116 protein-coding genes and 2 pseudogenes (1 of these 118 cut by a window edge) are annotated in these 110,242 nt (G+C 67.8%); 46 read left to right on the forward strand and 72 right to left on the reverse strand.

Annotated elements, in window-relative coordinates:
- Positions 1-69 precede the first annotated feature (69 nt).
- A complete protein-coding gene (locus tag ACFCQI_RS00005; RefSeq protein ID WP_395119209.1) occupies positions 70-396 on the reverse strand; it encodes a HesB/IscA family protein in 327 nt (108 codons plus the stop codon).
- 148 nt (positions 397-544) lie between these two features.
- Here ACFCQI_RS00005 and asnS point away from each other — a divergent pair, with 148 nt between their 5' ends.
- From asnS to ACFCQI_RS00040, 7 genes are all read left to right on the forward strand, one after another.
- Positions 545-1,945 carry an asparagine--tRNA ligase gene (gene asnS / locus ACFCQI_RS00010; RefSeq protein ID WP_395119211.1) on the forward strand — a complete coding sequence of 467 codons (1,401 nt, stop codon included), beginning with the start codon at positions 545-547 and terminating at the stop codon, positions 1,943-1,945.
- 5 nt (positions 1,946-1,950) lie between these two features.
- On the forward strand, positions 1,951-2,751 hold the full coding sequence (locus ACFCQI_RS00015) for a hypothetical protein (protein ID WP_395119213.1): 801 nt from the start codon (positions 1,951-1,953) through the stop codon (positions 2,749-2,751).
- Entirely contained in the window at positions 2,748-3,059 is a 312-nt protein-coding gene (locus ACFCQI_RS00020; RefSeq protein ID WP_395119215.1) for a hypothetical protein, read from the forward strand. The genes ACFCQI_RS00015 and ACFCQI_RS00020 overlap by 4 nt, the downstream gene beginning before the upstream one ends.
- Before the next feature lie 22 nt (positions 3,060-3,081).
- Positions 3,082-3,870, forward strand: a complete 789-nt coding sequence (locus ACFCQI_RS00025; RefSeq protein WP_395119217.1) for an SDR family oxidoreductase — start codon at positions 3,082-3,084, stop codon at positions 3,868-3,870.
- 113 nt (positions 3,871-3,983) lie between these two features.
- Positions 3,984-5,462, forward strand: coding sequence for an aldehyde dehydrogenase (locus ACFCQI_RS00030; RefSeq protein WP_395119219.1), 1,479 nt, complete (start codon positions 3,984-3,986; stop codon positions 5,460-5,462).
- Positions 5,463-5,499: 37 nt separating this feature from the next.
- Complete coding sequence (can, locus tag ACFCQI_RS00035; RefSeq protein WP_395119221.1) at positions 5,500-6,165, forward strand: carbonate dehydratase; 666 nt, start codon at positions 5,500-5,502, stop codon at positions 6,163-6,165.
- Positions 6,162-6,602 carry a RidA family protein gene (locus ACFCQI_RS00040; RefSeq protein ID WP_395119223.1) on the forward strand — a complete coding sequence of 147 codons (441 nt, stop codon included), beginning with the start codon at positions 6,162-6,164 and terminating at the stop codon, positions 6,600-6,602. Before can ends, ACFCQI_RS00040 begins: the two co-directional genes overlap by 4 nt.
- Before the next feature lie 44 nt (positions 6,603-6,646).
- On the opposite strand, the gene ACFCQI_RS00045 is transcribed toward ACFCQI_RS00040, so the two are convergent.
- The 4 genes from ACFCQI_RS00045 to ACFCQI_RS00060 all read right to left on the reverse strand — a co-directional run bounded on the left by ACFCQI_RS00045 (position 6,647) and on the right by ACFCQI_RS00060 (position 10,613).
- Complete coding sequence (locus ACFCQI_RS00045; protein ID WP_395119225.1) at positions 6,647-6,889, reverse strand: hypothetical protein; 243 nt, start codon at positions 6,887-6,889, stop codon at positions 6,647-6,649.
- 187 nt (positions 6,890-7,076) lie between these two features.
- Complete coding sequence (gene hutG, locus ACFCQI_RS00050; RefSeq protein ID WP_395119227.1) at positions 7,077-7,856, reverse strand: N-formylglutamate deformylase; 780 nt, start codon at positions 7,854-7,856, stop codon at positions 7,077-7,079.
- A 96-nt stretch (positions 7,857-7,952) separates the two neighbouring features.
- Positions 7,953-9,302 (reverse strand): glutathione-disulfide reductase, encoded by a 1,350-nt coding sequence (gene gorA / locus ACFCQI_RS00055; RefSeq protein WP_395119229.1) that lies wholly within the window; start codon positions 9,300-9,302, stop codon positions 7,953-7,955.
- Positions 9,303-9,353: 51 nt separating this feature from the next.
- Positions 9,354-10,613 (reverse strand): NAD(P)/FAD-dependent oxidoreductase, encoded by a 1,260-nt coding sequence (locus ACFCQI_RS00060; protein WP_395119231.1) that lies wholly within the window; start codon positions 10,611-10,613, stop codon positions 9,354-9,356.
- 172 nt (positions 10,614-10,785) lie between these two features.
- Between ACFCQI_RS00060 and ACFCQI_RS00065 the strand changes: the two genes are divergently transcribed.
- The gene (locus ACFCQI_RS00065; protein ID WP_395121408.1) at positions 10,786-11,310 is read left to right on the forward strand and encodes a C40 family peptidase; all 525 of its coding nucleotides are present in this window, start codon (positions 10,786-10,788) and stop codon (positions 11,308-11,310) included.
- 249 nt (positions 11,311-11,559) lie between these two features.
- Here the strand turns inward: ACFCQI_RS00065 and ACFCQI_RS00070 are convergent, their stop codons facing one another.
- Together ACFCQI_RS00070 and ACFCQI_RS00075 are read right to left on the reverse strand one after the other, a co-directional pair.
- The gene (locus ACFCQI_RS00070; RefSeq protein ID WP_395121409.1) at positions 11,560-12,045 is read right to left on the reverse strand and encodes a peptidylprolyl isomerase; all 486 of its coding nucleotides are present in this window, start codon (positions 12,043-12,045) and stop codon (positions 11,560-11,562) included.
- A 37-nt stretch (positions 12,046-12,082) separates the two neighbouring features.
- Positions 12,083-13,315 carry an MFS transporter gene (locus ACFCQI_RS00075; protein ID WP_395119233.1) on the reverse strand — a complete coding sequence of 411 codons (1,233 nt, stop codon included), beginning with the start codon at positions 13,313-13,315 and terminating at the stop codon, positions 12,083-12,085.
- A 129-nt stretch (positions 13,316-13,444) separates the two neighbouring features.
- Here ACFCQI_RS00075 and ACFCQI_RS00080 point away from each other — a divergent pair, with 129 nt between their 5' ends.
- Positions 13,445-14,101 (forward strand): class I SAM-dependent methyltransferase, encoded by a 657-nt coding sequence (locus ACFCQI_RS00080; RefSeq protein WP_395119235.1) that lies wholly within the window; start codon positions 13,445-13,447, stop codon positions 14,099-14,101.
- 145 nt (positions 14,102-14,246) lie between these two features.
- Entirely contained in the window at positions 14,247-15,575 is a 1,329-nt protein-coding gene (locus ACFCQI_RS00085; protein ID WP_395119237.1) for a DEAD/DEAH box helicase, read from the forward strand.
- Between the two features lie 102 nt (positions 15,576-15,677).
- Here ACFCQI_RS00085 and fghA read toward each other — a convergent pair whose 3' ends face one another.
- Positions 15,678-16,523 (reverse strand): S-formylglutathione hydrolase, encoded by an 846-nt coding sequence (fghA, locus tag ACFCQI_RS00090; RefSeq protein ID WP_395119239.1) that lies wholly within the window; start codon positions 16,521-16,523, stop codon positions 15,678-15,680.
- A 158-nt stretch (positions 16,524-16,681) separates the two neighbouring features.
- Between fghA and ACFCQI_RS00095 the strand changes: the two genes are divergently transcribed.
- Complete coding sequence (locus tag ACFCQI_RS00095; protein ID WP_395119241.1) at positions 16,682-18,547, forward strand: DEAD/DEAH box helicase; 1,866 nt, start codon at positions 16,682-16,684, stop codon at positions 18,545-18,547.
- 26 nt (positions 18,548-18,573) lie between these two features.
- Here ACFCQI_RS00095 and ACFCQI_RS00100 read toward each other — a convergent pair whose 3' ends face one another.
- Both ACFCQI_RS00100 and ACFCQI_RS00105 read right to left on the reverse strand, forming a co-directional pair.
- Positions 18,574-18,960, reverse strand: coding sequence for a YkgJ family cysteine cluster protein (locus tag ACFCQI_RS00100; RefSeq protein WP_395119243.1), 387 nt, complete (start codon positions 18,958-18,960; stop codon positions 18,574-18,576).
- Between the two features lie 110 nt (positions 18,961-19,070).
- Positions 19,071-19,928: a neutral zinc metallopeptidase gene (locus ACFCQI_RS00105; RefSeq protein ID WP_395119245.1), complete on the reverse strand. Its 858-nt coding sequence runs from the start codon at positions 19,926-19,928 to the stop codon at positions 19,071-19,073.
- 108 nt (positions 19,929-20,036) lie between these two features.
- Here ACFCQI_RS00105 and ACFCQI_RS00110 point away from each other — a divergent pair, with 108 nt between their 5' ends.
- Positions 20,037-20,429: an MAPEG family protein gene (locus ACFCQI_RS00110; protein WP_395119247.1), complete on the forward strand. Its 393-nt coding sequence runs from the start codon at positions 20,037-20,039 to the stop codon at positions 20,427-20,429.
- 11 nt (positions 20,430-20,440) lie between these two features.
- Here the strand turns inward: ACFCQI_RS00110 and ACFCQI_RS00115 are convergent, their stop codons facing one another.
- Positions 20,441-21,217 carry a class I SAM-dependent methyltransferase gene (locus ACFCQI_RS00115; RefSeq protein ID WP_395119249.1) on the reverse strand — a complete coding sequence of 259 codons (777 nt, stop codon included), beginning with the start codon at positions 21,215-21,217 and terminating at the stop codon, positions 20,441-20,443.
- A gap of 121 nt (positions 21,218-21,338) precedes the next feature.
- Here ACFCQI_RS00115 and ACFCQI_RS00120 point away from each other — a divergent pair, with 121 nt between their 5' ends.
- Complete coding sequence (locus ACFCQI_RS00120) at positions 21,339-22,184, forward strand: CPBP family intramembrane glutamic endopeptidase (protein WP_395119250.1); 846 nt, start codon at positions 21,339-21,341, stop codon at positions 22,182-22,184.
- Between the two features lie 7 nt (positions 22,185-22,191).
- On the opposite strand, the gene ACFCQI_RS00125 is transcribed toward ACFCQI_RS00120, so the two are convergent.
- The 8 genes from ACFCQI_RS00125 to ACFCQI_RS00160 all read right to left on the reverse strand — a co-directional run bounded on the left by ACFCQI_RS00125 (position 22,192) and on the right by ACFCQI_RS00160 (position 26,956).
- Positions 22,192-22,758 carry a Maf family protein gene (locus tag ACFCQI_RS00125; protein ID WP_395119251.1) on the reverse strand — a complete coding sequence of 189 codons (567 nt, stop codon included), beginning with the start codon at positions 22,756-22,758 and terminating at the stop codon, positions 22,192-22,194.
- 39 nt (positions 22,759-22,797) lie between these two features.
- The gene (locus ACFCQI_RS00130) at positions 22,798-23,247 is read right to left on the reverse strand and encodes a GNAT family N-acetyltransferase (protein ID WP_395119252.1); all 450 of its coding nucleotides are present in this window, start codon (positions 23,245-23,247) and stop codon (positions 22,798-22,800) included.
- 233 nt (positions 23,248-23,480) lie between these two features.
- Entirely contained in the window at positions 23,481-23,951 is a 471-nt protein-coding gene (gene rlmH, locus ACFCQI_RS00135) for a 23S rRNA (pseudouridine(1915)-N(3))-methyltransferase RlmH (RefSeq protein WP_395119253.1), read from the reverse strand.
- 109 nt (positions 23,952-24,060) lie between these two features.
- Positions 24,061-24,447, reverse strand: coding sequence for a ribosome silencing factor (gene rsfS / locus ACFCQI_RS00140; protein ID WP_395119254.1), 387 nt, complete (start codon positions 24,445-24,447; stop codon positions 24,061-24,063).
- Positions 24,448-24,549: 102 nt separating this feature from the next.
- Entirely contained in the window at positions 24,550-25,617 is a 1,068-nt protein-coding gene (locus ACFCQI_RS00145) for an NAD(P)H-dependent flavin oxidoreductase (protein ID WP_395119255.1), read from the reverse strand.
- A gap of 63 nt (positions 25,618-25,680) precedes the next feature.
- Complete coding sequence (locus ACFCQI_RS00150; RefSeq protein ID WP_395119256.1) at positions 25,681-25,869, reverse strand: pentapeptide MXKDX repeat protein; 189 nt, start codon at positions 25,867-25,869, stop codon at positions 25,681-25,683.
- Positions 25,870-25,964: 95 nt separating this feature from the next.
- A complete protein-coding gene (locus ACFCQI_RS00155) occupies positions 25,965-26,660 on the reverse strand; it encodes a DUF1345 domain-containing protein (protein ID WP_395119257.1) in 696 nt (231 codons plus the stop codon).
- Positions 26,661-26,680: 20 nt separating this feature from the next.
- Positions 26,681-26,956 carry a GNAT family N-acetyltransferase gene (locus tag ACFCQI_RS00160; protein WP_395119258.1) on the reverse strand — a complete coding sequence of 92 codons (276 nt, stop codon included), beginning with the start codon at positions 26,954-26,956 and terminating at the stop codon, positions 26,681-26,683.
- Between the two features lie 141 nt (positions 26,957-27,097).
- Here ACFCQI_RS00160 and ACFCQI_RS00165 point away from each other — a divergent pair, with 141 nt between their 5' ends.
- On the forward strand, positions 27,098-27,523 hold the full coding sequence (locus ACFCQI_RS00165) for an OsmC family protein (RefSeq protein ID WP_395119259.1): 426 nt from the start codon (positions 27,098-27,100) through the stop codon (positions 27,521-27,523).
- Between the two features lies 1 nt (position 27,524).
- On the opposite strand, the gene ACFCQI_RS00170 is transcribed toward ACFCQI_RS00165, so the two are convergent.
- The gene (locus ACFCQI_RS00170) at positions 27,525-28,607 is read right to left on the reverse strand and encodes a 3-deoxy-7-phosphoheptulonate synthase (RefSeq protein ID WP_395119260.1); all 1,083 of its coding nucleotides are present in this window, start codon (positions 28,605-28,607) and stop codon (positions 27,525-27,527) included.
- Between the two features lie 231 nt (positions 28,608-28,838).
- Here ACFCQI_RS00170 and ACFCQI_RS00175 point away from each other — a divergent pair, with 231 nt between their 5' ends.
- Together ACFCQI_RS00175 and ACFCQI_RS00180 are read left to right on the forward strand one after the other, a co-directional pair.
- Entirely contained in the window at positions 28,839-29,774 is a 936-nt protein-coding gene (locus ACFCQI_RS00175) for an oxygenase MpaB family protein (protein WP_395119261.1), read from the forward strand.
- Positions 29,775-29,826: 52 nt separating this feature from the next.
- Positions 29,827-31,698 carry a 3'-5' exonuclease gene (locus ACFCQI_RS00180; RefSeq protein WP_395119262.1) on the forward strand — a complete coding sequence of 624 codons (1,872 nt, stop codon included), beginning with the start codon at positions 29,827-29,829 and terminating at the stop codon, positions 31,696-31,698.
- A 157-nt stretch (positions 31,699-31,855) separates the two neighbouring features.
- Here ACFCQI_RS00180 and ACFCQI_RS00185 read toward each other — a convergent pair whose 3' ends face one another.
- Genes ACFCQI_RS00185 through ACFCQI_RS00195 form a run of 3 tightly spaced genes read right to left on the reverse strand, consistent with a single transcriptional unit; the run spans position 31,856 to position 34,499 of the window.
- Positions 31,856-32,428 carry a relaxation protein gene (locus tag ACFCQI_RS00185; protein WP_395119263.1) on the reverse strand — a complete coding sequence of 191 codons (573 nt, stop codon included), beginning with the start codon at positions 32,426-32,428 and terminating at the stop codon, positions 31,856-31,858.
- Positions 32,429-32,459: 31 nt separating this feature from the next.
- Positions 32,460-33,881 carry a T6SS phospholipase effector Tle1-like catalytic domain-containing protein gene (locus ACFCQI_RS00190; RefSeq protein ID WP_395119264.1) on the reverse strand — a complete coding sequence of 474 codons (1,422 nt, stop codon included), beginning with the start codon at positions 33,879-33,881 and terminating at the stop codon, positions 32,460-32,462.
- Positions 33,882-33,896: 15 nt separating this feature from the next.
- Positions 33,897-34,499 (reverse strand): hypothetical protein, encoded by a 603-nt coding sequence (locus tag ACFCQI_RS00195; RefSeq protein WP_395119265.1) that lies wholly within the window; start codon positions 34,497-34,499, stop codon positions 33,897-33,899.
- Positions 34,500-34,707: 208 nt separating this feature from the next.
- Here ACFCQI_RS00195 and ACFCQI_RS00200 point away from each other — a divergent pair, with 208 nt between their 5' ends.
- Genes ACFCQI_RS00200 through ACFCQI_RS00210 form a run of 3 tightly spaced genes read left to right on the forward strand, consistent with a single transcriptional unit; the run spans position 34,708 to position 36,883 of the window.
- Positions 34,708-35,352: a CDP-alcohol phosphatidyltransferase family protein gene (locus tag ACFCQI_RS00200; protein ID WP_395119266.1), complete on the forward strand. Its 645-nt coding sequence runs from the start codon at positions 34,708-34,710 to the stop codon at positions 35,350-35,352.
- Positions 35,349-35,948, forward strand: a complete 600-nt coding sequence (locus tag ACFCQI_RS00205) for a lysophospholipid acyltransferase family protein (protein WP_395119267.1) — start codon at positions 35,349-35,351, stop codon at positions 35,946-35,948. Before ACFCQI_RS00200 ends, ACFCQI_RS00205 begins: the two co-directional genes overlap by 4 nt.
- Entirely contained in the window at positions 35,945-36,883 is a 939-nt protein-coding gene (locus ACFCQI_RS00210) for a phosphatidate cytidylyltransferase (protein ID WP_395119268.1), read from the forward strand. The genes ACFCQI_RS00205 and ACFCQI_RS00210 overlap by 4 nt, the downstream gene beginning before the upstream one ends.
- A gap of 12 nt (positions 36,884-36,895) precedes the next feature.
- Here ACFCQI_RS00210 and nadD read toward each other — a convergent pair whose 3' ends face one another.
- The 8 genes from nadD to ACFCQI_RS00250 all read right to left on the reverse strand — a co-directional run bounded on the left by nadD (position 36,896) and on the right by ACFCQI_RS00250 (position 45,545).
- Complete coding sequence (nadD, locus tag ACFCQI_RS00215) at positions 36,896-37,528, reverse strand: nicotinate-nucleotide adenylyltransferase (protein WP_395119269.1); 633 nt, start codon at positions 37,526-37,528, stop codon at positions 36,896-36,898.
- Positions 37,525-38,535: a DNA polymerase III subunit delta gene (holA, locus tag ACFCQI_RS00220; RefSeq protein ID WP_395119270.1), complete on the reverse strand. Its 1,011-nt coding sequence runs from the start codon at positions 38,533-38,535 to the stop codon at positions 37,525-37,527. The genes nadD and holA overlap by 4 nt, the downstream gene beginning before the upstream one ends.
- Complete coding sequence (gene lptE, locus ACFCQI_RS00225) at positions 38,535-39,068, reverse strand: LPS assembly lipoprotein LptE (protein WP_395119271.1); 534 nt, start codon at positions 39,066-39,068, stop codon at positions 38,535-38,537. The genes holA and lptE overlap by 1 nt, the downstream gene beginning before the upstream one ends.
- Before the next feature lie 5 nt (positions 39,069-39,073).
- On the reverse strand, positions 39,074-41,830 hold the full coding sequence (gene leuS, locus ACFCQI_RS00230; protein WP_395119272.1) for a leucine--tRNA ligase: 2,757 nt from the start codon (positions 41,828-41,830) through the stop codon (positions 39,074-39,076).
- 131 nt (positions 41,831-41,961) lie between these two features.
- Entirely contained in the window at positions 41,962-42,570 is a 609-nt protein-coding gene (locus ACFCQI_RS00235) for a membrane integrity-associated transporter subunit PqiC (RefSeq protein ID WP_395119273.1), read from the reverse strand.
- Entirely contained in the window at positions 42,567-44,255 is a 1,689-nt protein-coding gene (locus ACFCQI_RS00240; protein WP_395119274.1) for an intermembrane transport protein PqiB, read from the reverse strand. Before ACFCQI_RS00240 ends, ACFCQI_RS00235 begins: the two co-directional genes overlap by 4 nt.
- On the reverse strand, positions 44,248-44,901 hold the full coding sequence (locus ACFCQI_RS00245; RefSeq protein ID WP_395119275.1) for a paraquat-inducible protein A: 654 nt from the start codon (positions 44,899-44,901) through the stop codon (positions 44,248-44,250). The genes ACFCQI_RS00240 and ACFCQI_RS00245 overlap by 8 nt, the downstream gene beginning before the upstream one ends.
- Positions 44,898-45,545 carry a paraquat-inducible protein A gene (locus ACFCQI_RS00250; RefSeq protein WP_395119276.1) on the reverse strand — a complete coding sequence of 216 codons (648 nt, stop codon included), beginning with the start codon at positions 45,543-45,545 and terminating at the stop codon, positions 44,898-44,900. Before ACFCQI_RS00250 ends, ACFCQI_RS00245 begins: the two co-directional genes overlap by 4 nt.
- A gap of 119 nt (positions 45,546-45,664) precedes the next feature.
- Here ACFCQI_RS00250 and trxA point away from each other — a divergent pair, with 119 nt between their 5' ends.
- The 4 genes from trxA to ACFCQI_RS00270 all read left to right on the forward strand — a co-directional run bounded on the left by trxA (position 45,665) and on the right by ACFCQI_RS00270 (position 52,246).
- Positions 45,665-46,534: a thioredoxin gene (trxA, locus tag ACFCQI_RS00255; RefSeq protein WP_395119277.1), complete on the forward strand. Its 870-nt coding sequence runs from the start codon at positions 45,665-45,667 to the stop codon at positions 46,532-46,534.
- A 185-nt stretch (positions 46,535-46,719) separates the two neighbouring features.
- Entirely contained in the window at positions 46,720-47,172 is a 453-nt protein-coding gene (locus ACFCQI_RS00260; protein ID WP_395119278.1) for a DUF4442 domain-containing protein, read from the forward strand.
- Positions 47,173-47,461: 289 nt separating this feature from the next.
- Positions 47,462-49,339 carry a prolyl oligopeptidase family serine peptidase gene (locus ACFCQI_RS00265; protein WP_395119279.1) on the forward strand — a complete coding sequence of 626 codons (1,878 nt, stop codon included), beginning with the start codon at positions 47,462-47,464 and terminating at the stop codon, positions 49,337-49,339.
- Between the two features lie 147 nt (positions 49,340-49,486).
- Positions 49,487-52,246, forward strand: coding sequence for a M14 family zinc carboxypeptidase (locus ACFCQI_RS00270; protein WP_395119280.1), 2,760 nt, complete (start codon positions 49,487-49,489; stop codon positions 52,244-52,246).
- Positions 52,247-52,495: 249 nt separating this feature from the next.
- On the opposite strand, the gene ACFCQI_RS00275 is transcribed toward ACFCQI_RS00270, so the two are convergent.
- From ACFCQI_RS00275 to ACFCQI_RS00315, 9 genes are all read right to left on the reverse strand, one after another.
- Complete coding sequence (locus tag ACFCQI_RS00275; RefSeq protein ID WP_395119281.1) at positions 52,496-54,172, reverse strand: M28 family peptidase; 1,677 nt, start codon at positions 54,170-54,172, stop codon at positions 52,496-52,498.
- Positions 54,173-54,275: 103 nt separating this feature from the next.
- Entirely contained in the window at positions 54,276-56,045 is a 1,770-nt protein-coding gene (locus tag ACFCQI_RS00280; protein WP_395119282.1) for a GGDEF domain-containing protein, read from the reverse strand.
- 6 nt (positions 56,046-56,051) lie between these two features.
- A complete protein-coding gene (locus ACFCQI_RS00285; protein WP_395119283.1) occupies positions 56,052-56,354 on the reverse strand; it encodes a hypothetical protein in 303 nt (100 codons plus the stop codon).
- A gap of 3 nt (positions 56,355-56,357) precedes the next feature.
- Positions 56,358-56,912 (reverse strand): GNAT family N-acetyltransferase, encoded by a 555-nt coding sequence (locus ACFCQI_RS00290; RefSeq protein ID WP_395119284.1) that lies wholly within the window; start codon positions 56,910-56,912, stop codon positions 56,358-56,360.
- Positions 56,913-56,966: 54 nt separating this feature from the next.
- Complete coding sequence (locus ACFCQI_RS00295; protein WP_395119285.1) at positions 56,967-58,697, reverse strand: diguanylate cyclase; 1,731 nt, start codon at positions 58,695-58,697, stop codon at positions 56,967-56,969.
- A gap of 103 nt (positions 58,698-58,800) precedes the next feature.
- On the reverse strand, positions 58,801-59,091 hold the full coding sequence (locus ACFCQI_RS00300; RefSeq protein ID WP_395119286.1) for a hypothetical protein: 291 nt from the start codon (positions 59,089-59,091) through the stop codon (positions 58,801-58,803).
- A gap of 142 nt (positions 59,092-59,233) precedes the next feature.
- Positions 59,234-60,055, reverse strand: coding sequence for an SAM-dependent methyltransferase (locus ACFCQI_RS00305; RefSeq protein ID WP_395119287.1), 822 nt, complete (start codon positions 60,053-60,055; stop codon positions 59,234-59,236).
- A gap of 167 nt (positions 60,056-60,222) precedes the next feature.
- Positions 60,223-60,999: a slipin family protein gene (locus tag ACFCQI_RS00310; protein ID WP_395119288.1), complete on the reverse strand. Its 777-nt coding sequence runs from the start codon at positions 60,997-60,999 to the stop codon at positions 60,223-60,225.
- A 21-nt stretch (positions 61,000-61,020) separates the two neighbouring features.
- Positions 61,021-62,424 (reverse strand): nodulation protein NfeD, encoded by a 1,404-nt coding sequence (locus ACFCQI_RS00315; protein WP_395119289.1) that lies wholly within the window; start codon positions 62,422-62,424, stop codon positions 61,021-61,023.
- Positions 62,425-62,551: 127 nt separating this feature from the next.
- Between ACFCQI_RS00315 and ACFCQI_RS00320 the strand changes: the two genes are divergently transcribed.
- Positions 62,552-63,007, forward strand: coding sequence for a cupin domain-containing protein (locus tag ACFCQI_RS00320; RefSeq protein WP_395119290.1), 456 nt, complete (start codon positions 62,552-62,554; stop codon positions 63,005-63,007).
- Positions 63,008-63,106: 99 nt separating this feature from the next.
- Here the strand turns inward: ACFCQI_RS00320 and ACFCQI_RS00325 are convergent, their stop codons facing one another.
- The 3 genes from ACFCQI_RS00325 to ACFCQI_RS00335 form a co-directional block, all read right to left on the reverse strand.
- The gene (locus ACFCQI_RS00325; protein WP_395119291.1) at positions 63,107-63,973 is read right to left on the reverse strand and encodes a DUF3014 domain-containing protein; all 867 of its coding nucleotides are present in this window, start codon (positions 63,971-63,973) and stop codon (positions 63,107-63,109) included.
- Between the two features lie 70 nt (positions 63,974-64,043).
- Positions 64,044-64,805: an ABC transporter permease gene (locus ACFCQI_RS00330; protein WP_395119292.1), complete on the reverse strand. Its 762-nt coding sequence runs from the start codon at positions 64,803-64,805 to the stop codon at positions 64,044-64,046.
- Positions 64,802-65,728 carry an ABC transporter ATP-binding protein gene (locus ACFCQI_RS00335; protein WP_395119293.1) on the reverse strand — a complete coding sequence of 309 codons (927 nt, stop codon included), beginning with the start codon at positions 65,726-65,728 and terminating at the stop codon, positions 64,802-64,804. Before ACFCQI_RS00335 ends, ACFCQI_RS00330 begins: the two co-directional genes overlap by 4 nt.
- Before the next feature lie 474 nt (positions 65,729-66,202).
- Here ACFCQI_RS00335 and ACFCQI_RS00340 point away from each other — a divergent pair.
- A pseudogene (locus tag ACFCQI_RS00340) lies at positions 66,203-66,733 on the forward strand (lipocalin family protein); the annotation flags it as partial.
- A 73-nt stretch (positions 66,734-66,806) separates the two neighbouring features.
- Here ACFCQI_RS00340 and ACFCQI_RS00345 read toward each other — a convergent pair.
- Entirely contained in the window at positions 66,807-67,331 is a 525-nt protein-coding gene (locus ACFCQI_RS00345; RefSeq protein WP_395119294.1) for a TrmH family RNA methyltransferase, read from the reverse strand.
- Between the two features lie 12 nt (positions 67,332-67,343).
- Positions 67,344-67,814, reverse strand: coding sequence for a PepSY domain-containing protein (locus ACFCQI_RS00350; protein ID WP_395119295.1), 471 nt, complete (start codon positions 67,812-67,814; stop codon positions 67,344-67,346).
- A 157-nt stretch (positions 67,815-67,971) separates the two neighbouring features.
- Here ACFCQI_RS00350 and ACFCQI_RS00355 point away from each other — a divergent pair, with 157 nt between their 5' ends.
- The 6 genes from ACFCQI_RS00355 (at position 67,972) to ACFCQI_RS00380 (ending at position 74,459) form a co-directional block, all read left to right on the forward strand.
- Entirely contained in the window at positions 67,972-69,183 is a 1,212-nt protein-coding gene (locus tag ACFCQI_RS00355) for an HD-GYP domain-containing protein (RefSeq protein ID WP_395119296.1), read from the forward strand.
- A gap of 52 nt (positions 69,184-69,235) precedes the next feature.
- On the forward strand, positions 69,236-70,477 hold the full coding sequence (locus ACFCQI_RS00360) for a putative bifunctional diguanylate cyclase/phosphodiesterase (protein ID WP_395119297.1): 1,242 nt from the start codon (positions 69,236-69,238) through the stop codon (positions 70,475-70,477).
- 48 nt (positions 70,478-70,525) lie between these two features.
- The gene (locus tag ACFCQI_RS00365; RefSeq protein ID WP_395119298.1) at positions 70,526-71,293 is read left to right on the forward strand and encodes an ATP-binding cassette domain-containing protein; all 768 of its coding nucleotides are present in this window, start codon (positions 70,526-70,528) and stop codon (positions 71,291-71,293) included.
- A gap of 5 nt (positions 71,294-71,298) precedes the next feature.
- Positions 71,299-72,780 (forward strand): glycine betaine ABC transporter substrate-binding protein, encoded by a 1,482-nt coding sequence (locus tag ACFCQI_RS00370; RefSeq protein ID WP_395119299.1) that lies wholly within the window; start codon positions 71,299-71,301, stop codon positions 72,778-72,780.
- Between the two features lie 56 nt (positions 72,781-72,836).
- On the forward strand, positions 72,837-73,415 hold the full coding sequence (locus tag ACFCQI_RS00375; protein ID WP_395119300.1) for a hypothetical protein: 579 nt from the start codon (positions 72,837-72,839) through the stop codon (positions 73,413-73,415).
- A 156-nt stretch (positions 73,416-73,571) separates the two neighbouring features.
- A complete protein-coding gene (locus ACFCQI_RS00380) occupies positions 73,572-74,459 on the forward strand; it encodes a DMT family transporter (RefSeq protein ID WP_395119301.1) in 888 nt (295 codons plus the stop codon).
- A 19-nt stretch (positions 74,460-74,478) separates the two neighbouring features.
- On the opposite strand, the gene ACFCQI_RS00385 is transcribed toward ACFCQI_RS00380, so the two are convergent.
- The 3 genes from ACFCQI_RS00385 to ACFCQI_RS00395 all read right to left on the reverse strand — a co-directional run bounded on the left by ACFCQI_RS00385 (position 74,479) and on the right by ACFCQI_RS00395 (position 76,348).
- On the reverse strand, positions 74,479-75,129 hold the full coding sequence (locus ACFCQI_RS00385; RefSeq protein ID WP_395119302.1) for a 2'-5' RNA ligase family protein: 651 nt from the start codon (positions 75,127-75,129) through the stop codon (positions 74,479-74,481).
- A 152-nt stretch (positions 75,130-75,281) separates the two neighbouring features.
- On the reverse strand, positions 75,282-75,545 hold the full coding sequence (locus tag ACFCQI_RS00390) for a DksA/TraR family C4-type zinc finger protein (RefSeq protein WP_395119303.1): 264 nt from the start codon (positions 75,543-75,545) through the stop codon (positions 75,282-75,284).
- A 38-nt stretch (positions 75,546-75,583) separates the two neighbouring features.
- A complete protein-coding gene (locus ACFCQI_RS00395; RefSeq protein WP_395119305.1) occupies positions 75,584-76,348 on the reverse strand; it encodes a hypothetical protein in 765 nt (254 codons plus the stop codon).
- Positions 76,349-76,481: 133 nt separating this feature from the next.
- Here ACFCQI_RS00395 and ACFCQI_RS00400 point away from each other — a divergent pair, with 133 nt between their 5' ends.
- The 6 genes from ACFCQI_RS00400 to ACFCQI_RS00425 all read left to right on the forward strand — a co-directional run bounded on the left by ACFCQI_RS00400 (position 76,482) and on the right by ACFCQI_RS00425 (position 82,085).
- The gene (locus ACFCQI_RS00400; protein WP_395119307.1) at positions 76,482-78,251 is read left to right on the forward strand and encodes an acyl-CoA dehydrogenase family protein; all 1,770 of its coding nucleotides are present in this window, start codon (positions 76,482-76,484) and stop codon (positions 78,249-78,251) included.
- Between the two features lie 23 nt (positions 78,252-78,274).
- Positions 78,275-78,688, forward strand: coding sequence for an OsmC family protein (locus ACFCQI_RS00405; protein WP_395119309.1), 414 nt, complete (start codon positions 78,275-78,277; stop codon positions 78,686-78,688).
- A gap of 203 nt (positions 78,689-78,891) precedes the next feature.
- Positions 78,892-79,440, forward strand: coding sequence for a cytochrome oxidase (locus ACFCQI_RS00410; protein ID WP_395119311.1), 549 nt, complete (start codon positions 78,892-78,894; stop codon positions 79,438-79,440).
- A complete protein-coding gene (locus ACFCQI_RS00415) occupies positions 79,437-80,924 on the forward strand; it encodes a cbb3-type cytochrome c oxidase subunit I (RefSeq protein WP_395119313.1) in 1,488 nt (495 codons plus the stop codon). The genes ACFCQI_RS00410 and ACFCQI_RS00415 overlap by 4 nt, the downstream gene beginning before the upstream one ends.
- Positions 80,896-81,513 (forward strand): SCO family protein, encoded by a 618-nt coding sequence (locus ACFCQI_RS00420; protein ID WP_395119315.1) that lies wholly within the window; start codon positions 80,896-80,898, stop codon positions 81,511-81,513. Before ACFCQI_RS00415 ends, ACFCQI_RS00420 begins: the two co-directional genes overlap by 29 nt.
- Entirely contained in the window at positions 81,510-82,085 is a 576-nt protein-coding gene (locus tag ACFCQI_RS00425; protein WP_395119317.1) for a hypothetical protein, read from the forward strand. The genes ACFCQI_RS00420 and ACFCQI_RS00425 overlap by 4 nt, the downstream gene beginning before the upstream one ends.
- Before the next feature lie 18 nt (positions 82,086-82,103).
- Here the strand turns inward: ACFCQI_RS00425 and ACFCQI_RS00430 are convergent, their stop codons facing one another.
- The 3 genes from ACFCQI_RS00430 to ACFCQI_RS00440 form a co-directional block, all read right to left on the reverse strand.
- Positions 82,104-82,280 (reverse strand): hypothetical protein, encoded by a 177-nt coding sequence (locus ACFCQI_RS00430; RefSeq protein ID WP_395119319.1) that lies wholly within the window; start codon positions 82,278-82,280, stop codon positions 82,104-82,106.
- Between the two features lie 5 nt (positions 82,281-82,285).
- Positions 82,286-82,525: a hypothetical protein gene (locus tag ACFCQI_RS00435; protein WP_395119321.1), complete on the reverse strand. Its 240-nt coding sequence runs from the start codon at positions 82,523-82,525 to the stop codon at positions 82,286-82,288.
- Between the two features lie 376 nt (positions 82,526-82,901).
- Positions 82,902-84,596 (reverse strand): AsmA family protein, encoded by a 1,695-nt coding sequence (locus ACFCQI_RS00440; protein WP_395119322.1) that lies wholly within the window; start codon positions 84,594-84,596, stop codon positions 82,902-82,904.
- Between the two features lie 119 nt (positions 84,597-84,715).
- On the opposite strand from ACFCQI_RS00440, the gene ACFCQI_RS00445 reads away from it, so the two are divergent.
- Entirely contained in the window at positions 84,716-85,375 is a 660-nt protein-coding gene (locus tag ACFCQI_RS00445; RefSeq protein ID WP_395119324.1) for a glutathione S-transferase family protein, read from the forward strand.
- Positions 85,376-85,423: 48 nt separating this feature from the next.
- On the opposite strand, the gene cycA is transcribed toward ACFCQI_RS00445, so the two are convergent.
- The 4 genes from cycA to ACFCQI_RS00465 form a co-directional block, all read right to left on the reverse strand.
- A complete protein-coding gene (gene cycA, locus ACFCQI_RS00450; protein WP_395119326.1) occupies positions 85,424-86,803 on the reverse strand; it encodes a D-serine/D-alanine/glycine transporter in 1,380 nt (459 codons plus the stop codon).
- A gap of 93 nt (positions 86,804-86,896) precedes the next feature.
- Positions 86,897-87,472, reverse strand: coding sequence for a 2'-5' RNA ligase family protein (locus tag ACFCQI_RS00455; protein WP_395119328.1), 576 nt, complete (start codon positions 87,470-87,472; stop codon positions 86,897-86,899).
- Between the two features lie 67 nt (positions 87,473-87,539).
- A complete protein-coding gene (locus ACFCQI_RS00460) occupies positions 87,540-88,235 on the reverse strand; it encodes a histidine phosphatase family protein (RefSeq protein WP_395119330.1) in 696 nt (231 codons plus the stop codon).
- Between the two features lie 98 nt (positions 88,236-88,333).
- Positions 88,334-89,677 carry an amidohydrolase family protein gene (locus tag ACFCQI_RS00465; RefSeq protein ID WP_395119332.1) on the reverse strand — a complete coding sequence of 448 codons (1,344 nt, stop codon included), beginning with the start codon at positions 89,675-89,677 and terminating at the stop codon, positions 88,334-88,336.
- 314 nt (positions 89,678-89,991) lie between these two features.
- Here ACFCQI_RS00465 and ACFCQI_RS00470 point away from each other — a divergent pair, with 314 nt between their 5' ends.
- Positions 89,992-90,435: a MarR family winged helix-turn-helix transcriptional regulator gene (locus ACFCQI_RS00470; protein ID WP_395119334.1), complete on the forward strand. Its 444-nt coding sequence runs from the start codon at positions 89,992-89,994 to the stop codon at positions 90,433-90,435.
- Positions 90,436-90,819: 384 nt separating this feature from the next.
- Here ACFCQI_RS00470 and ACFCQI_RS00475 read toward each other — a convergent pair whose 3' ends face one another.
- The 3 genes from ACFCQI_RS00475 to htpG all read right to left on the reverse strand — a co-directional run bounded on the left by ACFCQI_RS00475 (position 90,820) and on the right by htpG (position 93,496).
- Positions 90,820-91,140 carry a helix-turn-helix domain-containing protein gene (locus ACFCQI_RS00475; protein WP_395119336.1) on the reverse strand — a complete coding sequence of 107 codons (321 nt, stop codon included), beginning with the start codon at positions 91,138-91,140 and terminating at the stop codon, positions 90,820-90,822.
- Positions 91,133-91,507 (reverse strand): type II toxin-antitoxin system RelE/ParE family toxin, encoded by a 375-nt coding sequence (locus tag ACFCQI_RS00480; RefSeq protein ID WP_395119338.1) that lies wholly within the window; start codon positions 91,505-91,507, stop codon positions 91,133-91,135. Before ACFCQI_RS00480 ends, ACFCQI_RS00475 begins: the two co-directional genes overlap by 8 nt.
- A gap of 117 nt (positions 91,508-91,624) precedes the next feature.
- Positions 91,625-93,496, reverse strand: a complete 1,872-nt coding sequence (htpG, locus tag ACFCQI_RS00485; protein WP_395119340.1) for a molecular chaperone HtpG — start codon at positions 93,494-93,496, stop codon at positions 91,625-91,627.
- A 181-nt stretch (positions 93,497-93,677) separates the two neighbouring features.
- Between htpG and gluQRS the strand changes: the two genes are divergently transcribed.
- Both gluQRS and ACFCQI_RS00495 read left to right on the forward strand, forming a co-directional pair.
- Positions 93,678-94,544, forward strand: a complete 867-nt coding sequence (gluQRS, locus tag ACFCQI_RS00490) for a tRNA glutamyl-Q(34) synthetase GluQRS (protein WP_395119342.1) — start codon at positions 93,678-93,680, stop codon at positions 94,542-94,544.
- A 106-nt stretch (positions 94,545-94,650) separates the two neighbouring features.
- Positions 94,651-95,391 (forward strand): beta-ketoacyl-ACP reductase, encoded by a 741-nt coding sequence (locus tag ACFCQI_RS00495; RefSeq protein ID WP_395119344.1) that lies wholly within the window; start codon positions 94,651-94,653, stop codon positions 95,389-95,391.
- 77 nt (positions 95,392-95,468) lie between these two features.
- Here ACFCQI_RS00495 and ACFCQI_RS00500 read toward each other — a convergent pair whose 3' ends face one another.
- Positions 95,469-96,263, reverse strand: a complete 795-nt coding sequence (locus tag ACFCQI_RS00500) for a ThiF family adenylyltransferase (RefSeq protein ID WP_395119346.1) — start codon at positions 96,261-96,263, stop codon at positions 95,469-95,471.
- A 143-nt stretch (positions 96,264-96,406) separates the two neighbouring features.
- Here ACFCQI_RS00500 and ACFCQI_RS00505 point away from each other — a divergent pair, with 143 nt between their 5' ends.
- Positions 96,407-96,796, forward strand: coding sequence for a cytochrome c (locus ACFCQI_RS00505; protein ID WP_395119348.1), 390 nt, complete (start codon positions 96,407-96,409; stop codon positions 96,794-96,796).
- A 13-nt stretch (positions 96,797-96,809) separates the two neighbouring features.
- Here ACFCQI_RS00505 and ACFCQI_RS00510 read toward each other — a convergent pair whose 3' ends face one another.
- The 4 genes from ACFCQI_RS00510 to ACFCQI_RS00525 all read right to left on the reverse strand — a co-directional run bounded on the left by ACFCQI_RS00510 (position 96,810) and on the right by ACFCQI_RS00525 (position 99,481).
- Positions 96,810-97,112 carry an Mpo1-like protein gene (locus ACFCQI_RS00510; RefSeq protein WP_395119350.1) on the reverse strand — a complete coding sequence of 101 codons (303 nt, stop codon included), beginning with the start codon at positions 97,110-97,112 and terminating at the stop codon, positions 96,810-96,812.
- Between the two features lie 44 nt (positions 97,113-97,156).
- Positions 97,157-98,218 (reverse strand): NADH:flavin oxidoreductase/NADH oxidase, encoded by a 1,062-nt coding sequence (locus ACFCQI_RS00515; RefSeq protein ID WP_395119352.1) that lies wholly within the window; start codon positions 98,216-98,218, stop codon positions 97,157-97,159.
- A 51-nt stretch (positions 98,219-98,269) separates the two neighbouring features.
- Positions 98,270-99,187 (reverse strand): alpha/beta fold hydrolase, encoded by a 918-nt coding sequence (locus ACFCQI_RS00520; protein ID WP_395119354.1) that lies wholly within the window; start codon positions 99,185-99,187, stop codon positions 98,270-98,272.
- 84 nt (positions 99,188-99,271) lie between these two features.
- A complete protein-coding gene (locus tag ACFCQI_RS00525; RefSeq protein WP_395119356.1) occupies positions 99,272-99,481 on the reverse strand; it encodes a cold-shock protein in 210 nt (69 codons plus the stop codon).
- A 395-nt stretch (positions 99,482-99,876) separates the two neighbouring features.
- Here ACFCQI_RS00525 and ACFCQI_RS00530 point away from each other — a divergent pair, with 395 nt between their 5' ends.
- Positions 99,877-100,326: a hypothetical protein gene (locus ACFCQI_RS00530; protein ID WP_395119358.1), complete on the forward strand. Its 450-nt coding sequence runs from the start codon at positions 99,877-99,879 to the stop codon at positions 100,324-100,326.
- A gap of 9 nt (positions 100,327-100,335) precedes the next feature.
- On the opposite strand, the gene ACFCQI_RS00535 is transcribed toward ACFCQI_RS00530, so the two are convergent.
- Positions 100,336-101,598, reverse strand: coding sequence for a winged helix-turn-helix domain-containing protein (locus ACFCQI_RS00535; RefSeq protein ID WP_395119360.1), 1,263 nt, complete (start codon positions 101,596-101,598; stop codon positions 100,336-100,338).
- A gap of 151 nt (positions 101,599-101,749) precedes the next feature.
- On the opposite strand from ACFCQI_RS00535, the gene ACFCQI_RS00540 reads away from it, so the two are divergent.
- The gene (locus tag ACFCQI_RS00540) at positions 101,750-102,100 is read left to right on the forward strand and encodes a hypothetical protein (RefSeq protein WP_395119362.1); all 351 of its coding nucleotides are present in this window, start codon (positions 101,750-101,752) and stop codon (positions 102,098-102,100) included.
- A gap of 106 nt (positions 102,101-102,206) precedes the next feature.
- On the forward strand, positions 102,207-103,292 hold the full coding sequence (locus ACFCQI_RS00545) for a phospholipase A (RefSeq protein WP_395119364.1): 1,086 nt from the start codon (positions 102,207-102,209) through the stop codon (positions 103,290-103,292).
- A gap of 95 nt (positions 103,293-103,387) precedes the next feature.
- Here ACFCQI_RS00545 and ACFCQI_RS00550 read toward each other — a convergent pair whose 3' ends face one another.
- From ACFCQI_RS00550 to pncB, 3 genes are all read right to left on the reverse strand, one after another.
- The gene (locus ACFCQI_RS00550) at positions 103,388-103,870 is read right to left on the reverse strand and encodes a peptidylprolyl isomerase (protein ID WP_395121410.1); all 483 of its coding nucleotides are present in this window, start codon (positions 103,868-103,870) and stop codon (positions 103,388-103,390) included.
- 162 nt (positions 103,871-104,032) lie between these two features.
- Positions 104,033-104,518, reverse strand: coding sequence for a glutathione peroxidase (locus ACFCQI_RS00555; protein WP_395119366.1), 486 nt, complete (start codon positions 104,516-104,518; stop codon positions 104,033-104,035).
- Between the two features lie 229 nt (positions 104,519-104,747).
- Complete coding sequence (gene pncB, locus ACFCQI_RS00560; protein WP_395119368.1) at positions 104,748-105,932, reverse strand: nicotinate phosphoribosyltransferase; 1,185 nt, start codon at positions 105,930-105,932, stop codon at positions 104,748-104,750.
- 323 nt (positions 105,933-106,255) lie between these two features.
- Between pncB and ACFCQI_RS00565 the strand changes: the two genes are divergently transcribed.
- Positions 106,256-107,119 carry a c-type cytochrome gene (locus ACFCQI_RS00565; protein ID WP_395119370.1) on the forward strand — a complete coding sequence of 288 codons (864 nt, stop codon included), beginning with the start codon at positions 106,256-106,258 and terminating at the stop codon, positions 107,117-107,119.
- Between the two features lie 4 nt (positions 107,120-107,123).
- Here the strand turns inward: ACFCQI_RS00565 and ACFCQI_RS00570 are convergent, their stop codons facing one another.
- From ACFCQI_RS00570 to ACFCQI_RS00590, 5 genes and pseudogenes are all read right to left on the reverse strand, one after another.
- A complete protein-coding gene (locus ACFCQI_RS00570; RefSeq protein ID WP_395119372.1) occupies positions 107,124-108,173 on the reverse strand; it encodes an aminopeptidase in 1,050 nt (349 codons plus the stop codon).
- Positions 108,174-108,273: 100 nt separating this feature from the next.
- Positions 108,274-108,678 carry a hypothetical protein gene (locus ACFCQI_RS00575; RefSeq protein ID WP_395119374.1) on the reverse strand — a complete coding sequence of 135 codons (405 nt, stop codon included), beginning with the start codon at positions 108,676-108,678 and terminating at the stop codon, positions 108,274-108,276.
- Between the two features lie 101 nt (positions 108,679-108,779).
- Positions 108,780-108,992 carry a hypothetical protein gene (locus tag ACFCQI_RS00580; RefSeq protein WP_395119376.1) on the reverse strand — a complete coding sequence of 71 codons (213 nt, stop codon included), beginning with the start codon at positions 108,990-108,992 and terminating at the stop codon, positions 108,780-108,782.
- Between the two features lie 342 nt (positions 108,993-109,334).
- A pseudogene (locus tag ACFCQI_RS00585) lies at positions 109,335-109,637 on the reverse strand (histone H1-like repetitive region-containing protein); the annotation flags it as partial.
- A gap of 39 nt (positions 109,638-109,676) precedes the next feature.
- On the reverse strand, positions 109,677-110,242 hold the 3' portion of the coding sequence (locus ACFCQI_RS00590) for a rhomboid family intramembrane serine protease (RefSeq protein WP_395119378.1). 37 nt of this gene lie beyond the right edge of the window; only the last 566 of its 603 coding nucleotides appear in the window; its start codon lies off the right edge, out of view; it ends in the stop codon at positions 109,677-109,679.

The raw sequence follows: 110,242 nt of genomic DNA on the forward strand, positions 1-110,242 counted from the left end.
GCGGAATTGTACGATGACGCACAACGGCCACGCAAGTCATTGAAAAGCCTGCGCGCCGGGCGGAGGCGCTCAGCTGACGGTGAAGCTCTCGCCGCAGCCGCACTCGCCGGTGGAGTTCGGGTTGTGGAACACGAAGCTGGCGTTGAGCCCGTGGCGCTGGAAGTCGATGACGGTTCCGTCGACCAGGGCCAGGCTCTTGTCGCTGACGATCAGCGGCACGCCGTCCACCTCCAGCAGCCGGTCACCCTCGCCCATCGACTCGGCCAGGTCGACCACGTAGGCAAACCCCGAACAGCCGGTGCGCTTGACCCCGAAGCGCACGCCTGCCGCCGCGGGCGTCGAGGCGAGGAAGTGGCGCATGCGTTCGTTGGCAGCGGGGGTGATGCTGATGCTCATGGCAGGCGGATTCGATCTCGTGAAATGGGCGGCAGGTGTCGCGACCCGGGCAAGCCCTACATTATCATGCGGGTTTGGCTCCGCGCGCCGCGCGGGCGCCCACCATCCAGCGCACCGACCGGTGCGCAAGCAGCAGGAGTTCCAATCCATGGCCGTGGTCAGTGTGAAGCAGGCGTTGTCGGGCAGCATCGATGCCGGCAGCCAGGTGACCGTGCGCGGCTGGGTGCGCACTCGCCGCGATTCCAAGGCCGGCCTGTCCTTCGTCAACGTCACCGACGGCTCCTGCTTCGACCCGATCCAGGCGGTAGTGCCGGCCACCCTGGCCAATTACGAGAGCGAGGTGAAGCACCTCACCGCCGGCGCGGGCGTGATCGTCACGGGCACCCTGGTGCCCTCGCAGGGCAAGGGTCAGCGTTTCGAGATCCAGGCCGGCGAGGTGATCGTCACCGGCCTGGTCGACGACCCGGAGACCTACCCGATCCAGCCCAAGCAGCACTCGATGGAGTTCCTGCGCGAGGTCGCCCACCTGCGCCCGCGCACCAATCTGTTCGGCGCGGTGACGCGCGTGCGGCACACGATGATGACGGCGATCCATCGCCACCTCACCGAGCAGGGCTTCTTCTGGATCAACACGCCGATCATCACCACGTCGGATGCGGAAGGCGCCGGCGACATGTTCCGGCTGTCCACGCTGGACCTGGCCAACCTGCCGCGCCTGCCCGACGGCAAGATCGACTTCCGCAAGGACTTTTTCGGCCGCGAGGCGTTCCTCACCGTGTCCGGCCAGCTCAACGTCGAGGCCTATTGCCTGGCGATGAGCAAGGTGTACACCTTCGGTCCCACTTTCCGCGCCGAGAATTCCAACACGGCGCGCCACCTGGCCGAGTTCTGGATGTGCGAGCCGGAGATCGCCTTCGCCGACCTGGCCGCCAATGCCGACTGCGCCGAGGGCTTCCTCAAGGCGATCTTCAAGGCCGTACTGGACGAACGCCCCGACGACATGGCGTTCTTCGCCGAACGCGTGCAACCGGATGCGATCAGCCGGATGGAGGCATTCATCGCCAAGCCGTTCGAGCGCATCGACTACACCGACGCGATCGAGATCCTGAAGAAGTCCGGCGAGAAGTTCGAATACCCGGTGGCCTGGGGCATCGACCTGCAGACCGAGCACGAACGCTACCTCGCCGAGAAACATGTCGGCCGCCCCGTGGTCGTGATGAACTACCCCGAGGCGATCAAGGCGTTCTACATGCGCTTGAACGATGACGAGAAGACCGTGGCCGCGATGGACGTACTCGCGCCCGGCATCGGCGAGATCATCGGCGGCAGCCAGCGCGAGGAACGGCTGGATCATCTGGACCGCCGCATGATCCAGTTCGGCCTCGATCCGGCCAGCTATGGCTGGTACCGTGACCTGCGTCGCTACGGCACGGTGCCGCACGCCGGGTTCGGCCTCGGCTTCGAGCGCCTGCTGGTCTACATCTGCGGCCTGTCCAACATCCGCGACGCCATCCCCTACCCGCGTGCCGCCGGCACCGCCGAGTTCTGACGCCCATGTCGTACCGCTTCGCCGCCCTTGCCGCCGTGTTCACCGCCGCCCTCGCGCTGACCGGCTGCCATGCCGCCAAGGCGTTGCTGCCGCCCAACCTGCGGCCGCCCGCGGAGGACCCGGGCGATCCGCTGAAGATCGCCCAACTGCATCTGCAGCAGGCCACGCCCTGCTGCAGCAGCTTCGCCGATTTCTCCTACCGCAGCCTGCTGCCGTGGCAGCCGCAGAAGTTCACCCTGGGCAGCGGCAGCATGGTCGCCAACCTCAACGGCACCAAAAGCTATTTCCTCGCCTTCCGCCTGCCCACCGGCATGAAGCTGCCGTACCGGGTGGCGCTGAAATCGGAATTGAACGGACGCTGGCTGCATGCCAGCTACCTGTTCGCGCCCACCATCGTGCTGCTCGACGACGGCTTCCAGCCGATCCGCTTCGACGACATCCGCCTGTGCGAACACATGGGCTGGAGCGACGAAACCAGCGGTGCCTTCGGCAGTTTCAAGATCGACAGCGACAAGGCCCACTACCTGCTGGTCTACAGTTCGGCCGACCAGCAGTCGGGCAAGACCTACTGGGAGCAGTCGCCGGCCTCGCTCTCCAACGCCACCACCGCGGCCACCCTGAAGATGAACTCCAGCGGCAGCTTCAGCATCCCGCACGGGCCGGACGGGTCGCTGTGGATCGGCATGATGAACTCCGTCTACCAGAAAGCCATCGACAACGCGGTGTGCGGCGAAGCACCCCACGGCGACGGCCTGCTGAACGAGTTGCCGCTGCCCTGGAGCGGGAAACGCGGCAGTTCGTCGTGATCGTGCTGTACCTGGCGTTGCTGGTCGCCGGGGTGGGCCTGTTTGTGCTGTCGTTCGTGGCGCAATACCGATTGGCCACGCTGTTGCGACGGCGTTATCCGCAACACTGGCAAATCATCGCGGCAGCCGACCACGCGCGACCCTCCGCCTGGCGCCGCTGGGCGCGAATGCAGCAGGTGCTGCGCTCGCCGGCACTGCCGGCGCTGGGCGACCGCTCGATCGACCGCTGGCGCCACCTGTGGCGACTGGGTCCCTGGCTAGGCTGGCTGTGCTGGCTGGGCGCGCTGGCCACGCGTCTCTCCTCCTGACCCCTCACCGAGGAAGAACTCCATGCAACTGGATCTGAGTGGACGTCATGCGCTGGTCTGCGGCGCTTCCCAGGGCATCGGCCGTGCCTGCGCGATCGAGCTGGCCCTGCTCGGCGCCAACGTCACCGTGCTTGCGCGTCGCGCCGAAGTGCTGGCCGAGGTGGTAGGCAGCCTGCCGCGCACCGACGGCGCGCAGCACCACGACCTGCTGGTCGCCGATGCGGGCGACACCGGCAGCCTGCGCGAGCGGGTCGAAGCCCTGGTCGCGGCGGCGCCGGTGCACATCCTGGTCAACAACAGCGGCGGACCGCCGCCGGGCAGCATCCTCGACGCCACGCCGCCGCAATTCCTCGATGCCTTCGGCCAGCACCTGCTGGCCAATCACACGCTGGCGCAGGTCGTGATCCCCGGCATGCGCGACGCCGGCTGGGGCCGCATCGTCAACATCATCTCCACCTCGGTGAAGGAGCCGCTCTCCGGCATCGGCGTCTCCAACACCACCCGCGGCGCGGTGGCGAGCTGGGCCAAGACCCTGGCTGGCGAACTGGCGCCGCTGGGCATCACCGTCAACAACGTGCTGCCGGGCTCCACCCACACGCCGCGGATCGAGCAGATCGTGCGGGTACGGGCGCAGAAGTCGGGGCGCAGCGAAGTGGAAGTCGCGCGCGAGATGGCCGCGGAGATTCCGATGGGCCGCTTCGCCGATCCCGCGGAAACCGCCGCCGCCGTCGCCTTCCTCGCCTCCCCGGCGGCCAGCTACATCACCGGCACGAGCCTGCCGGTCGACGGTGGGCGCATGCGCTCGCTTTGAGCGACCAGACCCGCCAGCAGCCCGACTGAAGCCCGGCCCATCCAGCGCGTCGCGCACCCTGCGTACGGTCGCGTTCGGTGCAATTGTCGCGTGCTGGACTTAAGATGACGCGGATGTCCACTCCGCGCCTAGCCAACCTGATCGACGGCCGCCTGCGGGCGCCCATTAGCGACAGCTGGCTCGACGTGCACGAACCCGCCACGGCGGGCGTGCTGACCCAATGCCCGGATTCCGATGCCGCCGATGTCGGGGCCGCCGTGGCCGCCGCCAGTCGCGCAGCAACCGCCTGGGCGGCCACGCCGATCGAGCAACGGGCGCACTTGCTGCACCGCCTGGCCGACCTGATCGAGGCGCGGCTGGAGGAGTTCGCTGCGCTGGAATCGCGCGACAGCGGCAAGCCGCTCGCCCTCGCGCGCCGCCTCGACATCCCGCGCGCGGTGAGCAACCTGCGCTACTTCGCCGCCGCGATCACCGGCTGGGGCAGCGAGTCGCATGCGATGGAAACGGGCACGCCGGGCGCCGGCGCCATCAACTACACCTTGCACCAGCCGCTCGGCGTGGTCGGTTGCATAAGTCCGTGGAACCTGCCGCTGTACCTGTTCACCTGGAAGATCGCGCCGGCACTGGCGGCCGGCAACACGGTGGTGGCAAAGCCCTCGGAGATCACGCCGTGCACTGCAGCCCTGCTGGGCGAGCTGAGCATCGAGGCCGGCTTTCCGCCGGGCGTGCTGAACATCGTGCACGGGCTGGGGCCACGGGTCGGCGAGGCCATCGTGGCGCATCCGGCGGTCAAGGCGGTGTCGTTCACCGGCTCCACGCGCACTGGCGCGGCCATCGCTGCCGTCGCGGCGCCGGCGTTCAAGAAAGTCTCGCTGGAGATGGGCGGAAAGAATCCGGCGATCGTGTTCGCCGATGCGGATCTTTCCGACGCCAACCTCGACACCATCGTGCGCTCGGGCTTCGCCAACCAGGGCGAGATCTGCCTGTGCGGCTCGCGCTTGCTGGTGCAGCGCTCCATCTACGACGCGTTCCGCGAACGCTACCTTGCGCGCGTGCAGGCGCTGCGCGTGGGCGATCCGGACGACGCACGCAGCGACCTCGGCGCCATGGTGTCGCGGGCGCACTACGACAAGGTGCTCGGCTGCATCGCACAGGCCCGCGCCGAGGGCGGGCGCGTGCTGTGTGGCGGCGCGGCGGTTGCCGTGCCGGGCCGCTGCGCCGGCGGCTGGTTCATCGCGCCGACCGTGATCGAAGGGCTGCCCTCTTCGGCGCAGACCAACCAGCAGGAAATCTTCGGCCCGGTAGTCGCGCTGATCCCGTTCGAGGACGAAGCCGAGGCGCTGGCGATCGCCAACGACAGCCACTACGGACTGGCCGCGTCGCTGTGGACGCAGGATCTTTCCCGCGCGCACCGGCTGGCCGGGCAACTCGAATTCGGCATCGTGTGGATCAACTGCTGGTTGCTGCGCGACCTGCGCACGCCGTTCGGCGGCGCCAAGCAATCGGGCGTCGGCCGCGAGGGTGGTGCCGAGGCGCTGCATTTCTTCACCGAACCGAAAAACGTCTGCATCGCGTACGGTGCCAGCCCCTGATACGCCGCGCCACCCGTCCGAAACGCCTGGAACCTTGATGAACTCACTGAACGATCTGCTTGCCAACAACCGCCGCTGGGCCGATCAGGTCACCACGCAGGACCCGACCTTTTTCGAGAAGTTGTCGCAGCAGCAGGCGCCGCAGTATCTGTGGATCGGCTGCTCGGATTCGCGCGTTCCGGCCACCCAGATCGTCGACCTGCCGCCGGGCGAGATCTTCGTGCATCGCAACGTCGCCAACGTGGTGGTGCACACCGACCTCAACGCGCTGAGCACGATCCAGTTCGCGGTCGACGTGCTCAAGGTCAAGCACATCCTGGTCGTCGGCCACTACGGCTGCGGCGGCGTCGGCGCGGTGTTGAAGGAGAGCCGCCTCGGCCTGATCGACAACTGGCTGCGGCACATCACCGACATTGCCCTGAAGCACTCGGACAAGCTCGACCCGAACCAGTCGTTCGCCCTGCGCCACGCCCACCTGTGCGAGTTGAACGCGCTGGAACAGGCGCTCAACGTCTGCCACACCACGGTGGTGCGTGAAGCCTGGGAGCGTGGTCAGCAACTGGCCGTGCACGCGTGGATCTACGGCCTGGACAACGGTCACATGCACGACCTGGGGCTGGACGTGCGCGGCCGCGAACAGTTGCCCGAAGCCTATGAGCAGGCGGTGGCCCAGCTGACCCGCCGCTGGACCGGCGGCGCATGAGCGGCGCGGGTATCCGCACCGACGCCGCGCCGCAACCGGTGGGCGCCTATCCGCACGCGCGGCGGGTCGGAGATTTGCTGTTCCTGTCCGGCGTCGGCCCGCGTCAACCGGGCAGCAATGCCATTCCCGGCAACGTCCACGACGCGGATGGCCGTCTGCTCGACTACGACATCGAGGCGCAATGCCGACAGGTGTTCGCCAACGTGCGCGCCGTGCTGGAAGCCAGCGGTGCGCAGTGGACCGATCTCATCGACGTCACCGTGTTCCTGACCGACATGGCGCGCGACTTTGCGACCTACAACCGCCTCTACGCGGAATATTTCGCAGGCGTCGACGCCTGCCGCACCACGCTGGGCATCCACAGCCTGCCCACGCCGATCGCGATCGAGCTCAAGTGCATTGCCGCGCTGCCGGCACAAAAAAACCCGCCGACCTGAGTCGGCGGGGCACTCAGCCAGAACCTTTCCAGGCCGGCGCGGGATCAGCCCGCGGTCGGCGTGGCGGCGGCCTTCTTGTGGCTCTTGTGATGCTTGTGGGTCTTGTGGTGCGTCGTCGTGTGCGCAGCGGCTTTCGGCGCAGCTTCGGTCGCTGGGGCGGCCTTGGTTGCCACGGCAGCCTGCGCCGCGGGGGCGGCGGCCTGCGGGGCAGCAGCCTGGGCCAGCACGGAGCCGGAAAGCGCCACGCCCGCAACCAGCAGGGAGGCAATCAGAACATTACGCATCATGGTGACAAACCTCGGAGAAGAAATGCCGCGAGCCCGGCCGGAACCCGGCGCCTCGGGTGGCGCGACGGCAAGACAATGCGGCGCACAAGACATACGGCTGCTGAATGCAGCAGGCCATTTCGGTGCGCCGGATCGCGCCGGATCTTGACAGTCGAAAAACGCTCCGGCCGCCGGCAATTTCTTGCGTTCAGTCCAGACAGGTGCGCAACAAGGATTCGATCAACGCCTGCACCTGCGACGCCTTCGACGCGTCATAGGCAAAGCTCGCCTCGTCCATGTAGTTGAGCTGCACCAGCTCCAGTTGCACCGCCTGCACGCCGGCGTCCGGGCGACCGTAATGACGGGTGATGTAACCGCCCTTGAAACGCCCGTTGATCGCAACGCTGAAGCGCGATTGCGCCTGCAGGCCATCGGTCAGGCGCATCTGCAGGGCGGCATCGCAGCTCGCCCCGTTTGCCGTGCCGAGGTTGAAATCCGGCAGCCTGCCCTCGAACAGCATCGGCACGCGACTGCGGATCGAATGGCCTTCCCACAGCACCACGCGGCCGTGTTCGGCCCGCAACCGCGCAAGTTCCTGCGCCAATGCATCGTGGTAAGGCTGCCAGTACTCGTTTATCCGCCGTTGAACTTCGGCCGCGTCGGGCGCATCGCCGTCGCGGTACAAGGGCTCGCCATCGAAACCGATCAACGGCACCAGGCCGGTCTCGCGCTGGCCCGGATACAGCGCATGGCCATCGGCAGGCCGATTGAGGTCGACCACGTAACGCGAGGCGGCAGGTTTCAGCACGCTGGCGCCCAGCGCCTCGGCCAGCGGCTCGTACAACCGCGCCACGTGCCAATCCGTATCGGGCGAGCGCCGCGCGGCCGGGGGCATGCGCGCGGCGATGTCGGCGGGAATGAAGCTGCCATCGTGCGGCAGGCTGATCAGCAGGGGTACGCGGCCCCGGTGCAAGGTGAACGTGTCCATGGGGGTAGTCTAAGGGCCGGGATCAGGGTTGGGGAGTCGAAAGCCAAAGCCCGCATGCGGCCGCTCCCCCGAATCCCGAGTCTTCGATCGCGGCCACTAATCCATCAACACCAGCTCTTCCGCCGAGGTCGGGTGGATCGCCACCGTGGCATCGAGATCGCGCTTGCGGATGCCGCGCTTCAGGGCTACCGCGAACCCTTGCAGCATCTCGTCGGCACTCGCGCCCAGCAGATGAATGCCGACGACGCGTTCGTCCTCGCCAACGCACACCAGTTTCATCAGGCTCTGCTCACGCTTGCCCACCAGCGCCCAGGCCATGGGCGTGAAGCGGCTGCAGTGGATGCGCACCGCGTCGCCGTGGCGCTCGCGGGCCTCTTCCTCGGTAAGGCCGACGCGACCCAGCGGCGGCTTGGAGAACACCACGCTGGGGATGTTGCGGTAATCCAGCCGCGACTCGTCCTGCCCGCCGAACAGGCGGTCGGCAAGCGCGCGCCCGGCGGCCACCGCCACCGGGGTCAGCGCATGCCGGCCGGTGACGTCGCCCACCGCGTGGATGCCCGCGACGTTGGTGTCCTGCCAGGCATCGGTCGTGACGTGGCCCTTGTCGTCCCGCTTCACGCGGACAGTATCCAGGCCCAGCGATTCGGTGTTCGGCACGCGCCCCACCGCCCACAGCACCGCGTCGTAGGGACCTCGCGTGCCGGCAACGGCAGCGTCGTCCAGCACGATGCCATCGTCGGTGCGACGTGCGCCGCGCACGTCGGTGTCCAGCTGCACGGCGATGCCCTGGCCATGCATGTGTTCGCGCAGGGCGCGCACCAGTTCCGCGTCGAACCCGCCGAGCAGGCGCTCGCGCGCCAGCATCTCGACACTGCAGCCGAGCGCCCGCAGCAAGCCGGCGAACTCCGACGCCACGTAACCGCCGCCGACGATCGCCACGCGCGCGGGCGCGGCGTCGAGCGCGAAGATGTCGTCCGACACCAGACCCAGATCGAAGCCGGGGAGATCCAGCCGACGCGGCCGTGCGCCGGTGGCGATCACCACGTGCGGCGCCTGCGCGCGGCCGCCATCGGCCAGCTCCACCGTGTCCGTCGCGACGAATCGCGCGGCTTGCCGCACAAGCTCGACACCGGCCTGCTCCAGCCGTTCGGCATAGCGACGGTCGATGCCTCCGATGTAGGCCACGCGCACCTCGCGAAAGTGCCGCCAGTCCAGCGGCCCGGGCTGTGCATCGAACCCCAGCGCTGTCGCCCAGCGCTGCTCCTGCGCCCATTGCGCGGCGATCCACATGGCCTTCTTCGGCACGCAGCCGCGATGGACGCAGGTGCCGCCCAGTTCTCGCGGCTCGACCAGGGCCACGCGGGCACCATGCCTGGCTGCGCGAAAGGCCGTGGCCAGGCCGCCGGAACCGGCGCCCAGCACGATCAGGTCATGGCTTGCCGTCATCGCATGCTCCTCGGCGTTCGTGGGAGGCGCCGACGGATGGCGCCGCGATCGCTACAGCCCGAAACGCGCGGGTGCGTAGGGGGTGGCGTCGAGCAGCGCCGGCGTGCCGGCCAGCAGCGACGCCACCAGTTCACCGGTGGCCGCCGACATGCTCACCCCCAGCATGCCATGGCCGGTGGCCAGGCACAGATTGGTCCAGCGCGTGCTGGGGCCGATGATCGGCACTTCGTCGACGCTCATCGGTCGCCAACCCCACCATTCCTCCAACAGCCGGCCACCGGCCGGTTCGCGCAGGTTCGCGGCGGCGCCGCGGCGCAACGCCTCCAGACGGGTGCGATTGAGCCCGGTGCGGTAGCCGGAGAACTCCATCGTGCTGCCCAACCGGAAACCGTCGCTCCAGCAGGTGACGCAGACGGAAGGTTCGCGCAGGCTCAGCGCACGGCGCGGCGCCAGCGCGGGACGATCCCAGGTGATCGAATAACCCTTGCCCGGCTGCATCGGCAGGCGCAGCTCCAGTTGTCGTGCCAGCAGCGGCGACCACGCGCCCAGCGCCATCACGATGCGCTCGCCGCGGAACGCGCCGCGAGAAGTGCGCACGCCGGTGATCCGCGTACCGTCGGTGATGAAGCCCTCGATGCACGCACCGCTCTCGATCGTGCCGCCGCATTCGAGCACGCGGCGCGCCAGCTCGGCCGCGTAGCGGTCCGGCCGCAGCGAGGCATCCTGCGGATGCAGCACGCCGCCGGCCACGCCCGGTTTCAAGGCCGGCTCCATCGCCTCGACCTCGGCGCCGTCCAGGCGCTGCACCGTCACGCCGAGTTTTTCCAGCAGCGCCGCATGCCCCTTCTCGTCCGCCTGGCGCAGCCGGTCCGTGCGGTAGACATGCAAGGTGCCCTGCTCGCTGAACTCGCAGTCGAGCCCTTCGTCACGCACCAGCTCGCCGAGCAACCGGCGCGAGCGCTGCAGGATCGCCAGCCGCGCATGGGTCGCCGCATGAAAGTCGCGCCAGTTGCAATGGCGCGCGAAACCCAGCAGCCAGCGCAGCCGCGGCCCGTCCAGGCGCGGGTCGAGATACAGCGGCGCGTCCGCGTGGGCGATCGACCGCAACGCCACGCCGATCATTCCCGGCATGGCCAGCGACGCCGCATGGCTGGGCGTGATGGTGCCGCAGTTGCCGTACGAACTGCCGCAACCGGGCGTGCCCTGCTCCAGCACGCGCACGCTGGCACCGGCCTTGCGCAGTTGCAGCGCACAGGCCAGCCCGATGACGCCGCCACCAAGGATCAACACATCGTCGCGATCCGAATCCATCGACGGATTGTAACCAGCTGCGCCGATACCGCGGCATGGCCACAACTGCACCAACTTGTGAGAACTTTCTTCCAACCCATTGATTTGATAACCTCAGCCCGACTCAAGCCGGGACCCCGCCATGCGCATGGACCGAACACGCCGCGTCACGTCGATCGCCGCCGCCCGGCGCATGACGCACGCCTTGCTGCTCGGCGCCATGCTCGCGTTGCTGGCCGCTTGCGCCAGCGCGCCGCACCATCGCGAGCCGACCTACAGGACTTCGCATTCCGCGCTGGCCGACCTGCCGCCACGCGCACCGTCAGCCGCCAGCGCGGGCGAAGCCAACGACATCCTGTTCCGCGCGATCGGCCTGGTGGGCACGCCTTATCGCTGGGGCGGCAACACGCCGGCCGGCGGCTTCGACTGCAGCGGGCTGGTCGATTACATCTACCGCACGGCGGCCGGCATCGCCCTGCCACGCACCTCGCACGCCATGGCCTCGATGCGCGCGCACAAGGTGAAGCGCATGACCCAGTTGGCCAGCGGCGACCTGGTGTTCTTCGACATCGGCGGCAGCATCAGCCACGTCGGCGTGTACGTCGGCAAGGGGCGTTTCGTGCATGCGCCGAACAGCGGTGGCACGGTGCGGCTGGACGACATCGACGGGCCGTACTGGGGCGATCATTTCGCGTACGGGAAGCGGGTGCTGGATTGAGGGGCCACACGGGCCGGAACCCTGCAGGAGCGCACCTTGTGCACGATGCCTTTCGTTACGCGGCGAAGATCGTCGCGCACAGGGTGCGCCCCTGCACGAATTGCCGGCCCTCATCCGGACCTTTCACCCGCAGTGGGACTTCCGCGGGTCGCCCGGGCTACCCCTCTCCAACGCTCCCGTGGAAGGGAGAGGGCCAACGAATGACGGCGCCCGAGGGCGCCGTCATTGCCTTGATTCGATATCCCCTGCTCAGTGCTCCGCACTGCCCGGCGGATGGGCATGGCCGTGCTGGAGTTCTTCCTCGGTGGCCTCGCGCACCTCGCCGATGGCGACATCGAAATGCAGGTCCTTGCCGGCCATCGGATGGTTGAGATCCACGTCGATCGTGCTCATGCCGACCTTGTGCACGGTGACGGCGCGCTGGCCACCCTGCTTCAGCTGCAGCACGGTGACCATGCCGGGCTTGAGTCGGCTGGCCTGCGGGAAGTACTTCTTGGACATGCGCTGGATCTGGCCTTCCTGGCGCTCGCCGTAGGCGTCCACGGCGGCCACGTCCACCGCGAGATTCTCGCCGGCTTCGTGGCCTTCCAGGGCGGCTTCCAGACCGGGAATCAGCTGGCCGTGGCCAAGCAGCACCCACAACGGCTCGTCGCGGTCGTGCGAGCTTTCGACCTTGTCGCCGGCCACCGTCAGCGTGTAGTGCAGGGAAACCACCTTGTCCTTTCCAGCTTTCATCATGTGTCTCGCAAGAGGGCGCAAACCGGCGATTCTATCAGGAGTGCGACCTGCCAAAGCGCGTACCGCGCACCTCCGGCCCCAGCCAGGCCAGCAGCGCCAGCGCGACGGCGACCACGGCCATCCACCCCGCCATCACCAGCGCATAGTTGCCGCCGCTGCGGTCGGCCAGCCACGATTGCGCGGTGGCCGTGCTCGCGGCCAGAAGATTGCCCAGCTGGTAGGCGAAGCCGGGCAAGGTGCCGCGCACGTCGTCGGGCGACAACTCGTTGAGGTAGGCCGGCACGATGCCCCAGGCCCCCTGCACCATCACCTGGATGAGGAACGCGCCCAACCCGAGCAGCACCAGCGAGCCGCCATGCGTCCACAGCGGAATGCACGGCAGGGCCAGCAGCGCCGCCACGATCATCGCCCGCCGCCGGCCGATGCGTTCGGACCAGGCGCCGAAGCTCAGACCACCGAGGATGGCGCCTGCGTTGAGCAGCATCGTCAGCACGGTCACCGCGCCGACCTGCAGGTGCAACTGCGATTTGAGGAAGGTCGGATACATGTCCTGCGAGCCATGGCTGAACATGTTGAACGCCATCATCAGCAGCATCATGTACAGCAGTCGCTTCCATTGCCCGCGCATCGAATCGCGCAGGCTCCGCCGCTGCCTGCCCACCTGTCCCGCCTGCCATACCGGCGACTCGGGCACCTTGCTGCGCAGATACAGCACCAGCAACGCCGGCAGCACGCCAACGACGAACATCGCGCGCCAGCCGAGGCCCAGCACGTCGAATACCACCCAGTAGGCGATCGCGCCGAGAAAGTAGCCGCACGGGTAGCCGCTCTGCAGCAGCCCGGAAACCATGCCGCGGGAACGCGCCGGGATGCTCTCCAGCGCCAGCGAGGCGCCGATGCCCCACTCACCGCCCATCGCGATGCCGAAGGCGAAGCGCAGCACCAGCAACGCGGTCAGCGTCGGCGCGAAGGCGCAGGCGAGTTCCAGCAACGAGAACAGCAGCACGTCGAACATCAGCACCGGCCGGCGCCCGTAGCGATCGGCCAGCCTGCCGAACAGCAGAGCGCCGAGCGGGCGGGCCGCCAGGGTCAGCAAAATGCCCAGCGTCACCTCGGTCTTGTGCACGTGGAAATCGTCGGCGATGTCGCCCAGCACGAACACCAGCAGAAAGAAGTCGAACGCATCCAGCGTCCAGCCCAGGAAGCTCGCCGCCACCGTATGCCGCTGGGTGACATCGAGTTGGCGCAGGGGTGCAAACCATGACATCGCGGAACTCCAGGGAGCGGCCGTCGGCCAGCGCTGCGCACGGTATGCACGAGGCCGGCCCGCCACGCAACCCCGCACCGCCCCGGCAAGCTTGCTAGGCTGGCCGCATCTTCGGCACGCGGGACACGCATGGACCGTCACACCCGGCAACGCATCGCCCGGCTCTATCAGGGCAGCCTGCAGCGTGGCTACGTGCGCGGCAAGCTGGCCAGCGACCCGGTCTACGCGGCCGTGGCGGCGCGGATCGACGGCACCGCATTGCCGCTGCTGGACATCGGTTGCGGCATCGGCCTGCTGGGCCAGTACCTGCACGCGCAAGGCCACCACCAGCCCTACCTCGGGCTGGACCACGACCGGCGCAAGATCTTGGCGGGCCAACGTGCGGTGCAACGCGCGGGACTCGATGCCATGATGCGGCTGCAACAGGCCGACGCCGCCGAACTGCCCGCGCAGCAGGGCCATGTCGCCCTGCTCGACGTACTGCACTATCTGCCCGCCGTGCGCCAGCCGGCCCTGCTGCGGGACGCCGCCCGGCACCTGTCGCCGCAGGGCTGCCTGATCATCCGCAACGTACTGCGCGAGGCCAACTGGCGCTTCCACGCCACCCGCGTGGAGGAGTTCTTTCTGCATGCTTCCGGCTGGATTTCCGGCGGTGCGCAGCATTATCCGAGTGCCGGCGAATTGCGCGAGCCACTCGAGCAGGCGGGGCTGGAGGTGCGCATCGAGCCGTTGCGTGGGCGCACCCCGTTCAACAGCTACCTGGTGGTGGCGCACCACCCGCGCTGACTCCTGCCGAAGGGGCAGACGCCGGCGCGTCGAATCCGCTATACTTGCCGGGCCGTCATCTTCACGATGGCAGCGGCACCTGCCGCCCCCCTTCCCTTTGCTTCGCAACACGGTATGAACACTCCGGGTTGCCCAGGAGTGTTTCATGTCCTTCGATTCGCTGGGCCTTGCGCCCGCGTTGTTGCGTGCGCTCGCCGATTACGGCTACGCCAATCCCACCCCGATCCAGGCCGCGGCGATCCCGCCGGCGCTGGAAGGTCACGACCTGCTCGCCGCCGCCCAGACCGGCACCGGCAAGACCGCCGCGTTCGCGCTGCCCCTGCTGCAGAAACTGTCGACCAGCGGGCAGACCATGACCCGCCGCCCGCGCGCACTGATCCTCACCCCCACCCGCGAGCTGGCCGCGCAGATCCACGAGAACATGCGCGACTACGGCAAGCACATCCACGTCAGCGCCACCACCATCTTCGGCGGCGTCGGCATGGGTCCGCAGATCAATGCGCTGCGCCGCGGCGTGGACATCGTCATTGCCACCCCGGGCCGGTTGATCGACCACCTGCAGCAGCGCACGCTCGACCTCTCCGCGGTGGAAACGCTGGTGCTGGACGAAGCCGACCGCATGCTCGACATGGGCTTCCTGCCGGCGCTGAAGCGCATCCTGCAGGTGGTGCCGAAGAAGCGCCAGACCCTGCTGTTCTCGGCCACCTTCGCACCGGCGATCAAGACGCTGGCGATGGAGTTCATGCACAACCCGCGCGAGATCTCGGTCTCGGCGCCGAACACCGTGACCGCCCTGGTCAGCCACCAGGTGCACCCGGTGGACGCCTCGCGCAAGCGCGACCTGCTGCTGCACGTGCTGTCGCAGGACAGCCGCCGCCAGAGCCTGGTGTTCAGCCGCACCAAGCACGGCGCCGACAAACTGGTCACCTACCTCAACGCCTCGGGCCTGCGCAGCGCCGCGATCCACGGCAACAAGAGCCAGAACGCGCGCACGCGCGCCCTCAGCGATTTCAAGAGCGGCCGCGTCACCGTGCTGGTCGCCACCGACATCGCCGCGCGCGGCATCGACATCGAGCAGTTGCCGATCGTGATCAACTTCGACCTGCCGTCGGTCGCCGAAGACTACGTGCACCGGATCGGCCGTACCGGCCGGGCCGGCATGGAAGGCCTGGCGCTGTCGCTGGTCAGCCATGACGAATCCGGCTTGTTGTTCGACATCCGCAAATTGCTCAAGCAGGACATCGCGATCACCGCCGTGGCCGGTTACGAGCCGTCCGCCCCGCTGCGACTGGATGCCGGCGCGCCGCGTCCGAAGCAGGGTGGCGGCGGTCAGCGCCAGCAGTCGCGGGCACCGCGCCAGGGCAAGCCCGCCGGCGCGGCACGGCCGAACGGCTACGCGCCGCAGGGCCGCGGCGATCACGCCGCCGGCAACCAGCGCCGCCGCAACAACCGGCGCCCGGCGGCCAAGGCCTGAGCAAGCCGACACGCGCCGAGTCTCCCACGGCAGGAGCCCGATTGCGGGCGATGCTCTTTTCCTCGCGGCTCCGGGGCAACGGTATCGCCCGCGAGCGGGCTCCTACAGCAAGCCCAGCGCCTCGGCGTGGTGCCGCAGGTGGTCGTCGATGAAGCTGGTGATGAACCAGTAGCTGTGGTCGTAGCCGGCGTGCCGGCGCAGCAGCAGGGCCTGTCCGGATTCGGCGCAGGCCTGGTCGAACAGTTCCGGTTTCAGCTGCGCCTCAAGGAAGCCGTCGGCCTCGCCCTGGTCGATCAGGATGGTGCCGGGAAAGGTCTGCCGCCGCACCAGTTCGCAGGCATCGTGCGCGGCCCAGGCCGCCGGGTCGTCGCCCAGGTAACGCGGGAGCGCCTTGCGCCCCCACGGCACCTGGCTGGGGGCCACGATCGGGGCGAAGGCCGACACCGAGCGATAGCGTGCAGGATTGTTCAAGGCCAGGGTCAGCGCGCCGTGGCCACCCATCGAATGGCCGCAGATGCCGCTGCGCGCGAGGTCGGCCGGGAAATGGGTGCCGACCAACGCGGGCAGTTCATCGACGACGTAGCTGGCCATGCGGAAGCGCGTCGACCACGGTGCCTCGGTGGCGTCGAGGTAGAAGCCGGCGCCTTCGCCGAACTCCCAGTCGCCGGTGGCGCCGTCGAAGCCGGTATCCCGCGGGCTGGTATCGGGCATCACCAGGATCAGGCCCAGTTCGGCCGCCAGCCTTTGCGCGCCGGCCTTGATCGTGGCGGTTTCCTCGGTGCAGGTGAGGCCGGCCAGGAAATACAGCACCGGACACTGCTGCCGCGCCGCCTGCGGCGGCTGGTAGACGGCAAAGCGCATGGGGCCGGCACAGGCATGCGATTCATGCCGATAGAAACCCTGCACGCCCGCATGCAGGCGCTGTTCGGAAATCGTTTCGATGGCCATGGCTTTGTACTGTCCTGGTCGCGCGAACCGCCAGCATACTTGGCCGCCACGATGGCAGCCCGTTCAGGCTTGCCGGCCACGCGCGTCGGCAGAGACTGGTAGAATCCGCCCCTTGCGCGTCTCATTCACGGCGCTGCGTTCCGCTCCGAGGTTTCCCCATGTCATCCCCCACTTCCGACCACGCCCCGGTCCCGTCCGGCTTTGGCGCGCTGGCACTGCACCCCGACGTTCAGCGCGTGCTGGCCGACGTCGGCTACGAGTCGCCCTCGCCGATCCAGGCCGCCACCATTCCGCCGCTGCTGGAAGGCCGCGACGTGCTGGGCCAGGCGCAAACCGGCACCGGCAAGACCGCCGCGTTCGCCTTGCCGATCCTCTCGCGCATCGAGCGCCGCGCCGGCAAGCCGCAGGCGCTGGTGCTGGCGCCCACGCGCGAGCTGGCGATCCAGGTGGCCGAGGCGTTCCAGACCTATGCCGCGCACGTCCCCGGCTTCCAGGTGCTGCCGATCTACGGCGGCCAGAGCTACGGCCCGCAGCTGCATTCGCTCAAGCGCGGCGTGCACGTCGTGGTCGGCACGCCCGGCCGCGTGATCGACCATCTGGACAAGGGCACGCTGGACCTCTCGGAGCTGAAATTCCTGGTGCTCGACGAGGCCGACGAGATGCTGCGCATGGGCTTCATCGACGACGTCGAGAAGGTGCTGCAGGCCACCCCGCCCGGGCGCCAGGTCGCGCTGTTCTCGGCGACCATGCCGGTGCCGATCCGCAAGATCGCGCAGCGGCATCTGAAGGACCCGGTCGAAGTCACCATCAAGTCCTCGACCACGACCGCGGCAAACATCCACCAGCGCTACTGGTTCGTCAGCGGCATGCACAAGCTCGATGCCTTGACCCGCATCCTGGAGGCCGAGCCGTTCGACGCGATGATCATCTTCGCGCGCACCAAGCAGGCCACCGAGGAGCTGGCCGAGAAGCTGCAGGCGCGCGGCCTGGCCGCCGCCGCGATCAACGGCGACATCGCCCAGGCGCAGCGCGAGCGGGTGATCCAGCAGCTGAAAGACGGCAAGCTCGACATCCTGGTCGCCACCGACGTGGCCGCGCGCGGGCTGGACGTGGAGCGGATCAGCCACGTGCTGAACTACGACATCCCGTACGACACCGAAAGCTACGTGCACCGCATCGGCCGCACCGGCCGCGCCGGGCGCAGCGGCGAGGCGATCCTGTTCGTCAGCCCGCGCGAACGCGGCATGCTGCACGCGATCGAGCGCGCCACCCGCCAGCCGATCGAGCAGATGCAGTTGCCGTCGGTCGAGGTGGTCAATGATGTACGCATCGGCAAGTTCAAGCAGCGCATCAGCGACATGCTGGCGCAGGGCGACCTCGGCCAGTTCCAGCAGCTGATCGAGCAGTACGAGCAGGAACACAACGTGCCGGCGGTCGAGATCGCCGCCGCGCTGGCGCGCATCGCCCAGGGCGACCAACCGCTGCTGCTGGCGCCGCCGCCCAAGCGCGAGAAGTACGAGCCGGCCACGCGCGAACACAAGCCGCGCGAGCGCGACGGTGCCAGCCGCACGGCCCGCGAGCACAAGCCGCGCAGTCACGAGGGCGCGCCAACGCGCGAGTTCGCCGCGCGCCCGCTGCGCGCGCATGCCACCGAACAAGGCAAGCGCACCTACCGCATCGAAGTCGGCCACGAGCATGGCGTCAAGCCGGGCAACATCATCGGCGCGATCGCCAACGAGGCAGGACTGGACAGCCAGTACATCGGCCGCCTCAGCATCCGCGACCACTACAGCCTGATCGACCTGCCCGACGGCATGCCGAAGGAAATCTTCGAGCACCTGAAGAAGGTGTGGGTGGTGCAGCAGCAGTTGCGCATCCACGAGTGGGACAGCAACGACACCGGCTCAGCGGCACCGCCCGCACACCACGCCCCCAGCCACAAGCCGGGCGGCCACAAACCCGGCGGATTCAGGCCAGGCGGCGCCAAGCCGCGCACAGGCAGCAAGCCACCACCGCGCAAATAAGGCGCGCGCCCGACAGTCGAGGCCGCTCAGGCACTCTGCGGCAACGGCGGCTCGCCGGCATCGAAGGGGTCGAGCCAATCCTCCGGCTGCAGTACCGGCAAGCCGTGCGCCAGGCGCGCCTTGTCGCACTGCGGGCTGGCCGCACCGAACTCCCACGAGGGCTGCACCTCGCGGCACACCGATGGCCGCAGCGGATAGATACCGCATTGCGCGGCCTCGCCCACCACGCCCTGCAAGGCGGTGCAACGCGGCTGTGCGGCCTGCGTGCCGCGCATCACGACGCGGTGCGGATCGAGTTTCTCGGTCAGCTCCGGCGGCACCTTGCCGCCCAGGAACGCCTCCGTCTCCGACCAATGGAAGGCCACGCGGAAATACGCGCAGCAGGCACCGCAACGCAAACAGGGATGCAGCATCGAATCGAACCCGGGCGCAGCTCATGGCGCACCCCGCGGCGCGCAGCGGACGATTCTAGAGCGTCCGCAACCCGCCGCACGGCGGACCAAACGATACGTTCAACACGCGCTCAGGGTTCACCCGCAAACGTGTTGCACTGACTCACGTCGCCGCTGCCGAAGCCGGTCTTGAACCATTTCACCCGCTGCGCCGAGGTGCCGTGGGTGAAGGTGTCCGGCCGCACCCGGCCCTGCGACTGCTGCTGCAGGGCGTCGTCGCCGATGTGGCTGGCGGCGTTCAGGGCCTCCTCGATGTCGCCCGGCTGCAGCCAGTTCAACTCGCGCTGGCTGTGGTTTGCCCACACGCCGGCGTAGCAGTCCGCCTGCAGCTCCTGGCGCACCGACAGGCCGTCGGCGCCATCCATCGGCGCGCCGCGGCGGCGTGCCTCGTCGACCTTGTCGAACACGCCGGTGAGCTTCTGCACGTGATGGCCCACCTCGTGGGCGATCACGTAGGCGCGGGCGAAGTCGCCGGACGAATGCAGCTCGTCCTGCAATTGCTGGAAGAAGGCCAGGTCGAGGTAGACCTTCTGGTCGGCCGGGCAATAGAACGGCCCCACCGCGCTGGTCGCGCCGCCGCAGCCGGTGCTGACGCCGCCGCTGAACAGGTGCAGCTTCGGCTCGACATAGGTCATGCCACTGGCCTGGAAGATCTCCCCCCAGGTCTGCTCGGTCGAATGCAGGATCGCGCTGACGAAGGCCTGTTGCTCCGGATCGACCTGGGCCGGCGTGTCGGACGACGGCGCGTAGGACGCGCTGCCGCCCTGGTCGAGCAGGGCCATGGGATTCTTGAAGAAGACCCAGCCCAGGATCGCGAGCACGATCAGGCCGCCGATGCCCATCCGGCCGCCACCGCCGCCGAAGCGCCGACCGCCGCCATTGCCGCCGATCTCGACGTTGCTGCTGCTGCCACCTTTTCGCCAATCCATGATGTCCTCGCCGGGCGCCGTGCGGTGGCGCCATCGTGCGACGATAGCGCCACGCCCGCGATCGCGCCAAGCGGCACGCCACCGATACCCCATCTGCCGAGGACCACCATGACCCAGTTGCCCGCCCTGGTTACCCTGCTCACTATCCTGCTGCTGTTCGGCACCAGCTGGCTGGTGGGCCGCGCCCGCGGCAAGTACGCGATCAAGGCACCGGCCACCAGTGGGCACCCGATGTTCGAGCGAGCCTACCGCGTGCAGATGAACACGCTGGAACAGACCGTGATGTTCCTGCCCACGCTGTGGCTGGCGGCGACCTACGGCTTCACCGGCTGGGCCGGCATCGCCGGACTGGTCTGGGTGGCGGGACGGGTGTGGTACGCGGTGGCGTACATGGCCGAGCCGGCGAAACGCGGCCCCGGCTTCGGACTGGCCTCAGTCGGCTGGATCGCCTTGCTGGTGATGGCCGCCATCGGCGTGGTGCGCGCGATGGCGGTGGGCTGACGCGCTTGCCGTCAATCCGGCAACCCCGGCGCCACGGCGCTCAAGGCCCATACGCGATGTGGCACCGCCAGCGGCTCGTGCGGATGACGGCTGGCCAGCATCGCGGCCAGTTCCCCATCGAAATGCTTCACCTTGGCCGCATCCAGTACGGCGCCGATACCGGCGCTGGCACGGATCCGGCCGCGCCAGGCCTCGTGGCTGTAGGGGATGTCCAGGTCGAACGACCAGGTGCGCAAATCGGTGAAACCGGCCTCGGCCACATCCTTCAACCAGGCAGGATACAGGCCGCTGCCGCTGTGCAGGGTCCAGCCGGGATTGCAGGCCAGGATCAGCCGCTCGGTGTCCTGCACGATGTTGCCGTTCAACGGCAGCCAGTCGAAGTGGGCAATCAGCAAGCGTCCGCCCGGGCGCAACCAGCGACGCACCAGGGCCGCGGTGCGTGCGCGCTCGAACCAGTGCCAGCACTGCCCGGCGGTGACCAGGTCGAACGAGGCCGACGGGAAATCCGCGTTCTCGACCCGCGCCCGCACCTGCTTCACCTGCACGCCGGCAGCCCGGTCGAGCTCGGCCGCCTGCGCCAGCAGCGGCGCCGAATGATCCAGCGCGGTGACCGTGCAGCCGCGCAACGCCAGGCCCCGGGCGACCGTGCCGGTGCCGCTGCCCAGGTCGAGCGCCTGCTGGCCGGCGCGCGCCGTGCCATCCTGGAAGATGCGTTCAAAGAACGCTTCGGGAAAACCCGCCCGATGGCGTACGTAATCGTCGGCCGTCCTGCCAAAGTCGATAGCCATCGCGCGCCCCCTGATGCATCGGTTCCTGCCACGATGTTACGCCATGCGGCCGGTAGCGACCGTGTCGGATGGCCGATTGCGCGGGAGCGCGGCCACGGACTAGCGTGCTGCCAGGAACGCCGTGCCGCTGCGGCGCGGCTCGTCACTCGCCGCAGCTGAGGAAGCCTCGACCATCGACATCCGCCCCGCCACCACCGCTGCGCCGACGGCCCCCGGACCGTGGATGGCACTGGGCTGGATCGTGCTTTATTTCGCCCTGCAGGCAGCCGGCAGCAGCGTGCTGGTGGTCCTGCTGGCCATCGCCACCGGCCACCTGCACGACTGGCACGGCGTGGCCGATTTCACCGTGCGCATCCGCGAAACCCTGCAGCCGCCCGGCATGCAGGCGCTGCTGGTGATGCTGACGCTGGGCCTGGCGGCAGCCACGATCCTGTGGCTGGTGTGGCGGCGCTCGCCGCGGCTGTGGTCGCTGGCACAGCCGCCGGGTTTCGGCTTCGTGCGCCCGTCGCGGCTGGGCTTTCTCGCGCTGGCGGTGGTCATCGGCCTGCTCGCACCCGTGCTCGGCGGCTGGCTGACGCACTGGCTGGCGCAAGGCCACCCGGTCACCCAGAACATCCAGCAACTGGGCGAGAACACGCCGCTGGGCTGGCGCATTCCGCTGATGCTGATGGTGGCGAGCCTGGGGCCGCTGGTGGAAGAGCTGCTGTTCCGCGGCGTGCTTCTGTCTTCGCTGCAGCCGCGTTGGGGTCGGTTCGGCGCCGCGGTGCTGAGTTCAGTGATATTTGCGACTGCCCACCTGCCCGGGCTCAACTGGCAGGTGTTCGCGCTGCCCGCCCTGTGGCTGCTGGCGATGGCGCTGGCCTGGCTGCGCCTGCGTTCGGGCTCGATCTGGCCGGGCGTGATGGCACACGCGGCGAACAACGCACTGGCCACGGCGGCGTGGTTCCTGGCGGCTCACGCAGGCTGACCCGCGATCAATCCGCAAACTTGCGCAGCGCCTGTGCGGTCTCGAACAAGGGCAGGCCCATCACGCCGGAATAGCTGCCGGCGAGGTGTTCGACCAGGGCCGCGCCACGGCCCTGGATCGCGTAGCCACCCGCCTTGCCGAATGGCTCGCCGGTGTCGACGTAGGCGGCGATGGCCGCCGCATCCAGCGCCGCAAAGCGCACCTGCGACACGCTGACCGCCGCCAGCTCGCGCCGGTTCGCCACCAGCCACAGCGCCGAGATGACCTCATGCGTGCGTCCGGCCAGCCGGCCCAGCATCGCCGCCGCATCCCGCGCATCGCGCGGCTTGCCGAACACCTCGCCGTCGAGCACCACCTCGGTGTCGGCACCCAGCACCACCGCGTCGGCGGCATCAGCGCCGAGCGATGCCAGCCCCGCACGCGCCTTGTCGTGCGCCACCCGCTGCACGTAGGCCAGCGGCGACTCCGCCGCGTCGCGACACTCCACCACCTCGACATCAATGACGGCGAACTCGACGCCGAGCTGCTGCAGCAACTGCCGCCGACGCGGCGACTGGGAAGCGAGATGAAGCATGGACAGTTCCGGCGTGACGATCCCGGCAGCATAGCCGTCTCACAGCCCCAGGCTGTACTCGCAGAAGCCCGATTCGCGCCGCCAGCCCAGTGATTCGTACAAGGCCTGCGCCGGCGCATTGTCCAGCGCCGTGGACAGCGACAGGCTCGCCGCACCCCGTTCGCGCGCCTGCTCGGCCGCCACCCGCAACAACGCACCCGCCACCCCGCGTCGGCGCGCCGACCGGGCCACGAACAAGTCGTTGAGCAGCCATGTGCGCACCGCGCGCACCGACGAGAACAGCGGGTACAGCTGGGTGAAACCCAACCCCGTGCCGTCATCGTCGCGCGCCAGCAGGATCAGCGATTCGCCGCGCTCGATGCGCTCGGCGAGAAACGCCCGCGCCCGCGGGAGGTCGGGCGACTGGCGGTAAAACTGGCGATAGCCGTCGAACAACGGCACCAGGGTGTCGAGGTCTGCCATCGTGGCGAGCTGGATGTGGGTTGGCATGGCGGGGATTCGGGATTCGGGATTCGGGATTCGGGATTCGGGATTCGGAAAACCATAGCTCGCCCGGGCCCGCAACGCGATGTTGCATGCATCCACCATCCCGTGACGGGGTACTTCGCCCAGCCGCAAACTCCGTTCGCCCTGAGCGCAGCGGAGTCGAAGGGCTCACCACGCCATGCCCAGGGAGAACGACGAAAGGGTCGGGCGAAACGACCGGGCAGGAGGCCCCACCTTCACCCCCGGTGATACGGATGCCCCGCCGCGATCTTGCACGCGCGATACAGTTGCTCGGCCAGCACCAGCCGCACCAGCATGTGCGGCAGGGTCAGCGGGCCCAGCGACCAGCGCTGGTCGGCGCGCGCCAGGACTTCGGGCGCATGACCGTCGGGACCGCCGATCAGGAAGGCGAGATCGCGCCCGCCCATGCGCCATGCCGCCAGCTGTTCGGCCAGGTCCTCGCTCGACCAGGCCTTGCCGCGGCCATCAAGTGCGATCGCGTGGGCGTCGTGCGGCAAGGCGGCGAGTAGCGCGGCGCCCTCGTCCTGGATCGCCCGCGCATCGTCGCGGCCCTTGCCGCGCAGGCCGGGCTTCAGTTCGACCAGCTCCAGCGGCAGTTCGTGCGAGAGCCGCTTGCGGTATTCGGCGAAGCCTTCCGCCACCCACCCGGGCATGCGTTCACCGACCGCGATCAGGCGCGCGCGCATGGTCCGCTCTCATGAAATGACACGCGCGCAGCGCCGCGTTCGCTTCCTCTCCCCTGCGGGGAGAGGACTGAGGTGAGGGGCCACTCCTGCGACGCACCCCACACGAAATTCAGCCGGCTTGCGCGGCGTCGGCTTCGTGCCCGTGGTCACCCACCGTCCACAGCCGCTCCAGGCCGTAGAACTCGCGGATGCGGGGCAGCATCACGTGGACGATCACGTCGCCCAGGTCGACCAGTACCCATTCGCCCTCGGTCTCGCCTTCCACGCCCAGCGGCATCACGCCGGCCTTCTTGGCGAATTTGCCGACTTCGTCGGCAATGGATTTGACGTGGCGGGCGGAGGTGCCGGAGGCGATCACCAGCAGGTCGGCGATGGAGGTCTTGCCGCGGACGTCGATCTCGCGGATGTCCTTGGCTTTCAGTTCTTCGAGCGCGTCGATGACGCACTTGCGCAGGGTGGCCGTGGTGACGGCCGGGGTGCTACGAGCTGTGCTCAAAAGGGTGGGCCTCGATGCAGGATCGCCGCGCAAAATGGCGCGGGCGCAGTATAACCGCCCAGCCGTGACGGCAAGTCAAGCCGGCCGCCCAGGCCGCGGCCATCAATGGGCGAGCGACCTTTTCGCCATCCGGTACTCGTGCATCAGCCGCGCCACCAGTTCGGCGGCCGGTTGCGGGCGCACCATGGCGGCGGCCTGGCCGCACCACTCGGACAGCAGGTCGCCACGCCCGGCCGCCGCCGCGGCGCGACGCAGCGGCGCGGTGAGCGCGTTCAGCACCGGATACGGCAGGCCCTGCGCCGCCTGCGGCATCGCCTCGACGAAACGGTTGCGCAGGCCACGGGCGGCGCGGCCGGAGAAGCTGCGGATGGTGGCGACCTGATGCTCCTCGACCCGTGGCAAGTCCTGCTTCCAGGCCTCCGCCGCCGGACATTCCGGACAGGCGAGGAAGGCGGTGCCGAGCTGGCTGGCCGCCGCGCCGAGCACTTCCGCCGCCAGCATGCCGCGGCCGTCCATGATGCCGCCGGCGGCGATCACCGGGATGTTCACCGCGCGCGCGGCCAGCGGCAGCAGGGCGAACAGGCCGATCATGGCGTCCTCGGGCTCATGCAGGAAGGTGCCGCGGTGACCGCCTGCCTCGGCGCCCTGCAGCGACACGGCGTCGGCACCGGCATCGGCCCAGGCACGCGCCTCGGCGACCGTGGTGGCCGTACCGATCACGACGATGTCGCGTCGGCGCAATTCGCGCCGCTGGGCCGGATCGATCACCCCGAACGCGAAACTCGCCACCGCGGGACGCGCCTCGCACAGCGCGGCGAACTGTTCGGAGAAACGTGGCGCCCAGCGCGCCGGCACGCGGGTGCGCACGTCGAGCCCTTCGCGCGCCATCAGCGCGTCGAGCTGTTCGCGCGCCCTGGCCACCGCTGCCATGTCGGCCTCGAACTCGTCCGGCAGCACGAACAGGCCGATCGCATACGGCCGATCGCCCAGCGCGCGGATCTGCGCCGCCTGGTCCAGGATCGCCTGCGGCTCCAGGTAGCCGGCACCGAGCGAACCCAGCGCCCCGGCGTTCGATACCGCGGCCACCAGCGCGGGCGACGTCGACCCGGCCATCGGTGCCTGGATCAACGGATGCTCGATGCCGAGCCGGCTGGCGAACGACGCGCTCATGCATGATGGCCTGCGGCGGAGATGATCCCAGTATCCACCGCCGCCGCAGGCAACTGAAGCCGGTCAGCCGCCGGAGCCGATCGCCTCCTTCCTCATCGCATCCCCCTTCATGGCGTTCTGCTTCATCGCGTCGTGCTTCATCGATCCGCGCTTCATGGCATCGTGCGGCATCGCGCTGCCGGAGCTGGCAGCCATCGCGTCCCGGGCAAACGCCTTGCTGGCGGCAAGGGCAAAGGCAAGGCGCGCGTTCATCGGTCATTCCCCGGGGAAAAGGCAAGAAGGGATGAAGCGGTCATGCCGCTCCTCGCTCCCTTTGCCGCGAACCGAGGCCGGGTTGCCCGGCCCGATCAGCTCCCCTGCCCGGCCACGATATTCACCGTGATCGCGATGATGAACACGTTGAAGAAAAACGCGATCACGCTGTGCAGCAGCACCACGCGGCGCAGGTAGGGGCTGGTGATCTGCACGTCGGAGACCTGGAAGGTCATGCCGATGACGATCGAGAAATAGGCGAAATCCCAGTAGTCGGGTTTCGGCGTGTCGGGAAACTCCAGGCCGGCATGCTTGTCGCCGAAGTTGCCGTAGTAGCCGTGGGCGTAATGCACCGCGAACATCACGCTGAGGAACAGCCAGCTCAGCACCACGCTGAGCACGCCGACGGCCAGCTCCGGCACCCCGCCGCTCCTGGCCGCGTGCAGTTCGTCACCCAGCGCCGCCAGCACCACCGCCGACAGCAGCACGCCGCCCCACAGCACGCCCCAGCGCCCGGTATCCAGCGCCTGCGCCTGGCGCCGCATGTGGCTGGGCGTGGCGTGGTTGAACAGTCTGGCCAGGATGCCGAGGTAGACCACCGCGGCCAGGTCGAAACCGAGCAGCACCGCGCTGGCCAGGCGCAGACCGAATCCCCACGACAGCACCGCGACCGACGCCACGAAAAGGACCAGCGACAGGATCAGCCACGGGCGCCCCGCCACGAAACGCCACGGCCGCCAGCCACGCGACCGGACCGGAGTCGGCTCCGGCAGTGCCGAGGGTTTTTCCATGCATGCCTCCGCGTCAGGAGTTAGCCGAGCAGGTCGTGATATTCGGGATGCCGCTGCACCCACGCGGCAGCATAGGAGCATGCCGGCACCACCTGCCAGCCTTCCGCACGCGCAGCCTCCATCGCCGCCTGCACCAGCGCGGAGGCGATGCCGCGACCGCCCACCTCGGGCGGCACGCCAGTGTGGGTGATCGTCATCACGGTGCCGGCCAGGCTGTAGTCGAGCACGCAGTGCGCGCCATCCACCTCGGTGTGGAAGCGGTGCGCCTTGCGATCGTGCTGGATGGACAGTGGCATGGGTGCTCCTGACGGTCGGGCAAACCGCGAGCATACGGCGCGCGAGGGGCAACCGCATGTGAACCGAAATGCCCGCTTCATTCGCGCCGGCTGCATGAAGCTTCGTGCAGCATGGGTGCTTGTCCGCACAGGAGAACCCCGATGAAGAAATCCGCATTCGCCCACTGGTCCGGCGGCATCAAGGACGGCCAGGGCACGATCTCGACCGAGACCGGCGTGCTGCGCGAGGCGCCCTACGGCTTCAAGTCGCGGTTCGAGGATGGCCCCGGCACGAACCCGGAGGAACTCATCGGCGCAGCACATGCCGGCTGCTACTCGATGGCGCTGTCGCTGGGCCTGGGCAACGCCGGGCTCACCGCCACCGGCATCGACACCAAGGCGGTGGTGACGCTGGAGAAGGACGGCGACGGTTTCACGATCACGGCGGTGCACCTCAGCTGCGAGGCGAAGGTGCCCGGCGCCGACGCGGACACGTTCGCCCGGATCGCCGAGGCGACCAAGCTGGGCTGCCCGGTATCCAAGGTGCTGAAGGCCGAGATCACGCTGGACGCGCGCCTGCTCGGCTGACTCAGGCGGCGGCTTCCGCCGGAAGCGCGGCAACAGTGCGGCGGCGCTGCCGCACTGCCCGCGCCAGCCGCTGCAGCACCTGCACGGAATCCTCCCAGCCGAGGCAGCCGTCGGTGATGCTCTGGCCGTAGCGCAGCGGCTGGCCGGGCTGCAGCTCCTGCCGACCGCCGAGCAGGTGGCTTTCCACCATCACGCCGAGGATGCGCGTTTCGCCGGCGGCGATGCGCACGGCGAGGTCTTCGATCACCCGCGGCTGGTTCTCCGGGTTCTTGCCGCTGTTGGCGTGGCTGGCATCGATCATCACCTGCGGGCGCAGGCCGGCCTTGTCGATCGCCGCACAGGCGGCCTCGACGCTGGCTGCGTCGAAGTTGGGCGCCTTGCCGCCGCGCAGGATCACGTGGCAGTCGCCGTTGCCGCTGGTGCTGGCCACGGCGGCCCGGCCGTCCTTGGTCACCGCCATGAAATGGTGCGGCTGCGACGCGGCCTGCACCGCGTCCACCGCGATCTTCACGTTGCCGTCGGTGCCGTTCTTGAAGCCGACCGGGCAGGACAGCCCCGAAGCCAGCTCGCGGTGCACCTGGCTCTCGGTGGTGCGCGCGCCGATCGCGCCCCACGCCACCAGGTCGGCGATGTACTGCGGCGTGATCATGTCGAGGAACTCGGTGCCGGCCGGCACACCCAGCGTGTTGATGTCGCGCAGCAGGCCGCGGGCAAGGCGCAGCCCCTTGTCGATGCGAAAGCTGCCGTCGAGGTCGGGGTCGTTGATCAGCCCCTTCCAGCCGACGGTGGTGCGCGGCTTCTCGAAATACACCCGCATCACGATCTCCAGCGCGTCGCCCAGTTCGCGGCGCAGCGGCGCCAACCGTGCGGCGTACTCCAGCGCCGCGCGGGGGTCGTGGATCGAGCACGGGCCGATCACCACGGCGAGGCGGTCGTCGCTGCCGCAAAGCATGCCGTGCATGGCGCGGCGCGCGGCATCCACGGTGGCCATCGCGGCGTCGCCGGCGGCGCAGTCGCGCATGATCTCGGCCGGTGTGCCGAGGGGGGTGATGGCGCGGATGCGCAGGTCGTCGGTGGCGTGCATGGCGGCTCTCCTGGGGATATTCAGGTGGCGGCCAAAAAAAAACCGCCATGGATTGGCGGTTCGGTGTGGTTTTTCGATCAGTTCAAAACGATCGCGTCCGCGCCGCCGCCGTTGGCTTCGGGTAGCCGTAAAACCAGAAATACAGGCGGGCGGTGATGGAGGACATGGCGCCATTGATAACACAATGGACGTCCAAATCAAACCTTCGCGTCCAGGCGATAGACTGCAGGCATGCCCTCGCCCATCGACGTGCTGCGCCAACCGATCCGCCACTGGGTGCTGCGCGCCTTCCCGCGCGCCGGCTCCGACGGCCCCGACTACGACCATCCGCACGGCGATCCCGGCCTGTTCGGGCCGCACAGCGCCACCTGGCGAGTGCACTCGGATTTCCCCGGCATGCTGGCCGGCGGCCTCGCCGCGCTGACCCTGCAGACGCTGCACCCGCTGGCGCTGGCCGGGGTCTGGGACCACTCCAATTTCCGCGGCGACCTGGTCGGCCGGCTGCGTCGCACCACGGCCTTCGTCGGCGGCACCACCTATGCGCCGCGTGCGCAGGCCGAGGCGATGATCGCGCACGTGCGGATGATCCATGGCCACGTCACCGGGCACGGCGAAGACGGACGGCCATACAGCGCCGACGATCCCGACCTGCTCACCTGGGTCCACGTCAGCGAGGCGTACTGCTTTTTGCAAGGCTACCGCCGCTACAGCCACATCGCGATGCCGCCCGGTGCTGCCGACCGCTACTACGACGAGGTGCGGCGGATCGCCGAGGCGCTTGGCGCGCGCGACGTGCCGGCGTCCGAACGCGAGGCCATGGACTATTTCCGCCGCATCCAGCCCGAACTGGCCTTTACCGAACGCTCCCGCGTCGTGCTCGGCCTGCTCGCGCGGGTGCGGCTGCCGGTGCCGGCGGCCGCGCTGTCGCGCGACCTGTTCCTGCGTGCCGGTCATGCCCTGCTGCCGGATTGGGCGCTCGCGGCGCTCGGCCACACGCCTCGGCAACAGCGCCAGGCGCGACTGGCCGCGCGTGCGCTGTGGTCGATCGCGCCGGTGTTCCGCGCCGCCCTGCAGGACGGCATCGCCAGCCGCGCGTGTCGGCGGGTGGACGTGGCACCGGAGCAGTTGTCGCACTGGACGCAGCTCCGCGCCGTCAATCAGCATTGACAGCGTCACCCTATCGGCTAACGTCACCCGGTGACGTCAGCCAGGGGCGCCTGTGGCAACACTCATCCCAACCCGCAACAGCTGCCTGCCGCGCATGACCGGCGGCGAGAAGCGTGTCTCCGAACGGCTGGAACAGAAGCTGGAGGACGACTACCTGCTCTGGTACGACGTGCCGGTCGGGCTCAAGCAGCGCCATCCGGACTTCGTGGTGTTCCACCCGCGCCGCGGCCTGCTGGTGCTGGAGGTGAAGGACCGGAAGGCCGACACCATCCGCCACGCCGACAGCACCCAGTTCACCCTGGTCACCGAGCGCGGCCTGGTGAAGGAGAACAACCCGCTGCTGCAGGCGCGCGCATATGCGCTGGAGATCGGCGTGGTGCTGGAGCGCGACCCGGCGCTGCGCCACCCGCAAGGCTCGCGCCACGCCGGCAAGCTGATCATGCCGTGGGGCTGGGGCGTGGTGCTGGCCAACATCACCCGCAAGCAGTTCGACGAGGGCGGCCTGGGCGAGGTACTGCCCGAGCACCTGGTGATCTGTCGCGACGAGTTGTACGAGACGGTCGACGCCGAGGCGTTCCAGCAGCAGCTGTGGGCGATGTTCCCGCAGGTGTATCCGGTGGCGCTGACCCTGCCCCAGATCGACCGCGTGCGCTGGCACCTGTTCCCGGAGTTGCGCGTGGAAGCCGGCAGCGGCCAGTTCGGCCTGTTCGGCCCCACCGACGCCGCGGTGCGGCCGCTGGAAATCCCCGACCTGGTCAAGGTGATGGACGCCCAGCAGGAGCAACTGGCACGCTCGATCGGCGGCGAGCACCGGATCATCCACGGCGTGGCCGGTTCCGGCAAGACGATGATCCTCGGCTTCCGCGCGATGCAGCTGGCACGCGAGATGAGCAAGCCGATCCTGGTGCTCTGCTACAACAAGACGCTGGCCGCGCGGCTGGAACAGCTGATCGGCGAACGCGGCCTGGGCGAGAAGGTGCAGGTCTACAACTTCCACAAGTGGTGCCGAAAGATGCTGGTGGCCTACAACGAGCCGCTGCCGCCAGGCAGCGGCAAAGCCTTCGTCGAGGCGTTGCCGCCGGCGGTGATCTCGGGCGTCGATCGCGGGCAGATCCCGCGCGCCCAATACGGCGCCGTGCTGGTCGACGAGGGTCACGACTTCGAGCCGGACTGGTACAAGCTGATCGTGCAGATGATCGACCCGGCCACCAACTCGCTGCTGGTGCTGTACGACGACGCGCAGAACATCTACGGCCATGCCGACCGCCGCAAGATCAGCTGGAAGAGCCTTGGCGTGCAGGCGCAGGGCCGCACCACCATCCTCAAGCTCAACTATCGCAACACGCTGGAAATCCTCTCGGTCGCCCGCGCGTTCGCCCAGGACCTGCTTGCCTCGCGCAGCGACGACGATGACGGCGTACCGCTGATCGCGCCGGAAAGCGCCGGCCGCCGCGGCGCCGTGCCCGAGCTGGTGCGCACCGAGACCGCCCGCGCGCAGATGGATGTGCTGATCGCCCGGCTGCGCGACGAACACGCGCATGGCCGTCCGTACTCCGACATGGCGGTGATCTACCGCAACCAGTGGGAAGGCGAAAGGCTGCACGAGGCACTCAGGCAGCTCGGCATCCCCAGCCGCCTCGCCGACAACGCCGGCAAGCAGGCCCTGTTCGTGGTCGAGGACAGCGTGAAGCTGGTGACCATGCACTCCAGCAAAGGCCTGGAGTTTCCCTTCGTCATCATCCCCGGCATCGGCGGCCTGCCCAAGGAAGGCCAGGCCGAAGCCGACGAGGCGCGCCTGCTCTACGTCGCGATGACCCGCGCCACCGAACACCTGCTGCTGATCCACCACGACGACTCGGTGTTCTCCAAGCGCATCCGCGACTCGATCAACGAAGTGCAGGGTCAGCTGAAAGACACGCCGTAAGCCAGCGCCCCTCTTTCGCGTGAACCCGCCCGCGAGCGATGCTTTCGGGGTCCGGATTCGGTATCTGCAAGAGCGAGAGCATCGCCCACGAGCGAGCTCCCAAGGGGCGTCGCAGCCATCGGTGGCCGGCCCGAGAGGTTGAAAAACTCACAAGCTCTCAGCGTGGCTTGACCGGCAGATATTGCCACCGCTCGCCATGGCGCGCGCCGCGGGTGTCCACGTTCGCGCACAGCGTGCCGCTGTCGCACAAGGTCACGTCGGCGCCGTTGTAGGCTTTCAGCAACTCGGCGGAAAGCTGGTTGTCGCGAATCACGCGGGTGTAATGCGTCGACAACCACACGCTGCCGGCCAGCAACAAGGCGAACGCCAGCACGACGGCGCCGAGGGTTTTCCATATCAACTGGCGATGCAGCCGTTGCAGGTGACCGATCTGTCCGGCCAGCGCCTGTGCAGTCTTTTCCACATCGCCGCTCGCCGAATCCAGACGCTGGCGATAATCGCCGATCGACGAGCCAAGGCCCTCGCGCATCAGCGAACTCATCTCGGCCGGCAAAGTCTGCAACGCACCATCGGCAGAGGTCTTGACTACCGCCGGCAGTTGCAGCGCCAGTCCCTGCAGCGCATCGGCCAGAGCTTGCAGGCGCGAGTCGATGGCGGCGCCGCGGCGCTCGTAATGCACCATCAGCGTCGCGGTCTTGTCGATCAAGGCGGTCAATTCGTCCTCTTGCATGGTGTCGCTCCTTGATGCCAATCGATCGTGTTCAGCGCTGCAGCACGGGTTCCGGAACGGGTTGCAGCCGCGGTGGCGCGGGCATCGCCTGCTGCTGCGCCGCGTGCTGCTCCAGCCAGCCCGCCTGCATCGCGGCGCGCTCGAGCAGCCGGCGGCCAGCGTCACCATCGGCCAGCGTGCGGTTTTCGCGGCTGAACGTCGCCCAGTCGTTTGCCTGTCCGGCCGCCAGCAGGCGGTCGAGCCGTGCCGACAAATCGTCGGCTGGCGTCTTCCATGCCGACTCGGGCGTTACCGTCCGGGCCCCTGCCTGCACCGGCTGCCGTTCAAACTGCCGGCTCAGCACTTCGTCGCGGGGCTCGGCGTTGTACGGATCGCTCACCTTGCCAGCTTCGTGCTTTGGCACCAGCAGCTCGTTGTAGCCCTCGGGACGGAGTCGGTCGACCTCGCGGCCGAGTCGATAGATCAGCATGCCGTCCTCCGATCGATGCACCACGTTCAGGCGCGGGTCGCCGGGTACCGCCTGCAGCGTGAGGAACGGCTGATCGCTGAGGGCGTTGAGGTAATCGCTCATCAGGTTCTCGCTGCGGATGGCCAGGCCATCCCGGTGATAGCTGCCCCCGACGTCCGAATGCACCCCGGCCACGATCACGCCCAGGAAGCGACCATCCGGCGTCATGCCCGGATCGATGATGCGATCGGACTTGAACAACCCGCGCCGCTCGTCCGCGGAAATGATCTGGAATCCGAAAATCACCGACGGCGGCAGGCGCCGGTCGTGTTCGCGCACCGGCTCGCCGGTACCCACCGCATCGAACAGGCCCACCACCTGTGCCACCTGGCCGGGGGCGACCAGGGGAGGCCTGCCGTATTCGACGTGGGTTATCTGGCCGTGCCGGTCGCGGATATAGATCGCACCTGAAGGGTCTTGAATGCCCCGCTCATGAACCAATCGCGCGAACCCGGCAGCTTGTTCCGAGCCGCGGCTGAAACCAATATCGGCCACGCGGATTTCAGCCTCGGGATCCTTCTGCTTCCACTGCCAAGCCTTGTCGATGAGCTGCTTGTACACCTGCTCGATGCGTTCGTCGTAGGTATTGCCGTTGATGCCATCCAGCGTGCGCCCAAGATAATGATCCTGCGTGCCTGGGCCCGGAACATAACCAGCCGCAATTTGCTTGTTTCCCTGTTTGGCCAACATATCGACTTGCGCGTTGATCCTGGCCACATTGGTCGCATGCTGTGGGTCCTTGAAAACATCGTTACCGGTACCGTCGAACGCCGCCAGGAACAAATGCTCGTGAGGGTTGCATTCGTGCACCAACACCGGAGCCTGGAACCTCGACAACGCAGCGGCAGCGTCGACGTAACTTTGCAGCCGCTGTGCGTCCGCCGCATAGTACGGCACGCCATCATCGAGAATACCGTCCTTGTCCAGCCTGTCCTCCTGGCTCATTCCCTTGCCCCTCGATCAATAGGTGCGCGTCCAGACCAGAAACAGATCGTCGCGCGCGCTGCTGTACTTGTTCCCCGGTATCTGCTCCGTCCTGGTGGGAACAAGCATCTTCATGTAGACGTCGATGGTGCGGTCGTTTACCACCAGAATAATTCCGGGTTCGCCAGCCACGGGGCCACGGAAGAAATCAGCCATGTCCGCCTTGGGCACTTTGTGCCAGATCAACTGATTCTTGAAGATTGCAGCCATGTCCACCTTGGCCTCATGCGGAATGCCATCCAATGACTTCCAACGCACTTCTGCAGGTGCCGGAAAGTTGTCGATGCCCAGGTACGACGCATCCAGATTGGCTTGGTAGTCCCCCGCGGGCGGCGGCCCGGAAACCACCTCGGGATCCCGCTCGGATCCAGACCCGGTGTGATCGAAGTTGTCGTAGATAACGTGGCAGCCTGTCGCGTTGTAGCAATAAGCCCCGAAACTGTGCTTTGCAAACCGCAACGGCACCGCAAGCGTCTCCGGCGGCGGCTGGATCTTCGTGGACTGGGTGGTCATGGCGGGGTGGCATCCTGTCATCAGGGCGGCGGCAATCGCCAGCAAGGGAAGTGCGCCGTGGCGCATGGGCTTCCGTCGATGCATCGGGCTCTCCTGCCTCGGTCTGCAAACGTCATGGAATGTACGGTGCCTTCGGCGCGATGCGCAACGCGCAGGCCGGGGAAATGCCGAATCGATCAGACTTTGCAGCGGAGGCCCACAACGCGGCGGGGCTTGCGCCCACGGCATCGGCGATTGATACACTGCAAGCTCGATTCGCGCGCGGGGCGCGACCATGGATGAACACGAGGCCGGCATGAAGGAAACCGATCGACGACCCATCGCCGCGCGCAGCAGTGCCTGGGCGAAAGCCGTCACCCGCACGCTGGTACGCACCTCGATCACGCCCAACCAGATCTCCTGCGTCAGCGTGGTGTTCGCATTGTCGGGTGCTGCCGCCCTGCTGGTGCTGGCCGACCCGTTCGGCAAATTGCTGTGCGCGGCAGCCATCGTGCTGCGGCTGCTTTGCAACATGTTCGACGGCATGGTCGCGGTCGAGGGTGGCAAGGGTTCGCCGGCCGGCGCGCTGTTCAACGAGATACCGGACCGGCTGGCCGATTCGCTGTTCCTGGTCGCCCTCGGCTACGCCGCCGGGCTGCCGTGGCTGGGCTGGCTGGGCGCCCTGCTGGCCGCGCTGACCGCCTATGTGCGGGTGCTAGGCGGTTCGCTGGGGCTGGCGCAGGACTTTCGTGGGCCGATGGCCAAGCCGCACCGCATGTGGCTGCTGGTGGCGACGTTGCTGCTTGCCGCGCTGCTGCCCGCATGGAGTCGCGAACTGCTGCTGGGCGGCGCGCTGGTGATCGCCGCAGGCGCGGCGCTGACCTGCATCACGCGCAGTCGCGCGATTGCCCTGCGGCTACGCACTGAAGACGGCGCATGATTACCTCGCACGTCCTCGTCGGCCTGGTGCGGCTGCTGGTGGGCGCGCACGCGCGCTGGATCGGCTGCGAACCTTCGCCTGCGCAGCGGATCTACTTCGCCAACCACGCCAGCCACCTCGATGCACTGGCCCTGTGGTCAGCCCTGCCGCCGAGCTTGCGCGCCCTCACGCGTCCGGTGGCGGCGCGTGATTACTGGGGCCGGGGCGGCATCCGCGGTTTCATCGCCGACCACGGTTTTCGCGCCGTCTACATCGAGCGCGACCGCAGTCGCTGCGAGGGCGATCCGCTGCAGCCGCTGCGCGACGCGCTGGATACTGGCGAGTCGCTGATCATTTTCCCGGAGGGCACGCGCAGCCAGCAGCCGCTGCCGCAACCGTTCAAGGCCGGGCTGTTCCATCTGGCGCGCGATTACCCGCAGGCAGAGCTGGTGCCGGTCTACCTGGATTCGCTGCACCGGAGCATGCCCAAGGGCAGCCTGCTGCCGGTGCCGCTGACCTGCGTGGTGCGCTTCGGCGAAACCATGCGATTGCGGGCGAACGAAGACAAGGACGATTTCCTCAGGCGCGCCCACGCGGCGGTGGTGGCACTGGCATGACGGCACAGCAGAAGTTCTGGTGGGTGATGGGCGGCATCCTGGCGCTGTTGCTGCTGGCCAGCGCGATCGGTGGCTGGCTGGGACGGCGGGCGGCGCCGGACAAGCGCGAGGTGATCGACAACCTCAACGCCCGCATCCGCGCCTGGTGGTGGATGGCCGCGCTGCTGTGCGCCTGCTTCGTGCTGGGCCGCGTCGCCACCCTGGTGTTCTTTGCGCTGGCCTCGTTCTTCGCGCTGCGCGAGTTCGCCACGCTCACGCCGACCCGCCGCGGCGATCACCTGCCGCTGGTGCTGTGTTTCTACGTGGCGATACCGCTGCAGTACTGGCTGATCGGCATCGACTGGTACGGGCTGTTCGCGATCTGCATTCCGGTGTACGGCTTCCTGCTGTTGCCGGCGATCACCGCGCTCAGCGGCGATACCGAGAATTTCCTGGAGCGCACCACCAAGATCCAGTGGGGACTGATGCTCACGGTGTACTGCGTGAGCTACGCGCCAGCGGTACTGCTGCTGCACATTCCCGGCTATCAGGGGCAGAGCCTGCTGCTGATGCTGTACCTGCTGCTGGTGGTGCAGATCAGCGACGTGCTGCAGTACGTGTTCGGCAAGCTGTTCGGCCGACACAAGCTGGCCCCTCGGGTGAGTCCGTCCAAGACCGTCGAGGGCCTGGTCGGCGGCGGCCTTTCGGCCATCGCCATCGGCGCCTGCCTGTGGTGGATCACGCCATTCACGTTCTGGGGCTCGGCGGGCATGTCGCTGGTGATCGTGCTGGCCGGCTTCCTCGGCGGACTGGCGCTGTCGGCGGTCAAGCGCAGCATCGGCGCGAAGGACTGGGGCAGCATGATCGAGGGCCACGGCGGCATCCTCGACCGGCTCGACTCGGTCACCTTCGCCGCGCCGATCTTCTTCCACATCGTGCACTATGCATTCATGTGATCCGGGGCCGGATCAGCGGCGATAGGGCGCGAGCAGCCCGGCCGAATCGAACAGCCCCGCCGGCAGCAGGTAGCGCGGATCGCGGCCGGCGGCCAGCAACTGGCGGATGCGGGTGGCGGAAATCTCCAGCGGGGTGACCGCCAGCTCGATCACGCAACCGGCTGGCGCCAGCCGCAACGCCGCGGCGTCGTCCGCCCGGCGGCCGGCGAGTTCCCGGTGCAACGCTTCCGGCAGCGGCGCCTGTTCACCCGGACGGCTGAGCACGCCAATGTGCGCCAGCTCGAACAGCCGCTGCCACTCGTGCCAGCCGGGCAAGCCGGCGAACGCGTCGGCGCCGAGCAGCAAAACCAGCGGACGATCACCCTGCTCGGCGCGCAAGCCGGCCAGCGTGTCGACCGTGTAGGACGCGCCCTCGCGGGCCAGCTCGCGCCCATCCGGGATCAGCCGCGACTGGCCGCGCAGCGCCACCTGCAGCATCGCCAGCCGCTGCGCCGCGCTGGCGATCGGCGGCGGGCGATGCGGCGGCAGCCCCGCCGGCATCATCAGCACCTCGGCATCGAGCAGTTCGGCGGCTTCCCACGCCACGCACAGATGGCCGAGGTGGATCGGATCGAAGGTGCCGCCAAAAATCGCCAGCGGTTTCACGCGAGCGCCTTCGCGGCGCGCGGCTCGGCAATGGCCGCGATCAGCCGTTCGGCTTCCAGCCACGGATCGCCCTGCTCGCGGCCCTTGGCCATGCGGTCGATGCGCGCGGCACGCGCCAGGCATTGCAGCCAGTGTTCGCGCGGCGCACGGCGCAATGCCTGGCGGAACATCTGCTCGCGCGATTGCCAGAGGCGCTCGGCCTTGGCCTGCGCGGCGAAGTTCTGCGCATTGGCCAGACGCAGCGCCAGCTGCAGCTGGTTGACCAGCCAGCCCATCAGCGCGATCAGCTCGTCGCCTTCGGAGCGCAACCCGGCCAGCACGCGCAGCGCGCGCCCCCCGTCGCCGGACAAGGCGGCGTCGGTGAGCTTGAATACGTCGTAACGGGCGCTGTCGGCGACGAGGCTCTCCATCTCGGTCGCGTCGATGCGGCCTTCACCATGCAATACCGCCAGCTTGTCGACCTCCTGCGCCGCCGCCAGCAGGTTGCCCTCGACCCGCTCGGCCAGCAACGCCACCGCGTCGGCACTGGCGCTGAGTCCGCGGGAAGCCAGCCGCGCACCGACCCAGGCGTTCCACTCGTGCGGCCGCGGCGCATTGAACACCACCATGCTGTGGCTGGCGTCGAGCTTCTTGCTCCAGGCGCCGTCGTGCTTGCTGCTCCACTCCATCGCGGTGATCAGCAAGGTGACGTCCGGCGGCGGGTCGGCGCAGAACGCGGTGATCGCCTTGGCGCCTTCGATGCCGGGGCGACCGGTCGGCAGGCGCAGGTCGATCAGCCGGCGGCTGGCGAACAGCGACATGCTGGCGCCGGCGCGGGCGACGTCATCCCAGTCGAAATGCTGGCCGACCTCGAGCACCTCGCGCTCGCCGTAACCCAGTCGCCGTGCCTGCGCGCGCAAGGCGTCGGCGGCTTCCAGCACCAGCAGTTCCTCGCCGGCCAGCAGGTAGACGGCGTCGAGTCGATCCGCCGCCAGCGCCTTCGACCACTGGTTCGGGTTGAGCGGCATCAGCGCACGCTGGACGCCGCGGCGGGAGAATGGGCGGCGGCCTGCAGGCGGAACATGATCGCCTGCACCATGTCGTCATCGAGGCTCTTCTGGATCTGCTCGACCTGCGAGGCGCTGCCCACCGTGTTGCCGGCGTCGTAGCTGAACTCGCGCGACATGTTGATGGTCTGCAGCGGCACCAGGATCTGCCCGCTTGCGTCGGTGACGCCGAACCTGACCGTGTAGTGGATCGCGAACTCGCTGATGCGCGCGTAGCCACCGGAGGTGAGCGTGTCGGTGTTGAAGGCGGCGGTGGGTACGGCAAGCTCGGCGATGCCGGGGCCGGGCGCGTCTTCGACGGCAACGCCGGCGCGTTCCAGCGCGAGGGTCAGCTGGCGCTGGAAATTGCTGCCGCCGTGGGCGTCCAGATGCACCCGCTGCATGGCCGCGGGCAGGTTGGCGTTCTGACGCAGATGGAAGCCGCAGGCAGTCAGCGCCAGCGCGGCGAGCAGCAGCGACAGCAGGCGAATCCGACGCGCGTTGATGAAGCCCATGGTTGTCATCCTGCGACGATGTTGACGATCTTGCCGGGCACCACGATGACCTTGCGCACCGTCATGCCCTCGAGGAACTGCCTGACCTGCGGCTGCGCCCGGGCCAATGCCTCGGCCTCGTCCTTGCCGGCGTTGACCGGCAGCTCGATGGTACCGCGCAGCTTGCCGTTGACCTGCACCGCCAGCGTCGCGGTGTCGCGCACCAGCGCGACGGGATCGACTCGCGGCCACGGCTGGTCCTCCAGCACCGCGACCGGGTGGCCGAGCACCTGCCACAGCGCGTGGCAGACATGCGGCACCACCGGATTGAGCAGCAGCACCATCGTCTCCAGTGCCTCGTGGCGCACGGCGCGGCCCTGCTCGCTGGCGTCGTTGAACTTGCCCAGCGCGTTGAGCAGCTCCATCAGTGCGGCGATCGCGGTGTTGAACGCGTGGCGCCGGCCGATGTCGTCGCTGACTTTCTGGATGGTCTCGTGCAACTGGCGGCGCATGGCCTTCTGCGCGGCATCCAGTGCCGCCGGGTCCACCAGCGCATGGTCGGGGCCGCCGGCGTGGGCGGTCACCTCGCGCCAGAAGCGCTTGAGGAAACGCGCCATGCCCTCGACACCGGCCTCGTTCCATTCCAGCGACTGCTCCGGCGGCGCGGCGAACATCGAGAACAGGCGCACCGTGTCGGCGCCGTACTTGGCCACCATCGACTGCGGGTCGACACCGTTGTTCTTCGACTTGGACATCTTCTCGATGCCGCCGATCCGCACCGGTTGCCCGTCGGTCCTGAGCCGTGCGCCAGTGACGCGGCCGTGATCGTCGCGCTGCACTTCCACGTCGGCCGGGTTGAACCATTCCCTGGAGCCGTCGGCGTTCTCGCGGTAGAACGTCTCGGCGATCACCATGCCCTGGCACAGCAGGTTGGTGGCCGGTTCGTCGGTGGCCACCAGGCCTTCGTCGCGCAGCAGCTTGTGATAGAAGCGGAAATACAGCAGGTGCAGGATGGCGTGCTCGATGCCGCCGATGTACTGGTCCACGGGCAGCCAGTAGTTGGCGCGGTCGTCGACCTGGGTGGCCGCGCCGGGCGAGGTGTAGCGCGCGTAGTACCAGCTCGACTCCATGAAGGTGTCGAAGGTGTCGGTCTCGCGCTCGGCGGCGCCGCCGCAATTCGGGCAGGTGGTCTGGCGCCAGGCCGGGTCGGCCTTGATCGGCGACTGCACGCCGGAGAAGGCGACGTCCTCGGGCAGCAGCACCGGCAGTTGGTCTTCCGGCACCGGCACGTCGCCGCACGCCGCGCAGCGGATCACCGGGATCGGGCAGCCCCAGTAGCGCTGGCGGCTCACGCCCCAGTCGCGCAGGCGCCAGTTGACCCGGCGCGCGCCGCAGCCGGCGCGCTCGAAGCGCGTGGCCAGCGCGTCGAACGCATGGGCGAAATCCATGCCGTCGTACTCGCCGGAATTGACCAGGGTGCCGCGCGCGGTCCAGGCCGCCTCCTCCATGATGCGGCGCTCGAACTCCTGCACCACGCGCAGCGGCGCGGAGACATCCTGCGCATGGATGTCGCGGCCTTCCAGCGCGGCCAGCATCGCGTCGCTGCCCACGCCCAGCGCCAGCTCGTGGCGGATCTGTTTCAGCGCATCGAGCACCGACTCGTCGACGATCACCATCCTGATCGGCAGGCTGTACTTCTGCGCGAATTCCCAGTCGCGCTGGTCGTGTCCCGGCACTGCCATCACCGCGCCGGTGCCGTAGCCCATCAGCACGAAATTGGCCACCCAGATCGGCACGCGCTCGCCGCTGATCGGGTGGATCGCGCACAGGCCGGTGTCCATGCCGCGCTTGTCCTGGGTCTCCAGCTCGGCCTCGGACACGCCGCCGTGCTTCAGCTCGGCGATGAAGGCGGCCAGCTTCGGATTGTCCTGCGCCGCGCGCTGCGCCAGCGGGTGCTCGGCGGCGATCGAGAGGAAGGTCACCCCCATCAAGGTGTCGGGGCGGGTGGTGAACACGCTCAGCGGTTCGCCCTCGCCGTCCAGCGCGAAGCGGATATCCAGCCCCTCGCTGCGGCCCAGCCAGTTGCGCTGCATGGTCTTGACCGCATCGGGCCAGCCCGGCAGCGCGTCCAGGCCGTCAAGCAGTTCCTGCGCGTAGTCGGTGATCTTCAGGAACCACTGCGGGATCTCGCGCTTCTCCACCAGCGCGCCGGTGCGCCAGCCGCGACCGTCGATCACCTGTTCGTTGGCCAGCACGGTCTGGTCCACCGGGTCCCAGTTCACCACCGCGTTCTTGCGGTAGGCCAGGCCCTTCTTCATCAGCCGGGTGAACATGCGCTGCTCGTGCACGTAGTAGTCCGGCCGGCAGGTGGCGAACTCGCGCGACCAGTCGAACGCGTAGCCCATCGCCTGCATCTGCGCGCGCATGTGCTCGATGTTGGCGTAGGTCCACTTGGCCGGCGCGGTCTTGTGCTTGATCGCGGCGTTCTCCGCCGGCAGGCCGAATGCGTCCCAGCCCATCGGCTGCAGCACGTTCTTGCCCTGCATGCGCTGGAAGCGGCTGATCACGTCACCGATGGTGTAGTTGCGCACATGCCCCATGTGCAGCGCGCCGGACGGGTACGGCAGCATCGACAGGCAGTAGAACTTGGCCCGGCCGGACTGTTCCTTCACCTCGTAGGCGCGCTGCGCATTCCAGTACTGCTGCGCGGCAGCCTCCACCGCTTGCGGGCGGTAGGCGGTTTCGTCGGTGTCGGCAGCGGTCGGGGCTTGATTGTCCTGCATGATTTCGGAAGGCCATGATGCGGTGGGTGCGCACCGGATCGAACCGGCGGCGGTGAACGGGTCAGACTAGCCCAGCGCGGGGTTTCCGCCAAGGCCGGCACCGTTCCGGCATTCACGCAGGAGCGGCCGACTCAGCCTTCCGGGCAGGCGGCCGGCTGGCCGGATGCCAGCGCGCGCGCCACTCCCGCCATCTGTTCCGCCAGCAGGTCCAGCGCCTGCTGGTGGCCCTGCACCAGGGCGTCGTAGCCCGGCCCCACGGCTTCGCGGATGCGGCTGCTGCATGCCTGCGTGGCCAGCTTGCCGTCGTGGCGCCAGCGCAGTTGCCAGGCTGCCTCGATCAACGCGTGATCGCCCGGCTGCGAATCGAAGCGGCGCACGTCCAGACTCACCTGCAACAGCGGCTTGCCGCTGGCCGCCATGCCGCCCACGTCGCGGCCCGGCAAGGCGCGAGTCAGGTCGGCGGCCAGCGCGCCGCGCACCTCGTCGGCCAACGGCGCGATCCAGCGCTCGCCCTCCAGCAGGGCCACGCTCTGGCCGCCCTGGCGCACGACCAGTTGCGGCCGGTCGACCTGCGCCGGCACGTTGACGGTGAGCACCTCGAACGCAATCGCGGTCGCCGACTCGGCCACCGGTGCCGCCGACCCGGGCAGCAAGGTGTAGTAGTGCAGCGGTGCCGAGGCACAGGCCGCGAGCAAGGCTGCGGCGGTGACCGCCAGCAACGCGATGGCATTACGCATCATGGCTTGTGCTCCTGTGCCGGGGCCGGTTCCGGTGCGGGCGGCGTGGCAGGTCGGTCGTCGGGGCGGCGCCCGCGCAGCAGGGCTTCGGGATGACCGCTGAGGTAATCCGACAGCACGCGCAGCGAACGCGACATGCGCTGCACCTGCTCCAGCGTGGCGCCGAGATTGCGTTGCAGCGGCGAATCGTTCGACAGCGCCGCATCGGCGGTGCCCATGGTTTTCTGCACGCCGTGCAAGGTCTCGGTGAAGGCCGGCAAGGTCTTGCCGTTGACCTGCTTCAAGGTGGTGTCGAGCCCGGCCAGCACCTGGTCGACATGCTTGCCGATGCTGTCGAACGGCACCTTGTCGAGCTTGTCGACGATCTCCGCCAGTTGCTCCTGCAGTTTGTCGAAACTGCCCGGCGCGGTGGGGATGGTGAGCGGCTTGGCGGCCGGGTCGAAGTCGACCTTGGTGGCGTGCGGCACGAAATCCAGCGCCACGTAAAGCTGCCCCGTGAGCAGGTTGCCGGTGCGCGCCTGTGCGCGTAGCCCGTGCGCGATCAACCCGCCCATCATGCGCGCCAGGTCCGGAGCATGGCCGTTGGCCCTGGCCATCGCTTCCAGCTTGTCGTAGGCGGCACCGAGGCGCTCAGGGTAGACCACCGCGCCCACCAGCACCGGGAATTTCTGCGTCTTCTCGTCGTAGTCCAGGCGCACCGAGACGACCTTGCCGATGTTGATGCCGAGGAACTCCACCGGCGCATCCACCGCGAGCCCGCGCACCGACTGTTCGAAGCGCATGCGCAGGTAGTGCGGCTCGCCGTCGGGCGGCGCCATCGCGGTGGTGCGGTCGCCGAACAGTTTGAAGCTGGTGTCCTCCGGTGCCGGCGTGCTGTCGTGGGGACCGGGCGGGTCCTGGAAGGCCACGCCGCCGGCCAGCACCGCGGCCATCGACTGGGTATTGAGCTTCAGCCCGTTCGCGCCGAGCGAGAGATCCACCCCGCTGGCATTCCAGAAGCGGCTGGAGCGGCTGACGAAACGGTCGTTCGGGCCGTCGATGAAGACGTGCAGCGACACGCCCTTGCCGTCCTTGTCCAGCGTGTACGAGGCCACCCGCCCGACCTGGATGCGCCGGTAATAGACCGGCGAGCCGACATCCAGCGAGCCGAGGTCCTCGCTGTGCAGGACGAAGCTGCGGCCCAGCTCGCCGTGGCGCACCGCCGGCGGCGCTTCCAGGCCATCGAAGTGCTCCTGCTGCTCGTCCGACTCGCCCACGTCGGCGCCGATGAAGGCGCCGGAAAACAGCGTGTCGATGCCGGACACGCCGCCCAGCCCGATGCGCGGGCGCACCACCCAGTAGCGCGTGCCCTTGGTGGCGAAACCCTCGGCACTCTTCTCCAGCGCCACCGACACCAGCACATGGCTGCGATCGGGGCTGAGCCGGATCTTCTTGACCCGCCCGATCACCACGTTCTTGTATTTGACCGGCGTCTTGCCGGCGTCCAGCCCCTCGGCGCTCTGCAGGCTGATCACGACCTGCGGGCCGGTCTGCAGCCAGTTGTGGATCACCAGCGAAAGCCCCACCAGCGCCGCCAGCGCGGGCACCAGCCAGATCAGTGACTCCTTGAAGCGGCGCTGCTCCACCACCGGCCGCGGCAGGGCGTCGGGCGCGGGCGGACCGGGTTCGACGCGGGTGTCTTCAGTCATCGGTGTTCCTGCCATCCCAGATCAAGCGCGGATCGAAACTCATCGAGGCGAGCATGGTCAGCACCACGGTCAGCCCGAAGAAAATGACGCCGGGCAGCGGCTCGACCCGACTCAGCACGTTGAAGCGCACCAGCGCCGTCAGCAGCGCCACCACGAACACGTCCAGCATCGACCAGTAGCCGATGAACTCCACCAGCCGGTACAGCCTGGCCCGCTGCGGTCGCGCCCAGTCGCTGCCACGCTGGCTGCTCACCAGCAGCATGCCCAGCGAGAGAAACTTCAGCATCGGCACCACGATGCTGGCCAGGAAAACGATGATCGCCAGGTCCACCGAGCCATTCGTCCACAATTCGACCACGCCGCTGATGATGGTGTTGTCGTCGACGTCGTTGAGGCTGGCCGTGCGCATGATCGGCAGCACGTTGGCCGGAATGTACAGGATGAAACCGGCGATCAGCAGCGCCCAGGTGCGCGCGTAGCTGTTGGTCTTGCGCCGGCGCAACGTGGAACCGCAGCGCGGGCAGGCCATCGCGTCGCCCACGCCGTCGCCGTCGAGCTTCGCGTTGCCGGCCACGTTGCGGCACACCAGCCCGCACATGCGGCAGCCGATCAGGCCCAGGTCGACGGCACGAGGCAGCGCGCTCACGGCTTCGGCTCCGGCGTCTGCTCCCACAGCTGGCGCATGTCCACGCCGGCGAAAATGGTGATCAGCAACGTCAACGCGCCATAGGCGTAGATGCCCGGGTCGGCCACCACCTCGAAGTAGGTGTGCGCCTTGACGATCGCCACCAGCGCACCCAGCACGAACACTTCGCTCATCGTCCACGGGCCGATCCGGTGCAGGGCCACCATCAGCGGGGCAAAGCCGGGCGCACGCCGGCCCATGCGGGCGAACCACAGCAGCCAGCCCATCACCATCATCTTCGTCATCGGGAAAAAGAACAGCGTGCCCGCCGCCAATACGGCGACCACCTGGGCGCCCTGCTCCCACATCGTGACGATCATGCCCCACAGCGTGGTGGCGCTGAACTGGCCGTTCAGGCCGAGCGTGAAGATCGGCCAGATGTTGGCCTGCACGAACACGATCATGGCGGTGAGGATCAGCGCCAGCAGCGCATTGACCGACAGCGCGCGATGGCGATCCAGCTCCGCGCCGCAACGCACGCAGCGGGCGACCTCGCCCCGCGCGAGCGGACGCCGCCGATAGACGGTGTCGCAGTGTTCGCAGATCAGCAGCGCATCGGACGAACGCGCATGCAGGCAATCGGTGTTTCGTACGGCGGTGGCCATCGGGGGATTCTCGCAAATCTTTCGTGAATGCGCGCGCGAGCGCAGGCCGCGCGTCCGCTGCTTGATATGCTGGGCATCGCCCTGATCTGGGCATCCACAACCCGCCGCCGGAGCTTTCCGTGACCGATACCACCCGCGCCAGCCACGTCTTCGACATCGACCAGCAGACCTTCGAGACCGAGGTGCTGCAAGCGTCGATGGACACGCCGATCCTGGTCGACTTCTGGGCCGCATGGTGCGAACCGTGCAAATCGCTGGGGCCGATCCTGGAAAAGCTGGCCGCCGAGTTCAACGGCGCGTTCCGGCTCGGCAAGGTCGATGTCGACGCGCAGCAGGAGCTGGCGGGGATGTTCGGCATCAAGAGCATCCCCACGGTGATGCTGGTCAGCCAGGGCCAGGTCGTCGACGGCTTCGCCGGCGCACTGCCCGAGCGCCAGCTGCGCGAGTTCCTCGGCCGCCACGTGCAGGCCCTCGAAGGCGACGAGGGCGACATCGCCGACGACGACGCTCCCGCCGAAACGCCCGAGGCGGCGATCAACCGCATCCAGCAGGCGATCGCCGCCGAGCCGGCCAAGGCCGAGCTCAAGCTCGACCTGGCGCTGGCGCTGATGCGTGCAGGCCAGGCCGATGCCGCCAGCGCCGAACTCGACGCCCTGCCCGCCAACCTCGCCACCGACGCGCGCGCCCAGCGCCTGCGCAGCGAACTGGAACTGGCCCGCGCCGCCGCGGCCGCCCCTGCAGCAGACACATTGCAACAGCGCATCGCGGCCAACCCGGAAGATTGGGAAGCACGCGACCTGCTCGGCCTGCGCCTGCTGCAGGAAGGCGACGCCGAAGCCGGCCTCGACCAGTTTCTCGCCATCCTGCAAAAGGCCCGCGACTGGAACGACGGCCAGGCGAAGAAGCGCCTGCTCGCTGCCTTCGCCACGCTGGACGACGCCGAGCTGGTCGGGCGTTACCGGCGACGAATGGCCTCGATGCTGTTCTGAGGCCGATCATCCCCTCGCAGGAGCCCGCTTGCGGGCGATGCCTTTAAGCTTTTTTGCGAATCCCGAATCCCGGCGCAAGCGCATCGCCCGCGAGCGTGCTCCTGCGTGTTCATCGGGGTGCGCACCCGTTCCATACCGTTACGTATGTTCGGGTAGGATGTTTCTTTTCTCATTCCATCGCCCTCATGCGCGCCTCCACTTTTCGCCGGCTGTTCAACCTGTGGCCGCCGGCCCTCGTCAACGCGATTCGCGTGCAATCACTCAGCGAGGACTACACCGAAGCGACGGTGGTGTTGCGGCTGCGGCCGTGGAACCGCAACTACGTCAAGAGCCAGTTCGGCGGCAACCTGTTCGCCATGGTCGACCCGTTCTGGATGCTGCTGGCGATGCACCAGCTCGGCAGCGACTACTTCGTGTGGGACAAGGCCGGCACGATCGACTTCGTGGCGCCGGGCTACGAGGACGTCTACGCACACTTCAAACTCGACCCCGCCGTGGTCGATGAACTGCGCGTCGCCGCGGCCGGCGGCGAAAAAGTGCTGCGCTGGTTCGAGACCGAAGTGACCACCGCCTCCGGCAAGGTCATCGCCATCGTGCGCAAGCAGCTCTACGTTCGCCTCAAGCCCAAGGCACGCTGATCGCGCACGGCGGATGGGCATTCTCATGCCCGCGGAAGCGGCTGTCATGTCAATGTGGCCGGAGTCGACACCGGTGCGGGCGCAAGTTCCTGCGTTTCCAAAATGCGATCTCTGACTGCTATAAATAAGCGATCGCGTGGCCGCCATCCGGACGGTCGCGTCCAGGGGGGGGAAATCAGAGATGGATATTCGGTGCAAGGTTGCGGCCCTGTTGCTGGTCTGTGCGGGCGTGGTCCACGCCGCGCCAGTGTCGTTTGCCGATCTGGCGAGACATCCCGAATACACGGAGGTGAAGATTTCTCCGGACGGGCAGTACCTGGCGGCAATGGGCCTGGTCAAGGGGCAGCGCTCGCTGGCACTGATCCACCTGTCCGACATGAAGGGGCACGTGGTGCGCCCGCGCGAGGGAGACGACGTCATCGACTTCTGGTGGGCTTCGCCCACCCACGTGGTCTACAGCGTCGGCGAGCACGTGGGTGGGTACGACGTGCCGCTGTCCACCGGCGAACTGTTCGGCGTCGAGGCCGATGGCGGCAATCCGCTGCTGCTGTACGGCTACCGCAAGGGCGGCAGTTCGGTGAGGTGGCTGACGCAGCGCAACGACGGCAAGTACGGCACGGCGACGTTCATCGCGCCGATTCCCGGCGATCCCAACCACGCGCTGGTCTCGATCAGCTCCTGGTCCGGCTCGGGCAACGAGGGCGAGCTGTCCCGGGCGGTGCGGATGGACCTGCGCAGCGGCGACATCGCGCCCATCATCAACGCCCCCGGTCGCGACATGACGTTCGTGGCCGACCACCAGGGCCGCATCCGCTTTGCCGCCGGACTCGACGCCAACGGCAACCCGAAGGTGTACACCCACCCGGTGGATGCGGACGGCTGGAAGGAGCTGCCGGAGTTCGAGGCCAGCCGCTCCTTTCCGTGGGCGTTCGACGCGGACGACAGCCATGCCTACTTCAGCTGCTCGCCGAAGGCGGGCGGCTTCGGGGTGTGTCGCTGGGACCCGGCCACCGGCAAGCTGACCGAGCTGTGGAGCAACCCGACGGTCGAGGCGAACGCGCTGATCTTCGGTCCCGCCGACGACCAGATCATCGGCGTCGGTTTCGAGGATGGGCGGCCAGGCGTGGCGCTGTTCGATGGCAACGCGCCGGCAGCGAAGACGGCGGTGGGGTTGATGCAGCACTTCCCGGGCGAATACGCGCGCATCGTTTCCGGCACCCGCGACGGCGCCCTCTGCATCCTGTACGTGTCCGCGGACAGCGACCCGGGCCACTTCTACCTGTTCGACCGCAAGGCCGGCAAGCTCACCTCCTTGCTGGCCACGGAACGCTGGATCGACCCCGTCCGAATGGCGACCAAGCAGCCGTTCGCGTTCTCCGCCCGCGACGGGTTGAAGTTGCAGGGTTACGCCAGCTTCCCGCCGGGGCTCGAAACCGCCCGGCACCTGCCGATGGTGGTGCTGGTCCACGGTGGCCCCTACGGCGTGCGCGACGATTGGGACTTCGACCCCTACGTGCAGATGCTGGCCACCCGCGGCTACCTGGTGTTGCAGGTGAACTATCGCGGCTCCGGCGGTTACGGCTACGCCTTCGAGAAGGCCGGCTGGCTCGAATGGGGCGGCAAGATGCAGGACGACGTCACCGACGCCACCCGCTGGGCGATCGCGCAGGGCCTCGCCGATCCGAACCGCATCTGCATCTTCGGCGGCAGCTACGGCGGCTACGCGGCGCTGGAGGGCGCAGTGAAGGAGCCCGACCTGTACAAGTGCGCCATCGGCTACGTGGGCGTGTATGACCTCGCCCTGATGTACCGGCGCGGCGACATACCGCAGTCCACCTCCGGCGAGAACTACCTGCAGCGCGTGCTGGGCACGGACATGGACACGCTGGCGCGGCGCTCGCCGATCAACCAGCTGGACCGACTCAAGGCCAGGGTCATGCTGGTGGTTGGCGGCAAGGACAAGCGCGTGCCGTCGATCCAGGGCCGCAGCCTGCACACGGCCCTGCTCGACCGCCACGTGGCGCACGCCTGGATCGACCAGCCCGACGAGGGCCACGGCTTCTACGACGAGAAGAACGTGGCCGAGCTGTACCAGCAGATCGTGCAGTTCGTCGGCTCCAGCATCGGCCCGGGTGCCCCGACGGCGGTTGCCGCACCCACCAAGTGACCCAAGCCGGCCCGGCCGCCCGCCGCCATGGCGGCGGCCGACCGCGGCCGGCTCGGCCAGCTGATAACCACCCCGACACGGCCCGGGCAAGCGCGCCCGCGTTCTGGCACAGTGCAACGATCCGTTGCCACGTTGCGAAGGGGAGCCATGGCCATGCCCGCTTGTTGTCGAATCCCGTTGCTTGCCCTGCTGGCGTTGGCCAGTTGTGCAGCCACCGCCGCCACCGAGCCGAACGGCTCGATCACCTACGCGCGTGACCCGGCGCAACCGGTCGACCAGGCGTACACGGCGCAGATCCTGAAGGACACCACCGATCCATCGTTCAACTCGCCGCTGACCGACTACCTGCCCGCCTCGGCTACCGTGCCGACGCCGCTGAAGGTGCTCGGCCACATCGCCGGCGCGCCGAATTACCTGCCCTACTCCACCGACGTCTACCGCTACTTCCGGGCGCTGGCGGCGGCCAGCCCGCGGGTGAAGGTGTTCACCATCGGCCAAAGCGAGGAGGGCCGCCCGATGATCGCGGTCGCCGTGGCCGATGAAGATCTGCTGGCCGGCCTGGATGCCAACAACGCACGCCTGGCCAAGCTGGCCGACCCGCGCACGATCGGCATGGACGATGCTGCCGCCGACACGCTGATCGCCCAGTCCACCCCGGTCTACTACATCACCGGCGCCATCCACTCCACCGAAACCGGCTCGCCCACCGCGCTGATGGAACTGGCCTACCGGCTGGCGGTGGACGACGCGCCCTACATCAAGCACATCCGCTCGCACGTGATCACCCTGATCACGCCGATCGTCGAGGTGGACGGCCGCGACCGCCAGGTGGACCGCTACAACTGGCATCGCGCCCATCCCGGCCGGAACTATCCGCGCCTGCTGTACTGGGGCCATTACGTGGCGCACGACAACAACCGCGACGCGATGGCGATGACGTTGAACCTCACCCGCAACGTCGCCGACACCTTCATCGGCTGGCACGCGCAGGTGTTGCACGACCTGCACGAGTCGGTGCCTTTCCTCTACGACAACACCGTCGGCGACGGCCCGTACAACGCCTGGATCGATCCCATCCTCACCGGCGAGTGGCAGCAGTTGGGCTGGGACAACGTGCAACAGATGACCAAGCTCGGCATGCCCGGCGTGTTCACCCACGGCAGCTTCGACACCTGGAGCCCGGGCTACCTGATGTTCATCGCCGCCATGCACAACGGCATCAGCCGGCTCTACGAGACCTTCGGCAACGACGGTGCCGACACCGTCAAGCGCATCCTGGAACCGGAGGAGTACCAGCGCACCTGGTACAAGCCGAACCCGCCGCTGCCGGTGGTGACCTGGTCGCAGCGCAACAACAACAATTACCAGCAGACCGGCCTGCTCACCGCGCTGAAGTATTTTTCCGACAACGGTCAGCTGTTCCTGAAGAACTACTACCTGAAGAGCAAGCGCTCGATCGAGAAACCGCAGAACGCCGGCCCGGCCGCCTACGTGTTTCCCGCCGACGACGCGCGCCCCGGCTCGCAGGCGCAGTTGCTGCGCATCCTGCAGCGCCAGCACGTGGAACTGAGCCGCAGCACGGCGCCGATCAAGGTCAGCCTGCCGGCGGCGAAGGACGATGAGGGCAAGGAGCAGCCGGCGCGCACGCGCCGTTTCCCCGCCGGCAGCATCGTCGTGCGCATGGATCAGCCCTACTCGCGCATCGCCGACACCCTGCTCGACCGCCAGTACTGGTCGCCGAAGGACCCGCAGCAGCACCCCTATGACGACACCGCCTGGTCGATGGGCGACCTGTTCGACGTGGAAGTGGTGCGCGTCACCGACAGCTCCATCCTGAAAGCGCCGATGCGCAAGCTCGACGCGGCGGTGGACGTGCCGGCGGGGCTGGCCGCGATCGACCTGCCGAACGCGAAACTCCCGCGCATCGCGGTGATGCACACCTGGCTCAGCACGCAGACCGAGGGCTGGTGGCGCATGGCGCTGGACCGGTTGCAGGTGAAGTACGACTACATCAGCACCCAGGACGTGGCGAAACTCGGCGACCTGCGCGCGAAGTACGACGTGATCCTGTTCGGCCCGATCGGCGGCGCCAGCGGCCGCCGCATCATCGACGGCCTGCCGATGTGGGGCGAGCCGATGCCGTGGAAGACCACCGAATTGACCCCCAACATCGGCCGCATCGACAGCACCGACGACATCCGCCCCGGCCTGGGCGAATCCGGCGTCGCCAATCTGAAGCGCTTCGTGCACGAGGGCGGCCTGCTGATCACCGCCGAGGACACCGCGCGCTTCGCGATCGACGTGGGCCTGGCGCCGGGCGTCTCGGTCACCCCGACCGACAAGCTCAAGGTGGTCGGCAGCGTGCTGCAGGCGCAGTTCGTCGACCGCAAGAGCCCGATCGCCGCCAGCTACACGCGCGACGACCTGGCGATCTACAGCGCCGAAGGGCAATCGTTCAAGATCTCCAACCTGGTCACGGGCGACCACGGCCTGCCGACGGCGAAGGATTTCCAGCGCGCAACCGGCCGCGGTGGCCCGCACGACACCGACACACCCGAGGGACGCGCCGCCGTCGAACCCGAGGCGCTGCCCGACGTCAAGCCATGGCAGGCCACGCCGCTCAACGCGGAGCAGCTGCGCAACAACCCCTGGGTGATCCCGGCCGACCAGCAGCCGCAGGTGATCCTGCGCTTCGCCGCCGCCGACAAGCTGCTGATCGCCGGCCTGCTCGACCACGGCAGCGAAATGGCCGAGCGCGCCGCCGTGGTCGATGCGCGCTACGGCAAGGGCCACGTGCTGCTGTTCGCCAGCAATCCGATGTGGCGCGGCGAAACCATCGGCAGCTACCCGCTGGTGCTCAACGCCATCGTCCATTTCGACAAGCTGGACGGATCAGTGAAACCTTGAGGCAATACCTGCAGGAGCCCGCTCGTGGGCGATGCTCTTGAGCAGGGATCAGGGAAGGTCCGAACCATCCGTCATCCCGGCGAACGCCGGGATCCAGCGCCTCGGCAATTATTTGAAGGCACTGGATTCCAGCGTTCGCTGGAATGACGGGCAAAGACTTGATCAAAGCATCCTTGGGGATTCGGGATTCGGCAAGAACAAGAGCCGGCGGACACTGCCCGCCGGCTCTTTATTGCCCGCGAAACGCGCCTAGGGTTGCTTGGCCGGCGGTGCCATCATCTTGTCGCGCCTGGCCTTGAACGGGCTGTCGGCGTACCACGCCGGCCACACGCCGGCGTGGCTCAGGTATTGGCCCAATTCGTACAGCGCCTGGGTGTCTTCGAGGATGCCCGAGTAATCCCAGGCCGGATCGAATACATCATTCGGCGTGTGGTAACGATGCGCGGTGTAATCCTCGGCGGCCTTGCGACCGGCCGCCTCGCCGCCGTCCAGCAGGTCGAGGCCGGAACTGGCCAGCATGGCCGGCACCCCGGCGCGGGCGAAGTTGAAATGGTCGGAGCGGAAGTAGAAACCGTTCTCCGGCGTGGTCTCCGGCGAGATCACCCGGCCCTGGGCTTTCAGCACGTCGGCCAGCATGTCCTCCAGCTGCGACTGGCCCTTGCCGATGACGGTCATGTCGTGGGCGCGGCCGATGATCGGCAACGCGTCCACCGCGATATCGGCCACGGTGCGGTTGAGCGCAAACACCGGTTGCGCCGCGTAGTACTGCGAGCCGAGCAGGCCCGATTCCTCCAGCGTGGGCATGAAGAACAAGATGCTGCGCTCGGGCGGCGTGCGCTGCTGCGCGAAGGCGCCGGCGATTTCCAGCAGCATGCTCAGGCCGGTGCCGTTGTCGATCGCGCCGCCGTACACCTTGTGGCCGGGCCGCGAAGGGTCGGTGCCCAGGTGATCCCAGTGCGCGGTATAGACCACCACCTCGTCGGGCTTGTAGTCGCCGGGGATCATGGCCAGCACGTTCTTCGATTCGAAGTGGTCGATCTTGTTCCTGAGGCTGATCGAGGCGGTCGCGCCGAGCGGCACCGGCTTGAAGCCCGGTTTCGCGGCTGCCGCGGCGAGCGCGTCGAAATCCTTGCCGGCGGCGGCGAACAGGCGCGTGGCGGCGGCATGGGTGAGCCACCCGGCTACCGGCAGGCGCGGCGCGGGATCGACACTCGATGGCAGGCTCAACTGCGGGCCGCGGTTGCCGTTCTGCAACACGCTGAACGGGTAACCCGCCGCCGCGTCGCTGGTGTGCACGATGAAACACGCCGCCGCACCCTGCAGCGCAGCCTCGGCATACTTGTAGGTCCAGCGGCCGTAATAGGTCATGGCGCGGCCGTTGAACAATTTCGGATCGCCACTGGCAAAGCCCGGATCGTTGACCAGCACGATCACCGTCTTGCCCTTCACGTCTACGCCGGCGTAATCGTTCCAGTGCCAGTTCGGCGCATCCGCGCCGTAGCCGAGGAACACCACCGGCGAGTCCTTCAAGTCGACCTGCGCTTTCCCCTGCAGGGTCTGCACCACCATGTCCTGCTGGTTGGCGAAACTGGCGTGCCGCGCGCCGGCGGTGATCTGCAGCTTCACCTTGTCATTGAGCAGCAGGGTGCTTTCCACCGGCACGGTCTGGAACCAGGAACCGTGGTTGCCCGGCTGCAAGCCCATGCGCTTGAACTCGCCGACCAGGAAATCCAGCGTGCGTTGCGCCCCCACCGTGCCGGGCTTGCGCCCGCCGAAGTCGTCGGAACTGAGCGTCTTCTCGTAACGGGCAAAATCGGCGGCGTTGATCGACGGCGCCAGAGCTGCAGGCTCGGTGGCAGGGTCGGCGGCCATGGCCGATGACGGCAGCACCGCCAGTCCCACGGCAAACAGCAGGAACGAACTCATCGCACGCATCGGAAAATCCCCAGCCGGAACGAATGCCTGTTGTAACCCGCACTCGTCCCGCTGTCCACGCCGGCCGGCGCGGATGTCCTGCCGCGAGACTGAGCTAGACCAGGCTCAATTGCACATGCCGGCTGCTGGACAGGTTGACCCGGTTGCGGCCTTCGCGCTTGGCCTCGTACAACGCGTCGTCGGCATCGGTCATCAACTGGCGCAATTCATAGCCCGAGTTGGCGACCGTCGCCACGCCGAAGCTGGCCGAAACCGCCACGTTCGGCGCGTCCTCGCCAAGGGAGACCGAGGCAATCGCCAGGCGGATCTGCTCGACGCGTGCAACCGCCTGGTCCAGCCCGCATTCGGGCAGCAGCACGCCGAACTCCTCGCCGCCGAGGCGGCCGAACAGGTCGGTGGAGCGCAGATGCGCCTGGCAGGCAGCCACCGCGCGCCGGAGCACGCGGTCACCCACCGCATGGCCATGGGTGTCGTTGACCTGCTTGAAATGATCCAGGTCCAGCAGCACCAGGCAGGCCACCCGGTCGGACTTGCGGCAGTACTGCAGCAGCCGCTCCGCCTCGCCGACGAAATGCTGCCGGTTGAAGATGCCGGTAAGCCCGTCGCGCCGCGCCAGTTTCATGAACTTGAGCTGCGAGCGCCTGATGCGATAGGTGATGAAGCCGATGGAACACAGCAGCAACACCAGCAGGATGATCCACAGCCGCCCCGCCTCCACGGCCTTCTTGCTGAGCGCCTGCTGCAGCTGCAGGATCTTGTTCTGCTTGGCAAGCGTGTCGACCTGGAGTTTCTTTGCCAACACCTTTTGATTGACGACCTGAAAGGCGAGCGCCCTGGCACTCACATCGCTGAGATATCCCTTGTCGGCCTCCGTGTATTTCTCGAGGCTGGCCAGGGCAGCGAGAGCATCACCTTGCTCTTTATCGACGAGATACAACATGCGATACGCCGTGGTCACCGACTCGGTGTACTCGTTCTTTATTCCATTGGCGATCGCATCAAGCGCGTACTGACGGGCAAGCTCATGCTTTCCACCTCTCCAATAAGCCTCAGCCAGCATGGCGTCAAAGGTCGATATCAAAGGGGGATAGCGCGTGCGTTTGACTGCGCCATAGCCGTCCTTCAGCAGTTTGATGGCGTCATCCACACGATCATGCTGCAGATTGAAACCGGCTACGAAGGACTGTATGGCTCCGACAAAGATCGGTTCGCCTGCCTTGACGCAGGAATCAATGCCGGATTGAAACTGATTGCCCAGGGATTGCAGCTGCCGACTCTTGTACAGCACCTGCAACTTCAACGTCATCGCCTTGCACTCACCCTTGCCCGCCGGACTATCCCTGACCAGCGGATCGACATATTGAGTGGCCAAATCGTACTGTCCGGCTTCGATGTAGAGCTGAGTTGCAATACTCAGAATCTGCAAGCGCACCGCCTGGTCTGAGATTTGCGGGAGCTGGAGAAGCAGTTGGTGCAACCGCGAGAACGCTTCCTCATAGTGGGCCGAAATTTCAAGAAAATTGATGGAAGTGGCGCTCGCACGAAATCGCAATATCGGATCGGCAGACTGCTCGATGACGGAGTTCATGAGCGAGATGGCTGAGTCATAGTGACCGCCATAGCCAATCTGAAACGCCCTGAGGTAGCGCAGGTGCAACTGCTCTTGCGCAGACAAGCGCATCTCACCGCCTTCAAGTTGCTTCAACAGCGCACCAAACTCGACATGATCCGACGTCTTGAGGTTCTCAGCCCTCTCAAGCAATTGCGCTGGACTCGCCGCCGTTGCACCAGCGAACAACACGGGCGCAACGAGGCAGGCCAGGCAAAACAACCCGGCAGGAATCCATGGCGTGTTGCCGCGCATGCGCAACTACCCCACGCAGGACGACACGAGGCAGCCACTCCGCGAGGCAACATCGTCATCTCGTGAGGGAGCCTCGTCCTCGCCACCTTCCTCGGTCTCTTCATCTTCCTTGACCGGGAACAGAAGGCAGCACATGACCCCTTGCCCCAACACATCGGCCAACTTCACACTGTCGCCAGCAAGAATCAGTTCTTGCAATGCAGGCTGGATACCTTCGTTGCCGAGTGCCAATCCGAGCTCGGCACGCGCGCCATAGCGAAGCCCTGCGTCCCGCCCCATCCTTTCCAGAAAGTCGATCACATTGGACATCGGTTATCCCCAACTGTTGATTGATTTTTCCATGCGCCATTCAGACCGAAAAATTGACCACTCGCACGTGGCGGATTCGTGCCTCTCTTTCCCCGTAACAGGACTAGGGTGGAAGCCTGCGCGTGCCATCAGGTTTCCCGCCGCCCTGTTTACGGCGGCGAAGCGCGCGTACACCTCCACAGCCGGCGATTCCCGAAACATGTAGTCCACCAGAGTCCCCAGTGCCGCCCTCCCCACCCCCAACCTGCGCCCCTGCGGCAACAACATCATGCCGAGTTCGAGCCGCATGGCATTCGGATCATAGTGTGAGGAGCCGCAAATACCCAGAGGGTCCGGCGTGACCTCTCCCACGATGACCAGGTAGCGGTCAGCCGGCGGCGATCCTTGCCCGCGCTGGAGAATTCTCTGGAAACGTTTCGCGGCCTCGGCCGGAGTCCACGCCGCACCGACGAAACGCATGGTCTCGGGATCGGTATAAAGCGCATGAAACAGGGCTTCGTCGCCTTGTGTCATCGGCCGCAGCCGCACGCTCCTGGCCTCGCGTGAAAACGATTTCAACGACGTATCCCCGAAACGGTTGCGCCCGGGACGCCAGAGCCGGGGCCGCGCTCGTTACACCACATTCGGCTGAATACGCCGGCTGTCGAACAAGCTGACCCGGTTGCGCCCCTCGCGCTTGGCCCGGTAAAGCGCGTCGTCCGCGTCCGTCATCAACTGGCGCAGTTCATATCCCGAGCTGGCGGCGGCCGCGACGCCGAAGCTGGCCGAGACAACCACGCCGGAGCCCGCCTCGCCGGCAGGAACCCGGGCGACGGCCAGGCGCATCTGCTCCACGCGCTGCAACACCTGCTCCAGCCCGCACTCGGGCAGCAGCATGCCGAACTCCTCGCCGCCCAGCCGGCCGAACAGGTCGGTGGATCGCAAATGCTTCTGGCAGGCCTCCACCGCACGCCGGAGCACGCGGTCGCCCACCGCGTGCCCATGGTTGTCGTTGACCTGCTTGAAATGATCCAGGTCGAGCAGCACCAGGCAAGCGTCGCGGCCGGACTTCCGGCAGTAGTGCAGCAGCCGTTCCGCCTCGTTGACGAAGTGCTGCCGGTTGAAGATGCCGGTGAGTCCGTCGCGCCGCGCCAGTTTCATGAACTTGAGCTGCGAGCGCTTGATGCGATACGCCCACAAACCGATGGACGCGAGCACCAGCAGCAGCAACAGGATGTACAGGCGGCCGGTTTCGACTTCCTTGCGATCCAGTTCGCCCTGCATCCCGAGCAGCTTGTTTTTCTTGTCCAGCTCTTCGACCTGCAGCTTCTTCACCAGCACCTTCTGCTCGACGATCTGATAGGCAAGCGCCTTCGCACTGAGCCGATCCATGTAGCCGTCGTTGGTTACGACGAATTTTTCGAGATTTGCCAGGGCCGCCCGGTCGTCACCGTCTCTATTGGCGACCTCGTAAAGCACGTGATAGGCCCGGGCCGTCGATTCGGAGTACGGTCTGTTGGCATTCGTCGCCAATGCCTGGTTGGCAAACTTTGCGGCCAGGACAGGCTCGTCCCGCTTCAGATGCACCTTGGCCAGGGTGGACTCGAACTCCGCGACCTGGGGCGGAAAGCCCGCTCGCAGCACCTTGGGATAGCTAGCCTGCAGCAAGCGGATGGCGGAGTCGAGGCGGCCTTGCCGCACGTCGAAACTCGCCAGCAAATACTGAAAACTGAGTGCGAAAAGTGTATCGCCAGCCTTCCCACATGCTTCCGTGCCATCGTGGAGTTGATCCGCAGATAACTGTGGGCTGCCACTTTCAAACAGTGCATCTGATTTGAGAAACCAACCTCTGCAGGCGCTCTGGGCATCTATGCTTTCCTTGATCAATTGATCCGCATAACGTATGGAAGCATCGTACTGACCAGCCTCGGTGTACAGCTGCGCCGTAGCGGTGAGACCCTGGATGCGAACATCGTTTTCCTTCATCTTCGGCAGCTGATCCAGCAATGGATTGAGCCTGACGAAGGCTTCCTCATAGCGTGATTGAGCCACCAACAGGTCGACCACGTTGGCGCTGGCGCGAAATGCCAGGACAGGATCCGTCGTTTGATCGGCAAGGGCGGTCAAGGCAGGCAGCGCCGCTGCGTAATTGCCAGCAAAGGCAAGCCGCCGCGCCGACAGGTAGCGCAGATGCAGCTTTTGCTGCGGCGAAAGCCTCCCCGAGACCTTGTCGAGTCGAGCCATCAGCTCGTTGAATACGGCATGATTGGATGGCTCGACGTTTTCAGCCTGGCGGAGCAACTGCGTCGGATCGTTGGATATGGGCGCAGTGGCAGCAGCGGCGTCCGTCACTGGTGAAAGCAACAGCACGCACCACGCAAATACCCAGCCACATCTGCCAGCCCGGCTCATGAACTAGGCAACAGCGGTCGCTAGGGCAGGAATGGCAAGTCGCGAAACTTGGTCCTTAATCTCCATCTTTTCTCTTCTCCTTGTCGTCCTGCTTCTCCTCACCCTCCTCGCAGTTGCCGTCACACTCTTCCTGCTCCTCGCCCGGCCTGGCAGGGCTGATCAGGCAACAGAACGGAACCTGCCCAAGCAATGCCTGCAACTCCGGCCCATCTTTGGCCAGGATCGCCGCCTGCAACGCAGGCTCTATCTCTGTCCCAGCCAGCGCAAACCCCACTTCATCCCGGGCCGCGTAACGCAACTGTGCGTCCTGCCCCAGGGTTTCCAGAAAATCAATAATGTCGAGCACCTGATGACTCCCCCTTGCTTCAGCGATTGACAGCTGATTGCCAACTCCGTGCCACGCCTCGCCCTCGTCGACGCTCCCCGTCAAGCGGACCGTCACAAGGCGATCTTACGCTGGGCTTTCGACGCCTTGCAGCCACGATGCATCAGCCGGCGCCGCAAGCAGCTCGGGATGCCGCCTTGTCCAGCAGGTCCAGCTTCGCCCTCATCTCGTGATCCGCCAGCAAAGCCCGCACCGGCGGCACCACCACGGTGTCGGCCATGTCCACTTCCGCTTGAGGCAGCTCGCCCAGCGGCAGCCTTTCGATCCGCGCCTGCTGGATCGGAAGAGTCGGGGCGCGGTAGATGATCACTTCATGGTCAAGCGGGTAGTCGCGGGCGAGCACCTCGACCAAAAGCTCCCGGTAGGCCGGGCCGGTGGAGAAGCGCGCCAGCGACTGGTCGCCGACCAGGCCGACCTGCCACAGCACCAGGTACGCCGTCGGGTCGATACGGCGCCGGTAGAACAGCAGCTGGCTGGCTTCATAGTGCTGGCAGCCGACCCTGCCGGGGTCGATGCCCAGGTCGGCATACAGGCAGTCCTCGGCGGAAATGCCGGGTTCCATGTGCGCGGCGTAGCCTTCGCCGCGTGCCACCTCGATCGCCTTGTGCGGCGCCCAGGCGAATACGCCGGGATGGCCGTAGAACACGCCGCACACCTTCTTGCCCGCACGCACCTCGGTGAGGATGGCCTCGACCATCTGCCGGTAGGTCTGCATGCGCGACTTGCCCTCGCGGTAGTACACCTGCAGGCTGCGCACGTCGCGGTGCATGCGCTGCAGCCACAGCTCGACGATGCCGTCGGAGAGGCCGGCGAAAACCACGTCGGCCTGCTCGATGTGGCTGCGCGCCAGCGGGCCGAGGTGCGAGCCCAGGGTCATGCCCAGACCCACGCAGACCAGGCTTCCCGTTGAATATCCTGCTTCCATCTTGTCGCTTGCTCGCAAAAAAAATCGTCCCCGAATCGAGCCTGCTCCCGCAAAAGACTCCGATTTCCGTCATTCCCGCAAAAGCGCGAATCCGGCGGCTTTGGCAGCAGGAGGCCCGTCATCCCCGCCTTGGCGGAGATGACGGGCCTGAGCAAGTATCATTCGAATCAAATCCTTGTACCTGAATCCGGCTTCGGCGGAAATGCCTCCATCAGCGGCCGGATCAGGTCCAGCGGCAGCGGGAACACGATGGTCGAGGATTTGCCGTTGTTGGACATGTCGGCCAGCGTCTGCAGATAACGCAACTGCAGCGCCTGCGGCTGTTGCGACAGCATCGCCGCAGCATCGCGCAGCTTCTCGGCGGCCTGCATCTCGCCTTCGGCGTGGATCACCTTGGCGCGGCGTTCGCGTTCGGCCTCGGCCTGGCGCGCGATCGCCCGCACCATGGTCTCGTTGAGATCGACGTCCTTGATCTCCACGTTCATCACCTTGATGCCCCACGGGTCGGTAGCCTCGTCCAGGGTGACCTGCAAGGTGTGGTTGATCGACTCGCGCTGGGACAGGATCTCGTCCAGCTCGTGCTGGCCCAGCACCGAGCGCAGCCGCGTCTGTGCCAGCTGGCTGGTGGCCTGCAGGAAGTTCTCCACCTCCAGTACCGACTTGTCCGAGTCGACCACGCGGAAGTACACCACGGCATTGACCCGCACCGAGACGTTGTCGCGCGAGATCACGTCCTGCGGCGGCACATCCAGCACGGTGACCCGCAAGTCCACCCGGATCATCTGCTGCACCACCGGGATCAGCAGCACCAGGCCGGGGCCCTTGGTGCCGGTATAGCGGCCCAGGGTCAGCACCACGCCGCGCTGGTACTCCGGCAGGATCTTGATCGCGGCGAACAGCAGCAAGATGCCGAGGATGATCAACACACCGACGAATCCGAACATGGTCTTCTCCAGTCAAAAACCTCAAACGGTCGCGACGGCAGGGGCCGGCTCGACCCACAACAACAAACCTTGCCGCGACACCACCCGCACCGCGGCGCCCGCCGGCAGGTCGACCGCGCAGCGCACGCGCCAGCGCTCGCCGTGCAGCATCGCCCAGCTCTCGCCACCGGCGGCCACGCTTTCCAGCAGGCGGCCGGTTTCCTCGACCATCGCGGCCTCGCCGCCGAACGGCGGTGCGCGGCGCGCGCGAAAAACCAGCCACACCACCGTGCCCAGCAGCGCCGCGAAGCCCACCGCGATGCCGCCGATCACGCCCAGGTTGACCGCGTAGCCGGGCACGCCGGTCTTCATCAGCATCACCGAGCCGATCACGAAGGCCGCCAGTCCGCCCGCGCCGAACGCCCCCACCGTGGGGTTGACCACCTCGGCCACCAGCAGGCCGATGCCCAGCGCCATCAGCGCCAACCCGGCGTAATTCACCGGCAGCAGCTGCAAGGCGTACAGGCCCACCAGCAGGCTGATCGCGCCCACGATGCCGGGGAGCATCGCGCCGGGGTGCATCGCCTCCAGCGCCAGGCCGAAGATACCGCCGAGCAGCAGCAGGTAGGCGATGGTCGGATTGGTGATGATGCCCAGGAAACGGGTGCGCGCGCCCGGCACGTAGTCGCGCACGCTCGCGCCCGCCAGTTGCAGGGTCACCTGACGCTCGCCGACGCGTACCGCGCGTCCGTCGGCCTTCGCCAGCAGGTCGGCCACGTCGCCGGCGACGAAGTCGATCACGTGTTGTTGCGCTGCCTCGCTGGCGGTCAGCGTCGCCGCGCCGCGCACCGCCTGCTCGGCCCAGACCGCGTTGCGATGGCGCAACTGGGCCAGCGAGCGGAGGTAGGCGATCGCGTCGTTCAGCACCTTGTTCGATTCGGCGTTGTCGCCGGCCTCATCCTGCGCGGGCGGCGCGCCGGAACCGGCCCTGGCCGGCTCGCTCGCCTGCGGCACCGGCAACGGCATCGGCGTGGCGCCACCCAGCGATACCGGTGTCGCCGCACCCAGGTGGGTGGCCGGCGCCATTGCGGCAACCTGCCCCGCATAAAGGATGTAGGTGCCGGCCGAAGCAGCACGCGCACCACCCGGCGCCACGTAGACCAGTACCGGCACCGGCAGCGCCAGCATGCGGCCGATGATCTGGCGCATCGACTCGGACAGCCCGCCCGGTGTGTCCAGTTGCAGCACGATCGCCACCGCGCCGTCGGCTACCGCGCGTTGCGCCGCGTCGTCGAAGTACTCCGCTGCAGCCGGCCCGATCGGTCCGTCCAGGGTGATCCGCGCCACCATCGCCGAAGGCGCAGCCACCGGCGGTTCGGCGCGCGACGGGGCCGATGGCACCAGCCACGCCAGCATCAGAACGATCAGCCAGCAGCCACGCATCATGATTCCGTCCTCCGCGCACGGTCTCGCGACGTCGTCCCACTGTAGCCGGTCGGGTGTACAGAAAGCGCTCATTCACGGCAACGGCGCGCTTTCGGTGGACAATCGCCATCCACGCCGGAGAATCCCCATGCCGAAGATCGATGTCAGCCAGGTGCCCGAGCGCAAGGGCTCAGGCTATCCGCCGCCGTTTGCCGCCTTCGCCGGCGCGCGCACCAGGCAGGCGCTGGGCGATGCCGGCGGCCTCGCCGATTTCGGCGTCAATCTCACGCAGCTTCCGCCGGGCGCGTGGTCGAGCCAGCGGCACTGGCATACCGACGAGGACGAGTTCGTCTGCGTGCTGTCGGGCGAGCTGGTGCTGATCACCGACGACGGCGAACAGCCGCTGCGCACGGGCGAGTTCGCGGCGTTCCCGAAGAACTGTCCCGACGGTCATCACCTGGTCAACCGGAGCGCACAGACAGCCGTCTATCTGGAGATCGGCAGTCGCCACGCGGACGACCGCTGCCACTACCCCGACATCGACCTGCACTGGGACGGCGCGGCCGGCGTCTACACGCACAAGGACGGCTCGCCGTATCCGTAGGAGCCCGCTTGCGGGCGATGCTTTAGTAGCCGGGATTCGGGATTCGCGAGAGCATCGCCCGCAGGCGGGCTCCTACCCGTTGATGAGTCGGCAGCCTGGCTATTTCAGCGTGGCGGCTCCAGTGGCCGAACCCGCCGCGGCAGGCTGCAGGTGCTGGCCGACCAGCAGGCCGCGGATCGTGCGCAGCCGGGCCTTGATCTTCGCTTCGTTGGCCGCTCCGGTGCGCAGCAGCAGGCGCTGGCCGGCGGAGCGCGCTTCCAGCGCCGGATCGGCGAACACGTACTGGCCCCTGGACGGCAGCAGTGCCGGCGGCGTGGCGGGCTCGGGCGCGGCGAGCAGGTTGTCGATCACCACGATCAGGCGGTCATTGAAGTAGCCGTGCGGGTAGCCCAGGTGTTCGTAGGCCTGCTGGAACAGCGGATAGGCGTGCACGTACCAGGCTACCAGCGCCTGCGGATCGACCTGCTCGACGATCGCCATGTACGGCGCATAGCGGGCGGCGTTGGCTTCGCCGATCACGGTTTGGCCGTCTATTTCGCCGGTGACGAAGGCACCCTTGGGCGGCCTCGCGGGCATCATGATGCCGCCGAGGCTGCGCCCGGGCATGGCGTCGATGCTGGCCACGATGCGGTTGATGATCTGCGGGCGCACCAGCAGCAGAGACAGCTCGCTGTCGCCGGCCAGCCGCTGCAGGGCGGCCAGCACGTCGTCGTCGCTCTGGTCCAGCGCCGGCAGCGGCGCGGTGGAGGCGCTGGCCGGGAAGGCCTGCGCCTGTGCCTGCGCGATCGGATGCTGGATCGGCGCCGCCGCGCTGCGGCTCGTCGCCGGTTGCGCCATTTCCGCCGTCGGCGGGCTCGCCGCCTCGGGCTGCATGGCGCGTCGCACCAGCCAGCCCCCCGCCCCGACCAGGACGATCACCACGATCGCCGCGGCGACCCAGCTTCCGGTTGATGTCTGCCTGCGCATGAACTTCCCCGTGGTTGCCTTCAAATAGTGCTGGGACTGGAGCCCGCGCGATTCGTTCAACCGGCGTGGTTCAGGCCTTCAATCGGTAGCCGCTGCGGAAGATCCACCACACCAGTCCCAGGCAGATGCCGAGGAACACCAGGGTCATGCCCAGGCTGATCCCCACGCCGACGTCCGACACGCCGTAGAAACTCCAGCGGAACCCGCTGATCAGGTACACCACCGGGTTGAACAGGGTCACCTTCTGCCACAGCGGCGACAGCATGTGGATCGAGTAGAAACTGCCGCCAAGGAAGGTCAGCGGCGTGACGATCAGCAGCGGCACCAGTTGCAGCTTCTCGAAGTTGTCCGCCCAGATGCCGATGATGAAGCCGAACAGGCTGAAGGTCACCGCGGTGAGCACCAGGAACGCGACCATCCACAGCGGGTGCGCGATCTCGAAGGTGACGAACAGCCGCGCAGTGGCCAGGATGATCGCGCCCAGGATGATCGACTTGCTCGCCGCCGCGCCGACGTAGCCGGCGACGATCTCGAACGGCGACACCGGCGCCGACAGGATCTCGTAGATGGTGCCGACGAACTTGGGGAAATAGATCCCGAACGAGGCGTTGGAGATGCTCTGCGTGAGCAGCGACAGCATCACCAGGCCCGGCACGATGAAGGCGCCGTAGCTGACCCCGTCGATGCCGTTCATGTGCGAGCCGATCGCCGCGCCGAACACCACGAAGTACAGCGATGTGGAGATCACCGGCGAGACGATGCTCTGCAGCAGCGTGCGCCGCGTGCGCGCCATCTCGAAGCGGTAGATCGCGCGGATGCCGTGGATGTTCATGCGCGCTCCCTGACCAGGTCCACGAAGATGTCCTCCAGCGAGCTCTGGCTGGTCCTGAGATCCTTGAAGTCGATGCCCAGTTCGCCCAGCCGGCGCAGCAGCACGTCGATGCCGCTGCGCTCGTCCTGCGCGTCGAAGGTGTAGACCAGTTGCTGGCCGTCAGCGGACAACTCCAGCGCGTGGCCGGAAAGTTCGGCGGGGATCGCCGCCAGCGGCGACTGCAACTGCAGGGTAAGTTGCCGCCGGCCGAGCCTGTTCATCAGCTCGGCCTTGTCCTGCACCAGGATCAGCTCGCCCTTGTTGATCACCCCGATGCGGTCGGCCATCTCCTCGGCCTCGTCGATGTAATGCGTGGTGAGGATGATGGTGACGCCACTGGCGCGCAGGCCGCGCACCATGGTCCACATGTCGCGGCGCAGCTCCACGTCGACGCCGGCGGTGGGTTCGTCCAGGAACAGGATGCGCGGCTCGTGCGACAGCGCCTTGGCGATCATCACCCGGCGCTTCATGCCGCCGGACAGGGTGATCATCTTGTTGTCCTTCTTGCTCCACAGCGAGAGGTCCTTCAGCACCTTCTCGATGTACGCCGGGTCTGGCGCCCTGCCGAACAGGCCGCGGCTGAAGCTGACCGTGTTCCACACCGTCTCGAACGAGTCGGTGGTCAGCTCCTGCGGCACCAGGCCGATCTGCGAGCGCGCGGCGCGGTATTCGCGAACCACGTCGTGGCCATCGGCCAGCACGGAGCCTTCGCTGGGATTGACGATGCCGCAGATGATGCTGATCAGGGTGGTCTTGCCGGCGCCATTGGGGCCGAGCAACGCGAAAATCTCGCCCTGGCGGATCTGCAGGTCGATCGGCTTGAGCGCCTGGAAACCGGAGGCGTAGGTCTTGCTGAGCTGTCTGACGTCGATGATCGGCTGCACGCGATCTCCTGGGCCTGGGGACGGGCGACGGGAACGGGCGATGGTATGCCCTTCGACGCGCCACGGCCAGCCGCTGCTGCACCCCTGGACTTCGGCGCCGCGCCTGCGCTCAGGGCGAACGGCGATGTCGTTTCCCGCTCCCCATTCCCGATGCCGCCCGACGGCGCGCCCTTCCTCGCAGGCGGGCCGCCCATCTTCCTCGCCACCGCGCTGATCCCGCTCTCGCTGGTGGTCGCCAGCATCGGCCTGCTGCCGTTGCTCGAAGGCCAGGAACTGCCGCCGGAACCGGCGGTCCTTCGTGAGGAGAACATGGCCCGCCGGGCCGCAGCCATCGCCGCCGTCGTCTCGGACGAGGTCTCGCACCGGCGGGTGCGCGAGATCGACCTGCAGGAAGCACACTACCGCCAGACCGCACGCCCCGGTTCCGCGATCCTTCCGGCCGATCGCTCCACGCATTCCCCAGGGAACCAGACCATGCGCATGTTCCGCCAGTTGCTCATCGTGGCAACCCTCGCCATCGCAGGACCCGCTGCCGCCGCCAGCCTGCCGAACCGGCCGGTGCCGTCGCTGGACCTGCATCGGTATGCCGGCCAGTGGTACGAAATCGCGCGCCTGCCGATGTACTTCGAACGCGAGTGCCTCGATGCCGTCGTCGCCACGTACACGCCGAATCCCGACGGCACCATCCACGTGCACAACACCTGCCGCACCCGCAAGGGCCGGTCGTCGGTCGACGGCGTGGCGCGGATGAAGAAACACCAGCCGGCCGCGCTGGAAGTGCGCTTCGCGCCTGCCTGGCTGACCTGGCTGCCGATGGCATGGGCCGACTACTGGGTGATCGAGGTGGACGCCGACTACCAGTGGGCGGTGATCGGCGGCCCCGGCCGCAACCACCTGTGGATACTCTCGCGCCAGCCCACAATGGATCCCGCACTTTTGCAGACCCTCGTGGAGCACTCGCGCCAGCGTGGCTATCCGGTCGACCGATTGATGATGACCGCACCCGCCGGTGCGCCGGACCGGCCCGCGGAAAGCGCGCCGGCGCCGAACGGAACCCCGCCCCTCCACGACCGTGGCCTCAGGCCGGCGGCACCGGAAACGCGCGGATGATTTCGAACGTCGCGATCGCGCAGGCGGTGGCCACGTTCATCGACGAATGCGCGCCCAGCATGGGGATGTGCACGGTCTGGTCGGAGCCGTCCAGCAGGGCCTGGCTTACGCCGCGGTTCTCCGAACCGAGCACCAGGCAGATGCGCTCGCCCGCGGCCACCGGCAACTCGCGGATGTCGATGCTGGCGCTGGTGAGCTCCAGGCTGACGATGCGGTAGCCGGCGGCCTTCAGTTCGTGCACTACCGGCAGCGGATCGTCGTCGTGGCGGAACGGCACGTGCTGCTCGGTCGCACGCGAGGTCTTGCGCAACTTGCGGTTGGGCGGCACCGCCGAAGCGCCGGTGAGGTGGATCATCTCCACCCCCAGCGCGTCGGCAATGCGGAACACGCTGCCCACGTTCATCGGCACCTCGAAGTCGTGCACCAGGTAGCGCAGCGCGAACGCGGAACGCGCCGGGCGATGCTGCAAATGGTCGAGCTGCCGGTTCGCCATGCTGCGACCGGCTCAGGCCAGCAAGAGCAGCAGGGGCGCGGCAATCCCGCCCAGCAGCACGGCGCCGAACAGCCGCGGCCGGCGAGTGAAGCGCCAGGCCATGTACAGCCCGCTGCACACCGACATGAACAGGCCCAGCGCGATCGCGGCGAAGAAGATCTTCATCGGCAGCAGGTTGCGGCGCGCACCGGGTGCCGCGGGCGCGCCCTGCACCGCTGCCCGCGCGACCGGCGCGGCCTCGGCCACCGCTGCCGCCGGACGCGGACGCCGCACCGGCACCTCCAGGGTCTGCTTCTTGTGCAGCTGCGCCATGCTGGCCAGCCACGCCGGTGGCGCGTAGCTGCTGCCGCGGCTGGCCTCATGCAGGCCGAAGGTCTGCAGGCCGCCGCTCACCGCCAGGAACAGCAGCATCGGCGCGGTGAACACGCCGAGGTAGAGATGGCAGCTGCGAACGAAGCGGATCAGGCGATGCGACGACGGCATGGGCGGCGATATCCACGAAACGGGCGCACAGGGTACGCCGCTGCATGGCGCACCGGCCAGCCGTTGGCACGGCAATCCGCACTGCTGCTAACCTCGCCGCTGGACCGCCGCGATCGCGTTGCCGTGGCTCGGCGTCCACCATCGGTCGGAGCAGTGCGTGGCTTTCGAAATCGAAGAGCGTCGGATCGACGTGGCCGATCTGCAGCTGGGCATGTTCGTGTGCCGGCTGGATCGGCCATGGGAGGAGACGCCATTCGCACTGCAAGGTGTCGCGCTGACCCGGCTGGAGGACATCGAGACCCTGCAGCAGTTGTGCCGCGAGGTCTGGGTCGATGCGCGCCGCCTGGTGCCGCCGGACGCGCCGCAGGCGCTGATGCGCGCCGACGCCCCGCGCCACCGCTTCAGCAGCCGCACCCATTACGCCGATCTCGCCGCGGTCGAGGACGAGGCGCCACGTGCCCGCGCCGCGCTGGAGAACGCCTCGCAGATCGTCGATGGCCTGTTCGAGGACGTGACCAGCGGCCGCGAGCTGTCGGTCGAGCGCGTCGAGCAGGCGGTGCGCCCGCTGGTGGCCACCGTGCTGCGCAGCGCGGATGCGTTCTTCCTGGTGGAGGGCCTGCGCCGCAGCGACAGCTATTCCTACAGCCACGCGGTGAGCTGCAGCGCGCTGGCCGCCGCGTTCGGCCGACACATGGGTTTCGACGAGGAGACCATCTTCAGCCTCGCCGCCGGCGGCCTGCTGATGGACGTGGGCAAGACCCGCCTGCCGGAGCAACTGCTGCAATATCCGGGTTCGCTGGCTCCCAGCGAGGTCGACATCATCCGCTCGCACATCGGCCACGGGCTGGCCCTGCTGGACGAGGCAGGCATCGCCAACCTCGACGTGCTCGACATCGTGCGCACCCACCACGAGCGCCACGACGGCAGCGGCTACCCGGACGGCCTGGCCGGCCACGCCATCCCGATCAGCGGGCGCATGCTCGGCATCATCGACAGCTACGACGCGATGTCCAGCGCGCGTCCCTACCGCGCGCCCATTTCACGCCACCAGGCGCTGCAGCAGATCTACGCCGCACGCAACCGCCTGCATCAGGCCGAGATGATCGAGCAGTTCCAGGTCTGCCTCGGCGTCTACCCCACCGGCTCGCTGGTGGAACTGAGCACCGGCGAGGTGGCGATCGTGATGGCGCAGAACCAGGTGCGCCGGCTGCGCCCGCGGGTGGCGATCCTGAGCGAGCCGAACAAGCAGCCGCTGGACGATTTCCGGGCGGTGGACCTGATGCAGCTGGACGACGACGAGGGCGTGGACATCGTGCGCAGCCTGGCGGTCGGCGACTACGGTATCGATGCCAGCCGCTTCTTCCTGTAATGATGACCACCCCGACGCCCGTCCGCCCGCCTTCCCCCTGGCCCGCCGCCGCATGCTGAATCGCGAACACATCTTCGAGCAGATCGACGCGCACATCCGCGCCAGCGCAGGCGAGCGTTTCGCCGTGCTGATGCTGCGCGTGCCCGGCCTGCGCGAGATCAGCCTGCGCTTCGGCTACGCCCAGGGCGAACAGGCCGAGGACATGGCGCATGCGCTGATCCAGCGTTCGCTGCGTCCGATCGACCGCGTATTCCGCGCCGGCGACGACAGCTTCGTCGTGCTGCTGCCGGATATGCTCAGCGCCAACCACGCCCTGCTCGCCGGCACGCGCCTGACCCAGGCCTTCGAGCAGCCGCTGGACGGAACCGCCTCGCCCTGGCTGGTGCGGCCGGTGATGGGCATCGCGCTGTATCCCGACCACGGCCCCGGCGCCGACCGCCTGTGTCGCCGCGCCAGCATGGCGCTGGACGAGGCGCAGCGGCGCGGCGAGCTGTACGTGGTCTACGCGCCGCACGACACCCAGGTCGAGATCTTCTACGACGAACTGCGCGAGGCGCTGGACGCCAACCGGCTGCAGGTGTTCTTCCAGCCGATCTGGAACCTGCAGAGCGACCGCCTGGCCGGCGCCGAATCGCTGGCGCGCTGGAGCAGCCCCAACCACGGCGAGGTCTCGCCCGCCAACTTCGTGCCGTTCTCCGAGCAGAGCGACCTGATCTCGGTACTCACCCGCTGGAGCATGAACACGACCCTGCGGCACGTGGCCAGCCTGCCCTCGTTCCAGGGCCTGCGCTTTGCGATCAACTTCTCGCCGCGCGTGCTGTCGCGCCCGGGCATGGTGGAGCAATTGACCGGCGCGCTGGAAATCTGGGGCGTGCCACCGACGGCGGTGATCGTGGAGATCACCGAGACCACCCTGGTCAACGACCTCGAGCTGAGCGTGCAGGTGTTGCGCCGGTTGCGCGACCGCGGCATCGGCATCGCGATCGACGATTTCGGCACCGGCTACGCCTCGATCGCCTACCTGCGCCAGTTCCCGGCCACCGAATTGAAGATCGACCAGTCGCTGATCGGCGCCATCCGCAGCGAACCGCATACCGCCAAGCTGGTGCGCGCCATCATCAACATGGCCCACCACATGGACCTGGCCACTACCGCCGAAGGCATCGAGGATGCCGCCACCCAGGCGTTGCTGATCGACATGGGCTGCGACTTCGGCCAGGGTTTCCACCTCGGCCGCCCGCAACCGGCCGCCGACTTCATCGCGCGCTTCGCCACCACGGTGCCGCCCGCGTGAGCGCGCACCGGACCACGCCACAGGGTGGTTCCCGTCGCGCCCGGAACCATGGGCGCCGCTGAGGTCGGCGGCGGCATCCGCTTCGCGCTCGACGGCGCCAGCAAGCGGTACGGCAAAGTCGTGGCGCTGCAGCGGATCGACCTGGCCTTCGCCGCCGGCAGCACCACCGCGCTGATCGGCAGCAGCGGTTCGGGCAAGTCCACCGTGCTGCGCCTGCTGCTGGGGCTCGAGCGCAGCGACAGCGGCTGCGTGCGCGTGGACGGCCGCGCCCTGCAGCCGGCCGACATCCTCGCCTTGCGCCGTCGCGTGGGCTACGTGATCCAGGACGGCGGGCTGTTTCCGCACCTCACCGCCATGGGCAACCTCGGCCTGCTGCCGCAGCACCTGGGCTGGGCGCCGCAACGCATCCGCGAGCGAGCGCAGGCGCTGGCGCAGCTCACCCGGCTGCCGTCGGACGCGCTGGCGCGCTACCCGGCCGAACTCTCCGGCGGCCAGCGCCAGCGCGTGGCGCTGATGCGCGCGCTGATGGTCGACCCCGACGCCTTGCTGCTGGACGAACCGCTGGGTGCACTGGACCCGATCGTGCGCCACGAATTGCAGGAGCAGTTGCAGCGCATCTTCGGCGAACTGGGCAAGACGGTGATCGTCGTCACCCACGACCTGGCCGAGGCGGCCTGGTTCGCCCCCCGGCTGGTGCTGCTGCGGCGCGGCGCGGTGGTGCAGGACGGCAGCTACGCGGATCTGCGCGACCGCCCGGCCGACGACTTCGCGCGCCAGTTCGTGCAGGCGCAACGCACGCTGCCGGCCACGCCATGACCGGCATGCCTGCCCGCATCGCCATCGTGCTGCTCGCCGGCCTGCTGCCGGCGCTGGCGATCGCGCAACCGGTGCGGATCGGCTCCAAGCAATTCACCGAGTCGGTGATCCTGGGCGAGATCGCGCGACTGGCCGCACGCGATGCCGGCGTCCAGGCCGTGCACCAGCGCGAGCTGGGCGGCACCCGCATCCTGTGGAAGGCCCTGCAGCAGGGCGACATCGACGCCTACCCCGAGTACACCGGCACACTGACCCACGAGCTGCTGCAAGACGTGCCGGCCGACGCCGACATCGCCACCTTGCGCGCCCGGCTGGAACCGCTGGGCATCGGCATCACCGACCCACTCGGTTTCGACAACACCTACGCGATCGGCATGCGTCAGGACGAGGCGGCGCGACTGGACATCCGCCGCATCTCCGACCTGCGCGCACACCCGTCGCTGCGCTTGGGCTTCTCCAACGAGTTCATGGACCGCGGCGATGGCTGGCCGGGTTTGCGTCGCGCCTATGCCCTGCCGCAAACGAAGGTCAGCGGGCTGGATCACGTGCTGTCCTACCGCGCGGTGGCCAGCGGCGCGGTGGATGCGATCGACCTGTACAGCACCGACGCGGAGATCCCCTACTACCACCTGCGCACCCTGCCCGACGACCGCCACTACTTCCCGCGCTACCAGGCGGTGTTCCTCTATCGGCTGGCGCTGGAGCGGGACGAGCCCGCCTTCGTCGCCGCCCTGCGCCGCCTCGCCGGCCGCATCGACGAGCAGGCGATGCGCGCGATGAATGCCGCGGTGAAGCTCGACGGCCGCCGCGACAGCGCGGTGGCCGCCGACTTCCTCGGCACCCGCGTCGAGGCGGGGCGGCGCGGCCTGTGGCAGCGGCTGCGCCAGCGCAGCGTGGAGCACGTCGAGCTGGTGGCGAGCTCGCTGGGCCTGGCGCTGGCGCTGGCGATCCCGCTCGGCATCGTCGCCGCGCGTCGGCGCCGGCTGGGGCAACTGGTGATCGCGGCCACCGGCGTGCTGCAGACGGTGCCGTCGCTGGCGATGTTCGTGTTCATGATCCCGTTGCTGGGCATCGGCACCTGGCCGGCGGTGGCCGCGCTGTTCCTGTACAGCCTGCTGCCGATCGTGCGCAACACGCATGCCGGCCTGGTCGGCATTGCGCCGGAACTGATGGAATCGGCCGCGGCACTGGGCCTGCCACGGCGGGTGCGGCTGCGCCGCATCGAATTGCCGCTGGCGATGCGCTCGATCCTGGCCGGCATCAAGACCGCCGCAGTCATCAATGTGGGCACGGCCACCCTGGCCGCGCTGATCGGCGCCGGTGGCTACGGCCAGCCGATCCTCACCGGCATCCGGCTGGACAGCATCCCGCTGATCCTGGAAGGCGCGATCCCCGCGGCGGTGCTGGCGCTGCTGGTGCAGGGCCTGTTCGAACTGGTCGAGCGCTGGCTGACGCCGCGCGGGCTGCGCCTGCAGGCGCGGCAATAAACGGCCGCAAGGCGGCGTCGGCTATCCTGTGGCGGGTTCACTGCGAGATTGTCGACATGTTTCGATCCCTGTTGTTGTCATTGATTCTGACGGTCACTCCGCTCGCCGTGCATGCCGCCGCACCGGCCGAGACCGCGCTGGCCGACCTGCCGAACGTGTCGTTCCCGGCGCCGCATCGGGTCGCATCGGGCAGGTTGCAGGCCGATGACGTGGCCGCCCTGCAGCGAGCCGGCATCAAGCAGGTAATCGACCTCAGCGTGGACAGCGAGACGCCGCGCTTTGACGAGGCCGCCGCCATGCGCGCGGCGGGCATCGACTATCACAACCTGCCGATCCACGGCGCCGCCGACCTGACCCGCAACAACGTGGTGCAGTTCGACCGCCTGCTGCACCAGGCCGGCACGCAGGAAACCCTGGTGCATTGCGCGAGCAGCAACCGGGTCGGCGCGATGATCGCGCTGCGCGCTGCCTTGATCGACGGCAAATCGACCGAAGCCGCGCTGGCAGAAGGCCGCCGCTGGGGCATGAAGAGCCTGGAGCCGGCCGTGCGCGAACGCCTGCAGGCGTGGTCGGGCAATCCGCAACACGGAAGGCAGGAGCAGAGCCTGCCCGCATCCGGCGGCACAACGCCGTAGGGCGGCACCGCCCGCCGGCTCTTGTCACAGTGTGAAGCGGCGGGCATTGCCCGCACGGCGCCGAGGCGGAATGGGCTACCATGCGCGCCTCCCACGTCCTTGCGCGGCACCGCCCTGGCTCCGATCCCCCCCTCGTCGCCCGTAACCGCACTGCCCTTGCGCGCGGTGTTGCTGATGCTGGCCAGCGCCAGCCTGTTTGCCCTGATGGCGGTGGTGATCCGGCTGGCCTCGGCGCAACTGCACCCGTTCCAGATCACGTTCTTCCGCAGCGCGTTCGGCACGCTGTTCGCGCTGCCGCTGCTGATCGGGCCGGGCTGGTCGCTGCTGCGCACGCCGCGCTTCGGTTTCTACGTGATGCGCTGCGTGCTCGGCATGGGCGGCATGCTGGCGGGCTTCTGGGCAATCGTGAACCTGCCGCTGGCCGAGGCGGTGGCGCTGTCGTATTCGTCGCCGCTGTTCGTCACCATCGGCGCAGTGATCTTTCTCGGCGAGGTGGTGCGCCGGCGCCGCTGGACTGCGGTGATCGCCGGCTTCATCGGCGTGCTGGTGATCGTGCGCCCCGGCAGTGCCGCGTTCGCACCGGGCAGCATGGTCGCGCTGCTGGCGGCCGGGCTCACGGGCGCGGTGACGATCAGCATCAAGTCGCTGACCGGCAGCGAGCCGGCCGACCGCATCGTGCTGCTGACCACCTTGCTGTGGGTGCCGCTGTCGCTGCCTGCGGCGCTGTCGGTGTGGCAATGGCCGCACGCCGGCATCTGGCCGTGGCTGGTGCTGTCCGGCGCGCTGGGCACCGGTGGCCACTACTGCTGGACGCGAGCGCTGCGGCTGGCCGAGGCGTCGATGCTGGCGCCTTTCAGCTATCTGCAGTTGCTGATCGTGGCGGTGCTGGCGTGGTGGATCTTCGGCGAGGCGGTGGATCACTACACCGCGCTGGGCGCGGCCATCATCATCGGCGCCAGCCTCTACATCGCCCAGCGCGAGCACGCGCTGACGCGACAACAGCGCACAAGCACGCCGCAGGTCCGCGCGGAGCCGCCAATCTAGGCCTCCGCCGACCAGCGCCTCATTCGTCAGGGAGTGCCGGCAAGTCAGGCATGTTGGCCAGTTCGGCCAACATGTCGATCGCGGCCGGGGCGGGCTCGCTCGCCAGCGGCCAGCGGCCGATCACTTCATGGCTGGCCTGGCCGAAGAAGCTGCGGATCAGCACGAACTCCTCCGCGCGCCACCGGATCGGGTTGATCGATTCCTCGATCGCGTCGATCGCCGGCCCGTGCTGCAAGGCCACGTGCGGATGGAAAATGGAGACGCCGTTGACCTGCAATCCCTGCGCGCGCTGCGCGGCAGCGATCGCCTTGCGCAGCTCCAGCGCCGCCGCGGCGGTGACCGGGTCCGCGCACAGCACGAAGGGAAACTGCCCGCCGGTGGGGATGCAGCGCATGGCGGCGTCCAGCGTGATCGTGAACGCGTTGCCCCGCACCGCGGCGCCCGCGGCCAGCATGGCGCGCTCCGGCGACAGCTGCGGCCGTTCGGGCCGGCCCATCGGGCACAAGGCAAGGTGCAGGTTGTCGACCGACACCGGCACGCCGCTGGCGCGCTGCGAGCGGCGAAAACGCGCGGCCACGTTGGCGATCTCCACGCGCGCGTGGCCGTCGGGGCGCACCGCGAAGAAATAATCGATGCCTGCGGCAAGTTCGGCGGGGGGCGTCGGGGTCAAGCCGGTACCTCCACGACAGTCGCTGTGACGAATGCTGTTCGCAACACCATACTCCGCGCCGCACAAGCCGGGTGTGATCCGCGTCGCCGGCCACGGCGTTCGCCAATGACCGGACCCGCCGCCGGCCATGCTGCCCGGCCCCTGACACCGGCTCAGCGCAGTTGGCTGTCCTTGCTGCCGCGGCGGTTGTACAGGCTGGCGGCACGCTCGCTGTCGCGCTCCTGCTGGCAGGCCACGCACAAGCGCACGCCGGGCACGGCGGCGCGGCGCGCCGCGGGGATCGGCGCTTCGCATTCCTCGCAATGGGTCAGGCCCGGGCCCTTGCGCAATTGCTGGCGCGCCCGCTGCACACCGTCATTGACGGTGGCATCGATCTGATCCTGCACGGCGCCGTCGCCGGCCCAGCCGGTTGCCATGGTGCTGCCTCCGCGAAGCAGGGTCGCGGGCAGGCCGCTCAGTGCGCCTTCGCCCGCAAACCCTGGATATATCCAAGCTCAGCCAACGACTTGGGTTCGCCGGGCACGAGTTTCAAGCAACCCTGGTAGGCCCCGGTCGCCTCGTCGAGGCGATGCAGCTCAACCAGCGCGTAGCCCTGGCCGCGCAGGGCCACGCACTTCAAGCGGACGGCATCTTCGGGGGTGGCGCCACTGATCCCCGCATCGCCCTCCGCTTCCTGGTACAGGGCCAGCATCTTCTCCCAGTCACCGCTGCGCTGGTAGGTGAACGCAAGTTCGCTCTTGTACTGGCTGTCCATCGGCGACAACGCCAAGGCCTTCTCCAGCTCGGCACGCGCATCGGCGTAGCGGGCCATCTCGCTGTAGGCGTAGCCGCGCGCCCAGTACGCCTGCGCCCAGGCCGGGCCGATCACCTGCACGGACACGTCGGCGTTGCCGTTGACTGCCTTGGCGCCCATGCCGGCGTAGGCCAGCGCATCGACCAGACCGCGGGCGCAGAACACCTTGCCCGGCTTGCCCGCGTAGATCGCCTCGTACTTGAGCACGACCTCGGTCAGCGGCCCGTCGATCGCCAATTGGATCCTGCCGGCCTCGATCATCTTCAGCGCGTCGAGCACCTTCTGCAGGTCGCGGTCATCGGCACCCTGGCCCGATGCGTCGACCGACAAGGCGATGGTACTGGCCGGCTTGACCGCGGCATGCGGTGCGCAGCCGGCCAACGCGAGCGCGGCGGCCAGCGTCGCGACGATGGCGAATCGTTCCATGGACGTCCCCCAGGCATGACGTCCGGCGAGCATAACCGAAGCGGCGGCGCAGGCAGGCTGCGTCGATTCGCAACATGGCCGCGCGCGGCGGAAGTGCCAGAATGGCGTTTCGCCCGCCATCGAGTCATGCGTCATGAGCCCGTCGTCGCCCGCCTCTCCCGCTCCTTCCGCGCTGCGCAGCGACGACAGCGTCGCCAAGCAGCTGTTCCTGGGCAACATCCTCGAGGAAAACCTGTTCCCGTACCCCGAGATCCGCGCGCGCGACAAGGAGATGCTGGGTGCGATGACCGACGCGATCGACCAGTTCCTAGCCGACAAGGGCGCCGAGCTGAAGCAGTACGACCGCGACGCCGAGCAGCCGGCCGAGTTCATCCAGGCGCTGCGCGAGATGGGCCTGTTCGGCCTGATCATTCCCGAACAATTCGGCGGCATGGAGCTGTCCAACGGCGCCTACGCGCGGGTGCTCGGCCAGACCTCCAGCCACGACAGCTCGGTCTCGCTGACCATCGGCGCGCACAGCTCGATCGGCATGAAGGGGCTGCTGCTGTTCGGCAGCGACGAGCAGAAGCAGCGCTACCTGCCGAAGCTGGCCAGCGGCGAGATGATCGCCGCGTTCTGCCTCACCGAATCCGGCGCGGGTTCCGACGCCGCTTCCATCCGCACCAAGGCCGTGCGCAACGACGACGGCAGCTGGACGCTTTCCGGCGAGAAGATCTGGATCACCAACGGCGGCATCGCCGATTTCTACACCGTGTTCGCGCGCACCGACACGCCCGAGGGCAAGATCACCGCGTTCATCGTCGAGGCGAAGTGGCCGGGCGTGAGCCACGGCCCACACGAGGACAAGATGGGCATCCGCGCATCGAGCACCACCACGGTCGCGTTCGCCGACGTGCGGGTGCCGCCGGAAAACGTGCTGGGCCCGGTCGGCAAGGGCTTCAAGGTGGCCATGAGCATCTTGAACAGCGGCCGCACCGGCCTGGGCGGCGGCGCGGTCGGCGGCATGCGCTCGCTGATCCGCCTCGCCTGCGCGCAGGCGAAGGAGCGCAAGCAGTTCGGCCAGCCGATCGCCGAGTTCGGCCTGGTCCGCGAGAAGATCGCGCAGATGACGGTGGACTGCTTCGCCGCTGAAAGCGCGGTGTGGATGGTGGCGCACCTGATCGACGGCGGCGGCAGCGACTACTCGGTCGAGGCCGCGATGAGCAAGGTGTTCGCCAGCGAGGCGGTGCAGCGCGCGTCGTACGAGGCGCTGCAGATCGCCGCCGGCAACGGCTTCATGCGCGAGTTTCCGTACGAGCAGATCACCCGCGACACGCGCATCCTGTCGATCTTCGAAGGCACCAACGAGATCCTGCGCCTGTACATCGCGCTGTCCGGCCTGAAGGGCGTGGGCGCGGGCCTGAGCGAGCTGAAGGCGGCGGTGGGCGACATCTTCAACGACCCGATCAAGGGCTTCGGCGTGCTCGGCAGCTACACCGGCCGGCGCATGCGCGAGGCCACCGGCTACGGCATCGACCGCATCGCGCACGAGCTGTCGCCGCGGCTGCGCAAGGTCGCCGCCACCTACGAGAAATACACGGTGGAGCTGTCCAAATCCTCCGATGCGCTGCTGCGCCGCCATGGCAAGAAGGCGGCCGACATGCAGCATGCGCAGAAGCGCCTGGCCGACATCGCGATCGACCTGTTCGTCGGCCTGTGCGTGCTGTCGCGCGCCGACAGCCTGGCGCAGCAGTCGCATCCGGCCGCCGAGGAAGCCATGAGCATCGCCGAGGTGTTCGCGCGCCAGGCGCGCCGCCGCATGGCGCGCAACGTGCGCGGGCTGGAGCGCAACGAGGACGAGGCGATCGAGCAGCTGGCCGGCGCGGTGCTCGCGCATGACGGCTACCTGTGGGACGTGATCTGAAACCCGACCAAGGAGAACCCGCCATGAGCATCCCCACCGTCCGCGCCAGCACCGGCAGCGCGCCGTACGCGGTCGATTTCACCGACGACCAGGGCAACCGCTGGCACGCCGACGAGCCGCTCGAGGAAGGCGGCGCCAACACCGGCCCGGCGCCGCACCGGCTGCTGCTGTCCGCGCTGGGCGCCTGCACCGCGATCACGCTGCAGATGTACGCGGCACGCAAGCAATGGCCGCTGCAACATGTCGACGTCGAACTCGCGTTCAATCCCGACGGCACGCCCGAGTCGGGCAACGACATCACTCGCGTCATCACCCTGCAGGGCGCGCTGGACGACGAGCAGCGCGAACGCCTGCTGCAGATCGCCAACAAGTGCCCGATCCACAAGGTGCTGACCGGCGAGATACGCATCGCCTCGCGACTCGGCAATTCCCCTTGACACGTCGATGCCGCGGCTCGGGCCGTGCTTCGACAGGCGGCCGTGTCGGCGTCACGCACGCCGCAAACACGGCCGCCCGGACGGCCGTTCCGGGACAGGCATCGCAGGACCCACCACGACCTCCTCCGCCACCGTGCCTTGACACCGCTGCCGATACGGCGTAGACGGGCTTGGACGTGGCGCTTTCCGGGGAGAGAACGACCATGATCTTCCAGAACGTGATCTGGGCCATCACGCTGACGGGGATGGGGCTGGTGGCACTGGGCTTCGTCTATGCCATCACCCAGGCCGGCAGGCCGGCCGAAGCCGCCGAGGCCGCACGCGTCAACCGACGTTCCATCACCTTGCGCCGCGGACTGTTCCTGGCGCTGCTGCTGCTTGGCATCGGGATCGCCTGGGCCAGCCTGCGGCCCTTTCCCATCCCGCCGCAGCACGCACCACTGCAGGCAACGCAGGTGGTCGACGTGATCGGCCACCAATGGACCTGGGACGTCAGCCAGACGCACTTGAAGGTGGGTGAACCGGTTGAGTTCCGGGTGACCGCCAGCGACGTCAACCACGGCTTCGCGATCTACGCACCTGACGGCCGCATCGTCACCCAGACCCAGGCGATGCCCGGATTCACCAACAAGATCCTCTACACGTTCGACACCCCGGGCACCTACCGGATCATGTGCCTGGAATACTGCGGCGTCGCACACACCGGGATGACAACCGAACTCGAGGTTGCTGCCGCGGGGGACAAGCCATGAGCTCGCTCGAACTTTACCCGCTGGACGAGAGGCTGCCACGCGGCGAACGCGTGATGTTCAACCTCTACATGATCACCGCCCTGCTGCTGTTCGTGCTGATGATGCTGCTCGGCCTGACCATGCGCATGACCCAGGCCGAGTGGACACCGGTCCTGGCCGGCATGTTCTACAAGATCATGACGATGCACGGGGCCGGCATGGTCGGCACCATGAGCCTGGCCAGCACCGCCGTCATGTGGTTCTTCCTGCGCAAATACGTGTCGTTGCACCTGTGGGCGTTCGTGAGCAACTACGTGCTGTTCATGCTGGGCGCGCTGTGCATCATCTGGGCGGTGTTCATCGGCAACTTCGCCAGCGCATGGACCTTCCTCTACCCGCTGCCGGTGCACTCGATGGGCCTGTGGAGCAGCGGCGCAGCCGCCGCCTTCATGATCGGCTACCTGCTGATCGGCGTGGGCATGCTGCTGTTCTACCTTGACGCCGCCGCGGCGATCATTCGCCGCTACGGCAACCTGGGTCGCGGACTGGGCCTGCAATGGCTGTTCGGCGGCACGATCGACCCGACCCATCCCAAGGCCGTCGTGGCCGGCACCATGGTGATCATCGCCAACTCGCTCGGCATCCTGGCCGGCGCGGTGGTGCTGGTGATGTGCCTGATCAACCTCTACGACCCCGAGATCGCGCTCAACGCACTGGTGGTGAAGAACCTGATCTACTGGTTCGGCCACATGATTATCAACGCCACCATCTACATGGGCGTGATCGCGGTCTACGAACTGCTGCCGCGCTACACCGGCAAACCCTACGGGATCTCGCGGCCGTTCCTGTGGTCGTGGGCGGTGAGCACGGTGTTCGTGATCATCGTGTTCCCGCACCACCTGCTGATGGATTACGCCGAGCCGCGCTGGATGCTGGTGATGGGCCAGATCATTTCCTACGCCGCCGGTTTCCCGGTGTTCCTGGTGACCGCGTACGGCGTGCTGACCAACATCCACCGCTCCGGGCTGCGCTGGAAGATGCCCTCGATGCTGGCCGTGCTGGCGCTGTTCGGCTGGGCCGCGGGCATCGTGCCGGCGATCATCGACGGCACCATCAGCGTCAACCGGGTGATGCACAACACGCAGTGGGTGCCGGGACACTTCCACTTCTACCTGCTGCTGGGCGTGTTGCCGATGATCCTCACCCTGCTCTACCACGTGGTCGGCAGCCGCCGGCGCGCGCCGGTCAACAGCGGCGCGGATCGCACCGGACTGTTCCTGTACGTCGTCGGCGGCATCAGCTTCTGCATGGCGTTCCTGTACGCCGGCCACGTCAGCGTGGCGCGGCGCTTCGCCGTGCACCTGCCGGAATGGGTGCCGACCGACCGCGTCGGCTCGGTCGCGGCGATGGTGTTGATCCTGGGCATGCTGGTGTTCGCGGTGCGCATCATCGTCGGCCTGCTCAAGGCACCGGCCGATGCCGATCCTTCGCACCCTGCTGGCTAGCGGACTGCTGCTCGTGCTCGGTGGCGCCGCGCTGACGGTCGCCACCGACGGCTTCCAGGCGTTCACCAGCGAAACTGCGCGCCGCCTCGCGGTGCGGCGCGACCCACCGCTGGTACCGGCGGTGCTGCTGGAAACCCAGTCCGGCGCGCGGCTCAACCTGGCCGACCTGCGCGGTCGCTGGGTACTGGTCGACTTCGTCTACACCCGCTGCCTGAGCTGGTGCCTGGCGCTGGGCGGAGAGTTTGCGCAACTGCAGGACCAACTGGCTGCACCGCTGGCCGAAGACAAGCTGGTTCTGCTCAGCATCAGCTTCGATCCGGCGCACGACACCCCTGCGGAACTGTCCGCCTACCAGGAGCGCTTTCGCAGCCGCGGCCACGGCTGGATCGCCGCCCGGCCGATGAGCGATGAAGGCTCGCGCCAGCTGCTGCGCACGTTCGGCGTCACCGTGGTGCCGGACGGGATGGGCGGCTACGTGCACAACGCCGCGATCCAGGTGGTCGACCCGCAAGGGCGGCTGGTGCGAATACTCGACACCGGCAACACGCAGACCGTGGCACAAACCGTGCGCGACGACATCGAACGATGATCGCCCGCTGGCCACGCCTGGCTCCGAGTACGGCCGCCGTGCTGTTCGCAGCCCTGCTGCTGCCACCGGCACGGGCGTGGCTGGAAGGCCGCATGAGCTTGCAGATGCTGGTGCAGATACCGCTGTTGATCGGCACCGGTTGCCTGCTGGGCGGCGCGTTGCCGCCGCGACTCGCTGCAGGCATCGCGCGCTGGAACCACCACGGCATCACCAGCCTGGTGCTGGCCACCCTGGCCGGCATGTTCTGGATGCTGCCGCGCTCGCTGGATGCGGCGGTCAGCGAACCATGGATGGCGTTCGCGAAGTTCACCAGCGTACCCTTGCTGATCGGGCTGCCGCTGGGCCTGGGCTGGCCGCGCATGGGCTTCGTGGTGCGTGGCGTGTTCCTGCTCGAACTGATCGCCACGTTCTTCCGGCTGGGCTGGTTATACCTGGTTTCGCCGGTGCGCCTGTGCAACAACTACCTGCTCGACGACCAGCAGCGCTCGGGCATGGCCATGCTGGTGATCGGCGGCCTCGTGCTGGCCGGCGTGGCCATCAAGCTGGTGTGGGGGCGTTTCGACCGGCAGTGAGCGGGCACCGCGGCTCCATCAGGCCCGCTGCGGCGCACGCAACCGGCGCAGCGAGTGACGGGTTATCGCGATCTCGCGCCAGTCATCGGCCGGCGCCCCAAGCGCCGCCTCCTGCTGTTTCTCGACCAGCGCGATGCGCAGGCCGCTGCCTTGCAGCGAGCGGGCAAAGCACAGGCCGGCTGATCCGCACGCCATCGACGTCAGCCGCCGCAACCGCCGCAGCAGATCGACGGCAGTTGCACTACCTGTGCCGGCGTCACCGCCCAGCCGAGCTGGCGCAACACTTCGATCAGGTCCGTCGCGGACGCCGCCGCGGACACGCGCATCACCAGGCCGCTCATGTCCAGGTCGACCACGGCGGTCGGGTCGACGTTGAACAAGGCGTCCTGCACCACCACCGGCTCGGGCGACCCGCCGGTCAGCGCAATGTGGAATTCCATGGGATACCTCGCTTCACCGGCATGTGTGCGGTGCTGTCGGGACCGATGCTGGCCCGCACTGCGCGGTGACGCCTTGACTCCAGTCAAGTCCCGTCACGGCGAACGATCCGCGCCACGTCCCGCGCGCGACGCCAGTCTGCAGCAAATTGCCGCAGGCCTCGGCGCGACAGGCTCGGCGGCGACGCGGGAGCTTCGGGTTCGACGCGCCCCATGCCGGGTATCGGTCGCCCGGGATCACGCACAGCGCCTCCCCGAAACCAGACCGACGTGGCTGGATAGACAGCATCCATGCCGGGCTGACCAGATCAGGGTTTCCGTACTCGCCGCTTCCCCTTTTGGGGCCTGGCTCCGGATTGCCTGCCCGTTGCCCTCGTCCTCATTGCTTCTTGCGCGAATCCAGCACGCCCTGCAGCAGGCTGTTCAGGGCATCCTGCTTGCCGGATTTGCTCGCCGGCCGGGTCTCGGCTGCCGGGCTGTTGCGGCTGGCGTCACCGCCCAGCAAGCCGGCGACGGCCGAAGGATCGAGCTTGAAGCTGGGCGCGCTCGCGGTGCCGCCGACGTGCATGCCGACGCCATGTTCGGACGCGCTGCCGAGCACGCCGCCGAGCAGGCGCCCGGCCTTCGAATTGCGCAGCAGGCCGGCGGATGCCTGGTCACCGCCGGCCATCGCCTGATCGAGCTTGACCAGCATGTTGAAATCGAGCCGGCCGTCGGCAGCCATGCCGCCCTTGCCGGTGAAGCTGCCCAGCTCGGCGATCTCCGCGCTGGCCGGCTCGGCGTGGATGCCGGAGGGTGCGATCTTAAGCGTCGCGGCGGCGTGCCGAATCACCGTGTCCCGCGGTGCCTTGATGCCCGCCAGCGACAGCACCCCGCCGAGTTTCGAGGCCAGGCTGTAGCCGGCCAGGCGCGAGTCGTCGAGGGTTACCGGGCCGCTGATCACCAGCGCGTCGAGCGGGCCGCGCGCGCGCAGGTCCACGCCCACGCTGCCGCCGCTGAGGCGCGAGTCTTTCGGCAGCACCACGCCGAACACGGGCAGCAGCGGTTGCAGGTCGTCGACCGGCAACGCCTTGCCGCGCAGGTGAAGATCCAGCCCGATCACCTTGCCACGGTTGTCGAAGCTGCCGTCGACGGCGAGCTTCGCGCCGCCGCTGCCCAGCGTGCCTTGTTCGATGCGGCCGGTGCCGTCGAGCAATCGGTAGCTGGCCTGGTAGTCGATGCGCAGCGGCTGCGGCGACGGCGAACCGGACGCCACCAGTTTGAGCCGGCGCGCGTCGATGCCGCCCTTCGACGTCAGTACGCCCTTCGCCGAGCTGATCCGCGAGTCGATATCAAGCAAGCCGCCGACGCCGTCGGCGCTGCTCATCAGGCCGGCGCCGACCAGGTCCAGCCCCTGCATCACCAGATGCGCCTCGACCGGCGTCAGCAGTGCGTCCTTCGCGTCCCATGGGCCGAGCGTGCCATCCAGTTTCAGGCTGCCGCCGCCGGCGATGTCGGCGCCCATCGAAAACGGAAACGCCGCACCGAGGCCCACATGGTCGGCGCGCAAATCCACTTTCCGATAGCTGCGCGCATCGCCGGCCGCGCGCTGCAGGCCGATGCGACCATCCGCGATCCGCAACCGGTCGACACTGAACGCGGGCGGTGGAGCCGACGAGGCACTGGCGGCGGGTGTCGCCGCCGTGCCGTTGCCGAAGTGGGAGAAGTTCCACTGGCCGGCACGATTCTGCAGCAGGCGCACCACCGGCTGGTCCAGCGTCAGCGAGGTGATCTGCACCTGCCTGTGCAGCAGCAACGGCCACAGCTTCACGCCAAGCTGCAACGATTTCGCGCTGACGAACGGCTTGTCGCCGAACGCCGGATCATCGCCGATGCGGATCTCGTCGGCATCCAGCGAGCCGGACCAGATCGAAACGTGCAACTGGCCCAGCGTCACCTCGCGGCCGAGCGCCTGCCCCAGGCTGGCCTGGATCTGCGGACGGAAGTGGTTGGCGTCGACCAGCAGCAAGGCGCCGCCCGCCACGATCAACACCAGCAGCACCAGGCCGAGCAAACCGAGCAGCAGGCGTTTCATGACCGTCACCTCGCGCAATTCTGTCGTGTGCCGATACTAGGAGCGTCGAGCTTCACCTGTCGATTCCGCGCGCCTTCGTTCGTCGCCTTCGCGTACCCTCCCCTATCAGGTGTCCCACGATGACCCTCAAGCTCTACGCCCACCCCTTCTCCTCCTACTGCCAGAAGGTGCTGATCGCGCTGTACGAGAACGACATCGCGTTCGAATGGCGCGTACTCACGCCGGACGACGCGGCCACCGACGCCGAGTTCACCGCGCTGTGGCCGATCCGGCGCATGCCCCTGCTGCGCGACGGCGAACGCACGGTGATCGAATCGAGCATCATCATCGAGTACCTCGACCGGCATTACCCCGGTGCCGCACCGCTGATTCCCTTCGACGTCGACACCGCACTGGAGGCGCGCGCGATGGACCGCTGCTTCGACCTCTACGTGCAAACCCCCGTGCAGAAGATCGTGTTCGACAGCCTGCGCCCCGCCGCCGACCGCGACCCCAGCGGCGTGAACGAGGCACGCGCGAGGCTGGATACCGCCTACGCCTGGCTGGACCGGAAACTCGCCGGCCGCCACTGGGCCACTGGCGGCGATTTCAGCCTCGCCGACTGTTCTGCCGCGCCCGCGCTGTTCTACGCCGACTGGACCCATCCCATTCCGGCGGACTTCGCCAGCGTGCTGGCCTATCGGCAACGCCTGCTCGCGCGCCCTTCGTTCGCCCGGGCGGTGGACGAGGCGCGGCCCTACCGCTCGTACTTTCCGCTCGGCGCACCCGACCGCGACTGAGAGCCGCATCCCGCCGGATTGCCCGCAGCGGGACAACAGACATTCGGCTCATGCGCGGCGCGCCCGGCGCCCCTTCCACGCGTAACCGATCCCCAGCAGCACGAACCACACCGGACTCGCAATCAGCGCCTCGCGCGTATCCGGCTGCAGGCTCAGCAGTACCAGCACGAACACGAAGAACGCCAGGCACACCCAGCACATGAACACGCCGCCGGGCATCTTGTAGATCGACGCCTCGTGCAATTGCGGGCGCTTGCGCCGATAGGCCATGTAGGCAAACAGGATCAGCGACCACACGAACATGAACAGCACCGCTGACACCGTGGTGACCAGGGTGAAGGCGGTGACGAGGTCCGGAATCAGGTAGATCAGCGCCGCGCCCAGCAGCAGGCAGAAGCACGAGAACAGCAAACCCAGTGAGGGCACCGCGGCGCGCGACAGCCGCCCGAAGGTCTTCGGCGCGTGCTTCTCCGCGGCCAGGCCGTACAGCATGCGGCTGGTGGAGAAGATGCCGCTGTTGGCCGACGAGGTGGCCGAAGTCAGCACCACGAAGTTGATCAGGCTGGCCGCGGCCGGGATGCCGGCCAACACGAACAGCTCCACGAACGGGCTCTTGCTCGGTTCCACCAGGCGCCACGGCGTGACCATCATGATCGCCAGCAGCGCCAGCACGTAGAAGATGATGATGCGGATCGGGATCGAGTTGATCGCCTTGGGCAGGTTGCGCTGCGGGTTGGCGGTTTCCGCCGCGGTGGTGCCGACCAGCTCGATGCCGACGAAGGCGAACACCGCGATCTGGAAGCCGGCGAAGAAGCCGCTCATCCCCTTCGGGAAGAAACCGTCGTCGTTCCACAGGTTGGCCACCGAGGCCTGGTGCCCGGTGGGCGAGGTAAAGCCCCAGGCGACCAGCGCGAAACCGGTGACGATCAGCGCGCAGATCGCCACGATCTTGATCAGCGCGAACCAGAACTCCATCTCGCCGAACAGCTTCACCGTGACCAGGTTGAGGCTGAGCAGCAGCAGCACGCACAGCACGGCGGGGATCCATGGCGCCAACCCCGGAAACCAGAACTGCGTGTACGCCGCGATGGCGATGACGTCGGCGATCGCGGTGATGATCCAGCAGAACCAGTAGGTCCAGCCGCAGAAGAAACCGGCCCACGGCCCGAGCAGGTCGGTGGAGAAGTCGATGAACGACTTGTACTCGAGGTTGGACAGCAGCAGCTCGCCCATCGCCCGCATCACGAAGAACAGCATCACGCCGATGATCAGGTAGACCAGCAGGATCGAAGGCCCGGCCAGGCTGATCGTCTTGCCCGAGCCCATGAACAGGCCGGTGCCGATCGCACCGCCGATGGCGATCAGTTGGAGATGTCGGTTGGAAAGGCTGCGGCGCAGATGGTCGGGTTGTCCCGGCAATGCGGTCATGCGTCGAGCCTTTGTGATGAGGAAGGCGACAACATACAGAAAACCGGGCTCCGCGTGCACTCCTGCGTCACGCGCCGGACGTACCGCCTGCGCTCAGGCCAGCGGCCAGCACCCAAGCCGGATATGCCGTGTCCTGCCCAGCAGGCTGTGCACCAGCACGAACTCGTCGACGCGCCAGCCGATCGGCGCCACGGGTTCGGCGGCCACCTTGCGCGCATCGTATGCCAGGGTGACGTGCGGCTCGAAACCGGCCCCGGCCGGCACCACGCCTGCCTCGCGCAACAGCACGGCGAGTTGCGCCTGGAAGGCGCGCAGCGGTGCATTGCCGCCATCGGCGCGCAGCACGAACGGCAGCTTGTCGCGCCGGCCGTCGAAACTCGCCACGCGGTCGAACATCACTTCGAAAGGCACAACCTGCACCCGCGCCGCCGCCTTCACCGTGGCCTCCACCACATCCGGCGGCAGTCCGGCCCAGTCGCCCAGATGAAGCAGGGTGACGTGGAAACGTTCGGGCAGCAGCGGTCTGCCGCGCAACCCGTGGCGGGCGCATTGATCGGCGGCAAGCGCATTCAATCGCGCCACGGTGGACTGCTCGGGGAACACCGCCAGGAACAATCGATCCGTGGGGGCCGCAGGCGCGAAGCCGGGGAGTGAAGTCTGTGCTGTCATGCCCGTCACCATCCGCGGTCATCGCCGAGGCGCGGCACCGGCAAGTTGAGTTCGTGTCCGTCCATCGCTATGGCAACGCCGGAATCGCCAGGCTGCGTTCCGGATCGCCGCTGGCGCCCGTGCGCAGGCTCGGCGGAATGTGCCCGACGTCGCCCACCGAGATCACCTTGAAGCTGCCATCAGCCTCCACCCGGATGCGGGTGATGCTGGCGTTGCCCACCGACATTTCCAGCCAGGCTTGCGGGTCGACGCCCAGCGCACGCACCACCATGTTGCGGATCACGTTGCCGTGGCAGACCATCAGGTCGGCCTGTTCGTGGCCGGATGCGGGCTTGAAGTAGCGCGCGAACAGGCGATCGAATTGCGCCTTGCACGCGGCCAGGTCGGCCGGCTTCTCCTTCGCCATGATCGCGGCCCGGCGCGTCGGCGGCGTGCACTCGGCCAGATCGTCGACCACCTCGAAGCGACGCCCCGGGAAGTCCTCGCCGATCAACGCCGCCGTATCGCGCGCACGCTGCACCGGGCTGACATACATCGCATCGAAACGCGTCGGCAACCCGGCCAGCCGCGCACCCGCCAGATGCGCCTGCGCCACCCCGAGCGGCGCCAGCTGCGGCCCCAGCTTCGGATCGGCTTTCGCATCGGGCAGGTAATAGCCGTGGCGCACCAGCACGATGGTGCGGGCAGCCGGCGCCGCCACATCGGCCGCGTGCAACGGGGCGATCAGCAACACCAGGCACAACCAGGGGAGCAGCCTTTTCATCACGAGCCATCCTGCAGCGGGTGTGGCGTCGAATGGTACCCGCTGCACGTCGTCATTCCCGTGCACCGGCATCCATGGCCATGCATGGGGCCATTCCTTCAACGCAGTCCCACCGTGCCCTCGGCAGCCTTGACCAGCTTCGCCGGGTCGTAACCCACGCCATCCTTGAACACGAGGGTGACGTTCTCGATGTCCTTGATGCGCTCCGCCGGGTTGCCCCTGACCAGCACCAGGTCAGCCGCCTTGCCCACGTCGATCGAGCCGATCTCCTTTTCCACGCCCATGAAACGCGCGCCGTTCAAAGTGGCGATCCGGATGGCCTGCACCGGCGTGAAGCCCGCCTCCACCAGCAGCTCCACCTCACGCTGGTCGCCATAGCCCGCGATCACGCCACCGTAGCCGGTGGGATCGAGGCCGGCGAGCAGGGTGCCACCGGCCTCGACGAAGGCGCGTTCGAAAGCCATCTCCAACTTGAACGCCTGCGGCCACGGGGAATCCTTCATCGCCGCGACGCGCTCGCGCGCCTTCAGGTATTCGACGCGGGCCTGCGGCAACATCGCGTCCAGCACCCGCGCATCCTGCGGCGCGCGGCCGGGCACGAAGGTCTCGAACACCGGCAGCGTAGAGGTCACCGCAACGCGCTTCGCCACCAGATGCTTGATCAGCGCCCGGATTTCCGGGTCGTCGACGTTCAGCGTCGCCAGGCGCGCCACCGCGGCCTTGGTGTCCGGACACACATCCGGCTGCTTGCCGGGGCTGAACTCGGTGTCCACGAACAAGCCGTGCTCGAGATCGTCGATGCCGAGATCCGCCGCTTCGGTGAAGCCGATCGAACACAGGTGGCCGGTCACCTTGATGCCGCGCGCATGCGCCGCCGCGATCGCCGCCGACAACTCGGCGCGGGTGATGTGCATGTAAGCCTTGAACGACGTCGCACCCTCGTCCATCCAGTAGTTCACCGTATCGCGCGCGTCGGCGGCATCTGCCAGCTCGTGCATCTGCGGCGTGAAGCTGCCCTTGCCTTCCAGATACGGCCCGGTGGTGTGCATCTTCGGCCCCGGAATACGGCCCGCGTCGATCGCCTTCTTCAGCGCCAGGTCGGTGTAGGGCTCGGTGCTGCCGGTGGTGCGGATGGTGGTGACGCCGCCGGCGAGGTACAGCTTGGGAAAACTCGACGCCTGCTCCGGATAGATCGCCTCCTTCGCCGCGGGATTCACCTTGGGCGCGGGATAGAACATGTGGTCGTGCATGCCGACCAGGCCGGGAATCAGCGTCTGCCCGCTGCCGTCGATGACCGTCGCGCCCTCGGGCAAGGCCACGTGGCGCCCGACCGCCGCGATGCGCCCGTCGCGCAGCAACACCGTCTGGTTCTCCCGGGCGGGCGTGCCGTGGCCGTCGATCACCCGCACCTGGGTGATCGCCAGCAGTGGCTGGGCGTGCACGACATAAACCTGCGCCGGAGACGACAACACCGGCATGGCGGCCCGGGCCGGCGACGCGGCCCCGAACGCGGCGCAGACCACAACCAGGGCGAACGCCCGCACTGTACCCCTGCCACGAAGATTCGACGAACGATGCATGACTGCCCCCGGTTTGCGTGATGCACGGTTCCACTCGACCGCGCCGGGCGGAATGTACGCCCAGCGCCGCCGCCGGGGAATGGCTTGTCGCGACCAATTTGTCATGTATGTTGACTATCAAGTACACGGACTAATGAGTTGCCATGTCCCGCACACCTCACTGGCACGAGCAAGTCGTGACGCCGGCCCTGCTCCGCCACGCGCGAACCATTTACGGCACGGCCATGCGCCGGGCGCTGGGCAACGCCGGCTATCACGATATTCCGAAGAACGGCCTGTACCTGATTGGCGGCATGGCACTCCACGAGCGCGGCGTGCCGCTGGGGGAACTGGTCCGGGAGTTGCGCGTGTCCAAACAGGCCGCCAGCCAGCTCGTCGACGCACTGGTGGCGAGTGGCTACCTGCAGCGTGCCGCGGACGAAAACGATCGCCGCAAGCTGGTCGTGACCCTGACTCGACGAGGCCGCGCCGCCGCGGAGGTGCAGGCGAAAGCGCGCGAGCAGGTCGACGCCGAACTGCTTGCGCGTGTCGGTGCCCGCGCGGTCAGCACCACCCGCAGGACGCTCGCCGCCCTGATCGACCTCGGCCAGCCCGGCGAAAGTGGCCACCGACACGACTGAGCCGCTTGCTGGAACCTTTGCTCCAGCCCACCACCTGAGCGATGCCGCGCGGTTCGCGTACGTGTCGGCATCGCCCGTACCCGCCGGGCCTGGTACTGGGCCCACATCGATGGCCATCGACTGGCGCTCGCGAGCCAACGCTTCTTCGACGGCGAGAGTGCAGGCCATTGCGCCGCGACCACCAGCCCGATCAGAACCGACCCCATCGCGCGGCATCATTGCCGCCCATTCGGGACACCGCCAAGGATGCTCTTCGCGCGCAAGGCGACATCCCTTTGGCTCACCTAAAATTCGCGGTGACGCTCGCACGGAATTTGTTGCCCGCGATTTCAGCGCATGAGCCCGCTCGCGGTGATACTCGGCTGCGTCGAGCCCGTTCGCTTCCTACAAAACTGCCTCCAGCCCCTTGCGATCAATCAGGTTCAGCAGCTTCAGCGAAGGACCGCTGGGCTTCTTCTCGCCGATTTCCCACTTCTGCACGGTGGAAACGCTGGTATTGAGCACGGCAGCGAAGACGGCCTGGCTGACCTTCGAATTCTCGCGGATCAGCTTGATCTTGCTTGCGCCAATGTCCGGCACGGCGAGATGGCTCAGCGCTTCGTACTCGTGCATACGGCGCTTGCTGATCACACCAGCCCGATGCAGGCCTGTGGCCGTCTCGTGGACTTCGGCAAGAATGCGGCTCTTGCGGACTTTGTTAGTCATGGTCTACCTCCACAAGTTCGTCGGCTTCCAGCGCGGCGGCAAGAGCTTTGTCGTCCTGACCAAGAAGATCTGACGCCAGCTCCTGCAGCGCGCGAAGCTCATGCTTGTCGATATTGGCTCGTTCGTTCTTGCCGAAACCAAAGATGAAGTACCAGCGGTCGCCTCGATTGGTGGCGACGATGGTTCGTGCGCCTCCGCGCTTTCCACGGCCGGGCAAGGCAATCCGTTTCTTGACCAACTGTCCGCCGAGGTCGGCATCGATCAGTCCTGCCTCCATCTCGATCACCGACTGGAACAGATCAGGATCGGCCAGACCCGTCTTGCCCATCCAACGGCTGAACGTCCGTGTTCTGAAAATCCGTTTCATGGCTACAACCATAGCACTTGGTGATATGGTTTTCATCTGCCCGTGGAGTCCTCGCATCAGTCAAAAAAGAAGCCCGCCATCGGCGGGCTTCTTTAGGCCAACGAGGTATCCCGTGCCCTACCCCAGCAACACCCGGTTCATCCGCTGCACGAATGCGGCGGGGTCCGGCAGCTGCGCACCGGCGGAAATCTCCGCCTGCTCCAGCAGCAGCGTAGCGAGATCGCGCGCCTTGTCCTCATCGGCCTCGTTCTCCACACGCTTGACCAGCGCGTGCGCCGGGTTGATCTCCAGCGTCGGCTTGCTCTCGGGCATGTCCTGCCCGGCTTCGCGCAGCAGACGCGCCAGGTGCGGGGCCATTTCGTAATCGGAGAGCGCCAGGCACGACGGCGAATCGGTCAGGCGGGCGGACACTTTCACCTCGCCCACGCGATCGCCGAGCAGGTCCTTGAGCTTCTTCAGCAGCGGCTCGGCCTCTTTCGTGGCCTCTTCCTGCTTTTTCTTGTCGGCCTCGTCCAGCGGTACCTCGCCCTTGGCCACGCTCTTGAGCTTCTTGCCCTCGTACTCGCTCAGGGAGCCGATCATCCATTCGTCGATGCGGTCGGACATCAGCAGCACCTCGATGTCCTTGGCCTTGAACGCTTCCAGCTGCGGGCTGCCGGCGGCGGCCTTGTAGCTGTCGGCGGTGATGTACCAGATCGCGTCCTGGCCGACGGCCATGCGGCTGATGTAGTCGTCCAGCGAGACGTTCTGTGCGGTGCCCTCGCCCCTGGTCGAGGCGAAGCGCAGCAGCTTGGCGATGCGCTCGCGGTTGTTGGCGTCTTCGCTGATGCCTTCCTTGAGCGTATTGCCGAAGGCCTTGTAGAAGGTCGCGAACTTCTCCGGCTCGTCGCGGGCGAGCTTCTCGATCAGGTCGAGCACGCGCTTGACGCAAGCCGCCTTGATGCGGTCGACCTGACGGTTGTGCTGCAGGATTTCGCGGCTGACGTTGAGCGGCAGGTCGTCGGCATCGACCACGCCGCGCACGAAGCGCAGGTAGTTCGGCAGCAGCTCTTCGGCGGCGTCCATGATGAAGACGCGCTTGATGTAGAGCTTCAGGCCCTTGCGCTCGTCGCGGCCGCCCATCATCAGGTCGAACGGCGGCTGCGCGGGAATGTAGAGCAGCGTGGTGAAACTCTGGCTGCCCTCGACGCGGTTGTGCGTCCACGCCAGCGGGTCGTTGAAATCGTGGCCGAGCGACTTGTAGAAGCTCTGGTAGTCCTCGTCGGAAATGTCCGATTTCGGCTTGGTCCACAGTGCGGAGGCCGCGTTGATGCTCTCGAACTCGTCGGTGGGCTTGCCGTCCTTTTCCACCGGCATGCGGATCGGGAACGCCACGTGGTCGGAGTACTTGCGGATCAGCGATTTCAGCTGCCAGCCCTTGAGGAAGTCGTCCTCGTCGGCCTTCAGGTGCAGGATCACCGCGGTGCCGCGTTCGGCCTGCTCGACCGCTTCCAGCGAGTACTCGCCCTTGCCGTCGCTCTCCCACTTCACGCCCTCGGCCGCGGGTGCGTCCGCGCGCCGGGTCACCACGGTGACCTTGTCGGCCACCACGAAGGCGGAATAGAAACCCACGCCGAACTGGCCGATCAGGCGGGCGTCGGCCTTCTGCTCGCCGCTCATCGCCTCCAGGAAACGGCGCGTGCCCGAGCTGGCGATGGTGCCGATGTTGGCCACCACCTCGTCGCGGCTCATGCCGATGCCGTTGTCGCGCACGGTGACGGTGCGCGCCTCCGGGTCCCAGTTGATGTCGATGTGCAGCTCGCTGTCGCCGGCCAGGAGTCCGGGCTTGGCGATCGACTCGAAGCGCAGCTTGTCGCAGGCGTCGGAGGCGTTGGAGATCAGCTCGCGCAGGAAGATCTCCTTGTGCGAGTACAGCGAGTGGGTGACCAGGCGCAGGACCTGGGCAACTTCGGCTTCGAACTGGCGAGTTTCGGCGACAGGCGCATTCATGGGCGGATTCAACTCCATGGCAAATGAAAATGGTGGGTCGTCGCCTCCTCGGGCATGACCGGCGGACCGACCCCGCACGATCCCCGCACCGGTGGAACCGGTCATGGAAACGCGACAACTGGCCCCGAGATTCGGGCAGCCGGCCGCGGTTTCAAGGCCGGGCGGCCGATAAAATGGCCCGATGACGTACCGCGGACGCTTCGCCCCTTCGCCCACCGGGCAACTGCACTTCGGCTCGCTGGTGGCCGCGGTGGGCAGCTGGCTGTGCGCCCGCCACGCCGGCGGCGAATGGCTGGTGCGGATGGAGGATATCGACCCCCCGCGCGAGGTGCCCGGCGCTGCCGCCGACATCCTCGCCGCGCTGCCCGCGTTCGGCCTGGTGGCGGATGCGCCGGTGCTGTTCCAGTCGCAGCGCACCGCCGCCTACGACGAGGCGTTCGCAGCGTTGCGCGCGGCCGACCTGGTATTTCCCTGCACCTGCAGCCGAAGCCAGCTCGCCGCCAGCGGCGGCATCCATCGCGACGGCCGCTGCATCGACGGCAGTCACGCCGATCGCGAGCCGGCGTGGCGGCTGCGCGTGAACGATGTGGAGATCGGGTTCGACGACGCCCTGCTGGGGCCGCAACGCGAGCGGTTGCGCGAAACCGTGGGCGATTTCGTGATCCGCCGCGCCGACGGTTTCTATTCCTACCAGCTGGCCTGCGTGGTGGACGACGCCTTCCAGGGCATCACCGAGGTGGTGCGGGGCCAGGACCTGCTCGACTCCACCGCGCGGCAGATCTGGCTGCAGCGCTGCCTGGGCCTGACCACGCCGGCGTATCGACACCTGCCCCTGGTGCATGACAAGGCCGGCAACAAGCTGTCGAAATCCTCCCACGCCTGGCCGCTCGACCCCGGCGAGCCCACGCCGGCGCTGCGCCGCGCACTCGCTTTCCTCGGGCAGGCATTGCCGGACCGGCCGGTGGACGCAGACGCCCTGCTGGCCCACGCGCTGACCAGCTTCGACCCCGCCCGATTGCCGCATTGCAGCGGTAGTTCCCCCGACTGATCGGCTATAACTGGACGGCCGTTCACGCCGTTTTGCACGAGCAGTGCAGGCGCGCGACAACGGCAACATTCGCGTGCTTGACTTGGGCAAACAGGAGATCGACGGCATGACCCAGCGTACGGCTTTGGTTACCGGGGGAACCGGGGGCATCGGCAGCGCCATCGTGCGCCATCTGGCGAAACAGGGTCACAAGGTCGCCACCAATTATCGCGACGAGGCCAAGACCGCCGCCTGGCGCGAAGCGATGGCGCAGGAGGGCATCGAGGTGTGCACGGTGCGCGGTGATGTGTCCGATCCCGAATCCTGCGCGGCGATGGTGCGGGCGATCGAGGAAAAATGCGGTCCGGTGGACATCCTGGTCAACAACGCCGGCATTACCCGCGACACCACCTTCCACAAGATGAACTATCAGCAGTGGACGGACGTGATCAACACCAACCTCAACTCCTGCTTCAACGTCACCCGCGCGGTGATCGAGGGCATGCGCGCGCGCAAGTGGGGCCGCATCGTGCAGATCAGCTCGATCAACGGCCAGAAGGGCCAGTACGGCCAGGCGAACTACGCCGCGGCCAAGGCCGGCATGCACGGTTTCACCATCTCGCTGGCGCAGGAAAACGCCAAGTTCGGCATCACCGTCAACACCGTCTCGCCCGGCTACGTCGCCACCGACATGGTGATGGCCGTGCCGGCGGAAGTGCGCGCCAAGATCGAGGCGCAGATCCCGCTCGGCCGGCTCGGCCGGCCGGAGGAGATCGCCCACGCCGTGGCCTTCCTCACCGGCGAGGAAACCGGCTGGATGACCGGCGCCAACCTGGCGATCAATGGCGGCCAGTACATGGGGTGGTGAAAGAGCAGGAGTGATAGAAGAGGAGTGAGAAGTGAGAGAGGAGCCCCTGCTTTCTCTCTTTCCCCACTCCTCTGCACTCACTTCTCACCTTTCCCCAGGAGCTTCTCGATCACCTTGCCCACCGCCGCAAAGGCGAACGCGCCGGTGACGTGGGTGGCCGCGCCCAGGCCGCCGCCGCAGGCGAGGTTCATGGAATCGCCGCCCGGCGGTCGGGTGCCGCAGACAGTGCCGTCGGGTTGCGGGTACTGCACGTTCTGCAGCGAATAGACGGCTGAAACGCCGAAGTAGCGATCGGGGTTGCGCGGGAAATTGAAATCCGCACGGAGCTTCTTGCGGATCAGGCTGAACATTGCGTCGTGCTCCGTGCGCGACAGGTCGCGCACGCGGATCTGGGTGGGGTCGGTGCGGCCGCCCGCTGAGCCCACGCTGACGATCGGAAGCTTGCGCCGGCGGCACCAGGCGATCGTTTCCAGCTTCACCCGGAACGCGTCGCAGGCATCGAGCACCACGTCGTAGCCGCGGTCGAGCAGCTCGTCCAGCGTGGCCGGGGTGAGGAAGCGCTCGATCGCCTCCAGCCGGATCGCCGGGTTGATCGCATGCGCGCGCGCCGCCATCACGCCCACTTTCGACTTGCCGTATTCGCCGTCCAGCGCGTGCAGCTGGCGATTGGTGTTGGACACGCAGACCTCGTCGGCGTCGATCAGGGTGAGCCGGCCCACGCCGCTGCGCGCCAGCGCCTCGACCGCCCACGAGCCGACGCCGCCCACGCCGATCACGCAGACATGCTTCTGCGCCAGCATGCCCACGCTGCCCTGCCCGAACAACCGCTCGACGCCGGCGAAGCGCTCGACCGGCACGGCTACCTCGTTCATGGCATACCCGCGCGAAGCGGCGGCGGCAGGAAAACGGTCACGGCGAGCACCCTGGCGAAAACGGTCATTTTATCGCGCCGGCTTGGCCTCGCGGCAGTCGCGCAGGCTATGCTTGCGCTTATCCCTCGAAATGGAGCGGCTCCATGCGTGTTGCCCTGATGATCCTGCTCGGCCTGGTGATTGGCATCATCGGTACCGTCAACGTGATGAACGTGCTGAGCGAGCGCAATCCGATGCCCGCAGCGGTGATGCATACGCTCGGCTATCACGTGGGCGAATTGAAAGGCGCGATCAAGGCCAACCAGTGCGAGGCGGCGAAGGTCCAGCATCACCTGGCCCGGCTCGAATCCACCGCCAGCGACATCACGCCGGTGTTCGGCATGAACGACAAGGATTTCGCCGACCACGCCAGCCAGCTGCAGGACCGCCTGCACCAGGCCGTGGCAGCGGCGCCGGCGACCTGCACCGCGCTGGCCGCCGTGCTCAAGCCGGTGGGCGAGAGCTGCAAGAGCTGCCACGACAAATATCGCTGATCGCGGGCGCCGCTCAGAAGCGGATCTTGCCGCGCAGCATCTGCGCGTACATCACCCAGTCGCCGGCAAGGCTGTACAGCGGGTGCTTGAACGTGGCCGGGCGGTTTTTCTCGAACGCGTAGTGGCCCAGCCAGGCGAAGCCGTAGCCGGCCACCGGCACCAGCCACAGCCAGCGCCACTGGCCGCTCGCCACGGCCAGCACCAGTACCGCGAGCACCAGCGTGCTGCCGATGAAATGCATTCGGCGGCAGCTGCGATTGGCGTGCTCGCCGAGATAGAACGGATAGAACTCGGCAAAACTGCGAAAGGTCGACATGCTGCTGCTCCGCGAGCGGGCGCCCTGATTCCGCCCCGCCACATTTACCAGGCGCGTTGATATTGCACCGGTGCGTCGATCGACGCACCCAGCTGCGCTGCCGCGCGGCGGGGAAAATAGGGATCGCGCAGGCTCTCGCGGGCGATCAGCACCACGTCGGCGTCGCCGTTGGCGATGATCTGCGCGGCCTGCTCCGCGCCGGTGATCAGGCCCACCGCACCGGTGGCGATCCCGGCCTCGCGGCGGATTTGCGCCGCGAACGGTACCTGGTAACCCGGCGCCAGCGGAATCTTCACGTGCGGCAGCAAGCCGCCGCTGGAGACGTCGATCAGGTCCACGCCCAGGGGCTTCATCTGGCGCGCCAGTTCCACGCTCTGCCCGATGTCCCAGCCGCCGGCATCCGCCCAGTCGGTAGCCGAGACGCGCAGCCACAACGGCAGTGCGGCCGGCCACACCTCGCGCACGGCGACGACCACCTCGCGCACCAGACGGATGCGATTCTCGAAGCTGCCGCCGTAAGCATCGTCGCGCAGGTTGCTCAGCGGCGACAGGAACTGATGCAGCAGGTAGCCGTGCGCCGCATGCACCTCGATCAACTCGAAACCCGCTGCCAGCGCGCGTTGCGCGGCGGCGCGAAAGTCCGCGATCACCGCCTGGATACCGGCCTCGTCCAGCGCCTGCGGCGCCGGCCAGCCGGCAGCGAACGGCAGCGCCGAAGGCGCGACGGTAAGCCAGTCGCCCTGCCCCGCCGGCACGGGGCCGTGCCCGTCCCACGGCCGCAGCGTGCTGGCCTTGCGCCCGGCGTGAGCCAACTGCATGCCGGCAATCGCGCCCTGCGCCTTGATGAAACGGGTGATCGGCTGCCATGCCTGCAACTGGGCGTCGTTCCACAGGCCGGTGTCCTGCGGCGAGATGCGCCCCTGCGCGGACACCGCCGAAGCCTCGGCGATCACCAGCGCCGCGCCGCCGACCGCGCGGCTGCCCAGGTGCACCATGTGCCAGTCATTGGGCACGCCGTCGGTGGCCGAGTATTCGCACATCGGCGACACCGCGAGGCGGTTGCGCAAGGTCAGGCTGCGTTGGGCAAGCGGATCGAACAGGTTCATGGAAAATCCAGCGTCACGGAACGGTCGAGATGCAGACGGCGACGCCGGGAATCAAGCCGCCGTGTCGCCGCGCGCGACGAAAGTCGCATCCGCCTCGGCCAACCAGCCGGCGATGCGCGCGGCGACCGGCGCCGGCGCCTTCATCCAGCCGAAATGGTCGGCCGGCGTGCCATCCAGGTCGTCGCGCAAGATCGTCTCCACGCGACGCGCGGCCGGACCGAGCTTGCCCAGCAGCCATGCCAGCGAGGCCGGCGGACCGAGCCAGTCCTGCTGCAGTCGCAACGCCAGCACCGGCAGTTGCAGCGCGGCCAGCAAGCGCTCGAAATCCTGCGTCATGCCGGCCACCGCATAGCGGCCGCTGCGGCCGCTGCGTGCCCAGTCGGCGATCACGCCGCGCGCCTCGTTGCCGCCGAAACCGATCCGCCGCCCGGGCAGATGGCCGACCAGCGCAGCCAGCCAGGGCGCCAGCGCATAAGCGGCACCAATCAGCCAGCCGTGCCGGAACCGCCGCCAGTACGGCGCGCCACTGGCGACCAGCACCACGCCGGCGAAATCGTGCGGATGCAGGCTGGCGTAAAGCAGTCCGAGCTGGCCGCCGAGGCTGTGGCCGCCCAGCCAGCAGCGCGCCTGCGGCCAGCGCTGGCGCACCGCCGCCATGCCGGCGGGCAAGTCGTCCTCCAGCAATTGACGGTAACCCCAGTTGCAATCGCGGCCGGCGCGCCGATCGCTGGAGCCGATGCCGCGCCATTCATGCAACACCACGGCGACGCCGGCCACCGCCAGCGCTTGGGCCAGCGGCAGGTAATGCCGCGCCGGCATGCCCATCGCCGGCATCCAGTACAACAACTGCTGCCAGCGACCGGCCGGAAGCGTGGCCAGCAGCTCGCAGCGCGCGCCGTCGGCGGCGGTGACCGGGATGACCAGCGACTCGGTCGCGACAGGGGCGTTCTGGATGAAATGGTCGGGCATCCCGACAGGCTAGCGAATTGCCCGCGCCACTACAAAAAGAGGCCGGCTTGCGCCGGCCTCCTCAAGCAGACCTCGCCACCGTCATCAGACGGGGGTGACGTCTTCGGCCTGCAGGCCTTTCTGGCCGTCGACCACCTTGAAGGTCACCTTCTGTCCTTCCTGCAGGCTCTTGAATCCCGAACCAGTGATGGCGCGGAAATGCACGAACACGTCGGGGCCGCTTTCACGGCTGATGAAGCCGAAGCCCTTGGCGTCGTTGAACCACTTGACTGTACCCGTTTCACGATCCGACATGACTCACACTCCGATCCAATCCAGACTCTATCGACTAACCGGCCACAGGGGGGCCGACGGTTTACTGAGCATGCCAAGGTCGGGTGCAACGGACGGATTCAGGAAATCCCCAGTGGGCACTCACGCCGCCAAGCAGACGCAGCGATTCAAGCATAACGGATTTTTGGAAGAAAAGTGATTTGTCAAGCGGCTCGTCGTGACAGCCGTCCCGACAGCCGAAATCCGTTGCCGATCCGCGCCCCTGGCGGGCCGGGGCGGGCTCGCCGACAACCGACCCCTGCCGACCCCGGCGCGCGGGTTTCAGGTTTTCTTTACTTCACTTGCGGTTTAGTTGATTCGTTCGACCTTCCGCCAGACCGGGTGCCTGCGGCCTGCCCAATGCACAGGAGAGCATCATGACCACCCCGTTCCGCCTGGCCCTGGCCGCCACGGCCGCCACCTTGCTTCTCGCCGGCTGCGCCAGCGACACCGGGACCCGGCCGACACCGGCCGCCTCGTCCCACGCCACCACCCGCTCGACCGCTCCGCCGGCACCCGCCCAGCGCTCCAGCCACCACGCCGCCGCGCCTGGCGACGCGAACCTGCCGGAACAGACCGGCATCCCCGCCTGCGACGACTACCTGTCCAGCTACCTCGCCTGCCACCGTGCGGCCGGCATCTTCTCGGCCGAACAGCTGCCGCTGCGTTACGAGGCGATGCGCACCAACTTGCTGCGCGATTCGCAGAACCCGGATGTCCGTCCGCAACTGGGCGAGCGCTGCAACTCGCTGGCGCGCAGCCTGCGCGAGGCGCTGCATGGCAAGTCCTGCAGCCCCAACCCGGCCCCGGCGGGCAGCACGCCGTAGGCAGGGCGCCTAAGCCAGTCGACGCAGCTCGGTGCGCAGCGACCGGGCGAAGGCGGCCGGTCGCGAGCGGACCACCCGCACCTGCGGCGTGCCATGCCAGCGCGCGGTATCGAGGATGGCTTGTGCCAGTTCCGCCAGCAGGCGCGGCTCGATCGCCACACCGGGTTCGAGTTCGATCGACTTGACCTCGAACAGGCCATCGCCGCGATGCGCCTTGGCGTCGAGCCGCCCGACCAGCCGGCCGCGATGCAGGATCGGCAGCACGAAGTAGCCGTAGCGCCGTCGCGCGGCCGGGACGTAGCATTCCAGGCTGTAGTCGAAATCGAACATCGCGCGCAGCCGCGTGCGGTCCCACACCAGCGGATCGAACGGCGACAGCAGTGCCGTGCGCGTGGCGCGCAGCCGCCCGCCCAGCGCCCGTTCCAGCAGGTCGGCGTGATCGCGATGCACGTAGCCGGGAGTCGCCCAGCCCTGTACCGCCACGGCCAGCAGTTCGCCGCTGGCCAGCAGCGGCGCGAGTTCGGCAGCGCCAACGCGGGGCTTGAGCCGGTGGTAGTCGGCGATCCACGCGGCCGGCGCCACGCCCAGTGCGCGCACGCCGTCGAGGACGAAGCGGCGACGCAGCGCGGCGGCCGGGAGCGTGGCCACCCGCGGATCGGGCGGCGGGTCGAGTTGCGCCAGCACCCGTTCGCTCAAGTCGTACACGCGCTGGAAGCGCTCGCGCCGCAGCACCATCAGTTCACCCAGGGCGAACCACGCCTCCAGCCAGCGCTTCTCCGGCTTCCACTCCCACCAGCCCGAGCTGGCCGCGCCCTGCTCGCGGGCAAAATCCGCCGCGCGCACCGGGCCCTCGGCGCGAATCCGCTCGAGCAGGCCGTCCATCCCGCTGCGCTGTTCGCGATGCATGCGTGCGGCGTGTCGGTGCGCCCAGTGTCCACCGCGCTGGTCGCTCCACGCACGGTGCCACGGCAGATCGGCGGCGCTGACGAAGCAGGCCTCGTGCGCCCAGGTTTCGGCCAGCTTGCCTTCGGCCAGCGCCTCGTCCAGCCAGGCCATCGGGTAATCACCCAACCGCGCGTGCAGTACCAGGTACGGGCTGCGCGCCACCACGTGGATGGTGTCGATCTGCAGCAAGCCCATGCGCTCGATGGCGGCCACCACGTCGGCGCGCCGGGCGCGTCGCCGGCTGGCCTGCAGCAAGCCCTGGGCCGCCAGTTGCAACAGGCGCGCCTGGGCAAGGCTGAGGGTGGGCGAAGCTGAAGCCCGGCTCAATGGCGTGTCGCCGTTGCCCGCATCGGCGGGCGATCTTGAGCGGACATATACACATCCCTTGCTAGGGTCGAGAGGAGTTCGGGTGCGGCGGCATGCGCGACCGGACCCCCGTGTTTTTTCGGACACTCATTCTGGCATGGAGGATTCCATCATGAACTTCCGCACTCCCCTGTACGGCTGCCTGTTGGCCGGCGGGTTGTTGTTCGCCGGCGCGAGCCTGGCGCAGGACACCCCTGCCCCGGCCGCTTCCGCCACCGCCACCGATACCGCCACGTTCAACACGCCGCAGGGTGAGGTCGTGGTCAAAAGCGCACCGGCTCCGGCGCCGACGATCGCCCCGGCGCCCTCGTTCCAGCAGTTGGCGGCGGGCGGCAAGGGCATCACCGAGGAACAGGCCTCGGCCTATCCTCCGCTGGCCAACGACTTCCTAAACGCGGACAGCAACAAGAATGGCAAGGTCAGCGAAGCGGAATACGCACGCTGGGTGAAGCAGCTGCATTGAACACGCGGACGCGATGCCCGTGAATCGTGCATTCACGGGCATCGGATAAACTTGCCGGCCTGAATCGACGGCCGGCATGGCGCTCGCCGCGCATCGGAAAGACATCATGAAACTCCCGCTCGTCGCAGCCTGCGCGGCATGGGCCTGCGTGGCTGCTGCCACGGCGCATGCACAGAATCCCGACCCGATGGACATCCGCGGCTGCACCGCGATCGAGAGCGATGCGCAGCGGCTGGCCTGCTACGACCAGGCCACCGGCCGGGTCAACCTGCCGGTGGCGCAGAAGCGCACGGTGCAGGCGGCCGGCGGCGAAGTGTTCGGCCACGACCATCCCGGCACACCCGCGGCCGGCCCCGGCAACAGCGAGGTGGCCGTGCCGCTGTCGCTGCTCGACAGCCGCTGGGAGCTGGCGCCGGAAAGCAAACTGGGCACCTTCAACGTACGCGGCTACAAGCCGGTCTACGTGCTGCCCATCTTCGCCAGCAGCAACCAGAACAACCAGCCGCACAGCCCCAACCCCGACAACGACGCCACCGGCAGCGAGCGGCTGGACAACATCGAGGCGAAGTTCCAGCTGAGCCTCAAGGCCAAGGTGTGGCAAGGCGTGTTCGGCGACGCCGGCGACCTGTGGGTGGGCTATACCCAGTCGTCGCGGTGGCAGGTCTACAACTCCACCCTGTCGCGCCCGTTTCGCGAGACGGACTACGAGCCCGAGGCGATGCTGATGTTCGACACCAGCTACCACGTGCTTGGCTGGGAGGGACGCCTGCTCGGCATCGGCTTCAACCACCAGTCCAACGGCCGCGGGCTGCCGTTGTCGCGCAGCTGGAACCGACTGATCGCCAACGTCGGCTTCGAACGCGAGGGCTGGACGGTGATGATCCGCCCGTGGTGGCGCATTCCCGAATCGCGAAGCATCGACGACAACCCCGACATCAGCGATTACGTGGGGCGCGGCGAGGTGGAGATCGTGCACGAGTGGAACGGCCAGGAATTCGGCCTGACCTTGCGCGACTCGTTCCGCGGCGGCAGCCGCCAGCACGGATCGTTGCGCTTCGGGTGGAGCTTTCCGATCGCCGGCAACCTGCGCGGCTACGCCGAACTGTTCAAGGGCTACGGCGAGAGCCTGATCGACTACAACCACAACGCCACCTACCTCGGCGTGGGCGTGTCGTTGCTGGACTGGTACTGACGCGCGACGCGTTGCCGGCGGGCTTCAACGCTCGCCGGCGACGCCGTTGCGTTCACCAATGCACTGGCGCATCGGGGCACGATTGCCCTGGTTGCTCAGTGGTGATGGCCACCCGCACCGTGCACGTGGCCATGTGCCAGCTCTTCCTCGCTGGCCGCGCGCACGTCGGTCACCTCGATGGCGAAATGCAGGGTCTTGCCCGCCAGCGGATGGTTGCCGTCGATGAAGACCTTGTCGTCCTCGACGCGGGTGACGGTGACGTTGATCTCGCCCTGCGGACCGCGGCCCTGGAACTGCATGCCGGGCTGGATGTCCTCCACGCCCTGGAAGGCCGAGCGCGGCACTTCCTGCATCAGCTCGGGATGGTGCACGCCGTAACCCTCCTCGGGAACCACGTCGGCGGTGAACTTGTCGCCCGCCGAGCGGCCTTCCAGCTGCTTTTCCAGGCCCGGTACGATCTGGCCGCCGCCGTGCAGGTAGGTCAGCGGATCGCGACCGGCGGAGCTGTCGATGACCTGGTTCTGGTCGTCGGTGAGGGTGTAGTGGAAGGCGGCAACGGAATCTCGGGCAATCTGCATCATCTGGCCTCGCTCGGGGGTCATGTGGGCCGACCACGGTCGGCAAAGGGACAAAGCCTATCAGACCGCGCGCGCATGGCCTGCGCAGGAGGCGTCCCGAGCGCCGCCGACCAGCTCAATGCAGGCCGTGGCGATCGCCGTGGACCGCGGTGACGGGATGGTTCACCCCTGCAAGCGGGCCCGCGTGTCGCGACCGATCTTCTGCGGCGTGTCGGTGGGCGCGTAGCGCTTGACCACCTGGCCGTTGCCATCGACCAGGAACTTGGTGAAGTTCCACTTGATCGCCTCGCTGCCGAGGATGCCCTTGGCCTGGCTTTTCAGCCATTGGTACAGCGGCGCGGCGTGCTCGCCGTTCACCTCGACCTTGGCGAACATCGGAAAGGTCACGTCGAAGCGGGTGCTGCAGAAATCCTTGATCTCGGCTTCGCTGCCCGGCTCCTGGTGGCCGAACTGGTCGCAGGGAAAGCCCAGCACCACCAGGCCCAGCTCGCGCTGTTCGCGCCACAAGGCTTCCAGGCCCTCGTATTGCGGAGTGAATCCGCACTGCGAGGCGACGTTGACCACCAGCAAGGTCTTGCCGCGCCACTCACCCAGCGATCGCGGCTTGCCGTCGATGTCGGTCACGGTGAAATCGTGGATGCTGGTCATGGCTTGCTCCGGAACTGTGGCGGGTGTCCGGCCAGCGTACGCCATCGAGATGGCTCGGGCATATCCATATGCGGCATGCTCCTTTGGCGCCGGCGGTGCGCGCGGCTACCGTCAAGGCGTTGCCGCCACGCCGGATTCGCCGTGCTCCACCTCGCCCTCGTGCTGCTGTCCCTGTTGCTGCTGGCCGGCGTGTTCAGCCGCGCGACGGACGATCCGTGATCGGCGCCACTCACCCCTGGGTGGCGGGGATCTCGAACACCTGGCGCAGGTAGGCCACGTAGGCCGGGTCATCGCACATGTTCTTGCCGGGGGAATCGCTGAGCTTGGCCACCGGCTGGCCGTTGCAGCGGATCATCTTGATCACGATGTTGATCGGCGCCGGCCCCACGTCGTTGGTGAGGTTGGTGCCAACGCCGAAGGCGAGTTGGCAGCGGCCGCGGAAATGCGCGTAGAGCTGCATCACGCGCGGGATGTCCAGGCCGTCGCTGAACACCAGCACCTTGTTGCGCGGGTCGACGCGGTTGTCGCGGTAGTGCGCCAGCACCTTCTCGCCCCAGGCGAACGGATCGCCGGAATCGTGGCGGGTGCCGTCGAACAGCTTGCAGAAGTACATGTCGAAATCGCGCAGGAAGGCATCCAGCCCGTACACGTCGGACAGCGCGATGCCCAGATCGCCACGGTATTCGCGCGCCCACGCCTCCAGCGCCGCGACCTGCGAATCGCGCAGCCGCGGCCCCAGCGCCTGGTGTGCCTGCAGATACTCGTGCGCCAGCGTGCCCAGCGGGGTCAGGCCCAGTTCGCGTGCCAGCCACACGTTGCTGGTGCCGGCCAGCTGCGCGCCCAGTTCGTCGCGCAAGGTGATGACCACCTCCTGCTGCCAGCGCCGCGAATACCGCCGGCGGGTGCCGTAATCGGCGATGCGGCACAGCGTGTAATCCGGCGCATCGCGCAGCATGGCGATCTTGTCGTGCAGGCGCCGGCGCCCTTCGGCCAGATCCAGCCCGGCGCTGGTGCGGCGGAAATATACCTCGTTGACGATCGCCAGCAGCGGCACCTCGAACATGATCGTGTGCAGCCACGGCCCGCGGATGCGGATCTCGATCTCGCCGGGCACGGCGGCCGAGGGCGCGATCTCCACGTACTTCTCGTTGAGCTGGAACAGGCCCAGGAAATCGACGAAATCGCTCTTGATGAAACGCCAGCTGCGCAGGTAATCCAGCTCGTCCGCGCGAAAACGCAGGCGACACAGCGCGGCCAGTTCGGCGCGGATGTCGTCGATGCACGCGGCCAGGTCAATACCCGGCGTGCGGCACTTGAAGCGGTATTCCACCTCGGCCGCGGGATACTGGTGCAGCACCACCTGCATCATCGAGAACTTGTACAGATCGGTGTCGAGCAGCGATTCGATGACCATCGGGCGCCCAGGGGAGGAAGAAGCGGCAGCACCGGCCATTATCCATGGTCGGCCATCGGCGCCGGGCAAAATAAAACCCCATCGGCCAGGGGAGGACCGATGGGGCTTGTCAGGCGGCCTCCAGGGGAGGTAAGGCCGGCCCCTCAGCAAGGCGATGGATTGCCCCGCTTCCTGTCGCCGTCACGGCGATACATGGGCTTAGTGTGTGCGCGACGACGTGAGTTCAACGTGCACGCCCGCCGCCGTTCAGCGCCGCGACAGGTGCGCCGCCCCGCCCGGCGCCAAAGCTGGCCCTACACTGGGCCCATTGCACGGAGAATCCCATGCGCGGAACCTCGATCGACGCCCCCCGGATGACGCGGATCACCGCCCTGCTTGCGATCGCGCTGATGCTTCTCGGCAGCAGTCGATTCGTGCGCGCCGCCGAACTCCGCATCGACCTGGGCCATGGTGCCACCCGCTGGAGCACCACCACCCTGCTGGCGCGCCCGGACGCGCGCACCGTCACCGTGCTCGGCGACGTGGCGTTCAAGCGCACCCGACACTACCGCGCCGTGCCGCTGGCGGCCCTGCTGCCCGGCATCGTGGCCGGCGATCACCTGCAATTTGTCGCGAAGGACGGCTTTGTCGCCGAAATACCCGCCGCGCTGATCCTGAGCCGGCGCGGCAGCGTCGCCTGGCTGGCGATCGAGGAGCCGGCCCGGCCGTGGCCGGCGCTGCCTGGCGGACACGGCCGCGCCGGCCCGTTCTATGTCGTGTGGACGCAGCCGCGCGCGGCGGGCGTGGGACCGGAGCAATGGCCATATCAACTGGCCACGATCCGCCGCGCCGACAGCATGGCCGCGCGTTTTCCGGCCATTCTGCCGGACCCGCGAACGCCGGCGGACAGCGCCGTGCGGCGAGGGCTGGCGGTGTTCCAGCGCACCTGCTTCGCCTGCCACACACTCAACGGCGCCGGCGATGCCCGACTCGGGCCGGACCTCAACATTCCGCACAACCCCACCGAGTACCTGCGCGCCGACCTGCTGCGCGGGTACATCCGCGATCCGCAATCGCTGCGCCGCTGGCCGCAGGCGAAGATGCCGGGCTTCGACACGCGGGCGCTTTCCGACGCCGACCTCGATGATCTGCTGAGCTACCTGCGCCACATGGCGGGGAGAAAAACATTGCCGGGCGGCGGGCACTGAGTTTTCAGCGCGGCGCGTCCTGAGCCTCCGCACCGTGTGGCGGCGTCATCAGCGCTTCCAGCGCGCGATCGCGGCGCGGCTTCGGGTCGCGAGCCAAAGCGCGGACGTCGGCGTAGAACGCCGTCCAGTCCTGCCCCGAGCGCTGGAACAGCACGTCGAACGCCGGCACCCAGTGGTCGTACAAGCCGAACGGCAGCAGCCGGGCGTTGTTGATCGGCTGCGCCACCCACGCGTCGTAGCGATGGTCGCCGGGCCATCGGCGTTCGCGCCACTGCGCGTAGCGTTCGCGGAACGCGGCGATCGCGGCCTGCTTGCCGGCTTCCATTGCCTCGGCATCGACGCCGCTGGCGTACAACAGCTTCAGGCGCTCGCGCAGATCCAGCACGAGCCGGGTGAAGCCGTCGGCGATCGCGTCATCGTGGCCTTGCGCCGGCGGCAGGCCGCGCGAGGCGCGCCATTCGCGCAGGCCCTGGCGCTGCACGAAGCTGGCGAAGGATTCGTTGAACGCGCTGTCGCTTTTCACGTAGATCAGCTGGTGCGCCAACTCGTGGAAGATCGTGCCGGCCAGTTCGTCGTCGTCCCAGCGCAGCATGCTGGACAGCACCGGATCGGCAAACCAACCCAGCGTCGAATACGCCGGCACGCCACCGATCCACACATCGTCACCGCGGGCCTTCCAGCGCGCCGCATCGGCCTGCGCCGCCTGTTCGCTGAACCAGCCCCGGTAAGCCACGCAACCGGCGATCGGAAAGCACTGCGGCACCGCCTGCACCGAATGGCGCGGCGCAGCGAACACGTTCCACACCACGTAGTCGCGATCCAGCGGCACGTAGCCGGTGTAGCTGCGATTGTCAGGCAGGCCCAGCTCGCGCGAGGCGAACCGGCGCGCCTGCAGCGCCAGGCGCAGGCGCGCGGCCAGCTGCGGGTCGGTGTGCGGGTCGGCGAGCACGCGCTCGATCGGGCGTCGATGCACGATGAGTTCGGCTTGCCCGTGGGCGGCCTGCGCGTAGTAGCGCACGCTGGTGCAGGCGGACAGGGCAAGTCCCGCCACCATCAGGAGGGCAAACCGGAATATCGCGGCGGATGCGCTTGACGGTCGCGAAGGCATCCGCCGATTGTGCCTGAACGCCCGGCGCTACCGGGCGCGGCGGGGGTCAATGGCGACGGTCGTCGCGGTCGCGCGAATGACGTCCGCCGCGCTGCGAGTCGCGATGTCCCGAGTGGCCATCGTCGCGGTAATGGCCGCGGTCGTTGTCGCGATGGCGGTAGTCGCGTCCGTAGTCGCGCCCGTGATAGCGCGGATAGCGCGAACCGCCGTACCAGTGCGAGCTGATGCCGACGCTCACTCCGGGTGCGTAGCAGCAACCGTAGTAGCCGCCGTAATAGGCCGGCCCGTAGTAGCTGTCGTAAGGCGAGGCGTAGTACGTCGTGCCGCTGCCGTAATACGCGTCGCCGGACGACCCGCCGCCACGCACGTAGGTATAGCCGGGGTCGTAATAGCAACCGGACAGCGCCGCCGCTGCCACCATCAATCCAACGCAAGCGAGCAGTCGTTTCATGGTTCACCTCCGCGGTGCTTATCAAGCTCCACGCTGGACCATGCCGCTTGAACTCTGCCTGAGCGGACCCGGCGCCGCGGCACCGGCCCGCCCGCGGAGATTCAACCCTTGCGCTTGCCCAGGTCGTCGCGCGGCGATGCCGTCACGGACGCATCGCCCGTGCCGGTCACCGGCGCGTGCATCTCCGTCACGTTGGGGGTCGGATGCGACGGGTTGGCGCCAGGCCACGACGGCTCGCGCTGGTCCCGCTCATGCTTGGCGTCAAGCAAGGCCTGGATATGCGCCACGGCTTCTTCCGGGCTGATGTGCGCCACCGGCCGGTCGGCCGGACGAGGGCGCGCGGGCGACGACTTGGGCGCAGGCCGGGTTGCGACCCGAGGTGCAGCTGGCCGCGTGACCAACGGCTTCTTCGCCATGGCTTTCTTCGCGGCAGGCTTCTTCGCGGGCGTGGCCCTGGCCGCGGATTTCACGGGCACGGCCTTGCGTGCGGCGGACTTGCGCGGTGCCGACTCGCGCGACGCTGCGCTGACGCTGGCGCGAGACTTCTTCGCTGCGGGCTTCGGCGCGGCCTTGCGGGTAGCGACTTTGCTTGTCTCCGGCCGCCGGGGCGTCGCCTTCTTCGCGCTGCGCGGGCCGGTCGTGCGCTTGGCGACGGCCTTCTTCGCGGCGGTTTTCTTCGCCGGGGACTTCCTGGCGGCTGCCTTCTTCACGGCGACCTTTTTCGCCGGAGCTTTCTTCGCAACTGATTTCTTCGCGGCGGGCTTCTTCGCGACGGACTTCTTCGCGGTGGCTTTCTTCGCGACTGGCTTTTTCGCTGCGGACTTTTTCGCCGATGCTTTCCCTGCCGCGGACGTCTTCGCTGCCGACTTGCGGGTCATTGCCATGCGTTCGTTCTCCTGCGGTGAGCGGTGAGCAACGCGGCCAGTATGCGCGTATCGGCGCGCGACGGCATTACGCAGCGCAAGAAGCGTTCATCTGCGGGCCGACCGAACGCGCGCTCAGCCCGGGTGCATCAGCGCGTCGAGAAAGTGCGGCAGCACGCGATGATTGATCGCGATGGTGAACAGCACGCCATAGGCTGCGCCCCACAGGTGCGCGTTGTGGTTGACGTTGCCCTGCCCGCGCCGGTCCATGTAGATCGAATAGGCGGTGTACAGCACCGCGTAGACGATTGCCGGCATCGGGATCACCAGCACGATGATCTGCTGCCATGGCGCGATCAGGATGTAGGCGAACAGCACCGCCGACACCGCGCCCGACGCACCCAGGCTGCGATAGTCCGGGTTGTTCCGGTTCTTCAGCCAGGTCGGCAGGATCGAGACCACCAGCCCACCGATGTAGAACAGCGCGAATCCCAGCGTGCCGAGCACGCCGGTGTAGAACGGCTCCATCGCACGCCCGAAGAAGAACAGCGTGAACATGTTGAACAGCAGGTGGCCGAAATCCGCGTGCACCACGCCGTAGGTCACCAGCCGGTGGTACTCGCGCTGGCGGGTGATCGCCGGCGGCCACAGGATCAGGTCGTTCATCAGCCGCGCGTTCTTGAACGCCATGAACGAGACGA

Origin of the sequence: Rhodanobacter sp. FW102-FHT14D06 (assembly GCF_043950705.1) — a bacterium.
In the GTDB taxonomy this organism is placed as follows: domain Bacteria; phylum Pseudomonadota; class Gammaproteobacteria; order Xanthomonadales; family Rhodanobacteraceae; genus Rhodanobacter.

Coding starts and splice junctions, on each gene's coding strand:
- ACFCQI_RS00005 (WP_395119209.1), bottom strand. CDS start 396: ATGAGCATCAGCATCACCCCCGCTGCCAACGAACGCATGCGCCACTTC.
- asnS (WP_395119211.1), top strand. CDS start 545: ATGGCCGTGGTCAGTGTGAAGCAGGCGTTGTCGGGCAGCATCGATGCC.
- ACFCQI_RS00015 (WP_395119213.1), top strand. CDS start 1,951: ATGTCGTACCGCTTCGCCGCCCTTGCCGCCGTGTTCACCGCCGCCCTC.
- ACFCQI_RS00025 (WP_395119217.1), top strand. CDS start 3,082: ATGCAACTGGATCTGAGTGGACGTCATGCGCTGGTCTGCGGCGCTTCC.
- ACFCQI_RS00030 (WP_395119219.1), top strand. CDS start 3,984: ATGTCCACTCCGCGCCTAGCCAACCTGATCGACGGCCGCCTGCGGGCG.
- can (WP_395119221.1), top strand. CDS start 5,500: ATGAACTCACTGAACGATCTGCTTGCCAACAACCGCCGCTGGGCCGAT.
- ACFCQI_RS00040 (WP_395119223.1), top strand. CDS start 6,162: ATGAGCGGCGCGGGTATCCGCACCGACGCCGCGCCGCAACCGGTGGGC.
- ACFCQI_RS00045 (WP_395119225.1), bottom strand. CDS start 6,889: ATGATGCGTAATGTTCTGATTGCCTCCCTGCTGGTTGCGGGCGTGGCG.
- hutG (WP_395119227.1), bottom strand. CDS start 7,856: ATGGACACGTTCACCTTGCACCGGGGCCGCGTACCCCTGCTGATCAGC.
- gorA (WP_395119229.1), bottom strand. CDS start 9,302: ATGACGGCAAGCCATGACCTGATCGTGCTGGGCGCCGGTTCCGGCGGC.
- ACFCQI_RS00060 (WP_395119231.1), bottom strand. CDS start 10,613: ATGGATTCGGATCGCGACGATGTGTTGATCCTTGGTGGCGGCGTCATC.
- ACFCQI_RS00065 (WP_395121408.1), top strand. CDS start 10,786: ATGACGCACGCCTTGCTGCTCGGCGCCATGCTCGCGTTGCTGGCCGCT.
- ACFCQI_RS00070 (WP_395121409.1), bottom strand. CDS start 12,045: ATGAAAGCTGGAAAGGACAAGGTGGTTTCCCTGCACTACACGCTGACG.
- ACFCQI_RS00075 (WP_395119233.1), bottom strand. CDS start 13,315: ATGTCATGGTTTGCACCCCTGCGCCAACTCGATGTCACCCAGCGGCAT.
- ACFCQI_RS00080 (WP_395119235.1), top strand. CDS start 13,445: ATGGACCGTCACACCCGGCAACGCATCGCCCGGCTCTATCAGGGCAGC.
- ACFCQI_RS00085 (WP_395119237.1), top strand. CDS start 14,247: ATGTCCTTCGATTCGCTGGGCCTTGCGCCCGCGTTGTTGCGTGCGCTC.
- fghA (WP_395119239.1), bottom strand. CDS start 16,523: ATGGCCATCGAAACGATTTCCGAACAGCGCCTGCATGCGGGCGTGCAG.
- ACFCQI_RS00095 (WP_395119241.1), top strand. CDS start 16,682: ATGTCATCCCCCACTTCCGACCACGCCCCGGTCCCGTCCGGCTTTGGC.
- ACFCQI_RS00100 (WP_395119243.1), bottom strand. CDS start 18,960: ATGCTGCATCCCTGTTTGCGTTGCGGTGCCTGCTGCGCGTATTTCCGC.
- ACFCQI_RS00105 (WP_395119245.1), bottom strand. CDS start 19,928: ATGGATTGGCGAAAAGGTGGCAGCAGCAGCAACGTCGAGATCGGCGGC.
- ACFCQI_RS00110 (WP_395119247.1), top strand. CDS start 20,037: ATGACCCAGTTGCCCGCCCTGGTTACCCTGCTCACTATCCTGCTGCTG.
- ACFCQI_RS00115 (WP_395119249.1), bottom strand. CDS start 21,217: ATGGCTATCGACTTTGGCAGGACGGCCGACGATTACGTACGCCATCGG.
- ACFCQI_RS00125 (WP_395119251.1), bottom strand. CDS start 22,758: ATGCTTCATCTCGCTTCCCAGTCGCCGCGTCGGCGGCAGTTGCTGCAG.
- ACFCQI_RS00130 (WP_395119252.1), bottom strand. CDS start 23,247: ATGCCAACCCACATCCAGCTCGCCACGATGGCAGACCTCGACACCCTG.
- rlmH (WP_395119253.1), bottom strand. CDS start 23,951: ATGCGCGCGCGCCTGATCGCGGTCGGTGAACGCATGCCCGGGTGGGTG.
- ACFCQI_RS00145 (WP_395119255.1), bottom strand. CDS start 25,617: ATGAGCGCGTCGTTCGCCAGCCGGCTCGGCATCGAGCATCCGTTGATC.
- ACFCQI_RS00150 (WP_395119256.1), bottom strand. CDS start 25,869: ATGAACGCGCGCCTTGCCTTTGCCCTTGCCGCCAGCAAGGCGTTTGCC.
- ACFCQI_RS00155 (WP_395119257.1), bottom strand. CDS start 26,660: ATGGAAAAACCCTCGGCACTGCCGGAGCCGACTCCGGTCCGGTCGCGT.
- ACFCQI_RS00160 (WP_395119258.1), bottom strand. CDS start 26,956: ATGCCACTGTCCATCCAGCACGATCGCAAGGCGCACCGCTTCCACACC.
- ACFCQI_RS00165 (WP_395119259.1), top strand. CDS start 27,098: ATGAAGAAATCCGCATTCGCCCACTGGTCCGGCGGCATCAAGGACGGC.
- ACFCQI_RS00170 (WP_395119260.1), bottom strand. CDS start 28,607: ATGCACGCCACCGACGACCTGCGCATCCGCGCCATCACCCCCCTCGGC.
- ACFCQI_RS00175 (WP_395119261.1), top strand. CDS start 28,839: ATGCCCTCGCCCATCGACGTGCTGCGCCAACCGATCCGCCACTGGGTG.
- ACFCQI_RS00185 (WP_395119263.1), bottom strand. CDS start 32,428: ATGCAAGAGGACGAATTGACCGCCTTGATCGACAAGACCGCGACGCTG.
- ACFCQI_RS00190 (WP_395119264.1), bottom strand. CDS start 33,881: ATGAGCCAGGAGGACAGGCTGGACAAGGACGGTATTCTCGATGATGGC.
- ACFCQI_RS00195 (WP_395119265.1), bottom strand. CDS start 34,499: ATGCGCCACGGCGCACTTCCCTTGCTGGCGATTGCCGCCGCCCTGATG.
- ACFCQI_RS00200 (WP_395119266.1), top strand. CDS start 34,708: ATGGATGAACACGAGGCCGGCATGAAGGAAACCGATCGACGACCCATC.
- ACFCQI_RS00205 (WP_395119267.1), top strand. CDS start 35,349: ATGATTACCTCGCACGTCCTCGTCGGCCTGGTGCGGCTGCTGGTGGGC.
- ACFCQI_RS00210 (WP_395119268.1), top strand. CDS start 35,945: ATGACGGCACAGCAGAAGTTCTGGTGGGTGATGGGCGGCATCCTGGCG.
- holA (WP_395119270.1), bottom strand. CDS start 38,535: ATGCCGCTCAACCCGAACCAGTGGTCGAAGGCGCTGGCGGCGGATCGA.
- lptE (WP_395119271.1), bottom strand. CDS start 39,068: ATGGGCTTCATCAACGCGCGTCGGATTCGCCTGCTGTCGCTGCTGCTC.
- leuS (WP_395119272.1), bottom strand. CDS start 41,830: ATGCAGGACAATCAAGCCCCGACCGCTGCCGACACCGACGAAACCGCC.
- ACFCQI_RS00235 (WP_395119273.1), bottom strand. CDS start 42,570: ATGATGCGTAATGCCATCGCGTTGCTGGCGGTCACCGCCGCAGCCTTG.
- ACFCQI_RS00240 (WP_395119274.1), bottom strand. CDS start 44,255: ATGACTGAAGACACCCGCGTCGAACCCGGTCCGCCCGCGCCCGACGCC.
- ACFCQI_RS00250 (WP_395119276.1), bottom strand. CDS start 45,545: ATGGCCACCGCCGTACGAAACACCGATTGCCTGCATGCGCGTTCGTCC.
- ACFCQI_RS00260 (WP_395119278.1), top strand. CDS start 46,720: ATGCGCGCCTCCACTTTTCGCCGGCTGTTCAACCTGTGGCCGCCGGCC.
- ACFCQI_RS00270 (WP_395119280.1), top strand. CDS start 49,487: ATGGCCATGCCCGCTTGTTGTCGAATCCCGTTGCTTGCCCTGCTGGCG.
- ACFCQI_RS00275 (WP_395119281.1), bottom strand. CDS start 54,172: ATGAGTTCGTTCCTGCTGTTTGCCGTGGGACTGGCGGTGCTGCCGTCA.
- ACFCQI_RS00280 (WP_395119282.1), bottom strand. CDS start 56,045: ATGCGCGGCAACACGCCATGGATTCCTGCCGGGTTGTTTTGCCTGGCC.
- ACFCQI_RS00285 (WP_395119283.1), bottom strand. CDS start 56,354: ATGTCCAATGTGATCGACTTTCTGGAAAGGATGGGGCGGGACGCAGGG.
- ACFCQI_RS00305 (WP_395119287.1), bottom strand. CDS start 60,055: ATGGAAGCAGGATATTCAACGGGAAGCCTGGTCTGCGTGGGTCTGGGC.
- ACFCQI_RS00310 (WP_395119288.1), bottom strand. CDS start 60,999: ATGTTCGGATTCGTCGGTGTGTTGATCATCCTCGGCATCTTGCTGCTG.
- ACFCQI_RS00315 (WP_395119289.1), bottom strand. CDS start 62,424: ATGATGCGTGGCTGCTGGCTGATCGTTCTGATGCTGGCGTGGCTGGTG.
- ACFCQI_RS00320 (WP_395119290.1), top strand. CDS start 62,552: ATGCCGAAGATCGATGTCAGCCAGGTGCCCGAGCGCAAGGGCTCAGGC.
- ACFCQI_RS00325 (WP_395119291.1), bottom strand. CDS start 63,973: ATGCGCAGGCAGACATCAACCGGAAGCTGGGTCGCCGCGGCGATCGTG.
- ACFCQI_RS00330 (WP_395119292.1), bottom strand. CDS start 64,805: ATGAACATCCACGGCATCCGCGCGATCTACCGCTTCGAGATGGCGCGC.
- ACFCQI_RS00345 (WP_395119294.1), bottom strand. CDS start 67,331: ATGGCGAACCGGCAGCTCGACCATTTGCAGCATCGCCCGGCGCGTTCC.
- ACFCQI_RS00350 (WP_395119295.1), bottom strand. CDS start 67,814: ATGCCGTCGTCGCATCGCCTGATCCGCTTCGTTCGCAGCTGCCATCTC.
- ACFCQI_RS00360 (WP_395119297.1), top strand. CDS start 69,236: ATGCTGAATCGCGAACACATCTTCGAGCAGATCGACGCGCACATCCGC.
- ACFCQI_RS00365 (WP_395119298.1), top strand. CDS start 70,526: ATGGGCGCCGCTGAGGTCGGCGGCGGCATCCGCTTCGCGCTCGACGGC.
- ACFCQI_RS00370 (WP_395119299.1), top strand. CDS start 71,299: ATGCCTGCCCGCATCGCCATCGTGCTGCTCGCCGGCCTGCTGCCGGCG.
- ACFCQI_RS00375 (WP_395119300.1), top strand. CDS start 72,837: ATGTTTCGATCCCTGTTGTTGTCATTGATTCTGACGGTCACTCCGCTC.
- ACFCQI_RS00390 (WP_395119303.1), bottom strand. CDS start 75,545: ATGGCAACCGGCTGGGCCGGCGACGGCGCCGTGCAGGATCAGATCGAT.
- ACFCQI_RS00395 (WP_395119305.1), bottom strand. CDS start 76,348: ATGGAACGATTCGCCATCGTCGCGACGCTGGCCGCCGCGCTCGCGTTG.
- ACFCQI_RS00400 (WP_395119307.1), top strand. CDS start 76,482: ATGAGCCCGTCGTCGCCCGCCTCTCCCGCTCCTTCCGCGCTGCGCAGC.
- ACFCQI_RS00405 (WP_395119309.1), top strand. CDS start 78,275: ATGAGCATCCCCACCGTCCGCGCCAGCACCGGCAGCGCGCCGTACGCG.
- ACFCQI_RS00410 (WP_395119311.1), top strand. CDS start 78,892: ATGATCTTCCAGAACGTGATCTGGGCCATCACGCTGACGGGGATGGGG.
- ACFCQI_RS00415 (WP_395119313.1), top strand. CDS start 79,437: ATGAGCTCGCTCGAACTTTACCCGCTGGACGAGAGGCTGCCACGCGGC.
- ACFCQI_RS00420 (WP_395119315.1), top strand. CDS start 80,896: ATGCCGATCCTTCGCACCCTGCTGGCTAGCGGACTGCTGCTCGTGCTC.
- ACFCQI_RS00425 (WP_395119317.1), top strand. CDS start 81,510: ATGATCGCCCGCTGGCCACGCCTGGCTCCGAGTACGGCCGCCGTGCTG.
- ACFCQI_RS00430 (WP_395119319.1), bottom strand. CDS start 82,280: ATGGCGTGCGGATCAGCCGGCCTGTGCTTTGCCCGCTCGCTGCAAGGC.
- ACFCQI_RS00435 (WP_395119321.1), bottom strand. CDS start 82,525: ATGGAATTCCACATTGCGCTGACCGGCGGGTCGCCCGAGCCGGTGGTG.
- ACFCQI_RS00440 (WP_395119322.1), bottom strand. CDS start 84,596: ATGAAACGCCTGCTGCTCGGTTTGCTCGGCCTGGTGCTGCTGGTGTTG.
- ACFCQI_RS00445 (WP_395119324.1), top strand. CDS start 84,716: ATGACCCTCAAGCTCTACGCCCACCCCTTCTCCTCCTACTGCCAGAAG.
- cycA (WP_395119326.1), bottom strand. CDS start 86,803: ATGACCGCATTGCCGGGACAACCCGACCATCTGCGCCGCAGCCTTTCC.
- ACFCQI_RS00455 (WP_395119328.1), bottom strand. CDS start 87,472: ATGACAGCACAGACTTCACTCCCCGGCTTCGCGCCTGCGGCCCCCACG.
- ACFCQI_RS00460 (WP_395119330.1), bottom strand. CDS start 88,235: ATGAAAAGGCTGCTCCCCTGGTTGTGCCTGGTGTTGCTGATCGCCCCG.
- ACFCQI_RS00475 (WP_395119336.1), bottom strand. CDS start 91,140: ATGACTAACAAAGTCCGCAAGAGCCGCATTCTTGCCGAAGTCCACGAG.
- ACFCQI_RS00480 (WP_395119338.1), bottom strand. CDS start 91,507: ATGAAACGGATTTTCAGAACACGGACGTTCAGCCGTTGGATGGGCAAG.
- htpG (WP_395119340.1), bottom strand. CDS start 93,496: ATGAATGCGCCTGTCGCCGAAACTCGCCAGTTCGAAGCCGAAGTTGCC.
- gluQRS (WP_395119342.1), top strand. CDS start 93,678: ATGACGTACCGCGGACGCTTCGCCCCTTCGCCCACCGGGCAACTGCAC.
- ACFCQI_RS00495 (WP_395119344.1), top strand. CDS start 94,651: ATGACCCAGCGTACGGCTTTGGTTACCGGGGGAACCGGGGGCATCGGC.
- ACFCQI_RS00500 (WP_395119346.1), bottom strand. CDS start 96,263: ATGAACGAGGTAGCCGTGCCGGTCGAGCGCTTCGCCGGCGTCGAGCGG.
- ACFCQI_RS00505 (WP_395119348.1), top strand. CDS start 96,407: ATGCGTGTTGCCCTGATGATCCTGCTCGGCCTGGTGATTGGCATCATC.
- ACFCQI_RS00510 (WP_395119350.1), bottom strand. CDS start 97,112: ATGTCGACCTTTCGCAGTTTTGCCGAGTTCTATCCGTTCTATCTCGGC.
- ACFCQI_RS00515 (WP_395119352.1), bottom strand. CDS start 98,218: ATGAACCTGTTCGATCCGCTTGCCCAACGCAGCCTGACCTTGCGCAAC.
- ACFCQI_RS00520 (WP_395119354.1), bottom strand. CDS start 99,187: ATGCCCGACCATTTCATCCAGAACGCCCCTGTCGCGACCGAGTCGCTG.
- ACFCQI_RS00525 (WP_395119356.1), bottom strand. CDS start 99,481: ATGTCGGATCGTGAAACGGGTACAGTCAAGTGGTTCAACGACGCCAAG.
- ACFCQI_RS00530 (WP_395119358.1), top strand. CDS start 99,877: ATGACCACCCCGTTCCGCCTGGCCCTGGCCGCCACGGCCGCCACCTTG.
- ACFCQI_RS00540 (WP_395119362.1), top strand. CDS start 101,750: ATGAACTTCCGCACTCCCCTGTACGGCTGCCTGTTGGCCGGCGGGTTG.
- ACFCQI_RS00545 (WP_395119364.1), top strand. CDS start 102,207: ATGAAACTCCCGCTCGTCGCAGCCTGCGCGGCATGGGCCTGCGTGGCT.
- ACFCQI_RS00550 (WP_395121410.1), bottom strand. CDS start 103,870: ATGCAGATTGCCCGAGATTCCGTTGCCGCCTTCCACTACACCCTCACC.
- ACFCQI_RS00555 (WP_395119366.1), bottom strand. CDS start 104,518: ATGACCAGCATCCACGATTTCACCGTGACCGACATCGACGGCAAGCCG.
- pncB (WP_395119368.1), bottom strand. CDS start 105,932: ATGGTCATCGAATCGCTGCTCGACACCGATCTGTACAAGTTCTCGATG.
- ACFCQI_RS00565 (WP_395119370.1), top strand. CDS start 106,256: ATGCGCGGAACCTCGATCGACGCCCCCCGGATGACGCGGATCACCGCC.
- ACFCQI_RS00570 (WP_395119372.1), bottom strand. CDS start 108,173: ATGGTGGCGGGACTTGCCCTGTCCGCCTGCACCAGCGTGCGCTACTAC.
- ACFCQI_RS00575 (WP_395119374.1), bottom strand. CDS start 108,678: ATGAAACGACTGCTCGCTTGCGTTGGATTGATGGTGGCAGCGGCGGCG.